This window comes from Nocardia abscessus NBRC 100374 (assembly GCF_000308455.1).
Classification (GTDB): domain Bacteria; phylum Actinomycetota; class Actinomycetes; order Mycobacteriales; family Mycobacteriaceae; genus Nocardia; species Nocardia abscessus.
The window spans coordinates 1-106,371 of the sequence record NZ_BAFP01000104.1 but is presented as its reverse complement, the minus strand read 5'-3'; the positions used below and the strand labels follow the sequence as shown (position 1 = coordinate 106,371).

100 protein-coding genes and 2 tRNA genes are annotated in these 106,371 nt (G+C 68.9%); 59 read left to right on the top strand and 43 right to left on the bottom strand.

The genetic code is table 11. From position 1 onward, the window contains the following. Both ON19_RS21465 and ligA read left to right on the top strand, forming a co-directional pair. A partial coding sequence (locus ON19_RS21465; protein ID WP_043695689.1) for a methionine synthase occupies positions 1–391 on the top strand: 391 nt, incomplete at its 5' end. An 83-nt stretch (positions 392–474) separates the two neighbouring features. Further along, positions 475–2,589 (top strand): NAD-dependent DNA ligase LigA, encoded by a 2,115-nt coding sequence (gene ligA / locus ON19_RS21460; RefSeq protein ID WP_043695755.1) that lies wholly within the window; start codon positions 475–477, stop codon positions 2,587–2,589. 21 nt (positions 2,590–2,610) lie between these two features. Here ligA and ON19_RS21455 read toward each other — a convergent pair whose 3' ends face one another. Continuing rightward, entirely contained in the window at positions 2,611–2,940 is a 330-nt protein-coding gene (locus tag ON19_RS21455) for a hypothetical protein (protein ID WP_043695686.1), read from the bottom strand. Positions 2,941–3,135: 195 nt separating this feature from the next. Here ON19_RS21455 and ON19_RS21450 point away from each other — a divergent pair, with 195 nt between their 5' ends. The 3 genes from ON19_RS21450 (at position 3,136) to ON19_RS21440 (ending at position 5,580) form a co-directional block, all read left to right on the top strand. Further along, positions 3,136–4,380, top strand: a complete 1,245-nt coding sequence (locus ON19_RS21450) for an AAA family ATPase (RefSeq protein ID WP_043695684.1) — start codon at positions 3,136–3,138, stop codon at positions 4,378–4,380. A gap of 21 nt (positions 4,381–4,401) precedes the next feature. Beyond that, positions 4,402–4,725, top strand: coding sequence for a hypothetical protein (locus ON19_RS21445; protein ID WP_043695683.1), 324 nt, complete (start codon positions 4,402–4,404; stop codon positions 4,723–4,725). Positions 4,726–5,055: 330 nt separating this feature from the next. Beyond that, positions 5,056–5,580 (top strand): GNAT family N-acetyltransferase, encoded by a 525-nt coding sequence (locus ON19_RS21440; RefSeq protein ID WP_043695753.1) that lies wholly within the window; start codon positions 5,056–5,058, stop codon positions 5,578–5,580. Between the two features lie 235 nt (positions 5,581–5,815). Here ON19_RS21440 and ON19_RS21435 read toward each other — a convergent pair whose 3' ends face one another. Continuing rightward, complete coding sequence (locus tag ON19_RS21435; protein WP_043695680.1) at positions 5,816–6,466, bottom strand: ACT domain-containing protein; 651 nt, start codon at positions 6,464–6,466, stop codon at positions 5,816–5,818. A 328-nt stretch (positions 6,467–6,794) separates the two neighbouring features. On the opposite strand from ON19_RS21435, the gene gatC reads away from it, so the two are divergent. Next, a complete protein-coding gene (gatC, locus tag ON19_RS21430; protein ID WP_043695677.1) occupies positions 6,795–7,094 on the top strand; it encodes an Asp-tRNA(Asn)/Glu-tRNA(Gln) amidotransferase subunit GatC in 300 nt (99 codons plus the stop codon). Beyond that, positions 7,091–8,575: an Asp-tRNA(Asn)/Glu-tRNA(Gln) amidotransferase subunit GatA gene (gatA, locus tag ON19_RS21425; RefSeq protein WP_043695674.1), complete on the top strand. Its 1,485-nt coding sequence runs from the start codon at positions 7,091–7,093 to the stop codon at positions 8,573–8,575. The genes gatC and gatA overlap by 4 nt, the downstream gene beginning before the upstream one ends. Before the next feature lie 89 nt (positions 8,576–8,664). Here the strand turns inward: gatA and ON19_RS21420 are convergent, their stop codons facing one another. From ON19_RS21420 to ON19_RS21410, 3 genes are read right to left on the bottom strand one after another with little or no spacing between them, the layout of a single operon-like run. Then, complete coding sequence (locus ON19_RS21420; RefSeq protein ID WP_043695671.1) at positions 8,665–9,111, bottom strand: SRPBCC domain-containing protein; 447 nt, start codon at positions 9,109–9,111, stop codon at positions 8,665–8,667. 55 nt (positions 9,112–9,166) lie between these two features. Next, a complete protein-coding gene (locus ON19_RS21415) occupies positions 9,167–10,558 on the bottom strand; it encodes an alpha/beta-hydrolase family protein (protein ID WP_051169140.1) in 1,392 nt (463 codons plus the stop codon). Next, positions 10,555–11,349: a hypothetical protein gene (locus tag ON19_RS21410; RefSeq protein ID WP_051169139.1), complete on the bottom strand. Its 795-nt coding sequence runs from the start codon at positions 11,347–11,349 to the stop codon at positions 10,555–10,557. The genes ON19_RS21415 and ON19_RS21410 overlap by 4 nt, the downstream gene beginning before the upstream one ends. Before the next feature lie 167 nt (positions 11,350–11,516). Between ON19_RS21410 and ON19_RS21405 the strand changes: the two genes are divergently transcribed. Both ON19_RS21405 and ON19_RS21400 read left to right on the top strand, forming a co-directional pair. Further along, positions 11,517–12,740, top strand: coding sequence for a sensor histidine kinase (locus ON19_RS21405; RefSeq protein WP_043695667.1), 1,224 nt, complete (start codon positions 11,517–11,519; stop codon positions 12,738–12,740). Between the two features lie 327 nt (positions 12,741–13,067). Then, a complete protein-coding gene (locus tag ON19_RS21400) occupies positions 13,068–13,730 on the top strand; it encodes a response regulator (RefSeq protein WP_043695664.1) in 663 nt (220 codons plus the stop codon). Positions 13,731–13,736: 6 nt separating this feature from the next. Here the strand turns inward: ON19_RS21400 and ON19_RS21395 are convergent, their stop codons facing one another. Next, a complete protein-coding gene (locus ON19_RS21395) occupies positions 13,737–14,639 on the bottom strand; it encodes a serine hydrolase (RefSeq protein ID WP_255218401.1) in 903 nt (300 codons plus the stop codon). A 268-nt stretch (positions 14,640–14,907) separates the two neighbouring features. Between ON19_RS21395 and ON19_RS21390 the strand changes: the two genes are divergently transcribed. Further along, entirely contained in the window at positions 14,908–16,701 is a 1,794-nt protein-coding gene (locus ON19_RS21390) for a serine/threonine-protein kinase (protein WP_051169137.1), read from the top strand. A gap of 10 nt (positions 16,702–16,711) precedes the next feature. On the opposite strand, the gene ON19_RS21385 is transcribed toward ON19_RS21390, so the two are convergent. Both ON19_RS21385 and ON19_RS21380 read right to left on the bottom strand, forming a co-directional pair. Continuing rightward, on the bottom strand, positions 16,712–19,198 hold the full coding sequence (locus ON19_RS21385) for an FtsX-like permease family protein (protein ID WP_043695659.1): 2,487 nt from the start codon (positions 19,196–19,198) through the stop codon (positions 16,712–16,714). Positions 19,199–19,472: 274 nt separating this feature from the next. Then, entirely contained in the window at positions 19,473–20,180 is a 708-nt protein-coding gene (locus ON19_RS21380) for an ABC transporter ATP-binding protein (RefSeq protein WP_051169144.1), read from the bottom strand. Positions 20,181–20,698: 518 nt separating this feature from the next. Between ON19_RS21380 and ON19_RS21375 the strand changes: the two genes are divergently transcribed. From ON19_RS21375 to ON19_RS45000, 3 genes are all read left to right on the top strand, one after another. Next, positions 20,699–22,012 carry a sensor histidine kinase gene (locus ON19_RS21375; RefSeq protein WP_051169136.1) on the top strand — a complete coding sequence of 438 codons (1,314 nt, stop codon included), beginning with the start codon at positions 20,699–20,701 and terminating at the stop codon, positions 22,010–22,012. Between the two features lie 217 nt (positions 22,013–22,229). Beyond that, a complete protein-coding gene (locus ON19_RS21370) occupies positions 22,230–22,919 on the top strand; it encodes a response regulator (RefSeq protein WP_174377716.1) in 690 nt (229 codons plus the stop codon). A gap of 63 nt (positions 22,920–22,982) precedes the next feature. Beyond that, on the top strand, positions 22,983–25,112 hold the full coding sequence (locus ON19_RS45000; RefSeq protein WP_043695656.1) for a serine/threonine-protein kinase: 2,130 nt from the start codon (positions 22,983–22,985) through the stop codon (positions 25,110–25,112). 46 nt (positions 25,113–25,158) lie between these two features. Here the strand turns inward: ON19_RS45000 and ON19_RS21360 are convergent, their stop codons facing one another. From ON19_RS21360 to ON19_RS42055, 8 genes are all read right to left on the bottom strand, one after another. Then, positions 25,159–25,557: a rhodanese-like domain-containing protein gene (locus tag ON19_RS21360; protein ID WP_043695653.1), complete on the bottom strand. Its 399-nt coding sequence runs from the start codon at positions 25,555–25,557 to the stop codon at positions 25,159–25,161. Further along, positions 25,554–26,102 carry a cysteine dioxygenase gene (locus ON19_RS21355; protein WP_043695650.1) on the bottom strand — a complete coding sequence of 183 codons (549 nt, stop codon included), beginning with the start codon at positions 26,100–26,102 and terminating at the stop codon, positions 25,554–25,556. The genes ON19_RS21360 and ON19_RS21355 overlap by 4 nt, the downstream gene beginning before the upstream one ends. A gap of 116 nt (positions 26,103–26,218) precedes the next feature. After that, on the bottom strand, positions 26,219–27,484 hold the full coding sequence (locus tag ON19_RS21350; protein WP_051169134.1) for a cytochrome P450: 1,266 nt from the start codon (positions 27,482–27,484) through the stop codon (positions 26,219–26,221). 361 nt (positions 27,485–27,845) lie between these two features. After that, positions 27,846–28,805 (bottom strand): SRPBCC family protein, encoded by a 960-nt coding sequence (locus ON19_RS21345; protein WP_043695647.1) that lies wholly within the window; start codon positions 28,803–28,805, stop codon positions 27,846–27,848. Next, complete coding sequence (locus tag ON19_RS21340) at positions 28,802–29,125, bottom strand: ArsR/SmtB family transcription factor (RefSeq protein WP_043695644.1); 324 nt, start codon at positions 29,123–29,125, stop codon at positions 28,802–28,804. Before ON19_RS21340 ends, ON19_RS21345 begins: the two co-directional genes overlap by 4 nt. 70 nt (positions 29,126–29,195) lie before the next feature. After that, complete coding sequence (locus tag ON19_RS21335) at positions 29,196–29,783, bottom strand: TetR/AcrR family transcriptional regulator (protein ID WP_043695641.1); 588 nt, start codon at positions 29,781–29,783, stop codon at positions 29,196–29,198. 167 nt (positions 29,784–29,950) lie between these two features. Beyond that, positions 29,951–31,081 carry a Gfo/Idh/MocA family protein gene (locus ON19_RS21330; protein ID WP_083899522.1) on the bottom strand — a complete coding sequence of 377 codons (1,131 nt, stop codon included), beginning with the start codon at positions 31,079–31,081 and terminating at the stop codon, positions 29,951–29,953. A gap of 581 nt (positions 31,082–31,662) precedes the next feature. Then, positions 31,663–31,818 (bottom strand): hypothetical protein, encoded by a 156-nt coding sequence (locus ON19_RS42055; protein ID WP_157229775.1) that lies wholly within the window; start codon positions 31,816–31,818, stop codon positions 31,663–31,665. A 167-nt stretch (positions 31,819–31,985) separates the two neighbouring features. On the opposite strand from ON19_RS42055, the gene ON19_RS21320 reads away from it, so the two are divergent. The 6 genes from ON19_RS21320 to gatB all read left to right on the top strand — a co-directional run bounded on the left by ON19_RS21320 (position 31,986) and on the right by gatB (position 37,753). Next, on the top strand, positions 31,986–32,876 hold the full coding sequence (locus ON19_RS21320) for a serine hydrolase (RefSeq protein ID WP_051169133.1): 891 nt from the start codon (positions 31,986–31,988) through the stop codon (positions 32,874–32,876). Positions 32,877–32,958: 82 nt separating this feature from the next. After that, positions 32,959–33,993 (top strand): ATP-dependent 6-phosphofructokinase, encoded by a 1,035-nt coding sequence (locus ON19_RS21315; protein WP_043695730.1) that lies wholly within the window; start codon positions 32,959–32,961, stop codon positions 33,991–33,993. Positions 33,994–34,104: 111 nt separating this feature from the next. Then, positions 34,105–34,257, top strand: a complete 153-nt coding sequence (locus tag ON19_RS42050; protein WP_157229774.1) for a hypothetical protein — start codon at positions 34,105–34,107, stop codon at positions 34,255–34,257. Positions 34,258–34,325: 68 nt separating this feature from the next. Beyond that, complete coding sequence (locus tag ON19_RS21310) at positions 34,326–34,769, top strand: hypothetical protein (protein WP_043695634.1); 444 nt, start codon at positions 34,326–34,328, stop codon at positions 34,767–34,769. A 37-nt stretch (positions 34,770–34,806) separates the two neighbouring features. Continuing rightward, on the top strand, positions 34,807–36,183 hold the full coding sequence (locus tag ON19_RS21305) for an alpha/beta hydrolase family protein (RefSeq protein ID WP_043695631.1): 1,377 nt from the start codon (positions 34,807–34,809) through the stop codon (positions 36,181–36,183). Positions 36,184–36,247: 64 nt separating this feature from the next. Then, a complete protein-coding gene (gene gatB / locus ON19_RS21300; protein ID WP_083899527.1) occupies positions 36,248–37,753 on the top strand; it encodes an Asp-tRNA(Asn)/Glu-tRNA(Gln) amidotransferase subunit GatB in 1,506 nt (501 codons plus the stop codon). 22 nt (positions 37,754–37,775) lie between these two features. On the opposite strand, the gene ON19_RS21295 is transcribed toward gatB, so the two are convergent. From ON19_RS21295 to ON19_RS21285, 3 genes are all read right to left on the bottom strand, one after another. Then, on the bottom strand, positions 37,776–38,717 hold the full coding sequence (locus ON19_RS21295; RefSeq protein WP_043695623.1) for an SMP-30/gluconolactonase/LRE family protein: 942 nt from the start codon (positions 38,715–38,717) through the stop codon (positions 37,776–37,778). A gap of 105 nt (positions 38,718–38,822) precedes the next feature. Beyond that, positions 38,823–39,455, bottom strand: a complete 633-nt coding sequence (locus ON19_RS21290; protein ID WP_043695619.1) for an NAD(P)-dependent oxidoreductase — start codon at positions 39,453–39,455, stop codon at positions 38,823–38,825. Beyond that, positions 39,452–40,405, bottom strand: coding sequence for an EamA family transporter (locus ON19_RS21285; RefSeq protein ID WP_227954659.1), 954 nt, complete (start codon positions 40,403–40,405; stop codon positions 39,452–39,454). The genes ON19_RS21290 and ON19_RS21285 overlap by 4 nt, the downstream gene beginning before the upstream one ends. A gap of 79 nt (positions 40,406–40,484) precedes the next feature. Between ON19_RS21285 and ON19_RS21280 the strand changes: the two genes are divergently transcribed. Continuing rightward, the gene (locus ON19_RS21280; RefSeq protein ID WP_043695617.1) at positions 40,485–41,372 is read left to right on the top strand and encodes a LysR family transcriptional regulator; all 888 of its coding nucleotides are present in this window, start codon (positions 40,485–40,487) and stop codon (positions 41,370–41,372) included. A gap of 450 nt (positions 41,373–41,822) precedes the next feature. On the opposite strand, the gene ON19_RS21270 is transcribed toward ON19_RS21280, so the two are convergent. Then, complete coding sequence (locus ON19_RS21270; RefSeq protein ID WP_043695612.1) at positions 41,823–42,929, bottom strand: PQQ-dependent sugar dehydrogenase; 1,107 nt, start codon at positions 42,927–42,929, stop codon at positions 41,823–41,825. Between the two features lie 118 nt (positions 42,930–43,047). Between ON19_RS21270 and ON19_RS21265 the strand changes: the two genes are divergently transcribed. After that, positions 43,048–43,923: a DoxX family protein gene (locus ON19_RS21265; protein ID WP_043695609.1), complete on the top strand. Its 876-nt coding sequence runs from the start codon at positions 43,048–43,050 to the stop codon at positions 43,921–43,923. Between the two features lie 154 nt (positions 43,924–44,077). Here the strand turns inward: ON19_RS21265 and ilvD are convergent, their stop codons facing one another. Further along, positions 44,078–45,952 carry a dihydroxy-acid dehydratase gene (gene ilvD, locus ON19_RS21260; protein ID WP_043695606.1) on the bottom strand — a complete coding sequence of 625 codons (1,875 nt, stop codon included), beginning with the start codon at positions 45,950–45,952 and terminating at the stop codon, positions 44,078–44,080. 420 nt (positions 45,953–46,372) lie between these two features. After that, entirely contained in the window at positions 46,373–46,870 is a 498-nt protein-coding gene (locus ON19_RS21255; protein ID WP_218006458.1) for a PH domain-containing protein, read from the bottom strand. A gap of 425 nt (positions 46,871–47,295) precedes the next feature. On the opposite strand from ON19_RS21255, the gene ON19_RS21250 reads away from it, so the two are divergent. From ON19_RS21250 to ilvC, 3 genes are all read left to right on the top strand, one after another. Then, complete coding sequence (locus tag ON19_RS21250) at positions 47,296–49,230, top strand: acetolactate synthase large subunit (protein WP_043695601.1); 1,935 nt, start codon at positions 47,296–47,298, stop codon at positions 49,228–49,230. Further along, complete coding sequence (ilvN, locus tag ON19_RS21245; protein WP_039799659.1) at positions 49,227–49,730, top strand: acetolactate synthase small subunit; 504 nt, start codon at positions 49,227–49,229, stop codon at positions 49,728–49,730. Before ON19_RS21250 ends, ilvN begins: the two co-directional genes overlap by 4 nt. Positions 49,731–49,957: 227 nt before the next feature. Further along, positions 49,958–50,959 carry a ketol-acid reductoisomerase gene (gene ilvC / locus ON19_RS21240; RefSeq protein WP_174377715.1) on the top strand — a complete coding sequence of 334 codons (1,002 nt, stop codon included), beginning with the start codon at positions 49,958–49,960 and terminating at the stop codon, positions 50,957–50,959. 68 nt (positions 50,960–51,027) lie between these two features. Here the strand turns inward: ilvC and ON19_RS21235 are convergent, their stop codons facing one another. Next, complete coding sequence (locus ON19_RS21235) at positions 51,028–51,318, bottom strand: hypothetical protein (protein WP_157229773.1); 291 nt, start codon at positions 51,316–51,318, stop codon at positions 51,028–51,030. A gap of 446 nt (positions 51,319–51,764) precedes the next feature. Between ON19_RS21235 and ON19_RS21230 the strand changes: the two genes are divergently transcribed. The 3 genes from ON19_RS21230 (at position 51,765) to ON19_RS21220 (ending at position 55,216) form a co-directional block, all read left to right on the top strand. Next, positions 51,765–52,739, top strand: coding sequence for an acyl-CoA thioesterase (locus tag ON19_RS21230; RefSeq protein ID WP_043695724.1), 975 nt, complete (start codon positions 51,765–51,767; stop codon positions 52,737–52,739). 31 nt (positions 52,740–52,770) lie between these two features. Beyond that, positions 52,771–53,664: an AAA family ATPase gene (locus tag ON19_RS21225; protein ID WP_043695594.1), complete on the top strand. Its 894-nt coding sequence runs from the start codon at positions 52,771–52,773 to the stop codon at positions 53,662–53,664. A 130-nt stretch (positions 53,665–53,794) separates the two neighbouring features. Then, a complete protein-coding gene (locus ON19_RS21220) occupies positions 53,795–55,216 on the top strand; it encodes a vWA domain-containing protein (protein ID WP_051169132.1) in 1,422 nt (473 codons plus the stop codon). 622 nt (positions 55,217–55,838) lie between these two features. Here the strand turns inward: ON19_RS21220 and ON19_RS21210 are convergent. After that, a complete protein-coding gene (locus tag ON19_RS21210; protein WP_043695585.1) occupies positions 55,839–56,441 on the bottom strand; it encodes a GNAT family N-acetyltransferase in 603 nt (200 codons plus the stop codon). Positions 56,442–56,684: 243 nt separating this feature from the next. Here ON19_RS21210 and ON19_RS21205 point away from each other — a divergent pair, with 243 nt between their 5' ends. Both ON19_RS21205 and ON19_RS21200 read left to right on the top strand, forming a co-directional pair. Beyond that, positions 56,685–57,899 carry an McrB family protein gene (locus ON19_RS21205; RefSeq protein ID WP_051169131.1) on the top strand — a complete coding sequence of 405 codons (1,215 nt, stop codon included), beginning with the start codon at positions 56,685–56,687 and terminating at the stop codon, positions 57,897–57,899. 4 nt (positions 57,900–57,903) lie between these two features. Continuing rightward, positions 57,904–59,088 (top strand): McrC family protein, encoded by a 1,185-nt coding sequence (locus tag ON19_RS21200; RefSeq protein WP_043695582.1) that lies wholly within the window; start codon positions 57,904–57,906, stop codon positions 59,086–59,088. A 12-nt stretch (positions 59,089–59,100) separates the two neighbouring features. Here the strand turns inward: ON19_RS21200 and ON19_RS42045 are convergent, their stop codons facing one another. Genes ON19_RS42045 through ON19_RS21195 form a run of 3 tightly spaced genes read right to left on the bottom strand, consistent with a single transcriptional unit; the run spans position 59,101 to position 60,143 of the window. Beyond that, positions 59,101–59,313: a hypothetical protein gene (locus tag ON19_RS42045; protein ID WP_157229772.1), complete on the bottom strand. Its 213-nt coding sequence runs from the start codon at positions 59,311–59,313 to the stop codon at positions 59,101–59,103. Continuing rightward, on the bottom strand, positions 59,310–59,693 hold the full coding sequence (locus ON19_RS40540) for a hypothetical protein (protein WP_227954661.1): 384 nt from the start codon (positions 59,691–59,693) through the stop codon (positions 59,310–59,312). The genes ON19_RS42045 and ON19_RS40540 overlap by 4 nt, the downstream gene beginning before the upstream one ends. Before the next feature lie 9 nt (positions 59,694–59,702). Continuing rightward, a complete protein-coding gene (locus ON19_RS21195) occupies positions 59,703–60,143 on the bottom strand; it encodes a hypothetical protein (RefSeq protein WP_043695578.1) in 441 nt (146 codons plus the stop codon). A 159-nt stretch (positions 60,144–60,302) separates the two neighbouring features. Here ON19_RS21195 and ON19_RS21190 point away from each other — a divergent pair, with 159 nt between their 5' ends. Together ON19_RS21190 and ON19_RS39075 are read left to right on the top strand one after the other, a co-directional pair. Further along, positions 60,303–61,850: an NsdA family TPR-like regulatory protein gene (locus ON19_RS21190; RefSeq protein WP_498043918.1), complete on the top strand. Its 1,548-nt coding sequence runs from the start codon at positions 60,303–60,305 to the stop codon at positions 61,848–61,850. Beyond that, positions 61,847–62,392 (top strand): GNAT family N-acetyltransferase, encoded by a 546-nt coding sequence (locus ON19_RS39075; protein ID WP_051169130.1) that lies wholly within the window; start codon positions 61,847–61,849, stop codon positions 62,390–62,392. The genes ON19_RS21190 and ON19_RS39075 overlap by 4 nt, the downstream gene beginning before the upstream one ends. A 41-nt stretch (positions 62,393–62,433) precedes the next feature. Here the strand turns inward: ON19_RS39075 and ON19_RS21180 are convergent, their stop codons facing one another. Beyond that, positions 62,434–63,798, bottom strand: coding sequence for a cytochrome P450 (locus ON19_RS21180; protein WP_063709471.1), 1,365 nt, complete (start codon positions 63,796–63,798; stop codon positions 62,434–62,436). 128 nt (positions 63,799–63,926) lie between these two features. Here ON19_RS21180 and ON19_RS21175 point away from each other — a divergent pair, with 128 nt between their 5' ends. Continuing rightward, positions 63,927–64,394: an NUDIX hydrolase gene (locus ON19_RS21175; protein ID WP_043695572.1), complete on the top strand. Its 468-nt coding sequence runs from the start codon at positions 63,927–63,929 to the stop codon at positions 64,392–64,394. A 37-nt stretch (positions 64,395–64,431) separates the two neighbouring features. Here the strand turns inward: ON19_RS21175 and ON19_RS21170 are convergent, their stop codons facing one another. Both ON19_RS21170 and ON19_RS21165 read right to left on the bottom strand, forming a co-directional pair. Beyond that, positions 64,432–65,451, bottom strand: a complete 1,020-nt coding sequence (locus ON19_RS21170; protein WP_043695715.1) for a Gfo/Idh/MocA family protein — start codon at positions 65,449–65,451, stop codon at positions 64,432–64,434. Between the two features lie 32 nt (positions 65,452–65,483). After that, entirely contained in the window at positions 65,484–66,488 is a 1,005-nt protein-coding gene (locus ON19_RS21165) for a LacI family DNA-binding transcriptional regulator (RefSeq protein WP_043695569.1), read from the bottom strand. Positions 66,489–66,747: 259 nt separating this feature from the next. On the opposite strand from ON19_RS21165, the gene ON19_RS21160 reads away from it, so the two are divergent. From ON19_RS21160 to ON19_RS21115, 10 genes are all read left to right on the top strand, one after another. Further along, on the top strand, positions 66,748–67,656 hold the full coding sequence (locus tag ON19_RS21160; protein WP_043695566.1) for a TIM barrel protein: 909 nt from the start codon (positions 66,748–66,750) through the stop codon (positions 67,654–67,656). Then, positions 67,653–68,663, top strand: a complete 1,011-nt coding sequence (locus tag ON19_RS21155) for a sugar ABC transporter substrate-binding protein (RefSeq protein ID WP_227954663.1) — start codon at positions 67,653–67,655, stop codon at positions 68,661–68,663. The genes ON19_RS21160 and ON19_RS21155 overlap by 4 nt, the downstream gene beginning before the upstream one ends. Positions 68,664–68,680: 17 nt before the next feature. Then, the gene (locus ON19_RS21150) at positions 68,681–69,727 is read left to right on the top strand and encodes an ABC transporter permease (RefSeq protein WP_043695563.1); all 1,047 of its coding nucleotides are present in this window, start codon (positions 68,681–68,683) and stop codon (positions 69,725–69,727) included. Continuing rightward, on the top strand, positions 69,724–70,506 hold the full coding sequence (locus tag ON19_RS21145) for an ATP-binding cassette domain-containing protein (RefSeq protein WP_043695560.1): 783 nt from the start codon (positions 69,724–69,726) through the stop codon (positions 70,504–70,506). The genes ON19_RS21150 and ON19_RS21145 overlap by 4 nt, the downstream gene beginning before the upstream one ends. Continuing rightward, positions 70,503–71,453: a 5-dehydro-2-deoxygluconokinase gene (gene iolC, locus ON19_RS21140; protein WP_218006457.1), complete on the top strand. Its 951-nt coding sequence runs from the start codon at positions 70,503–70,505 to the stop codon at positions 71,451–71,453. The genes ON19_RS21145 and iolC overlap by 4 nt, the downstream gene beginning before the upstream one ends. Before the next feature lie 232 nt (positions 71,454–71,685). Then, positions 71,686–72,630 carry a Cgl0159 family (beta/alpha)8-fold protein gene (locus ON19_RS21135; protein WP_086006680.1) on the top strand — a complete coding sequence of 315 codons (945 nt, stop codon included), beginning with the start codon at positions 71,686–71,688 and terminating at the stop codon, positions 72,628–72,630. After that, positions 72,627–73,517: a 5-deoxy-glucuronate isomerase gene (iolB, locus tag ON19_RS21130; RefSeq protein WP_043695557.1), complete on the top strand. Its 891-nt coding sequence runs from the start codon at positions 72,627–72,629 to the stop codon at positions 73,515–73,517. Before ON19_RS21135 ends, iolB begins: the two co-directional genes overlap by 4 nt. After that, positions 73,514–75,355, top strand: a complete 1,842-nt coding sequence (iolD, locus tag ON19_RS21125; protein ID WP_174377714.1) for a 3D-(3,5/4)-trihydroxycyclohexane-1,2-dione acylhydrolase (decyclizing) — start codon at positions 73,514–73,516, stop codon at positions 75,353–75,355. The genes iolB and iolD overlap by 4 nt, the downstream gene beginning before the upstream one ends. Positions 75,356–75,843: 488 nt before the next feature. Then, positions 75,844–76,047, top strand: a complete 204-nt coding sequence (locus ON19_RS21120) for a cold-shock protein (RefSeq protein ID WP_014987157.1) — start codon at positions 75,844–75,846, stop codon at positions 76,045–76,047. 164 nt (positions 76,048–76,211) lie between these two features. Continuing rightward, entirely contained in the window at positions 76,212–76,748 is a 537-nt protein-coding gene (locus ON19_RS21115; protein WP_051169128.1) for a winged helix-turn-helix transcriptional regulator, read from the top strand. 3 nt (positions 76,749–76,751) lie between these two features. Here the strand turns inward: ON19_RS21115 and ON19_RS21110 are convergent, their stop codons facing one another. Further along, positions 76,752–77,558, bottom strand: a complete 807-nt coding sequence (locus ON19_RS21110) for a nucleotidyltransferase domain-containing protein (protein ID WP_051169142.1) — start codon at positions 77,556–77,558, stop codon at positions 76,752–76,754. Between the two features lie 53 nt (positions 77,559–77,611). Further along, positions 77,612–78,802 carry an MFS transporter gene (locus ON19_RS21105; protein WP_043695555.1) on the bottom strand — a complete coding sequence of 397 codons (1,191 nt, stop codon included), beginning with the start codon at positions 78,800–78,802 and terminating at the stop codon, positions 77,612–77,614. Positions 78,803–78,879: 77 nt separating this feature from the next. On the opposite strand from ON19_RS21105, the gene ON19_RS21100 reads away from it, so the two are divergent. Further along, positions 78,880–79,821: a LysR family transcriptional regulator gene (locus ON19_RS21100; RefSeq protein ID WP_227954664.1), complete on the top strand. Its 942-nt coding sequence runs from the start codon at positions 78,880–78,882 to the stop codon at positions 79,819–79,821. A gap of 366 nt (positions 79,822–80,187) precedes the next feature. After that, positions 80,188–80,373 (top strand): hypothetical protein, encoded by a 186-nt coding sequence (locus ON19_RS42040; protein WP_157229770.1) that lies wholly within the window; start codon positions 80,188–80,190, stop codon positions 80,371–80,373. 173 nt (positions 80,374–80,546) lie between these two features. Here ON19_RS42040 and ON19_RS21095 read toward each other — a convergent pair whose 3' ends face one another. Together ON19_RS21095 and ON19_RS21090 are read right to left on the bottom strand one after the other, a co-directional pair. Beyond that, the gene (locus ON19_RS21095) at positions 80,547–82,256 is read right to left on the bottom strand and encodes an alpha/beta fold hydrolase (protein ID WP_043695549.1); all 1,710 of its coding nucleotides are present in this window, start codon (positions 82,254–82,256) and stop codon (positions 80,547–80,549) included. 71 nt (positions 82,257–82,327) lie between these two features. Further along, positions 82,328–82,882, bottom strand: coding sequence for a TetR/AcrR family transcriptional regulator (locus tag ON19_RS21090; protein ID WP_043695546.1), 555 nt, complete (start codon positions 82,880–82,882; stop codon positions 82,328–82,330). A gap of 143 nt (positions 82,883–83,025) precedes the next feature. On the opposite strand from ON19_RS21090, the gene serA reads away from it, so the two are divergent. Both serA and ON19_RS21080 read left to right on the top strand, forming a co-directional pair. Further along, positions 83,026–84,624: a phosphoglycerate dehydrogenase gene (gene serA / locus ON19_RS21085; protein ID WP_043695543.1), complete on the top strand. Its 1,599-nt coding sequence runs from the start codon at positions 83,026–83,028 to the stop codon at positions 84,622–84,624. Positions 84,625–84,877: 253 nt separating this feature from the next. Continuing rightward, on the top strand, positions 84,878–85,885 hold the full coding sequence (locus ON19_RS21080; RefSeq protein WP_043695541.1) for a 3-isopropylmalate dehydrogenase: 1,008 nt from the start codon (positions 84,878–84,880) through the stop codon (positions 85,883–85,885). Positions 85,886–85,937: 52 nt separating this feature from the next. On the opposite strand, the gene ON19_RS21075 is transcribed toward ON19_RS21080, so the two are convergent. Continuing rightward, complete coding sequence (locus tag ON19_RS21075; RefSeq protein WP_043695538.1) at positions 85,938–87,119, bottom strand: MFS transporter; 1,182 nt, start codon at positions 87,117–87,119, stop codon at positions 85,938–85,940. Positions 87,120–87,326: 207 nt separating this feature from the next. On the opposite strand from ON19_RS21075, the gene ON19_RS21070 reads away from it, so the two are divergent. From ON19_RS21070 to ON19_RS21055, 4 genes are all read left to right on the top strand, one after another. Then, entirely contained in the window at positions 87,327–88,100 is a 774-nt protein-coding gene (locus ON19_RS21070) for a fumarylacetoacetate hydrolase family protein (RefSeq protein ID WP_043695536.1), read from the top strand. Positions 88,101–88,113: 13 nt separating this feature from the next. Beyond that, positions 88,114–89,604: a glutamate--tRNA ligase gene (gene gltX / locus ON19_RS21065; RefSeq protein ID WP_083899520.1), complete on the top strand. Its 1,491-nt coding sequence runs from the start codon at positions 88,114–88,116 to the stop codon at positions 89,602–89,604. A 115-nt stretch (positions 89,605–89,719) separates the two neighbouring features. Beyond that, positions 89,720–89,791: transfer RNA gene (locus ON19_RS21060), tRNA-Gln, on the top strand. A 146-nt stretch (positions 89,792–89,937) separates the two neighbouring features. Then, positions 89,938–90,010: transfer RNA gene (locus tag ON19_RS21055), tRNA-Glu, on the top strand. 469 nt (positions 90,011–90,479) lie between these two features. On the opposite strand, the gene ON19_RS21050 is transcribed toward ON19_RS21055, so the two are convergent. From ON19_RS21050 to ON19_RS21040, 3 genes are all read right to left on the bottom strand, one after another. Further along, positions 90,480–90,659 (bottom strand): DUF5302 domain-containing protein, encoded by a 180-nt coding sequence (locus tag ON19_RS21050; protein ID WP_043695533.1) that lies wholly within the window; start codon positions 90,657–90,659, stop codon positions 90,480–90,482. A 148-nt stretch (positions 90,660–90,807) separates the two neighbouring features. Further along, positions 90,808–91,308, bottom strand: coding sequence for a PPOX class F420-dependent oxidoreductase (locus ON19_RS21045; RefSeq protein ID WP_043695530.1), 501 nt, complete (start codon positions 91,306–91,308; stop codon positions 90,808–90,810). Between the two features lie 33 nt (positions 91,309–91,341). Then, a complete protein-coding gene (locus tag ON19_RS21040) occupies positions 91,342–92,043 on the bottom strand; it encodes an IclR family transcriptional regulator (RefSeq protein WP_043695527.1) in 702 nt (233 codons plus the stop codon). 155 nt (positions 92,044–92,198) lie between these two features. Between ON19_RS21040 and leuC the strand changes: the two genes are divergently transcribed. The 3 genes from leuC to ON19_RS21025 all read left to right on the top strand — a co-directional run bounded on the left by leuC (position 92,199) and on the right by ON19_RS21025 (position 95,084). Further along, positions 92,199–93,620 carry a 3-isopropylmalate dehydratase large subunit gene (gene leuC / locus ON19_RS21035; RefSeq protein ID WP_043695524.1) on the top strand — a complete coding sequence of 474 codons (1,422 nt, stop codon included), beginning with the start codon at positions 92,199–92,201 and terminating at the stop codon, positions 93,618–93,620. A 39-nt stretch (positions 93,621–93,659) separates the two neighbouring features. After that, complete coding sequence (leuD, locus tag ON19_RS21030; RefSeq protein ID WP_043695521.1) at positions 93,660–94,268, top strand: 3-isopropylmalate dehydratase small subunit; 609 nt, start codon at positions 93,660–93,662, stop codon at positions 94,266–94,268. A gap of 156 nt (positions 94,269–94,424) precedes the next feature. Beyond that, on the top strand, positions 94,425–95,084 hold the full coding sequence (locus tag ON19_RS21025; RefSeq protein WP_043695518.1) for an HU family DNA-binding protein: 660 nt from the start codon (positions 94,425–94,427) through the stop codon (positions 95,082–95,084). A gap of 202 nt (positions 95,085–95,286) precedes the next feature. Here ON19_RS21025 and ON19_RS21020 read toward each other — a convergent pair whose 3' ends face one another. The 3 genes from ON19_RS21020 to cofC all read right to left on the bottom strand — a co-directional run bounded on the left by ON19_RS21020 (position 95,287) and on the right by cofC (position 99,178). After that, positions 95,287–96,249 (bottom strand): NUDIX hydrolase, encoded by a 963-nt coding sequence (locus tag ON19_RS21020; protein ID WP_083899519.1) that lies wholly within the window; start codon positions 96,247–96,249, stop codon positions 95,287–95,289. Continuing rightward, positions 96,246–98,423, bottom strand: coding sequence for an RNA degradosome polyphosphate kinase (locus tag ON19_RS21015; RefSeq protein WP_043695513.1), 2,178 nt, complete (start codon positions 98,421–98,423; stop codon positions 96,246–96,248). The genes ON19_RS21020 and ON19_RS21015 overlap by 4 nt, the downstream gene beginning before the upstream one ends. Before the next feature lie 71 nt (positions 98,424–98,494). Further along, entirely contained in the window at positions 98,495–99,178 is a 684-nt protein-coding gene (cofC, locus tag ON19_RS21010; RefSeq protein WP_043695510.1) for a 2-phospho-L-lactate guanylyltransferase, read from the bottom strand. A 31-nt stretch (positions 99,179–99,209) separates the two neighbouring features. Here cofC and ON19_RS21005 point away from each other — a divergent pair, with 31 nt between their 5' ends. Then, positions 99,210–100,205: an NAD(P)H-dependent glycerol-3-phosphate dehydrogenase gene (locus tag ON19_RS21005; protein WP_043695507.1), complete on the top strand. Its 996-nt coding sequence runs from the start codon at positions 99,210–99,212 to the stop codon at positions 100,203–100,205. An 88-nt stretch (positions 100,206–100,293) separates the two neighbouring features. Continuing rightward, positions 100,294–101,397 carry a D-alanine--D-alanine ligase family protein gene (locus ON19_RS21000; RefSeq protein WP_043695504.1) on the top strand — a complete coding sequence of 368 codons (1,104 nt, stop codon included), beginning with the start codon at positions 100,294–100,296 and terminating at the stop codon, positions 101,395–101,397. 176 nt (positions 101,398–101,573) lie between these two features. Here ON19_RS21000 and ON19_RS40535 read toward each other — a convergent pair whose 3' ends face one another. After that, complete coding sequence (locus ON19_RS40535; protein WP_043695501.1) at positions 101,574–102,398, bottom strand: DUF3515 domain-containing protein; 825 nt, start codon at positions 102,396–102,398, stop codon at positions 101,574–101,576. A gap of 178 nt (positions 102,399–102,576) precedes the next feature. Between ON19_RS40535 and ON19_RS20990 the strand changes: the two genes are divergently transcribed. Genes ON19_RS20990 through ON19_RS20975 form a run of 4 tightly spaced genes read left to right on the top strand, consistent with a single transcriptional unit; the run spans position 102,577 to position 105,476 of the window. Beyond that, entirely contained in the window at positions 102,577–103,578 is a 1,002-nt protein-coding gene (locus tag ON19_RS20990) for a thiamine-phosphate kinase (RefSeq protein ID WP_218006456.1), read from the top strand. 11 nt (positions 103,579–103,589) lie between these two features. Continuing rightward, a complete protein-coding gene (locus ON19_RS20985; RefSeq protein WP_043695498.1) occupies positions 103,590–104,273 on the top strand; it encodes a uracil-DNA glycosylase in 684 nt (227 codons plus the stop codon). Between the two features lie 53 nt (positions 104,274–104,326). After that, on the top strand, positions 104,327–104,554 hold the full coding sequence (locus tag ON19_RS20980) for a hypothetical protein (protein WP_043695495.1): 228 nt from the start codon (positions 104,327–104,329) through the stop codon (positions 104,552–104,554). Positions 104,555–104,612: 58 nt separating this feature from the next. Next, the gene (locus tag ON19_RS20975) at positions 104,613–105,476 is read left to right on the top strand and encodes an alpha/beta fold hydrolase (RefSeq protein ID WP_043695493.1); all 864 of its coding nucleotides are present in this window, start codon (positions 104,613–104,615) and stop codon (positions 105,474–105,476) included. Positions 105,477–105,483: 7 nt separating this feature from the next. On the opposite strand, the gene ON19_RS20970 is transcribed toward ON19_RS20975, so the two are convergent. After that, positions 105,484–106,278 carry an enoyl-CoA hydratase/isomerase family protein gene (locus ON19_RS20970; RefSeq protein WP_043695693.1) on the bottom strand — a complete coding sequence of 265 codons (795 nt, stop codon included), beginning with the start codon at positions 106,276–106,278 and terminating at the stop codon, positions 105,484–105,486. Between the last annotated feature and the right edge of the window lie 93 nt (positions 106,279–106,371).

The window sequence follows — 106,371 nt, the reverse complement described above, 5'->3', positions numbered from 1 at the left end:
GGTGCTGGTGCACAGCTGCGCCGAACCGCCCGCGCTGGGCCTCTTGCGCCGCAGCGCCGCCGCCGCGATCGGCTTCGACCTGAGCACGATCGGCACCGGGCAACTCGACGAGGTCGGGGAAGCCCTCGAAGCGGGTAAGCAGCTGGTGCTCGGTGTCGTCCCGACCGAGCCGCAGGCGACCACGGTCACCTGGCGCGAATTCGCCGAGCCGGGCGTCCGGCTGATCGATCGGCTCGGCTTCGGCCGCCGGACGCTGGCGCAACGGGTGGCGGTCAGTCCGGCATGTGGTCTGGCGGGCGTCCCGCTGGAGTGGAGCCGGCGGGCGCTGCGCCTGGCCGCGGAGATCGCGCGCGCGTATGCGGAGGAGCCGGAGGAGCTTTCCTTCTCCTGACGTCCGGAATCCGTGCCGTCGGGTGCGGCGACGTGCGCGAACATGACGAGGTGCTGTCGGCGGCCTCGGCTAATGTGCGATGGGTGAGTGACAGCGACAGCGCGGCGGCCCCGGCGACGGCGGAGCAGCGGGTGGAGTGGCAGCAACTCGCGGACGAGGTACGTGAGCACCAGTTCCGCTACTACGTCCGGGATGCGCCGATCATCTCCGACGGTGAGTTCGACGCACTGTTGCGGCGGCTGCAGACCATGGAGGACGAGCATCCGGACCTGCGCACGCCGGATTCGCCGACCCAGCTCGTCGGCGGCGGTTTCGCGACCGATTTCACCGCGGTCGACCACCTCGAGCGGATGCTGTCGCTGGACAACGTGTTCGACGTCGACGAGCTACGCGCCTGGGCCGCCCGGGTGGAGGCGGAGACCGGCCCGGACCTGCACTATCTGTGCGAGGTGAAGATCGACGGCGTCGCGCTGAACCTCGTCTACCGCAACGGGCGGCTGGTGCGCGGCGCCACCCGCGGCGACGGACGCACCGGTGAGGACGTGACGCTCAACGCGCGCACCATCGACGACATCCCCGGCGAGCTGACCCCCAGCGACGAATTCCCCATTCCTGAGGTGCTCGAGGTCCGCGGCGAGGTGTACTTCCGGCTGGAGGATTTCGAGACGCTCAACGCCGCCATCGTGGCCGAGGGCAAGCCGCCCTACGCCAATCCGCGCAACACCGCGGCCGGTTCGCTGCGTCAGAAGGATCCGTCGGTCACCGCGCGGCGCAGGCTGCGCATGATCTGCCACGGCTTCGGCCGCATCGAGGGCTACACGCCGACCTCGCAGTACGAGGCGTATCGCGCGCTCGCCGCGTGGGGCCTGCCGGTGTCCGAGCACACCAGGCGGGTGCAGGGCATCGACGCGGTGATCGAGCGGGTCGCCTACTGGGGCGAGCACCGCCACGACATCGAGCACGAGATCGACGGCCAGGTGATCAAGATCGATGAGACCGCGCTGCAACGCCGTCTCGGCTCGACCTCCCGCGCTCCGCGCTGGGCGATCGCCTATAAGTATCCGCCCGAGGAGGCGACGACCAAGCTGCTGAACATCCAGGTGAACGTCGGCCGCACCGGCCGGGTGACGCCGTTCGCGGTGATGGAGCCGGTGTCCGTCGCGGGATCCACGGTCGCGATGGCCACTCTGCACAACGCCGCCGAGGTCAAGCGCAAGGGTGTGCTGATCGGCGATACGGTCACCATCCGCAAGGCGGGCGATGTCATCCCCGAGGTGCTGGGTCCGGTGGTGGATGCCCGGCCCGAGGACGCGCGCGAGTTCGTGATGCCGACCCACTGCCCCGAGTGCGGCACCGAACTGCGGCCCGAGAAAGAGGGCGACGCCGACATCCGCTGCCCCAACCAGCAGTTCTGTCCGGCACAGTTGCGCGAGCGCGTGTACCACGTGGCAGGCCGCGGCGCCTTCGACATCGAGGCGCTCGGCTACGAAGGCGCGATCGATCTGCTGAAGTCCCGCGCCATCACCGACGAGGGTGACCTGTTCGACCTGGACGAGACGGCGCTGCTGACCACCTCGCTGTACGCGAACAAGAACGGCAGCCTGTCCGCCAACGGCAAGCGGCTGCTGGAGAACCTGGCCGTCGCCAAGGACCGGCCGCTGTGGCGGGTGCTGGTCGGCCTGTCCATCCGGCACGTCGGCCCCACCGCGGCGCGGGCGCTGGCCGCCGAATTCGGCAGCCTGGACCGCATCCAGGAGGCGTCGCTCGAGGAACTGGCCGCGGCCGACGGCGTCGGCCCGACCATCGCCGCCGCGGTGGCGGAGTGGTTCACCGTCGAGTGGCACCGCGCCGTGGTGGCGAAGTGGCGCGCCGCGGGGGTGCGGACGGAGGACGAGCGCGACGAATCCATCGAGCGCAATCTGGCGGGCCTGTCCATCGTGGTGACCGGCTCGCTGCAAGGCTTCACCCGCGATGGCGCCAAGGAGGCGATCCTGGTGCGCGGCGGCAAGGCCGCGAGCTCGGTATCGAAGAAGACCGCGTTCGTGGTGATCGGCGACGCGCCCGGCTCCAAGGCCGCCAAGGCGGAGGAACTCGGTGTGCCGATCCTCGACGAGGAGGGGTTCCGGCGGCTGCTGGAAGGCGGCCCCGAAGCGGTCGCGCCGGAGACAGCCGCGGAGGACGCCGAAGCCGAGGAGTGACCGGCGCGGCCGTGTCCCGGCTCAGCTCACCGTGACCGTGGCGCCCAGCTGGCCCGCGATGTCGAATCGTCCGCAGCGGCCGCTGCTCAGGTCGAGCTTCTGGGTGAAAAGCTTGCCCCGGCGGTTCTTGAACGTCGCCTCGGCGGACACGTCGGCGGTCGGCGTCGAGCACACCTTCGACACCACGCCGGGCGGGTCGTAGCTGACCGTGCCGCCACCTTGGCAGGTGTTCGTGCTGTCGGACAGGAACACGCGTGCGGTGCCCTCCGGACACGGCGCGTCGGCCACCGCCTCCGGCGCCACGACCAGCGAGCCCAGCGCGAGCGCGGCGACGACGGAGCTTCGAACCACAAGACGACGAACCGTCGGTTCCATCGTTACCCTCATCCCGTAGAACAACTTCGGCAGTACGCCGCGGCAAGCCGCAACGTGCAGGCATGCTAACCCGCTATCACACCCGCTGTCCCGGCGACCGCGATCGGCGCGGATCGCGGACGTCACCGGGCTGGTGTCGCCCGTCTGTCGTGCAGACGGAAGTATGGCGGCATGCTGCGCAGTTTTCAGGTGACCAATCACAGATCGCTGGCCGACGAGCAGGAGTTGCGGCTCACCAAGGGAAGCGGGCCGGTGGCCGTGCCGGTGACCGCCGTGCACGGCGGTGCTGCGGCGGGCAAGACGAACCTGATCGATGCGCTCTGGCAAATGCGTGACGCGGTGCTGCACTCGGTGACCGGGTGGGACCCGTACGCGGGCCCGGTGCGCGCGCCGCATCTCGGATTCGCCGACCGGCCTTCGGAATTCGTGGCGGCGTTCGTCGCCGAGGGCGTGCCGTACACCTACGGGTTCCGGCTGGACAACGCCGACGTGACCGCGGAATGGCTGCACACCCACCCGCGCTCGCGCAAGCGGATCGTGTTCGAGCGCAGCGGCGAACAGATCAAGATCGGCCCGATGTTCGAGGCGTCGCGGTACGGGATCACCGCGCTGGCTCCGCTGGTCCGGCCGAACGCCCTGCTGCTCAGCCTCGCGGGCCAGATGTACTCCGACGCGCTCGTGCCCGCCTACCGATGGTTCGAGTCGATGCTCGAGGTGCAGCGCGGTCCGGCCGAGCCCGACGCCATCGCCCACCGGCTGGGCAGCCATATCTCGCGGTCGCCGGAGAACGCGGCGCGGCTGCTGGTGCTGTTGCGCACGGCCGAGCTGGGCATCACAGACCTGCTCGTCGCCGAGCACGACCCGATGTACGCCGACTACCTGCGCGAACTGGACGCCGACATCGCCGGCCTCGGCAAACAGATCGACCTGTGCGTCGGCTCGCCCGCCTACGCCGACCAGTTGCTACGCGACAACGGCCTCACCGGCACGCTGCTCGAGCGCGAGCTGACCAACCTGAGGGCGGCGCGCGACGCCCTGTACGCGCGGATGGTGGCCCGGCGCGGCGTGGGACTGAGCCTGGTGCACGACGGCATCGACACCCCGTTCGAGATCGGCGACGAATCCTCCGCGACGCTGGCGTTGCTGCGGGTGCTGCCCGTCATGCTCGACGCACTGGACGCGGGCCGCGTCCTCGCAATCGACGACATCGGCGCGTGCCTGCCCGCCGAGGAGACCGACCGGTTGATCCAGCTGTTCCAGAACCCGGAAACGAACGCCCGTGGCGCTCAACTGATCTTCACCACCGGCAACCGGCTGCTGATCGATCGGGGCAACGGGCGTTCGCAACGCGCCCGCACGTCGGTCTGGCAGGTCCGGCGCACCGTTCAGGGCACCAGCGAGCTCGCGCCGGTGTGACGCGCACTTAGCATTGAAGTCATGCTGGAGTTCGCCACGCTGGTAATCCTGACCGCGGTGCTGGTGTCGCTGATCGTGCTCGTGATCCGCGGCCAGCGGGGTTATCGGTTGGTGAACCCGGAGGAGGGGACGCTGTACATCACCGGTGTGAGCCCGCGTCCCGATGCTTCCGGCGAGCAGTTCGTGACCATCACCGGGAACCTGACCGGTCCTTCGATCCCCGGCAGGGTCGTGTACGGCCGATTCGTCTGGGACACGAGTTCCTGGCCGCAGATCGGTGATCTGGTCACCGTCGTCTATCCGGCGGGCAAGCCCGACCGCTGGCAGATCGCCCGGCCCGCCTGAGCGATCGCAGGCCGCTGCCCGAGGATGACGCGCCGAGCAGCCGCCTGAGCGATCGCAGGCCGCTGCTCGGGGCGTCATCCTCGGGACCGGCTCCCCGGGGCGACGGCCGGGTGCTCGAACCACTCGGCCGTGACGTTCGCGGCCAGGCTGCTGTGTCGGCGTATGTCGATCGCGGGCAGTGAGTGCGTCACGACGCCGCCGACCGCCCACGAGCAGCGCGCCGACGCGACACGGCGGTGGGGCGGCGCGAACCCGGCAACCCGGCGTGAGCCCAGCAGGTGGGCCGGACGTGCCGTAGCCCACGTCATGGTCGATGGCATCATGCCGGGTATGGATGTGCGGGAGGCGGGTGTCGTCGTCCGGGCGGCGCGGCCGGACGAGTACGACGCGGTCGGCGAGCTGACCGTGCAGGTCTACGTCGGCGAGGGCTATGTGGAGGCGGGCAGCTGGTACGCGGGCGAGCTGGCCGACACCGCCCGCCGGGCCGTATCGGCCCGGATCCTGGTCGCCACGCACGCCGACCGGATCGTCGGCTCGCTCACCGTCGCACCGGCCGGTACCCCCTACGCGGAGATCGCGCTTCCGGGCGAGCTGGAGTTCCGCATGCTCGCCGTCGCGAAGACCGCGCGCGGGCTCGGCGCGGGAACGGCATTGGTGCGCACCGTGATCGACCTGGCCCGCGCGGAGGGTCGCGCCGCGGTGGCCCTCACCACGATGCCCGCCATGGTCGACGCCCGCCGGATCTACGACCGTCTCGGCTTCCATCCCGTGCCCAGCCGGGACTGGCGTACCAGCGCGGGGGACCTGCTGCATGTTCTGCGGCTACCGATCGACTGTTCCGGTGAGTCCGCCTGACGGTTCGTCGCGCTGCACCGGTCCGGCCCCGCTGCTGCGACAGCCGCTCGGCGGTACATGTGAAGGCGGGCGGCCCATGTGAAGGCGTCTGCCCGCGAGGGCGATCGGAGCGGCGGTTGCACCGACCCGCGTCGGTGACGCTCGCTCGCGGCGATACTCGCGCCGCGTCCGCATACGACCGCCGGATCGGCGCGTCACCGAGGGCGGTGCCCGAACCTGAAGCGCCGGTTCGGAATCAGCCGAGGACGGTGGCGACGATGCCCGCGAGGTAACCGAGCCGGGCCACCTCGGAGGGCCGGAAGTCGGGACCGCCCGGCCGGCCGAGCAGCAGCACCTTGCCGGAGTTGCCGAGCGGAGCGGCGGCCAGCTTGGTGTCCATGTCGCGCCAGATCTCCGGCACCCAGCCGGCCTCGGGATCGAGCACGGTGGGCTTCTCCAGCGGCATCCACGGCGCCGAACCAGCCTGTGTCTGTGGCGCACTCGGGCTGCCGACCACCCGGTAGGCCCCCTGCGGCCCGATGTCGATGATCGTGCTCCAGCCGACCCGCAGTACTCGCGGCACGCCGTCCACCAGCACCTGCATCCGGTCGTCGCGAGCGCTCGCCACCTGATCGATCAGCTCGAGTTCGCGGTGGGTGTCGAGCACGCCGGAATACGGGCGGATCGAGTCCACGCGCACGTCGCCGATCGATTCGGCGGCGGTGATGAGGGTGTCGGGGAGTGCGCCGGAAGGTACCTCGACGACCAGATCGTCGACGGCGTAGCCCGCGCCGCGCTCGACCACGTCCAGCGAGAGGATGTCCGCGCCGACGGAGCCGAGTGCGAGCGCGAGCGCACCGAGGCTTCCCGGTCGATCCGGAAGTTGCACGCGGAGCAAATACGACACGTGCGTTTCCTTTCCTTGAGCGGCCGAGGCTCTGAACGGATACCCGGGTCACGCAATACTTACACCCCTTACGCCCGGTTATCGAGTCGAAGTCCTTCCAGTGACGCATGCCACTCGGCGAATTCACGCCAAAGCGGCGTGTCGGGCTAGTTCGTGCAGACGTGTCGCGCGCCCCGGCGAGTTGCCAGGGGCCTGCTGGGCGCCGGTCGCGCCGCCGCGCCGACGAAGCGCGGGTGCCGGGCGGCGGTCCGGTCGCCAATGGCTAGGCTGTATGGGTTGAGCACTGTTGACAAGCACTGTTGATAACGAAGCCGAAAGGGGTCCCGCGGTGCCCGCCATCTCCCGCGACGAGGTCGCACACCTCGCCCGGCTGTCCCGGCTCGCGCTGTCCGATGCCGAACTGGATCAGTTCGCCGGACAGCTGGATTCGATCCTGAGCCACGTACGGACCATCTCCGAGGTCGCCGCCGCCGACGTCCCGCCCACCGCGTCGCCGAATCCGGCGACGAATGTGACCCGCCCCGACGAGGTGGTGCCGGGCCTGACCCCGCGCGAGGCGCTCTCCGGCGCGCCCGCGGTCGACGAGCAGCGGTTCATGGTGCCGCAGATCCTGGGAGAGGCCGAATGAACAACGGTGCGCCCGACCTGACCACACTGTCGGCGGCCGAGCTCGCCGGCAAGATCCACGGCGGCGAGCTGTCCTCGGTCGAGGTCACCCAGGCGCACCTGGACCGGATCGCCGCGGTCGACGGCGACTACCACGCCTTCCTGCACGTCGCGGGGGAGCAGGCGCTGGAGGCCGCGGCCGCGGTGGACTCCGCGATCGCCTCGGGAGCAGCGCCCGCCTCGCCGCTGGCCGGAGTTCCCTTGGCGCTCAAGGACGTGTTCACCACCACGGACATGCCGACCACTTGCGCGTCGAAGATCCTCGAAGGCTGGGTGTCGCCGTACGACGCGACGGTCACCACGCGGCTGCGCGCGGCGGGCATCCCGATCCTGGGCAAGACCAACATGGACGAGTTCGCCATGGGCTCCTCCACCGAGAACTCGGCCTACGGCCCCACCCGCAACCCGTGGGACACCACCCGCATCCCGGGTGGGTCCGGCGGCGGTTCCGCGGCCGCGCTGGCTTCCAACCAGGCGCCGCTGGCCATCGGTACGGACACGGGCGGGTCGATCCGTCAGCCCGCGGCCGTCACCGCGACCGTCGGCACCAAGCCGACCTACGGCACGGTGTCGCGCTTCGGCCTGGTGGCCTGCGCGTCGTCGCTGGACCAGGGCGGTCCGTGCGGCCGGACGGTGCTGGACACCGCGCTGCTGCACGAGGTGATCGCCGGATACGACCCGCGCGATTCCACCTCGCGCGACGTGCCGGTGCCGCCGGTGGTGGCGGCCGCGCGCGCGGGTGCGCAGGGCGATCTGCGCGGCGTGAAGGTCGGCGTGGTGAAGGAACTGCACTCCGACAGCTACCAGCCCGGCGTGCTCGCCTCCTTCGACGCCGCCGTGGCGGTACTGAAGGATCTCGGCGCCGAGGTGGTCGAAGTGTCGTGTCCGCACTTCGAATACGCGCTGTCGTCCTACTACTTGGTCATGCCGTCGGAGGTGTCGTCCAACCTCGCGCGGTTCGACGCCATGCGCTATGGCCTGCGCGTCGCCGACGACGGGCAGCACAGCGCCGAGCAGGTCATGGCGGCCACGCGCGCGGCCGGATTCGGCCCCGAGGTCAAGCGGCGCATCATGATCGGCACCTACGCGCTGTCGGCGGGCTACTACGACGCCTACTACGGCCAGGCGCTCAAGGTGCGCACGCTCATCGCTCGCGATTTCGACAACGCCTACCAGCAGGTCGACGTGCTCGTCTCGCCGACGAGTCCGTTCACGCCGTGGAAGCTGGGCGAGAAGGTGGACGATCCGCTGGCCATGTACCTGTCGGACCTGTGCACCCTGCCCACCAACCTGGCCGGTCACCCCGCCATGTCGGTCCCCTCCGGCCTGAGCAAGGACGACGGCATGCCGGTCGGGCTCCAGATCATGGCGCCCGCCCTCGCCGACGACCGCCTCTACCGGGTGGGCGCCGCCTATGAGGCCGCCCGCGGCGCCATCGCCTGACGTTCGTCGCAGAGCCGCTTCGCTCCCCGCGTGGAAGCGAGCGGCTCTGCGATTCGCTATGCGGGCCAGGTGAATTCGGGCCGCCGCCCTCAGGAAGCGCGCAGTGACTCGGCCTGCTTGTGAATGCCGTCGGTCATGCCCTCGAAGCCGCGCCGCAGGTTCTTGCCGAGCAGTGCGATAACTACCGGATGCAACCATCCGCCGAGTTCGAAGTGCGACTCGTAGCGGGTGCGGTCGTCCGTAAGCGGCGTCACCGTATGCGAGCGCAGACTGTGCAGCGCGCCCGGCGGCACCGGTTTCATCGAGTAGCTCAATTCGCGCCCCGGTGTGTGCGAACGGATCCATTCCCGCTGCTTGCGCGGGCGCGACCCGGAGACGCGGACGAGCATGTCGATCGGCTCGCCGGGCACCAGCGAACTGCGGCACTCCGGGACGAAGGGATTCCATTCGCCGTAGCGCGGGAAGTCGGTGATCACCTGCCACACCAGGTCGGCGGGAGCGTCGATGTCGACGGCGAGGTCGATGACAAAGGCCATGCGCAAATTAGAACATGTTCTATGACGGTTCCGTGCGGGTGCCGCGCCGAACGGCTCAGCAGGAACCGAGGGCGGTGCCCTGATCGGTGCCGTAACGGTGGCCGTGGCCCGGGGGAGCGTGCAACGCGGCGAGCAGATCGGCGGTGGTCTGCGCGAAGCTGATCAGCGGAAGCCACTGCGGCACCGGAGCGTCGACGCGGGCGCCGGTCAGGTCGGGCGCGTGCCACAACAGGGAGAGCGACCAGTGGATCACCGGGTCGGAGCTGTTGGCCAGCACCGTCGCACCGCCGCGGTGGACGTGATTGGCCGGAGGTCCGGCCCAGAGGGCCGCGCAGGTCCGATCGTCTTGCTCTGCGTCGTCCGCGAAGACGGCATTGCCTCCGAGGGCGCCCAGGCTCTGCCCGTACACGTACAGCCGGGGCTTGTGCGCCAGCCCTTGGATGTGGCGTTCCACGGCGGTGAACAGACTGCGTGCGGCCGTCACCGCCGCGTCCCGGCCGAACACGAACGTCGCCCAGCTCGGCAGGTAGGAGTACTGCAGCCCGACCAGCGCGACGTCGCCGTCGAAGCGCCGGTCGAAACCCGCCACGGCGTTCGCATCGATCCAGCCCGATCCGGTGGGCACCGCGACGACCAGGTGCGAGCGCGTGAAGCCGCCCGAGCGCTCCAGTTCCCGGATCGCCAGCGCCACCCGGCTGTCCAAGTCGGGCGCCGAGGCCACGCCGACGTAGACCCGCACGGCCCGCACCGGCGCGCCGCTGACGAACTTGCGTCCCTCGGCGCCCAGTGACGCCCAGCTCACCGCCGACTCGGCGCTTCCCGACCCGCTGTGCGAAACCGGCTGCACCACAGCGGGATCGAATTCGGCATTCGCACTCGCGTACACCGACTCCCGCCATCCGGCCACCGCGGGCGCGCCGACCAGGGACAGCAACACCCCCATGACGGCCGCCAGTGAAACTCCCCGCGCCCACCCCAGCTTGCCCAGAGCCCAACCGAGCGTGCGAGTGGCGCCGACGAACAACCCGATGATCAAGACGGCGCCCAGCGCGCACCGAACCCAGTAGTCCGCGCCGATCTGCGGCGTACCCATCGCCGCGCGCAGCCGGTTCTGCCAATGGCCTGCGTTCGCCGCGGCGCCCACCACCAGCACCGACGTCGCGATCAGCAGCGGCAGCCGTACCCACGGCTGCCGCTGGTCGATGTCGAAAGCGCAGCGCCGCAAGATGACTCGCAGCACTCCGGCCACGCCGAGGGTGAGCGCCGCAAGCAGCCCGGTCAGTACGGCTTGCGCGCTGGGGGTGCGCGGAAGCAGACCGGGCGCCAAGGAGGCCAGGACACCGGTTCCGATGCCGAGCGTCGTGCCGATCCGCGGCGGCACGACACGGCCGATCGCGGCGGCGACCCACGGGCGGCGATCCAGGAACTCCGGGACGGACGAAGTCATCGCCGTACCACTGCCGCGCCGGTGCCATACGGCAGATCTGCCACGGCTTCGGGAACACTCCGTCGATTGCGCACGACGAGAACCGCGCTCAGACCGGCGATCCCGGCGCCGAGCACACCTAGCAGCTTCCAGCTCGTCGTCGATCCGGTATCGGCGGCGCCCAGCAGGGATTCGACCACCGGCGCGCCGTAGTCCTGGCGCCGCGAATTCAAGTCGACGGCGGTGTTCGCGATCGACGCCATCGCATCGCACCGGGCACGGGAGAACGGATCGACGCGCGCCGCGCAGGCCTGGTGCATCTGCCGGTCCAACGTCGCGTCGAGGGCCTGCCGTGCCCACGGGCCCAGCGGTTCGCCTCGCTGGTCGGCATAGCGCAGCAGGTCGTAGCCGAGGTCGTGGGCTTTGCACGCGGTGTCGAACTCGGCGGGCAGCGTCACCGGAGACGAGCAGTCGCCGCGCGGATTGACCAGCAGACCGTCCAGCGTGCTCGGCCGGTAGCCGAACGATGCGACGAAGTCCGGGGGGATGGCGGTGAGCGCGCCGGGGCCGCCTCCGGCCAGTTCGGCGACGGCGGCGCTCACCTGCGTGCTCTCGATCGGCGCGGCCGCCGCGGCGGCCCGCGGGGCGGGGGCGAGGAATACCGTCGTTGCCACGGCGGTCAACGCCGTCGCGGTGAGCGCCGCGTAGCGTCTCGTGTAAGCGGTGACGGAAGAGATTGCGGCGGAATGATTTCGGGCTCCTGCGGCCGATGCGGACCGGGTCTCGCGCCCGGCGCTGGTCGGTGTGCTCATGGCGACGACGTTAGGGTCCCCGCTTCCGCACCTGCCTCACGCCCGGGGATGTTCCGCGTCCGCTGCTGCCGGGTGAGCCCTCCGCGCGCTCTCGCACCGGGGTATCGGTCCGGAATCACCCGTGGGTATGAGGCCGCGGCGCGCGGGCAGTTCCTAGTGTCGTAGGCATGAACCGAGAAAGTCGCGCCTGGACGCGACGGCTGGACGCGCGGACCTGGTTCGACCTGGGCACGGTGCTGGTCGCGCTGATCTGGTACACGGTGGCCTGGCCGACCCTGCATCTGACCCACGCGGTGCCCGCCGCGGCACAGCCGTTCATCGCGGCGCTCGCCGCGTTCCCGGTGCTGCTCGTCCGGATCAACCCGGCGTTGGGCTGGGCCATCTCGGCGGGCTCCGCGCTGGTGATCGCGCTGGCCATTCCGCATCAGCCGAACAACGAGCTGCCGTTCCAGGTGGTCCACGTGCTGTGCCTGCTGGTGACGCTGTTCGCGGTGGCGTTGCGCGCGCCGGGGCAGATCGTGGCGGTGGCCTGGGCGGCGACGGCCCTGCTGTTCGCGACCACCATGCCCGGCGAAGGGGACGCGTTCGCGAACGCCGCATGGGGCTGGCCGATCGCGCTGGCCGCGCTGGTGCTGTTCGGCCTGCTCATCCGCTGGCTGGCGCTGTCGCGGCGGCAACTTGAGCGTCAAGAGGAACAGAACGAGCTGGAGCGGGCCCGCCGCGCCATCCTGGAGGAGAAGGCGCGCATCGCCCGCGACCTGCACGACGTCGTGGCCCACCACATGTCCCTGGTGGTGGTGCAGGCGCAGACCGCGCCGTACCGGGTGGAGGGCGTCGGTTCGGCCGCGCGTGCCGAGTTCGAGTCCATCGGCGCCACGGCGCGCGAAGCGCTCAACGAGATCCGGGGCATGCTGGGCGTACTGCGCAGCGACGGTCAGCTGCCCGAGCACGCGCCCCAGCCGAAGGCGTCCGACGTGATCGGCCTGTTCGAGGGCGCGCGACGCGCGGGTGTGCACATCGAGTGGACCGTCGACGGTGCGCTGGAGACGGTCCCGGAGGTCACCGGACTCGCTCTCTATCGCGTCGCCCAGGAATCGCTGTCCAACGCTTCCCGGCACGCCCCGGGCGCGCCGGTCCTGGTGCGCATCGCACGCGATACGGAGCTGCTGCTCGACGTCGAGAACGAGCCCGGAGCCACGCCCGCGCGGCCGGTCGGCAACGGCGGCCACGGCATCGCCGGCATGCAGGCGCGAGCGCTCGCCGTGGGCGGTGAGGTGACAGCGCAGCCGCATGCGGACGGTGGATTCCGGGTACACGCGCGCTTTCCGATCAGCGTGCCGGAAGCGGCCGCTGTTGTCGGTGCCGCCGCGAACGGCGAACCACAACGCTGAGCGGGCTCCTGTCCGTCTGGCGGCCGCGTCGCGTCGGGTTCGGGCGCGGGTCGTCTCCGAAATCGGTCCAGTCGCGTGCGGCAGACCGACCGAGATGCCGTCGGGTGAGCGCGGTGCGAGCCGCAGGCGTCATGGCTGCCGCCGTCGAGACGTGCCGACGGATCGCGTCCGGGCGAGCCTGCTGGGCGTATCGATTCGGGCGGTGTGAACGAGGCGGGCTCGGGTCGATCAGAGTGGGTCGGGTCGTGTGTGCCACGTCTCACAGATGACGGCTCTGCCGTCGAACGGGCCCGGCGGGCAGTAGGGCGGGGCAATTAGGGTGAGCGGGTGGCAATTACGGTGTTGATCGCCGACGACCAGGCGATGGTCCGGCAGGGGTTCGGTGCGCTGCTCGCGGCGCAGCCGGACATCAGCGTGGTAGGCGACGCGGCGGACGGCAAGATCGCGGTGGCCGAGGCCAAGCGGCTGCGCCCGGATGTCGTGCTGATGGACGTGCGCATGCCGCAGATGAACGGGCTGGACGCCGCCCGCGCCATCCTGGCCGCCGGGTTCGACCCGCCGGTGCGCGTGCTGATGCTCACCACCTTCGACGTCGACGACTACGTCTACGAGGCGTTGAGCCTCGGCGCCAGCGGATTCCTGCTCAAGGACGCGCCCGCCGAGGAACTGGTGCGCGCGGTGCGCGTGGTCGCCGACGGCCAGGCGCTGCTCGCGCCGACGGTCACCCGCAGGCTCATCGCCGACGTCACCCGCCGCCGCAGCGCCCGCGCCAAGCCGGCGCCGCAGCTGTCCGCGCTGACTCCCCGCGAGCGGGAAGTGCTCGAACTGATCGCGAAAGGTATGTCCAACACCGAGATCGCCGAGGTCCTCTTCGTGGCCGAGCAGACCGTGAAAACCCATGTCTCCAAGGTGTTCTCGAAGCTGAATCTGCGCGACCGGGCCCAGGCGGTGGTGCTGGCCTACGAGACCGGCCTGGTCACCCCGGGCTGACCCGGTTCACAGCGGTGCGCAGGACCCGCCGCGCAGCTCGTCGAGATGGCGGCCGAGCATCCGCGCCATCCGGCTCAGGATGGTGGTGGAGTCCTCGAAGCTTCCGGAATCGGCCTGGGCCGCGAGCGCCACGGCGATCATGCCGGACCGCACCGGCACCAGGCCGAATTGGCGGACGGTGTAGACGCCGGTCTCGTCGTCGGGCCCCCAGCCGCCCTTGAAGGCCGTGCCCTCCAGCACGCCCAGACCCCATGCCTGCTCGGGCGTTATCTCCGTCATCAGCTCGGTGACCTGGAACGACTCGGGCAGGCATGGCAGGCGGGAGGCGAAGCGAGCCTGATTGGCCAGCGTCCATTCGGTGCCGCCGAAGGAGGTGTAGTCCAGCGTGGTTCGCGGGCCCGCCACACCGGTCGTGGCGTCGCCCGCTTCATCGATCACGTCCTGGACCGCCTTGGCCGCTTCCAGCCCGTCGCCCAGCGACTGCCACAGCGTCTCGGCGGCACCGTTGTCCGACCAGGTGATGGCGGCCTCCACCTCGTGGAGGATTCCTTCCTGGGGGTCGTGCCGCAGCGCCGCGATCGCGAGCGGCACCTTGATCGTTGACCAAGCGATGCCGCTGACCCAGTCGCCGAAGACGGTCATCCGGCCGCCCCCGACGGGGATGATCGCCATGCCGACCTGCCCGGCCAGCTGCGGCTGCAACTGGGTGAAGTCGGCGGCCAGCGAGTCGGGCACGGACACCGCGAGGTTCGGCCGCCAGGCTCCCGCGGTGTCGACGACCACGGCGGGGGTGTCGGTGACGGGCCGGTCGCCGGGGAACAAGGCGCACGAGGTCAGCGTGAGCAGCACCACCATCGCCGCGGCGCGCAGCGCCGACCGACCTGTCGAAGCGGATCCCGTCGACCTCACCACCGAGTCCTCCCCACCACCAGTGGCGTGTTCACGCTGTTGTTCGGCGGTGCAAAATAGCTCATCGGGCCCGTCCGGTCGGTGACCGGACGAGAGACATCGCCGCGGCACGCGACGGTGTCGACGGCACGATGTCTCGAACATAGTTTTGCCGATCTTCCCGGAGAATTCGAAACCCCGTGGCCACGGCGTCACCCGGTAAGCTCCAGGATCGGTAGGAAAGCGCTCGGACGTGCCTGTCCGGGCGCCGCGGTCACCTGAAGGGGGCGTGTTGCTCGACAGCGGTGCGGTGTTCGCCGGGTTCACCATAGAAAAGCTGCTCGGCCAGGGCGGCATGGGATCGGTGTACCTCGCCCGTCACCCCAGACTGCCCCGGCAGACCGCGCTCAAACTGCTGAACCGGGAGCTGTTCACCGACGTGGAGGTGCGGGCCAGGTTCGAGCGGGAGGCCGACCTCGCGGCGCAACTGGACCATCCGAACATCGTCGCGGTGTACGACCGCGGCACGGAGGACGACCAGCTGTGGATCTCCATGCAGTACGTCGACGGCGTCGACGCGGCGACGGTGAACCCGCAGAGCCTCCCGCCGGAGCGGGCCGTGCAGATCATCGAGGGCGTCGCGTCCGCACTGGATTACGCGCACGGGATGGGTGTGCTGCACCGCGACGTCAAGCCGGCGAACATCATGCTGGCCCGCGCGGTGGGTGGCCACGGCGAAAGGGTCTTCCTCACCGATTTCGGTATCGCCCGCCTGCGTGAGGATTCCACGCACCTGACCCAGACCGGCATGTTCACCGCGACGCTCGCCTACGCCTCGCCCGAACAGATGACCGGTGCGCACCTGGACCATCGCTCCGACCAGTACTCGCTGGCTTGTGCGCTGTACTGGTTGCTGACCGGCGTCGCTCCCTTCGACGCACCCGCCCCGGCCGACATCATCCGCGGGCATCTCCAGCTGCCGCCGCCCTCGGTCGCGTCCCGGCGCGCCGGTCTGTCGCCCGCGCTCGACGCGGTGATCGCCAAAGCCATGGCGAAGCGACCCGACGACCGCTACGTGTCCTGCTCCGAATTCGCCGCGGCGGCACGGCGAGCGCTCACCGCACCCGCCCCGACCGTGCTGGCGGCGCAGTACCAGCCGCAGCCCGCGCCCACCGTCATCGCGCAACCGTCCTACCCCGTGCCGGAGGCGAGTCCGCCGACCTACGTCCCCGCGGCGTCCGCCCCTGCTTACACCGCGCCACCGCAGTACAACCCGAATCCGAGCGGTGGACAGCATTTCCCGGCCTCCGACGGCTATGCCGCGGCCGCTGCGCAGCCGAGTTATCCGGCGGCGCCGTCGTATTCCGCGCCCACCCCGCCGCCGATCGGCTACCCCTCCCACCAGCCGCCGGGCTACCCGCCACAAGGTCGCTCGAATACCGGCCTGATCGTGACGATCGGCCTGGTGGTCGTGACGCTGCTGGTCGGGATCGGCGTCGTCGTCGCGAAGGTCGGATTCTCGGATTCCGCGACGCCGCTGGACCTCGGCACCAAGACGCCCGCGGGGCCGTCCGGCGCGGACAAGCTCGCCACAGCGTTCCCGGATCTGCTGCCGCAGGGTGTCGACACGAAGTACGGCATCGGCTCGGGCCCGGGCTATCGCGGCAAGACCTGCTTCCTGAGCACGGCCAAGCCGGGCGGCAAGGTGTCCAGCGCCAATGGCGTACCCGACTTCCCGAAATGGGCGACGGCCTGGAACTGCTGGGGCACGCCGATCGCCGAGCCCGACTACGTCCTCATCGGCTTCAACTCACCCCAGGACGCTCGAGCGGCGGTGCAGGACCTGCCGTCGAATACGTCAGCGACCGAACGCAACACCGGCAAGTCGTATTCGACCTACCGGTGGCAGGAGACCGGTGGCGGATCGCCGGACGGCTACCTCGTCGTGGACTTCGACGACGACCCGGCCCGGTCGAGCTACCTGCTGTTCGCCACGGTGACCCTCACCGACAGCAACCCGAGCTCCGGATTCGGCATCACCACGCCGAAGTTCAAGGCGTGGTTCGCCGACCTGCCGCTGTGAACCCGTCGGATCAGTCGACCGCGAGCGCCTCCACGATGGGCATCCGAGCCGCTCGCAACGCGGGCGGAACCGACCCGAGCAGTGCCAGCGCCAGCGCGATCATGCCGTAGACCAGCAGCATCGGGCTCGGCTGGTAGGTCACGTCGATGGTCAGCGCGTTCCCGATGGCGACCGTGGCCAGATACTGCACCGACGCGCCGAGCGCCAAACCGAGCACCGCGCCCACGACTCCGATTCCCGCGGCCTCGGCCAGCACCGACCGCATCAGGAACCGGCGCCCGGTGCCCATGGCACGCAATACACCGAGTTCCCTGCGCCGCTCCAGCACCGAGAGCATCAGCGTGTTGAGCAACGCGACCGTGGCGACCAGCACCACGATCCACAGAATGGCATTGCTCATCGCCATGCCCTGCCGAATGCTCGACGACGCCGCCACCACCGTGCCCGCGCCGGTGTCCACGTGCAGCTCCGGCGGCACCACCTGCCGGATCGCCGCGAGCACCGCGGCGGGATCGGCGCCCGGCTCGAAGTCGACGGCGATGACCGTCTCCCCGGGCCGCTGGTACCAAGTGCGCATCAGCTCCAGGTCCATCATCACCACCCCGGCGATGGCGGAGAAGTACGGGATCACCTGCAACACCCGCACGGTGCGCGGTCCTGTCGGCGTCGGCAGGGTCAGGTCCGCACCGGCGCCGACCCCGAGTGAGCGCGCCACGTCCCGGGAGATCGCCACGCCCTCCCCGGCCGACAGCCGGGCGACCGAGTCGTCGGTGAGCATCCGCATGCGGGTTTCGCGGGCATCGGGCGGAAACCCTTGCAGCATCACGCGACTGCTGCCCAGCGTGGCGAAGGCCATCTGCGCCGGGCTGAGACGTGCGACGCCGGGCACCGCGGCGAGCTTGCCCGCCAGATCCTCGGGCAGCAGCGGCCCGGTGGGGAACTGGGCCATCGAGGCCGGGCTGACGTAGACATCGTTGCGGGCCAGATCCGTGAAAGTGACCGTGGCCGAATCGATCATGTTGCTCGAGGCGCCACTCATGCCGACGGTGGCGCCGACGCCGATCATCACCGTCATCGCCGTCGCCCACACTCGCCGCGGCGAGCGCTCCAGCGTGGTCGCGCCCAGTGCGCCGGGAGCGCGGAACCAGCGCGCGATCCCCGCCGCGGCCCGCACGATGGGACCGGTGGCGGCGAAGCAGAGCAGAATCGCGGCGATGAACGACATCGAGATCGCGGTCAGCGAGTAGCGGCCGAGATCGCTGCCCGCGATCAGCACCGCGGCCCCGGCCAGCCCGCCGCCGATCACCACGGCCAGCCAGCGCAGCAGCGGGCTCGCCGTATCGGCGCGTCCGGCCCCGACCGGAGCCAGCGCCTCGATCGGCCGCACCCGGTACACCTGACGCGCGGCGAGGGACGCCGCGAGCACGCTGGTGAACACGCAGGCTACGACCGCGAACGGAATCACGTACCAGGGCACCGAATATTCGGTGCGCGCCTCCACCGACTGCACGATGGCGGTGGGCAGCGTGCCGATCGCGACACTGCCCATGAACACCCCCAGCGCCGCGCCGACCGCGCCGCCGAGAACCCCCAGCAGCGCGGCCTCGGCCAGCAAGTCCCGCACCATCGGGCCGCGTTTGCCGCCGATCGCGCGCAACAGCGAGAGCATCGGTCTGCGCTGGGCGATCGCCATGCTCATCGCGTTGTAGATGAGGAACGCCGAGACGATCAGCGCGGCGGCCGACGCCATGGTGGTGGAGTAGCGGACGATCTGCACCGCGCCGCCCGCCTGGGCGGTGCGCAAGCTCGGCTCGGCCACCACCGCGCGGCCCTCCACCACAGCGGTGAGCGCCGTGCGCACCTGCGCGAGGTCGGCGCCCTCGGCGGGGATGATCTGCACGGAATCCAGCCGTCCCGCCCGATCGGTGACCTTCTGCGCGAGCCCGAGCGGGGCGGCGATGAGGTGACCGTCGTTGAGTTTCCGGGAAGTCTCCTCGTCGAGGACGCCTGCCACGGTGACGGTCGTGCCGCCCAGCGTGAATTGCTCACCCTCGGCGCGGCCGAGCCCCGTGCCCACCAATACCCCGTTGGGCACCGAGAGCAGCTTTCCCGTGAAAGCGCTCATCGGCAATTCGCTGCCCAGCGCGCCGATGTTCGAGTCGGCGCCGATCAGCAGCGCGCGATCGGCGCCGGTGCCCACCTGCACCCGCAGCATCGGCACCGCCACCGCGACGCCGGGCGTGGTCGCTATCTGCCGCAGCAGTTGCTGGTCGAAGCCCGCGTCGGTGATCCCGCTGACCTCCAACTGCGCGTTGCCGCCGAGGCCGCGGGTCAGCTTGTCCACCGAGCCGGTGACCGAGCCGGAGATGCTCAGCACCGCGACCAGCAGCGACGCCGAGACGCCCATCACGACCAGCGACATCAGGGTGCGTCCGCGATGGGCGAGCAGCTCGCCGATGTTGAACAGCCGCAGGCGATCCCACGCGGCGCCGATCATGCGGTGCGCTCCATGGTCACGCTGCGCTGCCGCCTCCAGGCCTGACCGCTCATGCGGTGTTCATGTTTCGCATGAGCGGGGCCCTGCGTGGTGACGCTGCGCTGCCGACTCCGGGCCTGACCGCTCATGCGGTGTTCATGTTTCGCATGAGCGGGGCCCTGCGTGGTGACGCTGCGCTGCCGACTCCGAGCCTGACCGCTCATGCGGTGTTCATGTTTCGCATGAGCGGGGCCCTGCGTGGTGACGCTGCGCTGCCGACTCCGAGCCTGACCGCTCATGCGTTGACCGTCCGCTCGACCTTGTCGTTGGACCCGATCCGTCCGTCGCGCAGGGTGATCACCCGGTCGCAGTAGGTGACCGCGCCCATATCGTGGGTCACCATCACCACCGAACTACCGGAACCGGCGATCTCCCCGAGCAGTTCGAGGATGGCGGCGCCGGTCTTGGAGTCGAGGTTTCCGGTGGGCTCGTCGGCCAGGATCAGGGGCGGGTCCATGATCAGCGCCCGCGCCACCGCCACCCGCTGCATCTGCCCGCCGGACAGTTCAGCGGGGCGGTGTTCGGCCCGCTCGGCGAGCCCGACGCGATCGAGCAGTTCCAGGGCGCGCGGCTTGGCCTTGCGCAAACCCGTGCCGTCCAGCAGTTTCGGGATCGCCACGTTCTCCCATGCCGAGAGCGTGGGCAGCAGGTTGAAGAACTGGAACACGAAACCGACCTGGTGACGCCGGAATGCCGACTGCTGTTCCTCGTCCAGCGCGCCGATCTCCTCGCCGCGGAACCGGATCGAGCCCGTGTCGGGACTGTCCAGGGCGCCGAGCAGGTGCAGCAGCGTGCTCTTGCCGGAACCGGAGGGCCCGATGATGGAGGTGAATTCTCCCGCCTCGATCCGCAATCCGACGTCATCGAGCGCGCGGACCGCCTGGCCGCCCACCCGGTACTCCTTCGTCACGCCCGATAGTTCCAGCATTGCCGGTTCCGGCATCGTCGTCCCCCGCTCCGTACGGTCGATCAAAGTTCTTCGTTCCTCGTCGCGCGCTACCGCGCCATGGCCTCCGACGCGAGTTTGCGGCGACGATACTGTGCGTCGAGGACCGCGCAGCACCGGCTGTTCGGCCGCCAGCTCGAGATAGGCCTCCATCGTGGTCAGCCCTTGGTCGAGTTTCGCGGCGAAATGGAGATTCCACCGGTAGCGCAGCGTGAGCAGTAGCCCGTCCGCGTCGCCGAACAGCCGATCCAGGTCGGGGATTCCCTCGAACAGGTCGGGATCGGCCGGGTCGAGCGCCGCGCGGGTGAGCACGGTGTGCACGATGTCGGTTCGAGCGTGTTGATCCGTCCAGGACATGGCCATCGCCTTCCTCTGTGAACTATCGCCAACGCTACGGACGCGACCGCGTTGTTGTCGTCGTGCCAGGGACCCGAATGCGTCTCCGCCCACGGTAGGAGGAGCGGCCCGCTCGCGGGACGATGTACCGGCCAGGACGCGGCGGCTAGCCTTACAGAATGGGTTCGACCGGCGTATCCGAAGCGCCGCCCGGTACGCCTCGCGCCGGCCGCGTGCGGGCTTCGATGCGGCGCATCCGGGAGCGGTGCGCCGAGTTCGCCCGCGATCCGGTCGCGGCGTTCCGGCGCAGCGTCGAGGAGTTGCCCTACGACTACCCGCCGTCGATCATCGTCAGCGTCGATGTCGCGGTGTTCGCCGTGGCGATTGCGGCGGCGGTGCAGCGGCACAGCTACTTCCCGACCCTGCTTCCGATCATCGCGGTGCTGCTGACCTGTGCTTTCGGTCCGCTGCACGCGTTGCTCGGCGTGCTGCCGCGCCCGCTGCTGCTCGGTGTGCTCGCCATGGCGGCCGAGGCGCTGTTCCTCGCCCAGCCGGTCGCGGCCGACTTCGCGCCGTTCGTCCTGGTGGCGGCCGCCGGTGAGATCGCGGCGATCGCGCCGAAACGGGTGAGCATCCCGGTCACCGTCGCGATGATGCTGCAGTTGGTCGCCTTCGACGCGATCGGGCATGTGCCGGAGGGGCTGCCCACCTACCTGGTCGGCATCGCGTTCGGCTGGATGGCCGGGCTGATGCTGCAATATCAGCGCCGCTTCCTGTACCAGGAACGTGGCTACCAGGACATCCGCGCGGCCCAGGCCGCCGACGAGGAGCGCCACCGGATCGCCCGCGAAGTGCACGACGTGATCGCGCACTCGCTCAGTGTCACGCTGCTGCATCTCACCGCCGCCAGGCACGCGCTGCAGACCGACCGCGACGTGGACGAAGCCGTGGAGGCGCTGACCGACGCCGAGCGGCTCGGCAGGCAGGCGATGGCCGACATCCGCCGCACGGTCGGCCTGCTCGACGCGCGGCCCTGGAAACAGGTCCCGGAGCCGGGCGTGGAGGACATCGAGGACCTGATCGGCGATTTTGTGCGGGCGGGTCTGGACGTGCGCTACGACCGCGACGGCGATCTCGGCGCGGTGTCACCCGCGGTCGGGCTCGCGCTGTACCGGATCGGTCAGGAGTCGCTGGCGAACGTCGTCAAACACGCGCACGGTGCGTCCGCGCGGGTCCGGCTCGCGGTGGACGCGACGTTGGTGACACTGACGGTGGACAACACCGTGCCCGCCGGGCTGCCCGCGCAGCGCGGCGCGGGCATGGGGCTTTCCGGCATGCGCCAGCGTGCCGAACTGCTCGGCGGCCGGATGACCGCGGGCCCGTCCGACCGCGGCTGGTCGGTGCGCGCCGGTATCCCGCTCGCGCCCGGCCGCGGCGGATTCTCGTGTCCGGCGCCGCCCGGCGCCGCGACGACCGGACGGGAGAGCACATGAGCGAGTGTCGGCGAGTGAACAGACGGCACAGCTCGCCGTCGCGAACGAGGGGTCCGAGCGCCCGGCGAGGCGGCAGCCCTGAACATGTCGAGCGGCTCGTGATGCCGTCCGTGCGCGCCCCGGCGAGGTTCGTGAGTGAGCGCCGGCGAGTGAACCGAGAGCACAGCGCGCCGTCGCGCAGGACGGTGCCGGACGTGAGCGAGGCGCAGTCGTGAGCATGACCTCGCCCGCGAGTGGCGAAGACGCGGTGACCGTGCTGGTGGTGGACGATCAGGAACTCGTGCGCGGCGGTCTGCGCCGCATCCTGCGCAGGCGCGACGGATTCGTGGTCGGCGAGTGCGCGGACGGCGACGAAGTGCCCGCGGCCGTCGCGGAGTTCCGCCCCGATGTGGTGCTGATGGATCTGCGGATGAAACGGGTCGGCGGCATCGACGCGACCAGGATGCTGCGGGCGCGCGACGGCGCCCCGCCGGTTCTCGTGCTCACCACCTTCGACGACGACCAGCTGCTGTCCGGGGCGCTGCGCGCGGGGGCCGCCGGATTCATCCTCAAGGACTCGCCCGCCGAGGATCTCATCCGCGCGGTGCGAATGGTGGCGGGCGGCGGGGCCTGGCTGGATCCCTCGGTGACCGGTCGCGTGCTGTCGGCCTATCGCACGGTGCGCCCGGTACGCACCGCCACCGATGCCCGCCTGTCCGAACTGACCGCGCGGGAGTACGAGGTGCTCGAACTGATCGGGCGCGGCCGGGTGAACGCGGAAATAGCTCGCGAACTCGGCATCTCGGAAGTGACCGTGAAAAGCCATGTGGGACATATATTCGGGAAGCTCGAGCTGCGGGATCGAGCCGCGGCGATCGTGTTCGCGTTTGACCAGGGGGTGGTGACACCCGGAGAATCCACTGTTTGACGGGCACATGCGCACCGCGTGATCTCGGTGTGCGATCGCTGCCCGGGATGCGGAGGAGGACGGGTGCAGGAACCTGGGCCGAGAACCGGAACACGGTTCGGGCCGTACGAACTGCGGTCGTTGCTGGGCAAAGGGGGAATGGGGGAGGTATACGAGGCATACGACACGGTCAAGAACCGTGAGGTCGCGGTCAAGCTGCTGTCGGAAGAACTCGCCAAAGACCCGACGTACCAGGTGCGTTTCCGTCGCGAGTCGCAGGCCGCCGCCCGGCTGGCCGAACCGCACGTCATCCCGATCCACGACTGGGGCGTGATCGACGGTGTGCTGTTCATCGATATGCGGCTGGTCCGTGGCGTCGACTTGCGCACGCTGCTGCGCAACCAGGGCCCGTTGAGTCCGGCCCGCGCGGTCGGCATCATCGAGCAGATCGCCTCGGCCTTGGACGCCGCGCATGCGAGCAACCTGGTGCACCGCGACGTGAAACCGGCGAACATTCTGGTCACGGAGGCGGATTTCGCGTATCTGGCCGATTTCGGGATCGCGCACACCGAGGGCGACAGCGCGGTGACCCTGGTCGGCATGGCCGTCGGCTCCTACGTCTACATGGCCCCGGAACGCTTCGACGTCGGGCCGGTGACCGGCCGCGCCGACGTCTACTCGCTGGCCTGTGTGCTGCACGAATGCCTCACCGGCGCCACACCTTTCCCGTCGGCCAGCATGAACGTGCTGATCAAGTCGCATCTGTCCGACCCGCCGCCGCGCCCGAGCACACAAGCAGGCGGCATACCCGCCGGGCTGGACGAGGTGGTCCGTCGCGGCATGGCCAAGGATCCGGCCGATCGCTTTCCGACCGCGACCGCGCTGGCCAGGGCCGCCCGCGCCGCGCTCGCCGCGGCGCCTGCCACCGGCCCCACGCTCGTGGTGCGCGCGCCGGACCGGACACAGCGTCCCGGTGCGGCGGCCACGCCGGAGTCGACGGGCGAGTTGTCGCTGCCCGCGGTGATCCACCCGAGCGCGCCGACAGTGGTCCGCCTCACGGAGACCCAGTTCACGCCGATCCCGTCGGCGGACGCGCCCGCACCGCCGCTCGGTCCACGAGCGCCGTACCCGCCCGAGGTGGAGTTGCCTCCGATGCGGCCGTTCCCGGACGCGCACCTGTACCCGGAGACCCAGGCGTACTTGGATGCCGCCGGATATCCGCAGGCACCGGACTATCCGGCCCCGCCGACGCAGGTGTATCCGCAGAACTATGCTGATCCCGCGCAGGCGTACGCGGGCGACTCGGCACCGGCAGAACCCGATTTCACGCCGGCCCACGCGGAACCGACCACGGTCCAGGCGTATTCCGAACTGCCGCCGCAGGCGTATTCGCAGGCCCCGGATCGAGCCTTCGCCGAGACGCAGCGTCATCCAGGAGTGGAGAACTACCCGGAGGCCAGGCAATATCCCGATCGCGGACAGCTATCCGGCGCCGGCGCCCCACACGGGATGTCCGACTATTTACCCGCGCCGGACTCGGCTCCGACGCAGTACCTGACACCGGCGGGGGAGGAGGGGCACGCGGTCGGCGCGGTTCATCCGCCGCGAGGTGATTACCCCGCGCACATCGGCGACCCAGTGGGCCGCGACGAACCAGGGTACGGCTACGACGATTACGACGAGGCCGCTTACTCCGCATCGCGTTCGGGCCGATCCATCGCCATGCCCATCATGGTGGCCGTTTTCGCCATCGTCGCGCTGACCGTCGGTGGCGCCGTCGCCTGGCAGTCGTTCGGCTCCGGCGACGTCGAGCCGACCTCGGCCGCCGCCCAGTCCGAGGCGTCCGCGCCGACCGCGCGTCCCGGTACCCAGGCGCCGAGCAGTACGTCGCCGCGGCCCGCGAGGTCCACCTCGGCCGCGCCGACTTCGGTCGCGCTACCCGCGGGTGCGAAGCCGTGCGGCCAGGGCCGAGCGGCCTCCGGGTCGTTCACCCAGTCGGCGACGGGGACGGCGATGACCAGTTGCGCGTTCGCCGAAGAGGTGCGCAAGGCCTACGCAGAACTCGGTACGTCGCAGAACAGCGCCCGCGACGCACCACGCACGGTCGTCGCGACCAGTCCGGTCACCGGCCAGGCCTACACGATGAATTGCCGAACCGAAGGATCGGTCGTCACGTGCAGTGGCGGTGAGAACGCCGTCGTGTACGTCTACTGACGGTGCACCGGCGGCGGGCCAGTCGTAGCCGGTCGGCGTGGCGTCGCTACGGAACGGCCGGGCTTCCGCCCGGGACCACCGGCAGGCCCGCCGCCTTCCAGGCCCGGAAGCCGCCGACGAGGTCGGTCACCCGACGCAGCCCGAGACGGAGCCCGTCGGCGGCCGCGAGACTGGAGGCGTAGCCCTCGTTGCACATGATCACCACCGGAGTGTCCGACGTGATGCCCGGTAGCCGGTGGTCGCCGTTCGGATCGAGGCGCCACTCGAGAACGATCCGTTCGACCACCACGGCGCCGGGGATCTCGCCCTCCTCGCTCCGGTTCGCGTACGGCCGGATGTCCACGATCAGTGCCCCCTGCGACTGCAACTCGGCGGCCTGCTCCGGCGCGACCCGTTCCAGCTGTGCTCTGGCTCGCGTGATCATGTCTTCGGCGCCGGTACTCATCGTTCACCCACTCCACTCGCTGACGTCCCTGCGAAGTCCGCCAGCGTACGGTACTTGCGGACCGGTCGCAGCGGCGGCGAGTACGCGTGCACCGACGCGGCGGGCCACAGTTTGTCGTTGCGGAGCCGGTGCGCTCGGTCGGGGCCGAATCCGATCGTGTCACCGGCCCGCCACTCCGCCGTCCGGACGGAGCCGCCGAGGTGCCGGTATTCCTCGCCGAGTTCACCGACGGTCACGGTGAACGCGCCGGAGGCGCCGCCGTGGTCGTGCGGTTCGGTGCCCTGTCCCGGAGCCCACGACAACAGCCACACCTCGACGCCCATGGTCAAGGCGAGGCGCGTCCACCAGCGCCGTTCGGGGTCGAATCGCACGATGTCCAGCAGTGGCGTCGCCAATTCCGCGGCCACCTCGCTGGTCAACCGGTGTAGTTGCGCGGGTGACCACAGTGCCCGTTCCGGATGGATGGCTTCTCGAACCAGCGGCACGTCGATGTCGGGATGGATATCGCGCGCGTGCTCGATGTGCACCGGAAGGGATGTGGTCACCTGTGCTCCTGACGTGGTCGGTCGGATGAGCGCTGCACGGCTGCGCCGCGTGGATTCTCCACCGTCGCGGCGCGCTTGCCACCGATCACGATCAGCGCGAACAAAATTCGATCGGCCTACCCGAACGCGGGCATGGGAGGCGATTCGGGGAAGACGACCGGCAGCGACACGAGGGCGCGGTGGAATGGACCCGGTCGCCAGCTGAGCGCGTCCGCCGCGACCGCGAGCCGCATCTCGGGCAGGGCATCGAGTAGTTGGTCGATGGCGTCCTGCGCGATCAGATAGGCCATCGATCGCGCGGGGCAGGCGTGCGGCCCGGCCCCCCAGGCGAGATGCGCTCGGTTGTCGGTGTATTCGCCGGTGTGGATCGCCGGGTCGTTGTTGCACGCGGCCATGCTGATCACGACAGGCTGGTGTGCGGGCAGCCACACGTCATCGATGAGGATCGGCTGTTTCGGATAGCTGAAGCAGTAATTGGCCCCTGGCGGGTCGTTGAACAGCACTTCATCGAGGGCGTCTCGGGTCGAGAGGCTGCCGCCGAAGACACCGCTCGCGAACCGGCGGTCGGTGAGCATCAACCGCAGGGTGTTGGCGATCAGGTTCTGCTGCGGCTCGATTCCCGCTCCGTACAGCGTGACCAGCTGGTGGATCATCTCCATGTCGTCCAGGCCCGCCGGGTGGCGCAACAGCCTGGAGGTGATGTCCTCACCGGGGCTCTTCCGCTTCCTCTGCACCAAATCGAACAGCGCGTCGGCGAGCATCGCGTTGCCCTTGTCCGCGTTGACGCCCTCGAAGATGGCGGCCATGCCCACCGCGACCTGCTGGCCGATCTCCGGCGGGCAGCCGAGCACGGAGTTGAGCACCGCGAAGGTGAGCGGGAACGCGTACTGGCTGATCAGATCCGCCGCGCCGTCCTGGCAGAAGGCGTTGATCAACGGACCGGCGATCTGTTCGGTGATCGTATGCAAGACGTGCAGATCTACCGCGCCGATACTCGCCACATTCACCTGCCGGTAGCGCTGGTGCTCGAATCCGGTGCTGCGCAGCGCGTTCGGTCGCCACTCCATCATCGGCAGAATCGGGCACTCACCGGGAATGTCCTGCTGCCAGATCCGAGGGTCCGACGGGAAATGCACCGGGTCGTTGAGGATTCGCAGCGCCGTGTAGTAGCCGATCACCAACGTAGCCGGAACGTTCGGCGCCAGTTCGATCGGCACGAGCGAACCGTATCGGCGTCGCATCTCGCGGTAGGCCCGGTGCGGGTCGGCGGCGAAGGCCTCCGTATACACGGCGACCCGAGGCCCGTCGTTGTCGATGGGCGAACCCTGTTGGACGGGCGAGTCTTTCGGGCTCGCCGAGGTGTTCTGCGGGGACTGTGGCATGGACAAAAGGCGTGACTCCAGGAAGCAGACTCTTCGGCGACGCGGTCGACGCGTGCGGGGCACGCGGGTCGGCTCCACGCCGGTCAGGTGCGTGTTTCGCGAACTGTCCCGGGATCGTAAGCAGTTCGGACCTGGCCGTGGGGTCGTTTGCGCGGACCGATCCGCGAATCCGGAGCTATCCGCCATCGCAACCGCCCCTGACGACCGGCGCGGGCTCGAAGCGGTTCCGGCGCTCCCAGGGCGGCCGTGGATCGGAGAACGGACGCCGGATGGGGTCGAAGCCGTACGGGCACAGCGGATTCCGTCGGCGGCGCGTGAGAACGTCGCCGACCGGCCGATGGCATGGTGTTCGGGCATCGGCCTACGTGCCGAGGTCTGCGGCATACCGTTCGGTGAGTACGGCGACCCGGTCGGTGGGCCAGGGGCAGCGGATGTCGCCTTGGGTGGCGGCGAAGAAGAGCTCCAGGTGCACGTGCCAGGCGGCCAGCAGGGTCGGCCGCAGCCGCGCCAGGTGCGACGGCACGGTCTGGGTGAGTTCGACCCGCACGCCGAGGTCGGGGTCGGCATCGAAGAACCAGCGCACCGTGCCGGCGACGGCGCCGTCGTGCCGCCACTCGTACTCCATCGACCGGTTCGGCTCGACATCGACGATTTCGCCTGCCGAGACATGTTGATTCGTCGACCGCGTCGGTGGAACGGCGCCCACGGATGGCGTCTGCTCCTCGACGAGCAGCGACCACAACGTTTCCAGCGGCTGCCATACCAGGTCGCGGGCGAACCGCAGCACGTAGCCGTCGGCGACCTCGTCGCAGTAGCCGACGTCGAGCCCGAATTCCGCGATATAGCGCTCGATGTCGGCCGTAAAAGTCGTGTCCGGTGCACTGTGCGCGTCGCCGAGCGCGGCGGCGAGCGCGGACAGGCAGCGGTCCCAGCCGGTCGCGGACCTGGCCGCGCCGAGCCGTGCGCGCGGGCCGCCGCCGAGGACGTGGGTGAAGATCAGCAGTGTCCCGTCCCCGTCGGCCACGAGCTCGAATCGCAGCACGTCCTGGTTCCATCGGAACATGTAGACCTTGGGCGGATCGACCTCGAGCACCTCGCCGTCGGAGGCGCTGTCGACCGTCTCGGGCGCCTCGGCGAAAGTGAAGCGCATCGCCGCGCCGGGGCGCAGTGCGGTCGTGACCGTTGCCGGAAACCAGGCAGCCATCTCGCTCGGGTCGCTGATCGCGCGCCAGACCTTTTCCGGTGGATGCGCCAGCCTGCGTTCGAAACGCAGCGTAGGGGCGCCGTCGATGGTGTGCAGCTTAGCTCGGGAATCGTTCACGGTTGTCCTTTCTCGTCGGGCATGGCGTCGAGATGGCGTTCCAGTGCGTCGAGGCTCGCCTCCCACATTCGCCGGTAAGGCGCGAGCCACGCCTCGATCTCGGCCAGCGGTTCCGGCCGCAACCGGTACCAGCGGCGCTGCGCGTCCTGACGCACGTCGACCAGACCCACGCCACGCAGGACCTTCAGGTGCTTGGACACTGTGGGCTGGGCCAAGCGCAGCTCGGTGACCAAGTCGCCGACCAGTCGCTCTCGCTCGCGCAACAGGTCCAGGATCTCCCGGCGGCGAGGCTCCGCCAGCGCCTCGAACGTTGATGCCATATGGGCAATATAGCTCAAGCGGAATATAAGCACCAGCGATAAGTGCGCGAAGGCCCGTCCAGGGCTGCGCTCAGGGCTGCGGCCAGGACCGCAGTGCGAGATCCACGGTGCGGCGCAGGTGGGACGGTTTCGCGCCCGCGGCCGCCTGGACCGCGATCCCGTCGGAGATCGTCATGAGGTACCGGGCGAGGTCGGCCGGCTTGCTGTCCTCCGGTAGGTCCCCGTCGGCGCGTGCCTGCTCCAAACGCCGCCGCAGCGCGGCCTCGCCCGCGAGGCGGATCGCGACCGCGCTCTTGCGGCTGTGCTCGGCCTCCGGCCCGCAGGCTTGGACGCTGCGCACCGAGAGGCAGCCGGGGCTGTCGTGCCCGGTGGTCAGCTCGATCGCGCCGCGCAGGAAGGCGGCGGCGACCGCGCGGGCGCTCGGGAGTTCGAGGGCTTCGGCGACGTAGTGTCCGGGTCCGTCGACATAGCGTTCGAGCGCGCGATCGAACAGCTCGGCTTTACTGCCGAAGGCGGCGTACAAGCTCGGACGGTTGACGCCCATCGCCGCGGTGAGATCCGACAGCGCGGCGCCTTCGTAGCCGTATCGCCAGAACACCTCCAGCGCTCGATCCAGTGCGCTATCGATGTCGAAGCTGCGCGGCCGCCCTCCGGGCATGGACACCTCCCAGTTTCTTACCTATCAGTACTGTACTGGGTGCCGCTGCGGCGAGCCGTGAAGTTTGCTACCCGCCGGTACACAATGTCTTCGCGGTTGTCTCTTCTCTCGGAGCGGCTCGTTCCGTCAGGCGGCTGTCGTCCGCGGTTCGGCCAGATGACGAGGATTCACAGCGCGGTGACCTGGCGGCGCATGCCGGTTTCCGCCGCCGCGGTGACGGCGTCGAGCAGACGGCGCTGCCGCAGGCCGATGGTGAAGTCGGGACGGGCGGTCCTGCCCTCGGCGATGGCGGTAGCGGTCTCGCGGTAGAGGCCCGCCACGTGGGCGATCGGGCCTGCGGGCAGGGTGGACGGCAGTCGGCGGTAGTGGTCCGGGATCTGCATTTCGCTGACGGCTCCGTCGTTGCCGCGCAGCTCGATGCGCCAATCGGCCCAGTGCAGATACATTCCGGCTTGGACCGGAGTGATGGTGAGAGTTCCTTCCGTGCCGCGGATGTAGAGCGCGAATCCGTGCGGTGCGTCCGCATGTCCGCCGTGCACCGTCACCGTGACGACGGCCCCGCAGGCCAGGCGGCCGGCCACGGCCAGTTGCCCGGGCTGTCGATTCGGGACGGTGCGGCCGGTCCCGAGCACCGTCAGCTCGTCGTGCAGTGTGGCGAGGACGGCGGATACTTCGGTGAGCTCACCGGCCAGGTGTTCGAGCACGCCGAGGACGTGTCCGGCCATGATGGTCAGCAGGCCGCTGCCCTTGCCGGGATCGGTGCTCCAGGCGAGTTCCGGCCGAATCGAGCTGCCGCCGAACGGATCTCCCGCGGCCACGAGGGTGATCGCCGAAACGGCCCCGATCCGACCGGCCGCGAGTAGGTCCTTGACGAAGTTCACCGACGGCGAGTGGTAGCCCTGGAGCATCACGGTGTGCACCACGCCCGCCGTCGCCGCCGCGGCGGTCAGCTCGGCGGCCTCGGACGCGCTCGTGCCCATCGGCCACTCGCAGACGACGTGCTTCCCGGCGGCGAGCGCCGCGCGCACCACGGCCGCGTGCCCCGGTGACTTGATCGCCGCCACAACCAGATCCACTTCCGGATGCGCCGCCAGTTCCGCCGCGTCGGTGAACGCGTGCGGGGCGCCGGCGGCTTCGGCCGCGGCTTCGGCCGACGCGCGCTTCGTGGTCGCCACCGCCGTGACGCGGAACTCGGGCAGCTGGGCCAGCGCCGGTAGATGGGTGGCGGCGGCCCAGCTTCCCGTGGGATTCGCGCCGACGATGCCGACACCGAGCGGGGCGGTGGTGCGACCGGTCATGCATGCTCCTAGTTCTGTACCGTTTGGTAGTAAACTAGACGTGACACGCCCGCGAGGCAACCGTTGAAGTACCGATCGGTAAATAACTCGTCGGCTGTTGCTGTTGGGTGGGTGCGCTCCCGGTCCGGGCTGTCTCCCGGTGGTTGCTGTGGGATTGCGAGTCCCAGCGCACTGGGCTGGTGCCCCGCGGTGGCAGTGCCGGGGCCCGACCTGTCCCGATGCGGATCGCCGTCGCAGAGGGGAATCCGAAGTCGGCAATGTCGTCCCGGCGAGCTGGTGCCGATCCGGCGGAGGGCGCCGTCGCGGGCGGTCTTCGGCTGGACTCGATCCGACAGCGCCTCGCGCTCGGTGACCGTCGGTCCGATCGGGTGCCGGTCTCCGTATCCCGACGGTTCGAGGGGCGTGTGCCGGTGGTTACCGGTCGGGCCGGAGCGCATGCGTCGTGAAGCCCTCCGAACGCGCTCGCGGGAAGTCGAAACCGGAAGGCTGTCGCCTGGGCACCCGATAAATCCTGCGGTAATACTTCAATGCTATTGAGCCTGACCGGCGTGCGGCGCTCTGTTCCGCAGTGGCTGTGGCGGTCAGGCGTTTTCGGTGAACTGGGGCGTAATCGAATCATCTAGTACGTTCTCCGGGATAACGAGAAGCAGTTCTCGGGTGAGGTCGGCGGCGAACAGCGTCGCCGGTACCGATCCCGGCCGCTCGGCGACATCGGGCGGGTAGGTGGAGGTGTCCATGCTTGTTGACCACGCCGTCGTCATCTGGCGGGGCCACAAGAGTCAGCCGACCCATGGCCGCGGCCCCTGCCGTCGCGGTGGGCGGTCGGCGAGGCGGGCCGGTGCGGTGTCGGGACGCCGAACCGATCTCGCAAGCCGGCCGAGTTCGCGAAAAGAATGTGTCGAAAATGCTTACTGATCGATTCCGCAAAGCTCGAAACGCTCTCGGGTGCGCGGCGCTCGTCGTCTCTCTGGTAGCCGGATGCGGAGCCGACCGCAGGGAAGACCCGGCATCCAGCGAACCCACCATCACCGAGGCCGCGGCGCGTACCGACCAGAAGGGCCTGTCGCTCATCGTGCCGGGCACCCTGGCCGCGAGCTATGCCGAGCTCGCGGCAGGCGTGCGCGGGAAGCTCGGGATGGCCATCATGCCGGTCGGCGCGGAGCAGGCGGTCACTTTCGGCGAATGGACCAGCGGTCCGGCCTGGTCGACGATGAAAGTCCCGCTGACCATCGCCGCTTTGCGGCGCAGTCCGGGCAGCTCGAATTACGCCGCGTCGGCGGCGATCACGCAGTCCGACAACGCCGCGGCCGACGTGCTGTGGCAATCGCTGGGCACCGCGCAGGAGGCGGCGCAGGCCGTGCAGGCGGTGCTGCGCGAAGGCGGCGACAACAAGACCGTCGTGCCCGCCACCCGGGCCCGTTCCGAGCATTCGGCCTTCGGGCAGGCCGAGTGGTCGCTGACCGACCAGGTGCGGTTCGCCTCGCGCCTGCCCTGCCTGCCTCAGGCCGACCGCGTGACCTCGCTGATGGAGCAGGTCGTCGTCAGTCAGCGCTGGGGTCTCGGCGAGTTCACCGGCGCCGAATTCAAGGGCGGCTGGGGACCGGACACCTCCGGCGCCTACTTGGTGCGGCAGTTCGGGATCATCAGCATCCCCTCCGGGCAGATCGCGATCGCGGTCGCGGTGCAGCCCGAATCGGGAACGTTCAACGACGGCATGAACGTTCTGGACAAGCTCGCCACGGTCGTCTCCGAGCATCTCGACGAGCTGTCCGGGGGGCGCTGCACCGCGGCATGAGCTCGTCCGGCCGGGCCGGTGTTACACACCGTTCACGGGGGTGGGGCTGCCCGGATCGGACATGAAGGGCAAGATAGCGGCCATGCGCATCGGAGTTCTGACCGGAGGCGGAGACTGCCCAGGGCTGAACGCGGTCATCCGTGCCGTCGTTCGCACCGCGAACGGCCGTTACGGAGACGCGATCGTCGGCTTCGAGGACGGGTGGCGCGGCCTATTGGAGGACCGGAAGATCCAGATCAGGAACGACGACCGCACCGACCGCATTCTCACCAAGGGCGGCACCATCCTCGGCACCGCCCGCACCAACCCCGACGTGCTGCGCGCGGGCCTGGGCCGGATCAAGCAGACCCTGGACGACAACGGCATCGATGCGCTCATCCCGATCGGTGGCGAGGGCACGCTCACCGCCGCGAGCTGGCTGTCCGACGAGGGCGTGCCGGTGGTCGGCGTCCCGAAGACCATCGACAACGACATCGATTGCACCGACGTCACTTTCGGCCACGACACCGCGCTGAGCATCGCCACCGAGGCGATCGACCGGCTGCACACCACCGCCGAGTCGCACCAGCGCGTCATGCTCATCGAGGTGATGGGCAGGCACGCGGGCTGGATCGCGATCAGCGCGGGCATGGCGGCGGGCGCGCACCTGACCCTGGTGCCGGAGGTCCCGTTCGAGGTGGACGAGGTATGCGCCATGATCAAGCGGCGGTTCCAGCGCGGCGACAAGCACTTCATCTGCGTCGTCGCCGAGGGCTCGCACCCGGCGCCGGACTCCGGATTCACCTTGCGCGAGGGCGGTATCGACGAGTTCGGCCACGAGCGTTTCACCGGCGTCGCCCAGCAGCTCGGGGTGGAGATCGAGCGGCGCATCGGCAAGGAGGTCCGCACCACCGTGCTCGGTCACGTGCAGCGCGGCGGCAGCCCCACGCCCTACGACCGGGTGCTGGCCACCCGCTTCGGCCTGCACGCCGCGGAGGCGGTGCACGCGGGGAAGTTCGGTCAGATGGTCGCGCTGCACGGGACTTCCATCGACCTGGTGCCCCTGTCCGAAGCCACCAAGCAGCTCAAGCGGGTGCCCGCGGATCGCTACCGCGAGGTGGAGGCGTTCTTCGGCTGAGTTCGGTGCTGGGCGTCCGAGTCGGGACAAAGTGCATCGCCCCGGAGGGCATCGGATGCCATCATGGATTCGTGATCAGGACTGTCAGTCATCATTCGCGACGGTCGTCCAGTGGGTGAGCCGCGCCGGTTGGCGGCGAGGCCTCCGATCAGCACTGCCGAGCTGAAGCGACGGTTCGCTCGCTGGGCTGGTATCGGCACCGCTGCCGAGGAACGCGCAGAGGTGGACGCGGTCTTCGGCGAAGACCGGATCGATGACCAGTGAGCACAGGCGCACCAGTGATCGAAACCGCTTCTGCGAGTCCGTACCGACGCCCGGCTACCCTGGCCGGTATGGCCGAGCTCCATGTGAACGATCTGCCGGACCCTACCGTCGATGTACTGCGCCGCCGGGCGCGCGCGGCGGGGCTACCGCTGCCGGACTACATCGGGCGCGAGCTGGTCGCGCTGGCGCGGCGGCGCACCGCCGACGACACGGTCGTCGAATTCTTGGAATCCGAAGGACGCGACTTGGGCCCGGAGATCGATGAAGACGCCGTGGCGCTCGTCCAGAGCTACGACCTGCCCATCGAGGCGCTCGGCGTCCTCGGTCGCCGCGCTCGCTCCGCCGGGTTTGCGCTGGGAGAGTATGTGCGTCGCGAACTGATCCGCAGCGCTCGACAAGCCACCGTTGACGACGCGCTGCTGGAGTTCCGTGAGGTACAGGAACAGGAGCCGGGCCTGCGGCTCGACATGGCCGAGATCGCCACGGCGGTGCGGTACGCACGCGGCGAATAGCCGGGGGCCGCGCCGGACTGTCGGTACTGTGAGTCGCATGCGCAGTGGGCGACTGATCGGGTTGGCTCTGTTCGTGATCGCGGCATTGGTGGCCGGGTGTTCGGAGTCGAATCCACCCGAGCCGACCATCGGTGATTGGCACGGTGCCATCGAGGTTCCCGGGCAGCCGCTGCAAGTCGGAGTGACTTTTCGCGACGACGGCACGGCCACCATCGACATTCCTTTGCAGGGTGTGACGGGCGCGCAACTGAAAGACGTCAGCTCTGACCGCAACGGCGTGTCGTTCGCGATCCCCGACATTCCGGGCGACCCGGTGTTCCGCGGCGAGTACGAGTCCGGAACCGACCGGATCACCGGCGATTTCACGCAGGCGGGTCAGAGCTTCCGGCTGGCGATGAGCCGAGGCAAGGTCGAACCGCCCGCCCGCCCGCAGGAACCGAAGCCGCCGTTCCCGTACAAGACCGAGGACGTCACCTATCGCAACGGCGACATCACCATCGCGGGCACATTGACCGAGCCACAGGGTTCGGGACCGTTCCCCGCCATCCTCATGATCACCGGAAGCGGCCCCCAGGACCGCAACGAGGAACTGATGGGCCACAAGCCCTTCCTCTTGCTGGCCGACACGTTCACCCGCGCGGGTTACGCCGTGCTGCGCGCCGACGACCGCGGCGTCGGCGGCACCGGCGGCAAACTGGACGACGCTAGCTACGCCGACCTGGCCGAGGACGCCGCCGCGGGCGTTCGCTTCCTGCGCGCACGCCCGGACATCGACCCCGCGCGAATCGGGCTCTTCGGGCACAGTGAGGGCGGCTACCTCGCGCCGCTGGTCGCCGCGCGCCCGGACAGCGGCGTGGCGTTCGCCGTCCTGATGGCCGGACCGGGCGTCCCCGGCTCGGACGTGCTCGTCGAACAGACCCGCTTGATCGCCGCCGCGAACGGCACACCGCCCGACCAGGTGGACGCCCGGGTGCGCGACACCGCCGAACTGGCCGCCCTGCTGAAAGCGGGTGACCTGGACGGCGCGAAGCAACTGGCCGTCCGGCAGAACCAGGCCCTGCCGGCCGACCAGCGCGTGCCGGACGACCAGGCGGCCGCGCAGATCACGCCGTATCTGGCCGCCCTGGTCGGCTACGACCCGGCGCCCGCCCTCGCCGCCCTGCGCGTCCCCGTGCTCGCGTTCTTCGGCGGCAAAGACCTCCAGGTGCCCGCGGCGCAGAGCGAGCAGCCGATGCGCGACCACCTCGCCGCCGACCCCGACGCGACCGTCCACGTCTTCTCGGGGCTCAACCACCTGATGCAGCCCACCGAGACCGGCCGTCCCAGCGAGTACAGCACCATCGAAACGACCGTCGCTCCCGAGGTGCTCGACTACGTCACCGGCTGGCTGCGGCAGCGGGTCCCGGCGAAGTAGCGCGTCGCCCCACGACGCGAGAGCCGCTGCGCTGCGGCGGGAGCGTTTACCTAAACTGATGGCCATGAGCGCACCCACGGTCGACCTGATGGATTACTCGGATGTCATCGCCCGGTTCGAGCCGGTGCTCGGCATGGAGGTCCACGTCGAGCTGAACACCGCGACGAAGATGTTCTGCGGTTGCCCGACCGAGTTCGGCGCCGAGCCGAACACCCAGGTGTGCCCGGTGTGCCTCGGTCTGCCCGGTTCGCTTCCGGTGGTCAACCAGAAGGCCGTCGAGTCCGCGATCCGGATCGGGCTGGCGCTGAACTGCTCGATCACCCCGTGGGGCCGGTTCGCGCGCAAGAACTACTTCTACCCAGACCAGCCGAAGAACTACCAGATCAGCCAGTACGACGAGCCGATCGCCACGAACGGCCACTTGGACGTGCTGCTCGACGACGGCAGCACCTTCCGGGTGGACATCGAGCGCGCGCACATGGAGGAGGACACCGGCAAGTCGGTGCACATCGGCGGCGCGACCGGCCGCATCCACGGCGCGAGCCACTCCCTGCTGGACTACAACCGCGCGGGGGTGCCGCTGATCGAGATCGTCACCAAGCCGATCACCGGCGCGGGGGAGCGGGCGCCGGAGGTGGCGCGGGCCTACGTGACGGCGCTGCGCGATCTGCTGAAGTCCCTCGGCGTCTCCGACGTCAAGATGGAGCAGGGTTCGCTGCGCTGTGACGCCAACGTCTCGCTGATGCCCGTCGGGGCAACCGAATTCGGCACCCGTACCGAGACCAAGAACGTCAACTCGCTGCGCAGCGTCGAGGTCGCGGTGCGCTACGAGATGCGCAGGCAGGCCGCGGTGCTCGTCGGCGGCGGCACGATCGTGCAGGAGACCAGGCACTTCCACGAGACCGACGGCACCACCTCGCCCGGCCGCCGCAAGGAAACGGCCGAAGACTACCGCTACTTCCCCGAGCCTGACCTCGAGCCCGTCGCGCCCGACGCGGAGTGGGTCGAGCGGTTGCGCGGCAGCATCCCCGAGTACCCGTGGCTGCGCCGCGCGCGCATCCAGTCCGACTGGGGCCTGTCCGACGAGGTGATGCGCGACCTGGTCAACGCGGGTGCACTGGACCTGATCATCGCCACCGTCGACGCGGGCGCCCCGGCCAACGAGGCACGCTCCTGGTGGGTCGCCTACCTCACCGAGAAGGCCAAGGAGCGCGAAGTCGCGCTGGAGGACCTGCCGATCACCCCGGCCCAGGTCGCCGAGGTGATCAAGCTGGTCGACGCGAAGACGATCAACAACAAGGTGGCCAAGCAGGTCGTCGACCACGTGCTGGCCGGGGAGGGCGACCCGGCGCAGATCGTCGAGGCCAAGGGTCTCGGCATGGTCAGCGACGACAGCGCCCTGCAGTCCGAGGTGCAGAAGGCCCTGGCCGCCAACCCCGACATCGCCGACAAGATCCGCTCCGGCAAGGTGCAGGCCGCGGGCAAGATCGTCGGCGACGTCATGAAGGCGACCCGCGGCCAGGCCGACGCGGCCCGGGTCCGGGAACTGGTCCTCGCCGCCTGCAGCTAGGCGGTGAAGCCCCCGCTGCCCGTCAGCGGGGGTTCTCGATCGCGACCGAGCCGTAGGGCGTCGCCGGGGTCGGCGGCGTGGTGTAGCGGGCGTTCGGCAAGTACAGACGCTCCCCGAACGCCGCGACGGTGGTCGGTACGTCGAAGCGCGGGTCGGTGACCCGCCGCAGGACCGTGCCCGTCGTGCCCGCGCGGTCGAGCGCGACCACGGCGATCGCGTTGGACCGGTTCTGGACGACCAACAGCGTGCTCCCGCGCAAGAGCAGCCCGTCGCCACCGGGCAGCGTCTCGGCGCCGAGATCGATCCGCCGTGTCGTGCCGGTCGCCGGGTCTACGCGGAACAGTCGGCCGGTCACCGACTGCATGACGATCAACCCGGTGCCGTCCGGCGTGCGCACGATTCCGTTGGCGTTGATCGCTCCCGGCTCGTAGCGGATGTCGCCGGTCAGCGGGCGTCGCACCACCGCCGCGGTGTGCGGCAGCGCAGTGTCGTCGCCCGCGGGCAGGTGATAGAGCACGGGTGTTCGCGAGTCGGTGAACCACGCGCCCGTGGGGGTGAGCACCACGTCGTTGACGAACGTGTCCGGCGGCGTTCCGAGCCGGTAGCGCGCCGGCACCGCGCCCGTGCGCGTGTCCACGATGCGGGCATCGCCTCCGGTGCCGCCTGCGACGAACAGCCGATCACGGTGGTCGACCTGGAGGCCGAGCGCCGGCGTACCCGGCCCGGGGCTCAGGATGGCGCCGTGCCCGGTCACCAGGTCGGCGCGGTAGATGGAGCCGTCGACCCGCGAGCCGAAGTAGGCGACCGGCTGCGACCCGATCGCGATTCCTTCCGGCTGGAACCCGGCGGGGAGGTCGATCGTGGCCGGGAGAACCGGACGGTGCGCCGCCGTCCGATCCGCGGGTACCAGCGCCGTCGCGCCGAGGCAGGCGAGCGCGACGGAGATACCGAAGATTCGCTTCATCTGATCGTTCCCTCCGTCGTCGTGGTCGCCGGGTTCTTGCGAGCGCCTCCGATCCCGGTGCGACGGATGACCTGCACGGTCCGAGCCGGGCGGCTTGCGGTCCGCTCAGTAACCGACGGTGAAATGCCTGTTCGCGCTGGGATTCTCGATCTCGTCCACGACGGCCACGGCGAGGTCTTCGGCGGAGATCCGGGACGTGCCGTCGGCTCCGGCGACGAGTGTGGTGGTGCCGCGCCGATAGGTGCCGGTGCGCCGTCCGGGTTCGAGGACGGCGGGCGGGCTGAGATAGACCCAGTCGGCCGAGTGCGCTCGGCAGGTCTCCCACTGCGCGACGCTGGCTGCGGCAATGGGGCGGACCGCTTCCGGTACGTACTCCGGGCTGTCGAGAACCAGCCGGTCCGGGCGTCCCGGGTTCCGCAGGGGGGCGGCGCCGCCGACGACGAGGATGCGCGTCCGAGTGGTCATTGCCGCGTCCAGCAGGGCCGTCGTAGTCGCCGTGACGGTGTGTTCCTGTCCGAGGGCCGGACGGGTCGCGGCCACGATCGCGTCGGCACCGTCGAACAGTCTGCTCATCCGGTCGGGGTCGTTCGCGTCGCCCTCGACGGCGGTCACCCCGGCGGGCAAGGTGGCCGGCGGTAGTTTCCGGAATACGGCGACGAGTTCATGGCCTCGGCTCGCGGCTTCGTTGACGACGCGTGAGCCGACCATGCCGGTGGCTCCGACGACGGCGATCTTCATCGAGGTGTCCTTTCGAGTGGGGGTGTCGAGGCAGCGGTCGAGTGGCTCGGAGCGGGAAGCTGCCCCGCGACGATCGCGGCGAGTGCGAGCCCGAACCCGAGGATTTGGACCGGGCCGAGGGTCTGGCCGAGTAGAACGGCGCCGAGAATCGCGGCGACCAGCGGCGAGAGCAGGACGAGAACCGCGACCGAGGTGACCGGCAAGGTGCCGATGCCGCGGAACCACAGGACATAGGCCATAAGACCGCCGACCAGACCCAGCCAGAGGTAGCCGAGGACAGCGGGCGGGTCGATCGCGGGAGGCGCGCCCTCGAAGAAGAACGTGACGGGCAGCAGGAACAGACCGCCCGCGGTGAGCTGCCACCCGGCGAAAGCGGTGGGCCCGGTTTCGGCGGGCCGTCCCCACCGTTTCGTGAGGGTCAGGCCGAGCGCCATCGAGGCCGCCGCGCCGAGACCCGCCGCGACCCCGGCGAGGTCGAGCACCGCGTTCGGCCCGATCACCACCAAGCCGACCCCGACGACGCCGATCGCGCCCCAGGCGAGGCGCCAAGCGGAGGGGTTCTCGTGCAGGACCAGTACGGCCAAGACGGCGACGACGAGGGGCTGGGCCGCCGCCAAGGTCGCGGCCACCCCGCCGGGTAGGCGTTCGGCGGCGAGGAACAGCAGCGGGAAGAGCAGTCCGATGTTGAGCACGCCCAGCACCGCGGCCTTCCCCCACCAGGCGCCACGCGGCAGCGTCCGCGTGATGGCCAGCGCGATCAAGCCCGCGGGCAACGCGCGCAGCAGTCCGGCGAACAGTGGGTGCCCCGGGGGAAGAAGTTCGGTGGTGACGACATAAGTCGTGCCCCATGACGCGGGAGCGAGCGCCGTCAGGAAGGTGCGAGACAGATCGCCCCGGGGAGCGATCCTGCCTGCTCCACCGGAAACGACCTGTGCAGCTGGACTTTTCACACACGCAGTCTCGCTCGGCGATGATAAATGAGTCCAACACATGTTTGTCACTTCATTGATCTCGATACACGATTGATCTATGGAGCTACAGCAGATGCGCTATGTTGTCGCCGTCGCCGAGACGAACAGCTTCACCCGGGCCGCCGAACGATGCCTGGTGGTCCAGTCCGCCCTCAGCCACCAGATCGCGCGCCTGGAACGGGAACTGGGCGCGCGACTGTTCGAGCGCACCAGCCGCCGGGTGCGCCTGACGCCCGCCGGTGCGGCGTTCCTCCCGGCCGCCCGCCAGTGTCTGGACGCCGCCGAGCGCGCGGCCGCCGAAGTCGCCGCGGCGGTCGGGCAGGTACGCGGACGGCTCGCCGTCGGCCTGATCCCCACCGTCGCCGCGGTCGACATCCCGGAGGCGCTGCGTGACTTCCGCGGGCGATACCCGCACGTGCGCATCAGCCTGCGGGTGGGCGCGAGCGAGGAACTCATCGAGAAGGTCGAGCAAGGAGCCATCGACGTGGCTTTCCTCGGACTGCCCACCACGGCGCGTCCCCGAGGCGTCGCCGCCCACGAACTCGCCCGTGACCGCCTCGTCGCCGTGGTCGCGCCGGACCACCCCCTCGCCGGTGAGCCGACCGTCGACCTGCGCAGGCTGTGCTCCGAAGTCTTCGTGGACCTTCCGGCCGGAACGGCCGGACGCCTGCAATCCGACCAAGCCTTCGAAGCCGCCGGTCTCGCCCGAGACGTCGCCTTCGAAGTGACCAGCGCGGACTACATCGCCCGCCTCGTCAGGCCCGGCCTAGCCGTCGCGATGCTCCCCTCCGCCTACGCCCCGCAACTCGAGGGCGTAGTCACCATCGAGGTCGCCGACGCACCGGCCCGCGTCGAATACGTCATCTGGAGCCGAAGCCGCCCACCCGCGGCCACAGCCTTTCTCGCCATTCTCGGCATCACCCCGCAGGACCGGGACAAACCCTGAAATACCTCATCCGCCGCCCAGGTCTCCCGATCAATCGTGGGCCTACAGGACGCACGCGAGGCGCTGTTCGTCGCCGCGTTCGACCGCGACGCCGCGCGGCTCTCCGATGCGGCGCTGCCCTCGGCGTTCGACGCGACCAGCACCATCCGAACCACCGGCTCCGAGCGAAGAGGCCGAGCATCGCCCCGCACGCATTCGCTCGGGTCGGAACCGGTCACCGTTCGCCGCCGCGCCGTCAGCCACGGCACAGCCGAGGTCGCGGTTACGACTTCACTCGACCACACCGGCCCGACTCCCGGTTTCGAGCGAAGCGAGACCGAGCATTGTCCCGTTCGTGGCCCGGTTCGCGTCCGAGCGGCCGCCGCGTCCGCGACGAAGTCGCCAGCGGCGGTCGCTCGGACGCGAACCATCATGGGGCCGCGAACACGCCGCGCCCGCGCGGCCGAAAACTCAGTCCGGTCCGCCGCCTCCGGCCTGCGGGGGCGGGATGCGGACGACGCGGTCGTCGAACGGACCCGGTTGGCCGTCGGTCTTGTTCACCGTGGTCACCCAGATGGTGCCGTCGGCGCCGACCGCCGCGCCGCCGAGCTGTCCGTACTTGTCCTGGGCCACCAGGGTCGGCGCCGCGGTGACCGCGTGGGTGTTCGGGTCGGCGCCGGCGATGGCGAGGGCCTTCGCGCGGGTGAGCGAGATCGCGACACCGTCGGTCGCGGCGGCGCAGCCCGCGACGCCGGGGCGGTCCGGCCAGGTCCACATGGTGGTGACCACGCCGTCGCCGCCGAGCCGCTGCAGCCGGTCCTCGGCGGCGGTGCGGTCGGTGATCCAGATGCTGTCCTTGCTGTCCCGGCACACGTCTCCGGCGGTGCCGATGCCCGAGACGGCGATTTCCGGTGGTGGCGTGCGGCCGGGCACGGGGGAGTTCACGCGCAGCAGTTTGCCCGCGAGCGAGCCCGCCGAGGCCGCCGCGCCGGGATTGCCGGCATCGCCGGTCAGCACCAGCATCTGGTCGGACGAGACGAAGTCGATCGCGCCGTGGTTGCCGGTGGCGCCCTTCGGGATTCCGGTGAGCACGTCTTTGGGGGAACCGCCTTCGGCGATGCGGACCACCCGGTTGTCGCTGGAGGTGGTGATGTACGCGTACATCAGGCCGTCTTCTCGGTAGGTCGGCGACAGCGCGATGTCGCTGAGGCCGCCGTCGCCGGAGCCGTCCACGTCCACCCGGGCGATCTCGACCGGCGGCTGCTCCGGGACCACCTTCAGGATGCGCCCGGTGCGGCGCTCGGCGACCAGCGCGCCGTCGGCGAGCGTGACCAGGCCGCCGGTGGTGTCCAGGCAGGTCGCCACCACCGCCGGGTCGGGATCGATGCACGGGCCGCTCGGCCGGGTGGTCGATGTGGGTGGCTGGCTCGGTTTCTTCGGGTCGATGTTCGCTCCGCGCAGGGTCGGTTCCGGGGTGAACGGACTGGACGCCGAATCGTCGAACCGGGCGCAGCCGACCAGCAGGACGGAGCCGAGCGCCAAGCTCGCCGCGACGCGGCCCACGACAACCAAACTCATAGCCCAGACGTTACGGAAATTCCGTCGCCCGCGCCCCCTCCGGGTGGGTGTTGCGCGCACACTGACACGCCGTCCAGTACTTGCCCGCCGTGCCGCGCCGCGGCATAGGGTATTGATCGTGACCGACAAGCCGAAAGAAACGGCCGAATCCAAGGCCGGGAACTCCGCTCCCTCCACGGCCGAGCAGTCGGCGGTGTCGTCCACCGGTCGAGGAGTGACCAGCCCGTACGACTCGCCGACCGAGCAATTCGCGCGAGTGGATCCGGCCCAGCGGCCCCATCTGTCCAAGGACGTGCCGCGCACCGAGGACGAACTCGGGCTCGACCCGGAGGTTCCGAGCACCGCCGAGAGCAAGGGCGCCGGAGGCAAGGCGCCCACATACGAGTACGCCAGCATCCCGCCCGCCCCCGGCCCGCCGAACGACACCGGCCGTCTGCGCCGCCGCAACGGCGAGACCCGCCGCGGCACGCTCGATCTGGGCTTGTTGCTGTTGCGCTTGGTCGTCGGCGGCACCTTCCTCTACCACGGCTTGCAGAAGCTCACCGGCTGGTTCCACGGGCCGGGCCTGGATGGCACCCGCGACATGATGGAGCGCGGCGGTTGGGACCACCCGACCGTGTCCGCCCTCCTGCTGACCGCGGGCGAGGTGGGCGGCGGCACGCTGCTGATCCTCGGGCTGGCCACCCCGCTGGCCGCGGGCGCGGTGCTCGCGGTGATCCTGGACGCTTGGGCCTGGAAGCAGGGCATGACCCCCGGGTTCCAATACAAGGCCGGGCCGGGCGCGGTGGAATTCGAGAGCGTCCTCGCCGGCGTCGCCGCCGTCATCATCCTGACCGGTCCCGGTCGGTTGTCCTTCGACCGCAACCGCGGCTGGGCCATCCGCCCCGCCTCCGGGTCCTTCGTCGTCCTTCTGCTCGCCGTGGCGGCCGCGGTCGGGACCTACTGGTACCTGCACGGCGGCAACCCGCTCACCGGCATCGGCCCCTTCGCCTGATTTCGCGTGAACCCGAGCAAGAGGAGATAGAGGGGCCTTCGCGTTCGAATACCCTCAGTGACGCCTGATTTCGCAGGTACATGGGTAACTCGCCGGGTGCGCCCGAAACCAGCAACGCACCCGACGCAGGACCTGAGACCAGATCCTCCGGCACCTAACTGGTACGGCCTGAAGACCCGGAGTGGCGGGGGAGCACGTAGCGGACCGCGCCCTTGTCCGCCGAGGTGGCCATGGCGGCGTAGGCGCGCAGGGCCGTCGTCACCGGACGATCACGGTTGACCGGCTGCCAGGGCCGCTCGGAGGCTTCCATCTTCGAGCGACGCTCGGCGAGGACGGCGTCGTCGACGAGGACCTCCAGCGTACGGGTGGCCACATCGATGCGGATCTGGTCGCCGTTCTCCACCAGGCCGATGACGCCGCCGCTGGCCGCCTCGGGGGAGATGTGCCCGATCGACAGCCCCGAGGTGCCGCCGGAGAATCGGCCGTCGGTGATCAGCGCGCACTCTTTGCCGAGGCCCGAGCCCTTCAGGAAGGCGGTCGGGTGCAGCATCTCCTGCATGCCGGGGCCGCCCGCGGGGCCTTCGTAGCGGACCACGATCACGTCGCCGGGCTTGATCTTCTTGCCGAGGATGACCGACACGGCCTCCTCCTGCGACTCCACCACCACTGCGGGGCCCTGGAAGGAGAACAGCTCCTCGTCGATGCCCGCGGTCTTGAGCACCGCGCCGTCGGGCGCGATGTTGCCGCGCAGCACGACCAGGCCGCCTTCCTTCGTGTAGGCGTGCTCGAGGTCGCGGATGCAGCCGCCCGCGGCGTCGGTGTCCAGCGACGACCACCGGTTGTCGGTGGAGAACGGCTCGGTGGTGCGCACCCCGCCCGGCGCGGCGTGGAAGAGCTCGATGGCTTCCTGGGATGCCTTGCCGGAGCGGATGTCCCAGGTGTCCAGCCACTCGTCGAAGCTCGCGGTGTGCACGGTGGTGACGTCGGTCTCCAGCAGCCCGGCGCGGCGCAGCTCGCCGAGGATGGCGGGGATGCCGCCGGCGCGGTGCACGTCCTCCATGTGGTAGTCGGAGTTGGGCGACACCTTCGCCAGGGTGGGCACCCGGCGGCTGGTCTCCGCGATGGTGTGCAGATCGAAGTCGATCTCACCTTCCTGCGCGGCGGCCAGCGTGTGCAGCACGGTGTTGGTCGAACCGCCCATCGCGACGTCCAGGGCCATCGCGTTGCGGAAGGCCTTGGCGTCGGCGACGTTGCGCGGCAGCACCGACGCGTCGTCCTCGCGGTACCAGCGATTGGCGATGTCCACCACCACCGTGCCCGCCCGCTCGAACAGCGCCCGGCGCGCGGCGTGCGTGGCGAGGGTGGAGCCGTTGCCGGGCAGCGCGAGACCCAGCGCCTCGGTGAGGCAGTTCATCGAGTTGGCGGTGAACATGCCCGAACAGGAGCCGCAGGTCGGGCACGCGGACCGTTCGACCTCGGACAGGCCTTCCTCCGACACCGCCTGATTCGCGCTCGCGGAGATCGCGGTGATCAGATCGGTGGGCGCCTGCGCGACGCCGCCGACGACGACGGCCTTGCCCGCCTCCATCGGTCCGCCGGAGACGAACACCGCCGGAATGTTCAGCCGCATGGCCGCATTGAGCATGCCCGGGGTGATCTTGTCGCAGTTGGAGATGCACACCAGCGCGTCCGCGGTGTGCGCGTTCACCATGTACTCGACGGAGTCGGCGATGATCTCGCGCGAAGGCAGCGAGTAGAGCATGCCGCCGTGGCCCATGGCGATGCCGTCGTCGACGGCGATGGTGTGGAATTCGCGCGGCACGCCACCGGCGGCGCGCACCGCGTCGGCCACGATGTCGCCGACGTTCTTCAGGTGCACGTGCCCGGGCACGAACTGGGTGTAGGAGTTCGCGATGGCGACGATCGGCTTGCCGAAGTCGGTGTCGGTCATGCCGGTGGCGCGCCAGAGTGCGCGTGCGCCTGCGGCATTGCGGCCGATGGTCGTGGTTCGTGAACGAAGCGGTGGCATTTCGATGGTCCTCGGGTCGCGGGGGCTGACGTGCGACGGCGCAGAGCCTGCTCGGCGGACCATCACGTTACTCCCGCGGATGGGCGCGCCCCCCGCCGGTCGTGGCGGGTCGTGCGAGGCGTCGATCGGTGTCAGCCGGGTTCGGATTGTCGCCCGTGCGTGGTGTCGCCGGGCCGACGGTGTCGCCGGAGGTGCCGGACCGTCGAGGGTGGGGATGCGGAGAAGGGTCACTGCTCCGGCAAATCATCCCATCACCCGACCGCAACAGCTTACGCGGAGGGAATGTTCCGCCTCGGTGCGATCGCTGAGTCCAGCGGGGCGTCCACGCGGCCCAGGCGCGGTGGCGGGTTCGTTATCGCCGGTCAGGTCCCACGATGGGCCACGCCGAGAACGTGGAGCCGCATATGGGGTGACCGTCCGCTACGGCGTGTCTTCGCCGGTGGCGTCCTCGGCCGACTTCGCGATCCCGTTGGTTCGCGAGCTGCCGTCGCCGCTCGAGCCCGTCTCGGGCTCGGTCGAGACCGCCGGTTCGGATTCGTCCGCCGGGGACGCGTCCGGCCGCGCGAACGGGTCCGGGATCCGTCCGCCGGACGCGGCCGCCAGGTCGCGCAGCCGGTCGTAGCTCACCGCGGGCAGCTTCGCCTCGGTGCCGTCGGTGAGGTCGGCGCGCACGTAGCCGCGTTTGGGGATCCGCACGCCCTTCACTTGCGCCCAGTCGAGGTGGCGCGAACCGAACAGCGTCCGCAGATCCAGTCCGGCCGCCGAGACGGTGGTCTGCGTGCGCAACACCCACACCAGCACCACGGCCGGGATGAGCAGCAGCCACCACAGCCCGGCGGGCCAGCCGACGAACGGGAAGAACACGCACATCAGCAGGATGAAGACGCCCAGGAAGGCCAGCCGTGGGATGCGGATCACACGGGCGTCGGAGGCGCTACCCGTATCCGTTGTCGCCGCGGGCGTATGGGACGATTCAGAAGGTGGCACGGACTGATGCGGTGATGACACACCACCATCCTCGCATCCTGGTGAAGGGCACAAGCATCCGCACTGTCCCACATAATGGGACACAAGGGGTCATCTGTTTGACTCTTCGGTTCACACCCGCTTAACGTCGTGCGCGTGAATCGAAACGAGTTGCTCGTAATCGGCCGGCGCGTCCAGCGTTGAGCCTGACACACTGAGTCGAATACGTCAGCTCGCGTTGCGACGCGCCACCCTCGATCAGCCCTGTGCTGTCGGGGGCTTTTTTATGTTCGGACTAATGTCCAACATGGCGAAGCGCAAGACACCGCTGGCACAAATTCCGGGGTCAGAACCACAACCAGTAAGGAACGAAGACGGTGAGCGCACCTACCGCACGGCCCGGGCCTTCGGCCCGTAGGCCAGCTCCTTCGGCGAACCAGCAGGCCACGCCCGCTGCCAACGCGACGTCCGCGGCCAACCGCCGCCCGGTCCCGCCCGAGCGGGTCACCGGCGCGCAGTCGGTCGTCCGGTCGCTCGAGGAGCTCGGCGTCGACACCGTATTCGGCATTCCGGGTGGTGCGATCCTTCCGGTGTACGACCCGCTGTTCGATTCCACCAAGGTGCGCCACGTCCTGGTCCGGCACGAGCAGGGTGCGGGTCACGCGGCCACCGGTTACGCCCAGGCGACCGGCAAGGTCGGTGTGTGTATGGCCACATCCGGCCCCGGCGCGACCAACCTGGTCACCCCGATCGCCGACGCGCAGATGGACTCGGTTCCGATCGTGGCCATCACCGGCCAGGTCGGCCGCAGCCTGATCGGCACCGACGCGTTCCAGGAAGCCGACATCTCCGGCATCACCATGCCGATCACCAAGCACAACTTCCTGATCACCGACGGGATCGACATCCCGCGCATCATCGCGGAGGCGTTCTACCTCGCCGCGTCCGGCCGCCCCGGCGCCGTGCTCGTCGACATCCCCAAGGACGTGCTGCAGGCGCAGACCACCTTCAGCTGGCCGCCGGAGATGCGGCTGCCCGGCTACCGCCCGGTCACCAAGCCGCACGGCAAGCAGGTGCGCGAGGCCGCGCGGATGATCACGGAAGCCAAGGCTCCCGTGCTCTACGTCGGCGGCGGCGTGATCAAGGCCGACGCCTCGGCCGAGCTGCTGCAACTGGCCGAGCTGACCGGCATCCCCGTGGTCACCACGCTGATGGCGCGCGGCGCGTTCCCCGACAGCCATCGCCTCAACATGGGCATGCCCGGCATGCACGGCACCGTCGGCGCGGTCGCCGCGCTGCAGCGGTCGGACCTGCTGATCACCCTCGGCGCGCGTTTCGACGACCGCGTCACCGGTCAGCTGGACTCCTTCGCCCCCGGCGCCAAGGTCATCCACGCCGACATCGACCCGGCCGAGATCGGCAAGAACCGGCACGCCGACGTCCCGATCGTGGGCGATTGCCGCGAGGTGATCGTCGAGCTCATCGAGACGCTGAAGGCCGATCCTGCCGCGGGCAATTCGCTGCCGCTGCCGTTGACCGACTGGTGGACCTACCTCGACGGCGTGCGCGACGCCTACCCGCTGGGCTGGACCCCGCCCGCGGACGGCTCGCTGTCGCCGGAGTTCGTCATCGAGGCGCTCGGCAGGCTGGCCGGACCCGACGCGATCTACTGCGCGGGCGTCGGTCAGCACCAGATGTGGGCCGCGCAGTTCATCAAGTACGAGAAGCCGCGCACCTGGCTGAACTCCGGTGGCCTCGGCACCATGGGCTACGCCGTCCCGGCGGCCATGGGCGCCAAGATGGGCGCGCCGGACAAAGAGGTGTGGGCGGTCGACGGTGACGGCTGCTTCCAGATGACCAACCAGGAGCTGGCCACCTGCGCCGTCGAGGGCGTCCCGATCAAGGTCGCGCTGATCAACAACGGCAACCTCGGCATGGTGCGCCAGTGGCAGACGCTGTTCTACCAGGAGCGCTACTCCAACACCGACCTCGGCACGCACTCCCTGCGCATCCCCGACTTCGTCAAGCTCGCCGAAGCCCTCGGCTGCCACGGCATCCGGGTGGAGCGCGAGGAGGACGTGGAGGCCGCCATCCGCGAGGCACAGTCCATCAACGACCGTCCCGTGGTGATCGACTTCATCGTCGGCAAGGACGCCCAGGTGTGGCCGATGGTCGCCGCGGGCACCAGCAACGACGAGATCATGGCCGCTCGCGGCATCCGCCCGCTGTTCGACGAGGACGAGCAGGCCGCCGAGCCCGCGGTCATCCACGCGGCGATGTCGCACGAACAGAACAGGGTGAACAACGGATGAGTACCACGCATACCCTCAGCGTTCTCGTCGAGGACAAACCGGGCGTGCTGGCACGGGTCGCGGCGCTGTTCTCCCGCCGCGGCTTCAATATCGAATCGCTGGCGGTCGGCGGCACCGAGCTCCCCGAGATCTCGCGCATGACCATCGTCGTCACCGTCGAGGACCTGCCGCTGGAGCAGGTCACCAAGCAGCTCAACAAGCTGGTGAACGTCATCAAGATCGTGGAGCAGGACTCCGACAGCTCGGTGGCCCGCGAACTGATTCTGGTGAAGGTGCGCGCCGACGCCAGTGTGCGGACCCAGGTGATCGAGGCGGTCGGACTGTTCCGCGCGAAGGTCATCGACGTGTCGCCGGACGCGCTCACCGTCGAGGCGACCGGAACCCGGTCCAAGCTCGACGCGCTGCTGCGGATGCTCGAACCGTATGGCATCCGGGAGATCGTGCAGTCCGGTGTCGTCGCGGTGGGCCGTGGACCGAAGTCCATCACCGCCACTCGGTGAGGTAGCGAGCGGCACACCGATGGGGCCGACCGTCCGACGGCGGCCACACGCTAGTCTTTCTGCGATCGACGGTTGGCGTGCCGCCTCCCCGCGTACGCGGGAATGATCCCCTCCCGCTACCGCGGAGGTGATCCGATCCAGAACAACGTAAATCCGCACCGGCGCAAGCACGGTGTGCCCCGCCTCGCGCGGGGATGATCCCGGAAGGAACCACAGTGGCAGTCGAGATGTTCTACGACGACGATGCCGACCTGTCGATCATCCAGGGCCGCAAGGTCGCTGTCATCGGCTACGGCAGCCAGGGTCACGCGCACTCGCTGAGCCTGCGCGACTCGGGCGTCGAGGTCCGGGTTGGCCTCGCCGAGGGTTCGAAGTCGCGTCCGAAGGCCGAGGAGGCGGGCCTGACCGTCGGCACGCCGGCCGAGGTCTCGGCGTGGGCGGACCTCATCATGGTGCTCGCGCCCGACACCGCGCAGGCGTCGATCTTCACCAATGACATCGAGCCGAACCTGAAGGACGGCGACGCGCTGTTCTTCGGCCACGGCCTCAACATCCACTTCGGCCTGATCAAGCCGCCCGCCAACGTCACCATCGGCATGGTGGCCCCGAAGGGCCCGGGTCACCTGGTGCGTCGTCAGTTCGTCGACGGCAAGGGCGTTCCGGCGCTGATCGCGATCGACCAGGACCCGAAGGGCGAGGGCCAGGCGCTGGCGCTGTCCTACGCCAAGGGCATCGGCGGCACCCGCGCGGGCGTCATCAAGACCACCTTCAAGGAAGAGACCGAGACCGACCTGTTCGGTGAGCAGGCCGTGCTGTGCGGTGGCACCGAGGAACTGGTCAAGACCGGTTTCGAGGTCATGGTCGAGGCCGGTTACGCACCGGAGATGGCCTACTTCGAGGTGCTGCACGAGCTGAAGCTGATCGTCGACCTGATGTACGAGGGCGGCATCGCGCGGATGAACTACTCGGTGTCCGACACCGCCGAGTTCGGCGGCTACCTGTCGGGCCCGCGGGTGATCGACGCCGACACCAAGAAGCGGATGCAGGACATCCTCAAGGACATCCAGGACGGCAGCTTCGTCAAGCGTCTGGTCGCCAACGTCGAGGGTGGCAACAAGGAGCTCGAGGCGCTGCGCAAGCAGAACGCCGAGCACCCGATCGAGGTCACCGGCGCCAAGCTGCGCGGCCTGATGAGCTGGGTGGATCGTCCGATCACCGAGACCGCCTGATCTCTCGGCTGATTCACGCGGGTGGCCCGCTCCGGATCTCGGAGCGGGCCACCCGCGTCTTCGGAGACTTAACTGCTGCCGAACATGCCAGGTGCCTGGCCTTGCCCGTAGCCCTGTCCGTAGGGGCCGCCGAACTGGTTGTAGCCCCAACCGAACAGCGGGTTGTTGTTGCAACTCCAGTTCTGGAACGGACCGAAGGCGCACCGGTCGTAATACGGGTCGTACCGGGCCTGAGTGACCCCGGGTGTGCTCGGGGTAGCCGAGGCGGGCATCGCCAACGCGGTCAACGGGATTGCGGCGATCGCACCGGCGACGGCCACGCGGGCCAAGGTGCGGCGTGCGCTGATTGTGGAGAACAACGTAAATCCTTTCACTCTGCGGCGGGCATTCCGTCCGCCATCCCCCATTTGCGGGCCTGTCCGCGGCCTACCCCCGCAGACAGATCTGGATCTACGGTCGCTGCTTCGCGGTCGCGCTTACCGACGGGGCAGCGACTGCACCCCTTCACTCTTGCGCACTCGCCGCCAAAGGTCACGGGTGTTGTCTCCCCTGCGGGCAAAATCAAACCGGGGTATTAGGGGCTACCCCCTATACGGGTTGCTCACCGATCGCGGAACCGGCTCTCCGGTCGCTGTCTCGTTACTCGCTCGTATCGACGCCGGGGCCTAAGGTTCTCCGGGACAACGGGGTCAGGTAGCCGAAGATTCTCTGCCCGAACGGATTGTGAACCTTGACCGAATCGACAGACATCGACCCTCGCGCGACAGTCTCGAATCCGGCCGCGGCCGGTCGGCGGCCCGAGGCGATTCACCGATTTCTCGTCCAGCCCGCCGACGCGGGCATCCTGGGATCGGTCGACGGCGGCAAACTACTCGAATGGATCGACAAAGTCGCTTACGCGGCGGCGGCCCAGTGGAGCGGTCGTTACTGCGTCACCGCCTACGTCGGGAACATTCATCTCGACCGCCCGATCGCGGTCGGTGAACTGGTCGAATTACACGCGAATCTTGTCCATACCGGGCGCACCAGCATGCACATTCTGGTCACGGTCTATTCGACCGATCCCACCCGGGTGAAGCCGGTGCAGTCGGCGCAATGCCTGACGGTCTTCGTCGCGGTGGACGACGACCGGCGCACCGTCGAAGTCCCGCAATGGAATCCGACCTCGCTGCTGGAATTGCAGCGGCACCGGCAGGCGCGTGCCCGGATCTCCGTGCGCAAGCACATCGAGGAGGCGATGGCCGCGCAGCGATACACCTCCGCGGGCACCGCGCCCAGCGCCACGCTGCGCTTTCTCGCAGCGCCTTCGGACATCAACTGGGGCGGCAAAGTTCACGGTGGCCGGACGATGCGGTGGATCGACGAAGCGGCGTACGTGTGCGGTGCCGACTGGGCCGGGCAGCGCGTCCTCACCTCCTACTTCGGTGGGATCCGCTTCTACCGGCCGATCGTGATCGGTCATGTCGTCGAGGTCACCGCGCGCTTGATCCACACCGGCCCGCGCAGCATGCACGTGAGCGTGCACGTGACCTCCACCGACGCGCACTCCGACGAACCGGCGCTGGCGGCGCACGGTCTCGCCGTGGTGGTCGCGGTGGACGACGACGGAAAAGCGCGACCCGTGCGGCAGTGGGAGCCGGTCGCCGAGGAGGATCGCGCGCTCGACGCGCACGCCAGGCACCTGGTGGAACTGCGCGCGCTGGTCGAACCGTTCACCATGGCGAGCGCCGTGCCGTCCGACGCCGAACCGAGCCATTTCCGGGCACCGGGGCCGAGCTGAGGCCGAACCTGCCCGGCTAGACTAGTTACCGATGAGTAAGTTCTTCGCGTCGGTGGACGAGGTGACCGGGCGCCTCACCGAAGCCGGGTACCTCCCGTCCCTCGACATCGCCACCGCCGTGTTCCTCGCGGGCCACCTCGGCAAGCCCCTGCTGATCGAGGGTCCGGCGGGCGTCGGCAAGACCGAGCTGGCCAAGGCCGTCGCCATCGCGACCACCTCCGACCTGGTGCGCCTGCAGTGCTACGAGGGCATCGACGAGGCACGCGCGCTCTACGAGTGGAACCACGCCAAGCAGCTGCTCCGCATCACCGCGACGGACAACGAAGGCTGGGACAGCACGCGCGACCACGTCTTCACCGAAGAGTTTTTATTGGCGCGCCCGTTGCTGGCCGCCATCCGCAATCCGCGTTCCACGGTGCTGCTCATCGACGAACTCGACAAGGCCGATGTCGAGCTGGAAGGGCTGCTGCTCGAGGTGCTCGGCGACTACCAGGTGAGCATCCCGGAACTCGGCACCGTCACCGCGGTGCGCAAGCCGTTCGTCATCGTGACCTCCAACGCCCACCGCGAGCTGTCCGAAGCGCTCAAGCGCCGCTGCCTCTACCTGCACATCGATTACCCGACGGCGGAACTGGAGCGGGCGATCGTCCGGATGAAGGTTCCGGAGCTGGACGAGGCGCTGGGGGAGCCGGTGGTCCGGGTGGTCGGCGCACTGCGGCAGCTTTCGTTGCGTAAGGCTCCGTCGATCTCCGAGACCGTTGATTGGGCGAAGACGCTGGTCGCCCTCGGTACGCGCAACCTGAGTGGAAGCGTCGTTCGCTCGACGCTCGGCGTGCTCTTGAAGTACCAGTCCGACCATCGCTTGGCGATCGAGCGGCTCGGACTGCTCGACTCGGACGGTGAGCAGGGGAGCGTGGCGCGATGAAGGTTGTGCTCGATCATGCGGTCAGTGCCGCGCCGGTCGGCGCGACACTTCGTGCACCAGGGATTGCCTTCACCGCATGGAAGCCCGGCCTGCGTCCTGCGGTCGCACCCATGCCAGGTCGCGGCAGAGCATGAGTACGGCGGAAGGACGTGGAAGCCGGACGCAGTCCTACCCCGACTCGGTGACCGATCGGCTGGTGGAGTTCGTCGGGCTGCTGCGCGATCACGGCATCAACGCGGGGCCGAGCGAAACCATCGACGCCGCCGAGGCGATGATCGCCCTCGGGCTCGCCGACCGCAACCGCCTGCGCTCCGGCATGGCCGCCTGCCTGCTGCGCCGCAATGGTCAACGCGCCGTGTTCGATCAACTCTTCGACCTCTACTTCCTGACCGCGCAGCAGCCACAGCCCGCCGACCCGTCGACACCCGAATCCATCGAAGCGTTGCGAGATCGCCTCATCACCGCACTGGCGCAGGACGATTCGGAGGCGGTCGCCGAACTGGCCCGCCAGGCGCTGACCGAACTCGGCGGCTACGGCAGCGTGGGAACCGGCCAGACCTCCGCCCCGGTCACCACCGCGTCCGGCGCCGGCTGGTCCTCCTACCTGACGATGAAAGCCCTACGCCCGGAAGAACTCATCGATCGCATCGTCGCGGGCATGAACGGCACCTCCCGGCTCGACACCACCGTCCACACCATCGAAGCGAACCGCCGCCTCGCCGCATTCCGCACCGCCGTCCAAACCGAAGCCCGGCTGCGCTCGGCGCAACTGCGCGGCACCGAATACATCGCGCGCCGCGGTGTCGAATCCAGCACCGACCAGATCGATTTCCTGGGCGCCCGCGAACAGGACCTCGCCGAAATGCGCCGCTTGGTCCACCCTTTGGCCCGCAAACTCGCCACCCGCCTCGCCGTCCGCCGCCGCAAAGCCGTCCGCGGTCAAATCGATCTACGCCGCACCCTGCGCCGCTCGATGTCCACCGGCGGCGTCCCCATCGACCCGGTCCTGCGCGCCCGCAAACACGGCCGCCCCGACCTCGTCGTCCTCGCCGACATCTCCGGCTCGGTCACCGGCTTCGCCGAATTCACCCTCCACCTCATCCAGGCCCTGCAAGACCAGTTCAGCAAGGTCCGCAGCTTCGGCTTCGTCGACACCTGCGACGAGATCACCGATTTCTTCACCCCCGGCGAACCGCCCACTCCAGGCACAGCCGCCCGCATCCTCCGCTCCACCAAGGTCGCCCGCTTCGGCAGCTCCAACTACGGGGAGGCGTTCCAAGGGTTTCTCGACAACTATGCCGATGCCCTCGGGCCGCGCACGTCCGTGCTCATCCTCGGTGACGGGCGGACGAACCGCACGGACCCGAATCTCGCTGCGGTGCAGACCATTGTCGACCGAGCCAAACATGCCTACTGGCTGAACCCGGAGCCGTCGCGGTCCTGGTCGACGGGGGATTCCGCAGCCCACGTGTACGCGGAGTGCGTGACGATGCACGAGTGCCGGAACGTCAAGCAGCTGACCGAAGTCGTCGCGCGATTGCTGCCTACGTAGAGCCGCAAGACTCCGCGCGACGATTCGCATCGAAACTCCTCTGGCCGGTCTTCGCCGCCACCCGCGACCCATGCGGACAGACGGCTCACGCCTCGTCAGAGATCAGTCGGTTGCGTCCCTCCAAGATTCGAGACGGTGTGTCGCTTTGGGATGCGGGTTTCTGAAGTCACCTCCGCGCATCCCATCTCCCTGTGGGCTCCGAATCAGCCAGGCGACTCCGGTCCAGCGCCCCTCAATATCCAAGAAGGCGTGCTCTTCGGCCCCACCGGCGCAGATCCCGTCGATGAGACTCGCCGCGTGCGACAGCTGCCCGGGATTGCCGATGGTGTAGTCGGCGAGGCCGTCGATGCACCACCCGGTCCTGATCCGGGCTGCTTCATCGTCGAAACGAGTGATGAGGATGCTGCGCGCGGATTGATCACGCGGCCGTGGTGTGCGAGACGACACGATCACTTGACCGTCCGACAGGTGCGTCGATGCACCGTATCGGAATGCGATATCGCAGATCTCGGGAACGAAGTCCTCCCACGTTCGATCGTTGCTCATAACCTCCACCTACAGCGAAGTAAAGCTTCTCGATAACAACGGCGCCGCCGCTCGCAACTCGGTGACACGTGCTTGGCTAGCGCGAACCGTCCTGCTGAAGATCGCGCATCAGAACATCGAACTGCGGGGCATCTGGCCAGCTCGGTCGCAGAGTGCCGACGCGGTACCACCCCCACCGGCGATAGTTGCCATAGGCCCGGTGATTGTCTGGGCGGACCAGCAGTGTCGCGCGCTGCTCAGGCCGACCCTTGAGCAGTTCGTCGTGCAGGACACTGGCGATACCTCGCCCCGTGAACTGCTTGCGCACCATGATCTCGCTGAATGCAAATGTGCGGGAACCATTCTCGACGGTGAAGGCTGCACGGTCGCCTTCATCGAGCCGCAGTCCGCCCCACCACGCGGTCTCGGCGGTGAGCGGCCAACCCCATGCCTGGCCGCAGAGCTCGCCGTCGAGACGAGCGATCACCAACTCGAAACCGCCAGCGCGGGCGGGGTCGGTGTAGGCGTCGAACCGGGGCAGGAACGCCTCGGGCGACTCGAACTCTTCGCCGGATTCGATCGCATCGACGTAGGAGTCGCGGAAGATGCGTTCGACTTCGTCGCGGAGTTCGCGCGCCTGTGCAGCGGTGCAGTGCTGAAAGTCGATGTCCTCTATCGGCACGGACTGCTCCGGACTCATGCCATAACCCCCATTATTGCCGGTTCGCCGAGGTCATCACACGCCTGCTGCCCGCGTGGGCACGGCTACCGGTATTCGAGATCTAGCCGCGGCGAAAGTGTCGGTACACGACGCTATTCTGGTCGCCATGGCCCCGGGGAGGACAGGGTGTGAACAGTCTCGCGCCGTCAGTTCGATCGAGCAACGCCTCCTGAACTCCGCGCCGCGCCCGGACAACCCGGGTTCGGTGTGGCGTGACGCCCCGTGCCGTACGACATCGACCACTTTGTATCGTCGCTTGGACGGGAGCCCCGACTGATGGCGCGTATCCGCGAGATCGTACCGAGCCAACAAGAGATTCGGCCTCACAAGCTCGAGAACTCTGTCACGTGCCAGTACAAGGTGATCAAGGACTTCGACGACAAACCTCTCGTTCACCTGTCCACGTTCGGCTCCGACCAGCGAGAGTCTCATCCCAAGAGCAGCCAGTCGCTGCAACTCACTCTCGAGAACGCCGCCGAGTTGATGAACGTCTTCGCTGAGGCCTTCGGTCTCACCTGGCGGCCCCAACGCAACCGAGACGAACAGTCCAAGGTAGAGCCGACTTTCAAGGATGCGACCGATGAGCTGGCCGCACAGCTGTTCGTGCCGAAGGCTTGGCTTCAGGAGTGCATCGACCTCCTTCGCGATCGGCCGCAGTTGATCTTCTACGGACCACCGGGAACAGGCAAGACCTACCTGGCCAAGGCATTGGCTGAGCACCTCTCCGGCCAGGAGAATGTCAAGATCGTCCAGTTCCATCCCGCCTACTCCTACGAAGACTTCTTCGAAGGGTTCCGACCTGTTCAGTCGACAGACGGTCGCCTCGCGTACCACCTTCAGCAAGGGCCGCTACGACTGTTGGCAGACGAGGCACGTAAAAATCCTGACGTGGTGTTCACGCTCATCATCGATGAGATCAATCGTGGCAACCTTGCAAAAATCTTCGGCGAACTGTACTACCTGTTGGAATATCGAGACGAGAGTATCGACCTGCTGTACTCGGACGGCAAGGAGAGCTTCGCGCTGCCGAAGAATATCGCCATCATCGGTACTATGAATACTGCGGACAGGTCGATCGCACTTGTCGACTCGGCGATGCGGAGGCGGTTCGCATTCATGTCACTTCACCCTTCTGATGAGCCGACCAGAAGCATCCTGCGAAACTGGCTCGAGGCGAACGGACACAACACGACGATCGCCGACATTGTGGACATACTCAATGCGACCATTGAAGACGAGGATTTCAAGATCGGTCCTTCGTACTTCATGCGTCCGGCTGCTATCACTCGGCACGGCATGGATCTCACGTGGCGGACATCCATTATCCCGCTTCTTCAGGAATACCACTTCGGTGATGCGAATATAGATGTCGAGCAGCGCTACTCGCTCGAGTCCATAGCGGAACGCGCAGAGGCCGGAATCGACGGCGGCGTGTAGTGGGATGGGGGCCAAACCGCCGATTGAACTGATCGAACACGGAACCTGGAAGATCGTCGACCTCGCACCCGGGGAGTTCGACGCCTTGACGGAGACGAAATTCGTCAGCGTGAAGTCTTCCGCGCCGGGCAAATGTCGGATCACACCCGGCGGCAAAGTAGGTTCGGTCAAAGTCGGTAATGTGCAGATCGACGTCCGACCGAAGATCACCGAATTGAGGCGGCTGCTCTTTTTCATAGGTTACTGCTCTAATCCGAAGATTTGGCGTGAGGAGGTGGTTCATCTCGACAAAGCCGATGGACTCTTTCCTGCGGTTTCTGAATCTTTCGTGCGCTTGGCCGCGCGGGCGATGGAGGGCGGCCTGCTCCAGGGCTACCGCACTAAGACGGAATCGCTCCAACTGGTCCGAGGTCGCATCGACTTCAACGAGCAGATCACTCGGCGGCACGGCTTGCCGCTGCCGGTCGCGGTCGAGTACGACGACTTCACTACCGATATTGCCGAAAATCGAATTGTCCTTGCGGCGGCGACGGCTTTGAGCACTCTGCCGCAGGTCAGTGCGGACGCTCGGCACAAGCTCAGTCGTATTCGACATCAGATGGATGATGTGGCCCTCCCGCAGCGAAACGTCGCTCGACCCGTGTGGCGGCCTACTAGGCTGAATGTCAGGTATCACGATGTCCTGAGACTGTCTGAAGTCATCCTCGACAACTGCTCCTTCGACCAGCGCAGCGGGAGCTTGGCCGTCACCGGGTTCATGTTCGACATGTGGAAGATCTACGAGGATTTCGTCACGAGTGCGTTGAGCATGGCTATGCGTCGACATGGCGGACGTGCGGTCACCCAGGGGCGAATCTGGATGGATTTGGCGAAGACGATACTCATGAAGCCGGACTTGATCTGGTACGACGCGAGTGATTGCCCGGTCGCGGTGGTCGACGCGAAGTACAAAGCCGAGCGGCCGAAAGGCTTTCCCGAAGCCGATATCTACCAGATGCTTGCGTACTGCTCGACGCTCGGCCTCGAGGAAGGTCACTTGATCTATGCGAAGGGCAACGGGCCGGTGAAGACGCACAAACTCGTTCGCTCCGGCATCACAATCCACTGTCGTGCTCTCGATCTCGGGGCTCCGCCGACCGAACTCCTGCAAGAGATCGACACCATTGCCCGCGCGATCCTGCACCGATAGTCTTCTCATCGCTCAACGACTGGCTGGTACCAGCGCACTCAACGCCTGCGAGCCGAGCTGAAGCATCTCTGCCAGGGTTGAGCGGTCGATCGTGAGTTCGAATTCATTGCCGGAGGTGCCGAATACGAATGTCACGGATTCGCTGTCCTCGCCTATGACTGTTCTGACAGGGCAGCCTTCACTTGTGCTGACCCAACTGCCAATCGTCAGTTGATCCCATGTCATCGTTCATCCTCTTCGGTCGTCACTATTGTTGAGACATCATCGAGCCACTGCGATTCGCTGCGATCCTCGACGTACCTTCCGCCTGGAGGGTCGGCGTACGCGGCTAGCATGGCTTGCCTTGCTGCCGGAGAAGCAGCCGAGAGGTTTCGGTCTCGGCTGTGCTTCCAATCTGCCCAGCACCACCCAGCGCCTGCATCGAGCGTGAATTCGGTGATGGCCGTTTCCACACCGTCGATGAATATGCGGACATCGATGGGTCCGTCGGGATGCCGCAGGACGACCGCTTCGACCTGTCGATCGGTATCCAAGCTGTCGCGCCTTGAACTCCCCTGCTGATTCGAGTCGATGAGTAGGTAGTCGTCGCGGTCGGGGGTGTGCATGTTCCGGCTCTACCTATCGCGTCGGGGCGGACGGGTCCCGGCACACGCGCGGACGGATTCGATGACGGCCAGCCCTGAGGGCCGGTAGCTGTCACGGGGTGGCTGCACCCATACCCGAAATCCGTGTCGGTCCAGCGGCGATGGGAGTGCGATCTGCGCGCCGAGGCGGGCGATGGAGGCGTTGAGGCGGAACAGTTCTCCGAACAGGGCCACGTCGTCGTTGGGAACGTCCGGCACGACGAGGAACGTCCATCGCTTCGACCGGGGATGCGAGACGATCGGGCCGGGCGGAAGGCCGCGCCCCTGCATATGGCATTTGACGGCCGCGCCGAGTTCGGCGGGGACGGTGACTCCGCCGACGCTGCCTGAGGGGATGAAGAGTTGGCGGAGTTGCGGTTGAACCCGCGCGGGCAGGCCGCAGACCTCCCGATAGAACCGGCACCTCGACATCAGGGTGTCTGCGGCTACGCCGTGTACGAGTGGCTCTTCGTGCGCTGTGCCATTTGCCGCAAATCTGCGAACCGGTCGCATTCCACTGCCTTCCTTCTCCAGTCGCTCGTTGACGGGCACCCCCGCCGGACAGCCTGACGAGGTCTCGGTGTCAGTCCGGTGTTGAGTGCTGTGCCTAGATTCCGTCACGGCGGGGCGTTGCGGAAGGCTCGTTCGGGGGAGGAAAAGGGGAGGAACGCGGGAGGTGGATTCAGTTCGGACTTGGACGCCCGGCGTGGATGCGATGATTTGGTGCGGGTTACCGAACGAGGGGGACGGGGCTTGTCTGAACCGAATCATCAGCTCAGCGGGGCTAGGAAGCGAATCACGTCCGAGTTGACCGGGCACCCGTTGTCACGGGCGGAACTCGCCGACGCGGTGAACAGGTGGGTGTATCGTCAGAATGGCCGGGTAATTCAGTTGTCCGCCAACTACATCGGCAAGTTGGAGCGCGGTGTATTTCGTTGGCCCAACACCGATTACCGTGCGGGGTTGCGGGCTGTTCTCGGCGCGGCAACGGATGCCGAACTCGGTTTCAATCCGGTCGAGCGCTCGACCGGTGTCGTTAGGATGGGGGCAGACGAGAATGATTCGCCGAAGTTCCTGCCGACGGTAGGGAAAGAGGTTGACGACGTGCTCCGCCGAGACTTCCTGTTCAACGCTCCCGCCGCCGGTGTCGGCGTGGCGCTCGGGTTGGAGTCGGTTCGGCACGGACTCAATCTGGCGGTGTCGGAGGGGGCTTCGGTAGATCTCGAGGACTGGAACGAAATCGTGCGGGAGTACGGAGCAACAGCCGTAACTCACACCGCCACCGAGTTGCACAAGGCGCTACTGGTCGACGTTATGAGTCTCGAGGTTGCGTTGGCAAGGTCTTCGGACCCCTCGTACCGCCGGGAGCTGTACCGAATCGGCGCGCTGCTGAGTCAGTATTTGGCACAGGCAGTCGGCGACCTCGGACAGCGACGTGAAGCCATGCGGTGGTGGCGCACTGCGAACTACGCCGCTGACTGCTCAGGTGATCTGCACGCGATGATGTACGTGCGGGGGCGCAGAGCTATCCGGGCCATCTATGACGGTCAGGCCCCGGAAATCATCATCGGCGAGATCAGTAAGTCCGACGACTTGGTCGCAGAAGGCCCGCTCTACGGGCGGCCAAGCCTGCTTGCGGCCCGTGCGCAGTCGTTCGCCCTGCTCGGCCGTGCTGAGCAAGCGGAGGCATCGTTGGTTGCGCTGCGCGAGACTTTTGCGGCATTGCCGTCCGCGATGACCAAAGATCACAGCTGGCACTGCTGGGCATATGCAGAGGAGCGAGTCAGGTTCGCCGAAAGCTTCGTGTACTCCCATCTCGGCGATACCGTCCGGGCAGAAGCGGCGCAGTCGGCGGCGCTCGACCTGTATCCACCCAACAGTCGGCGCGGGCCAGTCCAGATCGAGCTTCAGCGTGCTCTTTGCTTGGTCGCCGCCGGTGACCCAACTGAGGGGACCGCTCACGCGACGGCCACCTTGGAAAGATTGCCGACCGAACACCGGACACGGTTCGTCATGGGCTTGGGCGAACAAGTCCTCGCAGCCGTGCCTAGGAAGCAGCGACGCACCAGGAATGCCCTTGGACTCCACCAACTACTGCGGGACGACCCCTTCCATAAAGGGAAGGCCCTTCAATCATGACCTCGCGCACGCTCGAACTGGCCCGCTACGACGCTGCCGGGGCACTCGAGCTCGCAGACGAACTGAAGGCCGTGTATCTCGCTTCGCACCGCGAGCAGCAAGACAACCCGTGGTACAGCCCAGCGCGATTCTGGGAACGCCTCGAGGAGATGTACGCCCCGATCGCAGGATTCGAACTGGTTGCAGGCCGGATTGATGGCCGGATGATCGGCTACGCCTTCGGAACACCTTACGGCCGATCACAAGCGGTGTGGAAGAAAGCAGTTCGGTTCTATCCAGAATGTGCTCCTGAAGCTCGGGACACACCGGTCTACATCTTCCGTGAGTTTGCCGTGCACCCCAACTACCAAGGGCAAGGCTTCGCGCAAACAATCCACGACACCTTGCTGTCGCAGCGCCCGGAATCGTTGGCCTACCTGCTCGTGCGGGTCGGCAACCCGGCCCGCGCCGCATACGAGGCATGGGGTTGGCGCGTGATCGGCCAAGACCAGCCATTCCCCGACTCACCGGTGATGGATGAGATGGCCCGGCTGTTGAACTGAGTGCGGCAGGCATCAGTGAGGCTGATTCGTTCCGCTGACGTTCAGGCCGACGGCGTGGTCAGCGCTGTGGTACGCAGCCGCACCGTCACCGGAAGATGGTTCACCTCCAGCGTGGCCCGCGCAACCTCGTGCACAGCAGCTCCCGGCACCAACTCCAGCCGCGCCCGCGCAACCACCGTAGCCAAAATGGTGACCGCTTCGTACCACGCGAACGGTTCGCCGATGCAGTTTCGGTTGCCGAGGCCGAAGGGCTGATAGAACCCGGACCGGGTCACGGTCTTGCGGTATTCCGGCGTCCACCGGTCCGGGTCGAACCGTGCTGGATCGTCGAAGTACTTCGGGTTGTTGTGCAGTGTGTACGGCGAGTAGAAGAGCGTGGTGCCCGCTGGGAGTGGGACTCCGCCGAGGTCGAGTTCCTCGATCGTCTCGCGTGTGCCGAGCCAGGTGGGAGCGTATCGGCGCAGCGTCTCTGCCATCACTCGCTCGGTGTACTGGAGTCTCTGGATGTTGTCAGCGGTGACCGGGCCGCCGCGCAACACCTCGGCGACTTCCTCTTCGACCCGCTCTCGCACGTCCGCGCGCCGCGCCAGCTCGTAGAAGGCGAAAGCCATGGTGTTGGCGGTGGTGGCGAACCCTGCGGCATAGAGCGTCATCACCTCGTCGTGGAGCTCGCGATCGGTGAGTGAGGTGCCGTCGTCGAATCGCGCGGTGAGCAGCATCGACACCAAGTCGCCGTAATCGGTTCCACCCGTCCGGTATTCGGCGATGATGTGGTCGATCGCATCGGAGAGCCTGCGCACCGCGGCATCGAAGGTGCGGTTGCGTAGCGGGATGTGAGCCAGCCACGGCATCATGGTGCGTTTCGGTAGCTCGTCGACGATCACCGGGAACGAGCGCAGCGACTCCGCGACCACCGCTTCGCCGAGTTCGCTGGCGAACAAAGCCTTTGCGACGATCCGCATGGCCAGCACCCGCAACCGGTCATCGAGTTCCAATCGCGCGCCGTCGCTCCAGCTGTCGACCATGGCGTCGGCTTCCTGCTGCATGATCCGCACATAGCCGGCGATCTTCTCGTGGTGAAAGGCCGGTGCCATCAGGCGGCGATGCCGCAGGTGCTTCGGCTCGGCCGACACGGACAAACCATCGCCCAGCAGCGCCCGCATGGCCTCGAAGAACGCCCCCTTCTCGACGCTGTGCGCCTCCTTGCCGCGCAGCAACGAAACGATCAGCTCCGGCGCGGTCACCAGGTAGGCGTCTTTGCTGCCCAAACGGATGCGCGCCAACGGCTCCGGCGTCCGGTGCAGCTCGGCGAAGAACTCCAATGGCCTGCTTCGTAGCGCTAGGCCGTGACCGACGATCGGCCATGCTCGCTGGACAGGGCGGCCGACAGCCGTATGTGTACTCATGGAGGCCCCTCGGGAGAGTTCCTGTGCCAATGTTCGCTTACCTGTTCGTGTTTGTCGCGGCCGTCGACAGTGAGTCGCAGGATGTCGAGCGGAGGACGTTGGGATAGTCTCCTGCGGGAGGTTTGGGGATGAGTTTCAGGCTGGCGGCATACGCCGTCTGCATCGAGGACGCACGGGTGCTGCTCGTCCGTTACGTACCACCGAGGGGCGAGACCAACTGGACTCTTCCGGGCGGTGGGGTCGAGCACGCGGAGGACCCGTTCGACGCGGTGACCCGAGAGCTCGCTGAAGAAACCGGCTGCCACGGGGTGGTCGAACGTCTACTCGGCGTGGACTCGAGGGTAATTCCCGCGGCAGTCGCGCATGCCGGAGCCGAGCACCAGAATGTCGGCATTTTCTACCGGGTCCGTGTCACCGGCGGGCAACTGCGGCATGAGCCCAATGGTGAGACCGCCGAGCCGATCTGGACCCCGATTCCCGATGTCGCCTGGCTGCGCCGGTCATCACTGGTCGACATCGGTCTGGCGCTGGCTCGGACTGTTCCGGCAACCGGCCATGTCTCTCCCGTCCCGGTCGGCGGCTTGATCCAGCACTGAGGCGCCCAACCGCTACTCGGGTCTTCCCGGCGACCTCTCAGCGCCGCACTTCGGCTATCTCGACAGCCCGGCCTTCCCGCCGGGACAGATCGCAGGCTTCGGCAACGTAGAACGCCTCCAATGCGTCCGCCGGAGTGCAGGGATTCTCGAGTTGACCGGTTGCGACTTCGATGAACGCCGCCAGTTCGTCGGCATAGGCTGGGCGGAACCGCTCCATGAAACCCCCATAGGGAGGATAGGGGGAGGGGCTGCGATCGGGTTCGACGGAATTTAGCGGCGCGCGGTCGTCCAATCCGACGATGGCGTTCCCCTCGGAGCCCAACGCCTCGAGCCGGACGTCGTATCCCACCCCGTTGTAGCGGGTCAGCGACACGGTCGCGAGGGTTCCGTCGTCCAGGCGCAACAGCACGGCGGCGGTGTCCACGTCGCCCGCTTCGGCGAAGAATGACGCACCCCGGTTCGCTCCGAGGGCGAACACCTCGGTGATCTCGCGCCCCGTCACCCAGCGGATGATGTCGAAATCGTGCACTCCGCAGTCGCGGAAGATGCCGCCGGAGCGGGAAATGTATTCGGCGGGTGGTGGGGCCGGGTCGAGGGTGGTGGCGCGCAAGGTGTGCAGCCAGCCGAGGCTGCCGGAACGGATGGCTTCGCGGGCGGCGCGGTAGCCGGCGTCGAAGCGGCGTTGGAAGCCGATCTGGACGGGGACGGAGGAATCGCGGAGGTGGTCGATGACGGCGAGGGTGCCGGTGATGTCGGCGGCCACGGGCTTCTCGCAGAAGACGGGGATGCCCGCGTCGACGGCGCGGATGATGAGTTCGGGGTGGGAGTCGGTGGCGGTGGCGATGATCAGGCCGTCGAGGTCGGCGGCGTAGAGGGCGTCGAGATCGGGGGCGAATTCGACGCCGAGGTCGGTGGCGGTGGCGCGGGCGCGGTCGGGGACGGCGTCGGCGACCAGGACGGTGGCCACGGTGGGGAGTTTCCTCAGAGTGTCGGCGTGCGAGGTCCCGATGCGGCCGGTTCCGGCGAGGCCCAGCGTGACGGCTCGGTGGGAGGACATCGGCTCTCCTTCATGTGGAATCGCGACGGGCATCAGGGATGTAGGGCGGCTGTGGTGGAGCGGATGACGAGCGAAGGTTCCACCCGGCGGCGGACCGGGGCGGTGCGCCCGTCGCGGAGTCGTTCGGTGAGCGCCTCGATCGCGAGACGGCCCATCCGGGTGCGGGGCTGGTCGATGGTGGTCAGCGCGACGTGGCGCAGGGCGGCCAGCGAGGTGTTGTCGTAGCCGACCACCGAGACGTCCTCCGGCACCCGCAATCCCGCTTCCTCCAGCGCGGACATCGCCCCGACGGCGTTGAAGTCGTTGCCGCACACCAGCGCGGTGGGAAAGTTGTCGCGGGAGAACAGGTTCAGCAATCGGCGCACCGCGGCCATGCCCGCGGAGTCGGTGTGCTCGCTGGCCACGACCATCGGTTCCAGGCCGTGGCGCTGCATGGCGGCGCGGTAGCCCTTGCGGCGCGGCGCCGCGGTGAAAGCGCCCCCGCCGTCGAGGTGGACGATGCGCCGGTGCCCGAGCGAGATCAGGTGATCGACGGCGAGGGCGGCGCCCGCCTCGCCGTCGTCGTTGACCGTATCGATCCCCGCGACGGTGGAGGTGCGCGACACCAGCACCAGCGGAGCCTGCTGCGACGCTTCGCGAATGGCGGCGGCGGGCAGGATCGGGGACAGCAGGATCACGCCCCCGGGCCGGAAGGAGAGCAGGCTCTCCAAGGCGGTGCGTTCGCGGCCGGCGCTGCGCCTGCCGGTGTTGAGGATCAGTTCGAGGCCGGACTCCTGCGCGGCGGCGTCCATGCCTTCGACCACGTCGGCGAAGAAGGCGTTGCGCAGGTCGGAGACCAGGACGCCGACGATGTTGGAGGTCCGGCTGGCCAGCGAGCGGGCCATGATGTGCGGTTGGTAGCCGAGGTCTTTGGCCGCGTCCAGCACGGCGCGGCGGCGGTGCTCGCTGACCTTCGGGGAGTTGCGCATGACCAGCGAGACGAGCGCGCGCGAGACGCCCGCGCGAGCGGCGACGTCTTCCATGGTCGGTCGGGCCATGTCGCCTCCGTCCCTGCGTCCGCCACCTCTGCCGGGACGGACGATACGCGGTGCCCGGAAGAGGAGCAATAGAGCGCTCCAATCGAACTCGACGCCCGCGAAGGCGACCGCGAATCGCCCGGAAAAGTGGTAATAAACGCTGGTAGAACCACTTTGACGGGCGCGCGGGAAGCTCTTGACACACTATGACCTGCGTTACATAGTTGGAGCGCTCCAATAGAACGGAGCCAACTCGATATCGAAGGTCGGAGAAGTGCCGATGACCGAATCCCTGCATCCGCTGCGCCTCGCGGCCGCGCCGATCTCCTGGGGAGTCTGCGAGGTCCCCGGCTGGGGTCACGTGCTCGACGCGCGGACGGTTCTGTCGGAGATGGCCGCGCTCGGCCTGTTCGCCACCGAACTCGGGCCACCCGGCTATCTGCCGTGCGACCCGGGTGAACTGCGACAGCTCCTCGAGGAATTCGGCATCGCCGCGGTGGGCGGCTTCCTCGCCGTTGTGCTGCACCGCGACCGGCCCGACGCGCTCGCGCGGGCGGAGCACACCGCCGCGGTGCTGGCCGCCACGGGCGCGGAAGTCCTCGTGCTGGCCGCCGCCACCGGATTCGGTGGATACGACGAGCGCCCGCAACTCGACGACTCGCAATGGCGCGCGTTGATCGACACCGCCTCCGCGATCCGCGACGCCGCCGCCGGGTACGGCCTGCGCACGGTGCTGCATCCGCATGTGGGCACCCATGTGGAGAGCGAGGCCGAGGTGGAGCGGTTCCTCGCCGACGCCGATCTCGACATCTGCCTGGACACCGGACATCTGCTCGTCGGCGGCACCGACCCGGTGCGGCTCGCGCGGCGGCACGCCGAGCGGATCGGGCACATTCATCTCAAGGACGTTCGCGGCTCGCTGGCCGACCAGGTACGCGGCGGGAAGCTCGAGTACAGCGAGGCGGTGCGCCGCGGGCTGTATGTTCCGCTGGGTGAGGGTGACGTCGACATCGCGGCACTCGTACACACCGTGCGGAGCGCGGGATATCGAGGCTGGTACGTCCTGGAGCAGGACGCCGCACTGCGCACATCCGAGACGGCGGGTAAGCCGAGTGGCGACACCGGGCGCAGCCTGCGATACCTCACCGACATCGCGCTCACCGCGGCCGGGATCCAGTGCCGGCGATGACGATGACGTCTCCGCGACCACGGCGCGGCGCGACCGCGCGATATCTGCCCCGCCTGCTGCCGTGGATCGCCACGGCCGCCCTCCTGGCCGCGTGCAGCGGTCCCGGCGCCGACGCGCCCGCCCCTTCACAGACGCCGATCGCCGTCGGAACGGTGAAGTCGGTAGCGGTGGTGACGCACGGCAGTCCGGGCGACGCATTCTGGAACGTCGTCAAGAACGGCGCGGAAGCCGCGGGTAAGGACCTCGGTGTCCGGGTGGACTACAACTCCTCCGGTGATCCCGGCCAGCAGGCGAAACTGATCGATAACGCGGTGGCGCAGGGCGTCGACGGCCTGGTGGTCTCCATGGCCAATCCCGAGGCGCTGCGGCCGTCCGTCGAAAAGGCTGTTGCCGCGGGCATTCCCGTGGTGACGATCAATTCCGGCGAGTCCGAGAGCGCGAAGTTCGGCGCGTTCGTTCATGTGGGTCAAAGCGAATCGCTGGCCGGGCAGGCCGCGGGCACACGCCTCGCCGAGGCCCGGCGCACCAAGATGCTGTGCGTCATCCACGAGGCGGGCAATATCGGCGCGAACGAGCGCTGCGCGGGCGCGACGAAGGCGTTCGGCAACGCCACCACACTCCAAGTGGACATCAACAATCCGACCGACGCGCAATCGAGGATCAAAGGCGCGCTGGAGGCCGACCGGTCCATCGACGCGGTCCTGACGCTGAACTCCCAGGTCGCCGCGCGGGCCGTGGACGCCGTCCGGGAGGCCGGGTCGCCCGCCACCGTCGCGACGTTCGACCTCAATTCCGATGTGGTGGAGGCGATCCGGGCCGGGAGGCTGCTGTTCGCGGTCGATCAGCAACAGTACGAGCAGGGTTATCTGCCGATCGTGCTGCTGCGGCTGTACCGGACGAACCTGAACACCGTCGGAGGCGGTGCGCCGGTGCAGACCGGCCCCGGTTTCGTCGACAAGAGCAACGTGGACGCCGTCGCCGCGCTCGTCGCGCAGGGCACGCGCTGAGGCCGGGAGTGGATGAAATGACCGTTGCCACAAAGACCTCCGATCCGACACAGGACCGACCGGGCCTCTCGCCGCTACAACGCCTGGCCGTGCGGCCGGAGATCGGCGCGGCGCTCGGCGCGCTGCTGGTGTTCGTGTTCTTCTCCCTCGTCACCGACCGGTTCCTGAGCCCGCTCGGCGTCGCGACCTGGCTGGACGACGCGTCCACGCTGGGCATCATGGCGGTGGCCGTGGCGCTGCTGATGATCGGCGGCGAGTTCGACCTGTCGGCGGGCGTGATGACCGCCTCCACGGCGCTGGTCACCGCGTTGCTCGCGGTGCACGCCGGATGGAACGTGTGGTTCGCGCTGCTGGCCTCGCTGGTGTTCGCGCTGGTCGTCGGCGCGTTCAACGGCTGGGTGGTGATGCGCACCGGCCTGCCCAGTTTCATCGTGACGCTGGGGACCTTCTTGGCCCTGCAAGGTCTGAACCTCGGCGTGACGCGGCTGGTCACCGACACGGTGCAGGTCTCGGGGGTGCGCGGCGCGGACGGCTACCAGTCGGCGGGCTGGGTGTTCGCCTCGACGCTCGACATCGGCGAAGCGCACATCCAGGCGTCGGTGGTCTGGTGGATCGTGCTGACCGCGCTCGCCGCGGTCATCCTGGTCCGCACCAGGTTCGGCAACTGGATCTTCGCCGTCGGCGGCGCGCTGCCGAGCGCCCGCGCGGTCGGCGTGCCCGCAGACCGCACCAAGATCCTGCTGTTCATGGGCACCGCGTTCGCGGCCTGGGTGGTGGGCTCGTGCAACATCCTGCGGTTCGCCAGCGTGCAGGCCAACCAGGGCGTGGGGCTCGAACTGCACTACATCATCGCCGCCGTGGTCGGCGGGTGCCTGCTCACCGGGGGCTTCGGCTCGGCGATCGGCGCCGCGATCGGCGCGCTGATCTTCGGCATGGCGCGCCAGGGCATCGTGTTCGCCCGCTGGGACAGCGACTGGTTCATGCTGTTCCTCGGCGTGCTGCTGCTGGCGGCGGTCCTGGTCAACAACAGATTCCAGAAACGAGCCGAAAGGGTGCGCCGATGACTTCCCTCATCGAGGCCGTGGACCTCGGCAAGAGTTACGGCGGCGTCGTCGCCCTGCGTGAGGTGTCCACGGTGGTGAACGCGGGCGAGGTGACCTGCGTGCTCGGCGACAACGGCGCGGGCAAGTCGACGCTGATCAAGATCCTCGCCGGGGTGCACCGGCACGATCGCGGCGAACTGCGCGTCGAGGGCGAACCTGTCCGCTTCGCCTCCCCGCGCGAGGCGTTGGATCGCGGCATCGCCACGGTCTACCAGGATCTCGCGGTGGTGCCGCTGATGAGCGTGTGGCGCAACTTCGTGCTCGGCTCGGAGCCGACTTTCGGATACGGCCCGTTCCGGCTGCTGGACCGCAGGAAAGGCTGCGAGATCGCGCGAACCGCGCTGGCCGACATGGGCATCGAGATCCGCGATCTGGAACAGCCGGTCGGCACGCTGTCCGGCGGGCAGCGGCAGTGCGTCGCGATCGCGCGGGCCGTGCATTACGGCGCGAAGGTGTTGATCCTCGACGAGCCGACCGCCGCGCTGGGCGTCAAACAGGCCGGGGTGGTGCTGAAGTACGTCGTGCAGGCGCGTGAACGCGGGCTCGGCGTCGTGCTGATCACGCACAACCCGCACCACGCCTATCCGGTCGGCGACCGATTCCTGCTGCTGAAGCGGGGCGCGATGCTCGGTTCGTATGAGAAGTCGGAGATCGATCTGCCGGAGCTGACCCGTCAGATGGCGGGCGGGGCGGAACTGGAGGCATTGCAGCACGAACTGCGGCGCGTGGTGACGCCGTGAAAACGCCGGGAAACGAGCTGGAGGCGTTGACCGTCGGCCGCGTCGGGGTGGACCTGTATCCCGAACAGAGCGGCGTCGCCCTGGCGCAGGTGCGCAGTTTCGCCAAGTTCCTGGGCGGCACCGCGACCAATGTCGCCGTGGCCGCCGCCCGGCTCGGCCGTCGCTCGGCGGTGCTGACCAAGGTGGGTCCCGACGGCTTCGGCGACTTCGTGCGCACGGCGCTGGAAGACTTCGGTGTGTCGTCCCGTTACGTCACGACCGCGCCGGAGTTGCAGACGCCCGTCGTCTTCTGCGAACTCGCACCGCCGTCCGATCCGCCGCTGCTGTTCTATCGGGCGCCGATCGCGCCGGATCTCACCCTCACCACGGACGAAGTGCCGTGGGAAGTGGTGGATTCCGTGCCACTGCTGTGGGTCACCGGCACCGGTGTCAGCGACGAACCAGGCCGCAGCACGCAGCGCGAGATCCTGCTGCGCCGCGCCCGCGGCGGCCACACGGTGCTCGACCTGGACTACCGGCCGATGTTCTGGCCCGACATGGAAACCGCGCGCGCCGAGATCGGGTGGATGGTCGACCACGTGAACGTGGTGGTCGGCAACCGTACCGAGGCCGAGGTGGCGGTGGGCACCGCCGACCCCGACGCGGCGGCCGATCGGCTGCTCGCCCGTGGGGTGCGGCTCGCGGTGATCAAGCAGGGTGGCGACGGTGTGCTGGTGGCCACCACCGAGGAACGCTGGACGGTGCCGCCGTGCCGCGTGGAAGTGGTGTGCGGGCTCGGTGCGGGCGACGGATTCGGCGGCGCGCTGATCCACGGCCTGCTCTCGGACTGGGCCCCCCGGCGCATCGCCACCTACGCCAACGCGGCGGGCGCGCTGGTTGCCTCGCGTCTCGCCTGCGCCGACGCGATGCCAACGGCCGGGGAGATCGAGGAACTGCTGTGTGGGTGAGCCGGGGCGGGAGCCGAGGAGCCGCCGTGTGGGTGAGCCGGGGCGGGAGCCGAGGAACTGCCGTGTGGGTGAGCCGGGGCGGAAGTCGAGGAGCCGCCGTGTGGCCGAGCCGGGGCGGGAGCCGAGGAGGCGCTGTGTGGTTGAGCCGCACGGAATGGACCAGCTGTAGAGCGGCGGGACCGAGCGGAACGAAGGAGCTGCTGAATGGCGAGCGCGGAATGAAGGAGCTGCCGTGCATGTGACCGACGAACGCTGGCGCGAATTACTGCACGTGCGCGCCACGGACCCCGCCGCGATCGAACGGGCCTACGCGAAACGGGTGCGCCGCGCCGACCTGCTGGCGGGCAAGCAGACCTTGTTCCTGGTCGCCGCGGACCATCCCGCCCGCGGCGCGCTCGGCGTCGGCGCGGACCGCACGGCCATGGCGGATCGGCGCACGCTGCTGGAACGGTTGCTGATCGCGTTGGCCAACCCGGACGTCGACGGCGTGCTCGGCTCGCCGGACGTGGTCGAGGAACTGCTGCTGCTGGACGCGCTGGACGACAAGGTCGTGATCGGATCGATGAACCGCGGCGGACTGGCCGGCGCGGAATGGGAGATCGACGACCGATTCACCGGATACGACGCCGAAGCGCTGGCGCGGTTCCGGCTCGACGGCGGCAAGATGCTGCTGCGCCTGGTCGATTCCGACGCGGGCACCGTGCCGACGCTGCAAGCCTGTGCGCAGGCGGTCTCGGAACTGGCGGCGCACGAGCTGATGGCGATGGTCGAACCCTTGTCGTATCACCGGGACGACAACGGTGCGCTGGTGATGAGCAAGGACGCGCTGTCGCTGTCACGGGCGATCACGGTGGCCTCCGGCCTCGGCGTCACCTCGGCCTACACCTGGCTGAAGATTCCCGCGCCGCCGGATATCTCGGTACTGGACGCGACCACCTTGCCGGTGCTCGTGCTGGGCGGCGCGCCTTCCGGTGACTCGGCGGTGGATCGCGCGCTGTGGGGCGGGGCGCTCGGCCACGACGTGGTGCGCGGTCTCGTCGTCGGACGCACTCTGCTGTACCCGCCGGACGGCGACGTCGCCCGAGCGGTGGACACCGCCGCTCGCCTGCTGCGGGAAACCCGACGCGACCGGATCGCGGCCGATATCCACCGATTGCGTACCGAGGAGGTGCGATGACACTGCATCGGCCGGACGGGACGCTTCGCCGTGACGGCGATCCGATTCACCTCATGCCCGAGGACGCCGGATGGACCTACGCCGGGCTGCGCGTGCTGCGGATCGGTGCGGGTGCCTCGCGCGTCGTGCGGACGGGCGAGTGCGAGGCTTTCGTCCTCCCGCTGGCCGGAGCGTGCACGGTGCGCGTCGACGGCGCGAGCTTCACACTGGCCGGTCGCGAATCGGTCTTCACCCGCGTGACGGACTTCGCCTACGTCCCGCGCGACGCCGAGGTGGAGTTGGTTGCCGAGGGCGGCGACCTGGAGGTGGCGTTGCCGATGGCCCGCTGCGGGAGCCGGCTCGAGCCGAGATACGGCCCCGCCGAGCAGGTTCCGGTCGAAGTTCGCGGCGCGGGCAGCGCGACGCGCCAGGTCACGAACTTCGGGATACCCGGTGTGTGGGAGCACGCGGACAAGCTCAATGCCTGCGAGCTGATCACCCCGGACGGCAACTGGTCGTCCTACCCGCCGCACAAGCACGACCAGGCGAGCGAATGCGAAGTCGTCAACGAGGAGATCTACTACTTCCGCATCGCCGGACGCGACGGGATCACGCCGTCGCGCGAGGGATTCGGCATGCACCGCACCTACACGGCCGATGGCACGATCGATGAGAACGTCGCGGTGCGTGACGGTGACGTCTTCCTGATCCCGCACGGCTATCACGGGCCGTGCATCGCGGCCCCCGGCTATCCCATGTATTACCTCAATGTGCTGGCCGGTCCGGGCCCCGAGCGGTCGATGGCGTTCTGCGACGACCCTGCCCACAGCTGGGTGCGGGGGCGCTGGGACGCCGAGCCGCTCGATCCCCGCTGCCCGGTCACCTCCCACGAAGGACGGGTCGGATGAGATCGACCACGGCGCAGGCGCTGGTGGCCTGGCTGATCGCCCAGCGCTCCGAGACGCTCGACGGCCGCGAGGTGCCGTTGTTCCCCGCCGTCTTCGCGATCTTCGGCCACGGCAACGTGCTCGGCCTCGGCACCGCGCTGCACGAGCGGCGCGACGAGCTGCCGGTCTGGCGCGGGCACACCGAAGAGGGGATGGCGCTGGCCGCGGTCGGTTATGCCAAGGCTGCCCACCGGCGCCAGGTCGGTGTCGCCACGTCGTCGATCGGTCCCGGCGCGCTGAACATGGTGACGGCGGCTGGCGTCGCGCACGCCGACCGCCTTCCGCTGCTGCTGCTTCCGGGCGACACCTTCACCGGACGCGCGCCGGACCCGGTCCTGCAGCAGGTCGAGCACTTCGGCGACCCGACCGTCACGGTGAACGACGCGTTCCGGGCGGTGAGCCGGTATTTCGACCGCATCACCCGCCCGGAGCAGCTGATCGCCACCCTGCCCCAGGCGGTCGGGGTGCTGACGGATCCGGCCGATGCCGGTCCGGTCGTCCTGGCGCTCCCGCAGGACGTCCAGGCCGAGAGCTACGACTTCCCCGACGCGCTCTTCCAGCCGGTGGTGCACCGTCTACCGCGGCCGCGCCCCGATCGGCGGGCGCTCGCCGACGCCGTCGCCGCACTACGCGCAGCGCGACGCCCGCTGCTGATTCTCGGCGGCGGCGTCCGCTATTCGGGCGCTGGGCCCACCGTGCTGGAATTCGCCGAGCGGTACGGCCTTCCGGTAGTGGAGACCACCGCGGGCCGCACCCTCGTGCCGCACGACCATCGGCTCTACGCGGGACCGCTGGGCATCACCGGCTCGGCGTCGGCGAACGCGATGGCGGCCGAAGCCGATCTCGTCCTCGCGGTCGGGACCCGGTTGCAGGACTTCACCACCGCGTCCTGGACGGTCTTCGCGCCGGACGTCCGGCTGGTCACGATCAACGTGGCCCGGTTCGACGCGGTCAAGCACGGCGCCCTCGCGGTGATCGGTGACGCCGACGCCACCATGTCCGAGCTTGCCGGGCAGCTGGGGCAGTGGCGCGTCGATCCGGAGTGGACGGCGCGAGCGGCCGAACTGCGCGGCACCTGGGACACGCATATCGATGAACTGCGCGCACCGACCCCGGGCAGGCCGAGCTATGCCCAGGTGGTGGGCGCTGTGAACGACCTGAGCGGCCCGAGCGACTACGTGATGACGGCCTCCGGCGGCCTGCCCGGAGAACTCGTCGGCGGCTGGCGGGCGACCGGCGGCGCACCGACCATGGACGTGGAGTACGGCTTCTCCTGCATGGGCTACGAGCTCGCGGGCGCGTGGGGTGCGGCCATGGCGCACACCGACGGTGTGGTGACCACACTGCTCGGGGACGGTTCGTATCTGATGCTGAACTCGGAATTGTTCTCGGCGGCGTTCGCCGGGCATCCCTTCGTCGCGGTGGTCTGCGACAACGACGGATACGCCGTGATCGCCCGGCTGCAGGAGGGGCAAGGCGGCGAGCCGTTCAACAACTTCTACGCCGATTGCCGTACCGGGCACGAACGTCCACCTCGGGTCGATTTCGCCGCCCATGCCGCCGCCTTGGGGTGCTCTGTGTTCACGGCCTCCGACCTGGAGGCGTTTCGGGACGCCTACGCGCGGGCCCGGGCGGCGGCGAAGGCCGAGCGCCGCCCGGCCGTTCTGGTCGTGCGGACACAGCCGGCGGTGTGGACGGAGGCGGGCGCGTGGTGGGAGGTCGGTGTGCCGGAGCATCTGGCGGGCCGCGCCGCCTACGACGAGACGAAACCGCGTCAGGTGCGCTATCTCCGCCCCTGAACAGAACTTAACGAACGGTGCGCACGGCGACCCCCGGCCGTACGCTGAAGTATCGGATTCTGCGTGCGGTACACTGAAACTAGTTGGGGAACAAGGAAACTGGTAGCAATTAAGTATCGCTGCCGAGCCGCGTCGAAGAAGGAGTCCATGATGCCGGGCGCGGTGGCCCCTGCGATCGCAGCGTGCTCATCAGGGGAGGGCGGCGAGCGTTATTTCGGGCGGCGTGCGGGTATCCGCCCGATGGGCCCCGACGTCGCACGGATCGGGACCGTACCGATTGTGGGAGGTGACAGACCCAGCCCGCCCTGAGCGAGCGTCGCGAGTGAACCGAGCGTGCACTCGCGCACGACGGAGCCGAGCCTCGTCGTGAGCGTTAGCTCACAGTTGGTGGTGCGGAACGTGAGGAATTCGTCGGATCATGGCATCGTTGATCTATGAGGCCAGGGCATCTCATAACACCTACCTGGCTCGTCTACAGAAAGTATGAAATGGCTCAAGGCATTGTGAAGTGGTTCAACAGCGAGAAGGGCTTCGGCTTTATCGCACAGGACGGCGGGGGGCCCGACGTCTTCGTGCATTACTCGGCTGTGAGCGGCTCGGGTTTCCGGTCCCTCGATGAGGGGCAGCGCGTGGAGTTCGAGATCGGCCAGGGACAGAAGGGTCCGCAGGCCCAGGACGTCCGCGTTCTCTGATCGCGACTTAGCTTCCGAAAGGCCCCGCACCGGGATGGTGCGGGGCCTTTCCCCTGTTCAGAGCGTTTACGGTGAAGGTCACATAGGGGGAGTGACCACCGAGGCGCCGCCTGAGCGGCTGGTTGTATATTGCAAGCAGTAGGTGTCGAGGGTAGGAGTGCCGGATGCGCGAGGACGGACGTTCCGGGTGCCCGATCAACGCGACGATCGAGGTGATCGGCGATCGGTGGACGCTGCTCGTGCTGCGCGACGTGATGTTCGGCGACCGGCGCCACTTCCGCGAGCTGCTGGCCGGCTCGGAGGAGGGCATCGCCTCCAACATCCTGTCCGATCGGCTCAAGCGCCTGGTGGCGGCGGGGCTGCTCAGCCGGGAGGACACCAGACCAGGGCAGAAGGCGGAATACCGGCTCACCGAACCCGCGATCCAGCTGGTGCCGGTCATGGCACAGCTCGGCGCGTGGGGTCTGCGGCATCGCCCGACCACCAAGCGTCTGCGGGTGCGGGCCGAACTGCTCGAGGCGGGCGGTCCGCGACTGTGGGCGGAGTTCATGGACGAACTACGCGAGAGTCACCTGGGCATCCCGCGCCCGAACCCGGACCGCCCGTCCGCCACCCAACAGCTCGCACAGGCCTACGCCGACGCGGTCGCCGACTCCGCCGATGCGGACGAGCGAACGGCCGCGGCGGTTCCCGGGTCGTAGGGGTCAGCCCGCCAGCGCCTCGGAGCGGAAGAACTCGGCGGTGATCGCGCGGGCGCGCGTGAGATCGCGGCGGCCGGACTTCCGGAACGCCTCGGCGGCACAGGCGAATTCGGCGGTGATGAACGTGGTGATCGGCGCGGGCACCGACCCGCTGCCCATTTCACGGGTCCGTGACTTCAGGTCGGTCAGCTCGCGCACCGCGTCCGGCAATCCGTCGGGCAGATCGCACTGCCGAAGCAGCGTCGGCAGATGCATCGGCGCCACCGCCGCCGCGGGATGCTCGCGCAGCCACCGCAGCGCCATCGCCGGACGCAACGCGTAGAACACCTTCTTCAGCGACCCAGTGCGCTCGAACAAGGCCCACTGCTTGGCGCCCAAGTGCAAATAGTGCCGAGCGACCCTGTCGCGGTCGGCGACCTCGTCGGCGACCGTGCGCAGCCGGTCCCGGAAAGCCGGATCGCCGCGATAGACGATCGGCGACATCAGCCACTCGATGAGCACGGCGTTGCCCTGCACCAGCAGTCGCAGTGCCTTGGCCAGATCCCAGCCGTTCACGTCGAGCAAGCCCGCGAGCGGCGTCTCCACCACGTCCCGGGTGCGCCACGGGGACAGGTAGGTCTCCAGCGCCGCGACGTACACGAACCGGCAGTCGTAGTCCGAGTCGGGAGACGGGAAGCCCCAAGCGCGGCTCCCGCTTTCGATCGCGAGCCGGATCGACACCCGGTGCTCCCGCTCGACCCGATCCAGCTCACGATCGATCGACCCGACCACCGCCGGGTCCATCGAAGCCGGTATCGCGCGCAGAGACATGAACGCGATGGTATGTGCCGAAAAAGGTTGCCGCGAACGCTTTTCGCCGTCGCTCACCGATGACGGCCGACTGTCCCGACCGCGGCCACGAGCACGGCGACGACAGCCAGCGCGCCGCCGAGCCACAGGGCGGCGGCCAGGCCCACCCTGTCCGCCGCCAGCCCGCCGGTCAGCGATCCGAGTGCGATGGCGGCATTGAAAACCCCGGCGAACAGGGCGGACGCGCCTTTCTTCGCCCCGGGCGACGCGGCGAAGACCCAGTTCTGCGTGCTCACCGAGACCCCGCCGTAAGCCAGGCCCCACACGACCATCAGCACGAGGGCCTGCGGCGGCGAGGCGCCCAGCACGGGCAAGGCGATCGCGGCGGCGGCGAGGATCGAGCCGATCGCGATCAGGGTCTTCCGCGGTGTCCGAGACGCCGCCGCGCCCGCGCCGAAATTGCCCGCGACACCGGCGATCCCGTACACCAGCAGCAGGGTGCCGATCGTCTCCGCGCCGACGCCGGTCACCTCCTCGAGCACCGGCCGCACGTAGGTGTAGGCGGCGAAGTGGCCGGTGACCAGGAACGCGACCACGAGCAGAGCGACGCGCAAGCCCGGCTGCCGCGTCAGCCGCAGCACGCCGCCCAGTGCCGCGCCCTCCGTCGCGGGCAGGCGCGGCAGCGCGGCCGCCATCGCCGTGAGGACCAGCAGCGCCAGACCCGCGGCGGCGGCGAACACGATCCGCCACCCGGCGACCGCGCCCAGCACGGTTCCCGCGGGGATGCCGAGCACCGAGGCGACCGCGACGCCGGAGAAGACCAGCGACGTGGCGGCGGTCACCGACCGTGCGGGCACCAGACGCGCCGCCAGGCTCGCGGCGAGCGCCCACACACCGCCCATGCCTACGCCGACCAGCACCCGCGCCCCCATCAGCACCCCGAAGGTGGGCGCCCATGCGGTGCCGAGGTTGCCCAGTGCGAGCACTGCCATCAATCCGCACAGCACCACCCTGCGCTCGATCCGGCCCAGCGCCGCGGTGAGCAAGGGCGCCGACACCGCGGCCACCAGGCCCGTCACCGTCAACGCGAGACCGGCGCTGCCTTCGCTCACCCGCAGCGCCGCGCCGATCGGAGTGAGCAGGCCGACCGGCAGCATCTCGGAGGTGACCACCGTGAACGTGCCCGCGGTCACGGCGGCGACGCCGAGCCAGCCGCGAATCGCCGAAACCGGCGGCTGCGCAACGAGTTCCTGCACCTGTGTCATGTCCTCCAGCCAAGGGCCCGCGGCAAGGGGAAACAACGGTGAAGCTCTCATAGTTCTATGAGCTGGACTCATCGACCGTGGAAGGGAGCCTGATGGGCGGGCTGGAGATCCGTGAGCTGGAGGCGTTTCTCGCGCTCGCCGAGGAACTGCACTTCGGGCGGGCCGGCGAGCGGCTGTACGTGTCGCAGAGTCGGGTGAGCCAGCTACTGCGCGCGCTGGAGCGGCGCATCGGCGGCCGGCTCGTGGAACGCACCAGCCGTACCGTCCGGTTGACTCCGCTCGGCACCGACTTCCTCACCGAACTGCGGCCCGCCTATGCCGCGTTGCGCGCGACGGTCGACGATGCCCGCGCCGCCGCCCGAGGCGTGGACGGTATTTTGCGCATCGGTTTCCAGGGCGCGGGCGACGATCACCTGATGGCGGCTGTCGAGCTGTTTCAGCGGCGTCACCCGGAATGCTCGGCGGAACTGGTCGAGATTCCGCTGGCCGATCCGTTCGGGCCGATACGGCGCGCCGAGGTCGACGCCGCGGTCGTGCTGCTGCCGATGGGCGAGCGTGATCTGGTGCTCGGATCGGTGTTCGCGGGGCAGCCCCAGACGCTCGCGGTGGCAGGCACCCATCCGCTCGCGGGGCGTGCCGCGCTGTCGGTGGAGGAACTCGCGGAGGTCCCGCTGGTCGGCGTGCGCGCTCCGGCGCCGGAGTACTGGCGCAGGGCGCAGGCGCTGGACGTGACGCCGGAGGGCCGCACGGTGCGTCCCGGCCCGGAGGTCGGCACGCTGGAGGAGGGTCTCGCCGCGGTGGCGGCCGGCCGCGGCGCGATGCTGCTGTGCCATCCGACCGCGGAATCACACCGCAGACGGCCGGTTGCCTTCGTGCCGGTGACGGGGATTGCCGAGTCCCGGCTCGGATTGGTGTGGCACCGCTACCGCGAGACCCCGCGGGTGCGCGCGTTCGCCCGCGCCGTGGCCGCCGCGAAGGAGGCCGGGGATGTGCGGTCGGTCACCACCGAGGCATCCTGACCATGCGCTGCCCTCGGCCGCTTCGGTCGCCGAATATCGGTGCCGACCGGGCGTCACAATTCTCCGCGAGTCGCCGGGCAGGTGATCACGAGTTATTCACAAGCCCTATTGTTCGAATGGGTGAGTTTGCTGGTGACGTCGCTTGAAAGGCCCCTATTTTCTGGGGTTGTGAACTCTGGGCAACTTTCTTTCGAGTCGTCTTTGCGCATCTTTTGCTCGGGAAATCGATGGCCCACGGTCGACGCTCTGACCTGGACGTTTGACTATATCCGCAGCTCAAACGTGGGCTGAGATGTGTCCTGCGCCACAGCGACCGCTGAATGTGGCCTACATCTCCATATTATCGAATTCCGTAACCGCCGCCCTGTGGCCGCCGATGTGCCTCGTGTCAGCCAGTTCGACTGGATTATGTTTCGAGGAAGAGGTATTTCCATGATCCCCGTTATCATCGACACCGGTAGCGCTGCCCTGAACGGTCTTTTCAATACGCTCGGCGCCGCTCTGCACGGCCTTGTCGACACTTTGTGGACGGGTTCCTTCGGCGGCCGCTGACCGACCTGACGGTCGAGAGGATCGACCGGGTTGCGCGCCGACCGACGGCGTGACCGAGCGGGCCCCCGCACCGAGACGGTGTGGGGGCCCGCCGCTGTGCGGCGTGGTCGCGGGGCAAGGAAGGTGATCGAGTCCCACGCCGCATCAGCAGAGTCGCGCGAGACGGGGCGCGATCAGCCGCGTGCCCCGACGGTGGACATTCGGGCGAGTTCCGCCGCGACGCGCGCGGGATGGGTCAACTGCGGATAGTGGCCCGCGCCCTCGATCGCCACCGAGTCCCGCGGCGTCGTGACGGTGAGCGGATCGGCGGAACCGGTGACGATTCGCACCGGCACTTCGATCCGTTCGAGCAGTTCGCGCAACTCCGCGCGCCGCGCGGGGGCACTCGCGCGGCGCAGCGCGGCGACGGTGCGTGCGGCGACACCCGGCCTGCGCAGGTTCGCGGCGGCGCTCGCGATCGCGGCGCCGTCGGGCACACCGAGCCGTTTCGCCAAGGCGGCGGCCGGCATTCGGCGCATCGCCGCCGTCATCAGTGGTGAGCGCAGCAGCAGGCCCGATCGAGGCTGCAAGAACGCGGGGGCCACCAGCACCACGCCGGAGACGCGCTCCGGATGCTCCGCCGCGTATCGCAGCACCGGACCGCAGCCGAGCGAGTGGCCGACCAGCACGGGGCGGGTGCGGACCGAGGAGAGCGATTTCGGCAGCACGGCATCCTGGTCGCCGGGCGCCGAGCGTCCGAGGCCGGGCAGGTCGACGGCCAGGCTCGGCCCGTCCAACTCCGCGCGTACCGCGTGCCACGATTCGCCGTCGAGCGGAAGCCCGTGCACAAGAACGTATGCCGGGCGTTGCCGTTCGCCGCTCACCCAGACGCCATCGGCGAATCCGGCGGTCGGATCGTCGGTGACCGCGCCGAACCGGCTGGCCACGAGATGGTCGGCCCAGGTCAGCAGGGTCGTCTCGGTCGAAGGCATGGTGAGTCCGGCTCGGCGGGCCACGTCCCGCGCCGCCGAGGTGTCGTAGCGGTCGTCGGCGATGAAGGGCAGCGACTCCGGATCGGCGCCGGTCAACGCCCGCGGAAGTTTCTCGATGACACCGACCGGAATCGAGAACCGCGGCGCGCGGACGCCCATGTGCCCGGCCAGCAGTCGGATCAGCTTCGGCAGCACCGGAGTTCGATCGTCGAGAACCGTGTAGGACCGGCCCGCGGTATCCGGCAGGGTGGGGAGACTGATCAGGAAATCGGTGAAGTAGTCCAGATCGACGATCGGCACGAAGGTCTGCGCGCCACCGGGAACCGCGGCGAGCCGGCCGTTCCAGAGTTCCTCGACCATGTCGGCGAGTCCCACGTATTGGCCGGGGCCGATCACGCTGCTCGGGTTCGCGATGGTCAGCGCGACGCCCAGTTCGGCGGCCCGCCGCCGCAGCAGCGGATCCGATTCGAATTTGGACGCGCCGTAAGCGCCCTTCTCCCAATGCTGTTCCTCGGACTGCTCGACGGTGATCCGGTATCCCGTGATGTGGACGAGGCGTCGCGGGCCGGGCAGGGCGGCGGCCCACTCCAGGACGTGCAGCGCGCCGGTGACGTTGACCGCGTACGCGTCCTCGGGCGCGAGTCCGAAGGCGAAGCGGGCCGCGCAGTTGTACACGTCGCGAATGCCGGACGGGTCGAACCCGGCGGGCAGGCCGAGGTCGGGGGCGGTGACATCACACGCGACGATCTCCAGCCCGCTCGCGTCCACCTCGCGTCTGCGCAGCCAGCTGGTGAGCCGCTCTTCGGTACCCGGTCGCAAGGCGGCGGTGACGGAATGTCCCTGCGCGAGTAGACGGGCGACCGCGTTGCGGCCGAGGAACCCGGCGGCTCCGAACACGATGCTGTCGGACATGACAAACTCCCTATTAGACCGGTCTACATATTTTGCAGCCATAAAAAAGTCGACCAGCGGGATCACCGGCCTCAGATCAGGGCGCGCAGGGTGCGTTCGACCCGTTCCAGGGGTTCGCGGCTGCGCTGCGCGCGTGCCAGCAGCAGCGCGCCTTCGACCATCGCGAGTACCGCGGCGGCCAGGTCGTCGGCGTCCTCGTGACCGTCCGCGCGCAGGCGCAGCCGCAACGCCCGCTCCCACGTGGCATACGCGGCGGCGCACTCGGCTTGGATCGGGTCGTTCGCGGCCGCCACGTCCAGGGCCACCGTGGCGACCGGGCAGCCCTGTTGCCAGCCGGACGCTTCCAGTCGATCGCCGAACGCGCGCAGCAGCATGCTCGCGGCCGCGGCGGTGTCGCCGGGCTCGATCGTGTCGATCAGCGTCGCGATCTCTTTGCCCGCCTGGGTGATCGCCGCCGCGACCAATTCGTCCTTGCCGCCGGGGAAGTGGAAGTACAGCGAGCCGCGCGGCGCACCGCTGGTCGCCAGGATCTGGTTGAGGCCGGCACCGTAGTAGCCGTGCCGTTCCATCAGCGTGCGCGTCGCGTCGACGAGTTTGCCGCGAGTCTCGGTGCCTTTGACGCCCATGCCGCAACTGTAGACCGGTCTTCATATTTGTGCCACCGCCGGGACTGAGGACGGCCGCCTACCAGGTGGTAGCCGAGGCGGAATTCGCGCGCACTAAGCTTGTCGGCGGTAATTGCCGACCCCATTCCCCAGGAGTACTCCACGTGAGCCAAGCAGGCCGTCCTGTAGTTCTGATCGCCGACAAGCTCGCCCAGTCGACCGTCGACGCGCTCGGTGACGGTGTCGAGGTCCGGTGGGTAGACGGACCCGACCGCCCGGCCCTGCTGGCCGCGGTGCCCGAGGCCGACGCGCTGCTGGTGCGGTCGGCGACCACGGTCGACGCCGAGGTCCTGGAAGCCGGGAAGAACCTGAAGATCGTCGCCCGCGCGGGTGTCGGCCTGGACAACGTCGACGTGCCCGCCGCCACCGAGCGCGGCGTCATGGTCGTGAACGCGCCCACCTCGAACATCCACACCGCCGCCGAGCACGCGGTCACCCTGCTGCTGTCCGCCGCCCGTCAGGTCCCCGCCGCGGACGCCACCCTGCGTGAGCGCACCTGGCAGCGCAGCAAGTTCAACGGCGTGGAGATCTTCGGCAAGACCGTCGGCGTCGTCGGCCTCGGCCGCATCGGCCAGCTGTTCGCCGCGCGCCTGGCCGCCTTCGAGACCAAGATCGTCGCCTACGACCCCTACGTGTCGCCCGCCCGCGCCGCGCAGCTGGGCATCGAGCTGCTGACCCTCGACGAGCTGCTCGAGCGCGCCGACCTGATCTCGATCCACCTCCCGAAGACCCCGGAGACCAAGGGCCTGATCGGCAAGGAGGCGATCGCCAAAACCAAGCCGGGCGTGATCATCGTCAACGCCGCCCGCGGTGGCCTGGTCGACGAGGCCGCCCTGGCCGACGCCATCAAGTCCGGTCATGTGCGGGCCGCCGGTCTGGACGTGTTCGACACCGAGCCGTGCACCGACAGCCCGCTGTTCGACCTGCCGCAGGTCGTGGTGACCCCGCACCTGGGCGCCTCCACCTCCGAAGCGCAGGATCGCGCGGGCACCGACGTCGCGAAGTCGGTACTGCTGGCCCTGGCCGGTGAGTTCGTGCCCGGCGCGGTGAACGTCACCGGTGGCACGGTCGGCGAAGAGGTCGCCCCCTGGCTGGACATCGTCCGCAAGCAGGGCGCCCTGCTCGGCGCGCTGTCCAACGAGCTGCCGGTCAGCGTCGAGGTCCAGGTGCGCGGCGAGCTGGCCGCGCAGGAGGTCGGGGTGCTGGAGCTGTCCGCGCTGCGCGGCATCTTCTCCGCGCTGGTCGAGGACCAGGTCACCTTCGTCAACGCCCCCGCCCTGGCCAAGGACCGCGGGATCACCGCCCAGGTCACCACGGCGTCGGAGAGCCCCAGCCACCGCAGCGTGGTCGACCTGCGTGCCGTGTTCGGCGACGGCAGCACCCTGAATGTCGCGGGCACGCTGACCGAGCCGCAGCTGGTGGAGAAGATCGTCAACATCAACGGCCGCAACTACGACATGCGCGCCGAGGGCCTCAACCTGGCCATCCTGAACTACGAGGACCGTCCGGGCGCGCTGGGCAGGATCGGCACCAAGCTCGGCGAGGCCGAGGTCGACATCCTGGCCGCGCAGCTGACCCAGGACGTCGACAAGGAAGGCGCCACCGTCGTGCTGCGCGTGGCCCGCGAGGTGCCCGCCGACGTGCAGGACGCGATCGCCGAGTCGGTCGGCGCGGCCAAGGTCGTCCAGGTCGACCTGACCTGATCGGACGGGGCCGCAGCGCCCCCGCACACGCGGAATCGGCGCCGCGCACGAAGCACTCGTGCGCGGCGCCGGTCGCTCGGTCGGCGCGCGGACCCGCCGCGTCATCGCGCCCGGTGCTCGGCGATCCGGCCGTGCCGAGTACCGTGACGATGCTGCGGTCACCCCGGCCGGACTGTCGTGCGCACCCCGGCGGTCATCTCCGGGCCGCACGTCGCGTCGGCCGTTACCGGCAACATCGAACGGAGCATTTGTCATGAAGCTTGCTGTCATCCCGGGCGACGGGATCGGGCCCGAGGTCATCGCCGAGGCGCTCAAGGTGCTCGACGTGGTCGTGCCCGGTGTCGAGAAGACCGAGTACGACCTCGGTGCGCGCCGCTACCACGCGACCGGCGAGATCCTGCCGGATTCCGTGCTGCCCGAGCTGAAGCAGCACGACGCGATCCTGCTCGGCGCGATCGGCGACCCGTCGGTGCCCAGCGGCGTGCTCGAACGCGGCCTGTTGCTGCGCACCCGGTTCGCGCTGGACCACCACGTCAACCTGCGGCCGTCCAGACTGTTCCCCGGCGTGACCAGCCCGCTGGCGGGCAATCCCGACATCGACTTCGTCGTGGTGCGTGAGGGCACCGAGGGCCCCTACACCGGCACCGGCGGCGCGATTCGCGTCGACACCCCGCACGAGGTGGCGACCGAGGTCAGCACCAACACCCGCTTCGGCATCGAGCGCGTCGTGCGCTACGCCTTCGCCAAGGCGCAGGCGCGGCGCAAGCATCTGACGCTGGTGCACAAGAACAACGTGCTCACCTTCGCCGGCTCGCTCTGGCAGCGCACCGTGGACGAGGTCGCCGCCGAGTTCCCCGAGGTCACAACGGCTTACCAGCACATCGATGCCGCGACCATCCACATGGTCAACGATCCGGGCCGGTTCGACGTGATCGTCACCGACAACCTCTTCGGCGACATCATCACCGACCTCGCCGCCGCCGTGAGCGGCGGCATCGGGCTGGCCGCCAGCGGCAACATCGACGCCTCCGGGACGAACCCCAGCATGTTCGAGCCGGTGCACGGCAGCGCCCCCGACATCGCCGGTCAGTCCAAGGCCGACCCCACCGCGGCGATCCTCTCGGTCTCCCTCCTGCTCAACCACCTCGGCGACACCGAGACGGCCACGCGCATCGAGTCGGCCGTCGCCAAGGACCTCGAGTCCCGCTCGGGCGCCGCGTCGACCGTACAGATCGGCGACCGGATCGCCGCCACCCTCTGATCCTCGCCACCCGAAGGTCCCGTTTCCTCCTTGGGGAACGGGACCTTCGCTGTCAGTTGGGGTCGCGGGGGACCAGCGGGACCGCCGCGACGGCCGTAGCGGCGGCCAGTAGGAAGGCGGCGGGAAAGCCGCTCGCGGTGATCAGGGCGCCGAACACCGGTGGGACGGCGGCCATGGCCAGATTCTGCCCGGTGTTCTGGATGCCGAGGCCCCGGCCGCTCCAGTAGGGGCCCGCGATCTCGGCGACCGCGGTGAAGGCCAATCCATTGTCGGAGACGGTGATCACCGACGCGGCGATCAGCAGCGGGATGGCGGCCCACCACCAGTGGGTCCACGCGGTCAGCGCCAGCGCGGCCATCGAGAGCACGGCGGCGACGGCGACCGTCCGCAGCGGCCTCATCCGGCTGCCCACGCGATCCGACCAGGCGCCCGCGCCGATGCGGCCCAGTGCGCCGAGGATCTGGGTGAAAGTCACCAGCGCGCCCGCGGCGGCCAGCGACCAGCCGATGTCGCGGTGCAGCCACAGCAGTGCGAACGTCCACACGGTGCCCTGCGGGACGACGAGCAGCACCGAGACCAGATGGATGCGCCACAGCGTGGCGTCGTCGCGATAAGGGTTGGCGCGCAACGCCGGATCGGCGGCGGAGGCCGGGGGTCGCGGCGGGTCGACGATGCCGGCCAGACAGCCCACGGCCGCCACGCCCGCCATGAGGGCCGGAACGAGAATCGCCGCGGGCACGCCGTAGGTGGAGGCGACGGCCGGAATCGCCAACGCGCCGACGCCCACTCCCAGCGGCTGGGCGGTCTGCCGGATGCCCATCGCCAGCCCGCGCCGATGCGGCGGGAACCAGCCGACGATCACGCGGCCGCTGGCGCCGTTGGTGCTCGCCGCCCCGACGCCGCCGAGGAACAGCAGCGCGCCCAACGCCAGGTCGTCGGTCGTGGCCGCCGCGGCGCATCCGGCCGCCAGCATCAGCAGGGGACCGCCGACCAGCACCTTGCGCTCACCGATCCGGTCGACCAGGTAGCCCCACGCGATCAGGGTGCACACCAGGCCGACGGTGGGCATGGCGACCAGCAGGCCCGCGGTGGCCAGCGGCATACCGCGGTCGGTCAGCGCGGGCAGCAGGAACGGGACGCCGTGGATGAAGACCGCGCTGGAGGCCTGGGCGAAGACGCCGAGGCCGAGCATCGACCAGCGCCGAGCCTCGTCGATCTGCGTTACGGTCGCCATCGGTTACACCTCGAAATCTCATTATTTGGGATACAATTCCCACTTTGTGAACTTCGCCGCTCACGGTACACCGGAACGGCGGCTCGGCTCGACGGTCGTGGCTGTCGAACTGCTCACAGCGCGCGCCGCCGCCGGATCCGCGCGGATTCCGTACCACCCGGTCGGGCGCGTTCGGGCAGGTGGCGACGGGTCGATAGACTCCGGGGCATGCGTCTAGGTCGAGTTGCCAGTCCCGATGGGGTCGCCTTCGTCAGCATCGAAGGCGACGGAAGCGACAGTGTGGCCAAGGAGATCGCGGAACACCCGTTCGGTACACCGACGTTCACCGGGCGGAGCTGGCCGCTGGCCGACGTGCGGTTGCTCGCGCCGATCCTGGCCAGCAAGGTGGTCTGCATCGGCAAGAACTACGCCGCCCATGCCGCCGAGATGGGCGGCCCCGCTCCCGCCGACCCGGTGATCTTCCTCAAACCGAACACCGCGATCGTGGGGCCGAACGCCCCGATCATCCTGCCGCCCAGTTCGTCTCAGGTCGATTACGAAGGGGAGCTGGCCGTCGTCATCGGCCGTCCCTGCAAGGACGTGCCCGCCGCTCGCGCGCTGGACGTGGTGCTCGGCTACACCGCCGCCAACGACGTGACCGCCCGCGACCAGCAGCGCCACGACGGTCAGTGGACCAGGGGCAAGGGCTACGACACGTTCTGCCCGCTCGGTCCGTGGATCGAAACCTCCTTGGACCCTTCGGATCTGGAGATCGTCACCGAGCTCGACGGCGAGGTGCGCCAGCGCAGCCGCACTTCGCTTCTGCTGCACGACATTCCGAAGCTCATCGAGTGGGTCACCACCGTGATGACGCTGCTGCCCGGTGACGTCATCCTCACCGGCACCCCCGAGGGCGTCGGCCCGGTGCGCGAGGGGCAGCAGGTGTCGGTGACCGTCGAGGGCATCGGCACCCTCACCAATCCCGTTGCCGCCAAACGCTGATCGAAAGAGAGCCATGACTGAAGTACGGGTCCGATTCTGCCCGTCACCGACCGGAACACCACACGTGGGCCTGATCCGGACGGCGCTGTTCAACTGGGCCTATGCCCGCCATCACGGTGGCACATTCGTCTTTCGTATCGAAGACACCGATGCCGCACGCGATTCCGAGGAGTCCTACCGCGCGATTATCGACGCGCTGCGCTGGCTCGGCCTCACCTGGGACGAGGGACCGGAGGTCGGCGGGCCCTATGAGCCATATCGCCAGTCGCTGCGAAAAGAACTGCACCTGGACGTTGTTCGGCGTTTGCTGGAGGCCGGTGAGGCGTATGAATCGTTCTCCACGCCGGAGGAAGTCGAGGCCCGCCATCGCGCAGCGGGACGCGATCCGAAGCTCGGTTACGACAACTACGATCGCGAGCTGACGCCCGAGCGGATCGAGGCATACCGGGCCGAGGGCCGCCCGGCCGTGGTCCGGCTGCGGATGCCGGACGAGGACCTGTCCTGGACCGATCTGGTGCGCGGTGAGACCACCTTCAAGGCGGGCAGCGTCCCGGACTTCGCGCTCACCCGTGGCACCGGAGAGCCGCTGTATACGCTGGTCAACCCGGTCGACGACGCACTGATGCGGATCACCCACGTGCTGCGCGGCGAGGACCTGCTCTCCTCGACCCCCCGGCAGCTGGCGCTGTACGCCGCGCTGCGCCGGATCGGGGTCACCGATTTCACTCCGGAGTTCGGTCACCTGCCGTTCGTCATGGGCCAGGGCAACAAGAAGTTGTCCAAGCGTGATCCCGAGTCGAATCTGTTCGCCCACCGCGACCGCGGATTCATCCCTGAGGGTTTGCTGAATTATCTCGCGCTACTCGGTTGGGGCCTGTCCGAGGACCGCGACGTGTTCTCCATGGCGGAGATGGTCGAGGCCTTCGACATTTCGAAAGTAAATTCGAATCCGGCCCGTTTCGACCAGAAGAAGGCGGACGCGCTCAACGCCGAGCACATCCGATTGCTGGCGCCGGGTGATTTCGCCCACCGGCTGCGGGAGTATCTCACCGAGCACAACCGTATCGGCGCGGAAATCGATGAGAAGGTGTTCGCCGCGGCGGCGGAACTCGTGCAGACCAGGATTGTCGTGATGTCCGACGCTTGGGACCTTCTGCGTTTCTTGTTCGCACCCGCGGAGGAGTTCGCGATCGACCCCGCGGCGGGGGCGAAGAATCTCGGTACCGACGCGGCCGAGGTATTGCAGTCGGCTATTACCGCGTTGGAGCCGCTGGCCGAGTGGACCACCGAGGCGATCGAAGCGGCGCTGAAAAAGGCGCTGATCGATGATCTCGGGCTCAAACCGCGCAAAGCCTTCGCGCCGGTGCGGGTCGCGGTCACCGGATCGCATATCAGCCCGCCGCTGTACGAATCGCTGGAACTGCTCGGCCGCGGCGTCACCCTGGACCGGCTGCGCTCGGCGCTGGGCTGGAAGGAGGCGGGCCAGGCCGCGCCGCAAGGCTGAAAATAGGGCTTTGACCAGGCGATTTGTAGTTAACCCGTAGCCGTTTGGTACTCTTCTTCTCGGCCCGGAACACGGTCTCGAGTCACCCAGACGCGAGGCTGAACGACCTGGTCATTGGGGTATGGTGTAATTGGCAACACAGCTGATTCTGGTTCAGCCATTCTAGGTTCGAGTCCTGGTACCCCAGCGGAGAGTGTTGGACGACTTCGGTTCGCGGCCGAAATCAATCAGCACCTGGCGATTTGGTCGCCGGGCCTCGGCCGGTTAAGCTAGCCGAGCCTCCTGATCGAAAGATCAACCACGGCGCTCCTCGCGAAAGCGAGAAGCAGTCCTGGCCCCGTCGTCTAGCGGCCTAGGACGCCGCCCTCTCAAGGCGGTAGCGCGGGTTCGAATCCCGTCGGGGCTACACGAGTGGAAGGCCCATGCTCATGGAGCATGGGCCTTTCTCGTTTCGCCATGTTCTGGGGGGGGGTGCGACCCCCACGCCCCGCCCGGAGGGCTTCGCGCCCGGACCCCCGGCGAGGGTTTCGCCCCGCTTGGCCGGTGGTTGTCCCGTGTTGTCGTCCGTGGCGGATTCGAGCCTTGTCTCGGCTGGTAGGCCGTCTTGCGAAGCCGTCGATTCGGTTGCGGGAACCCGGTAGGCATCGCTGAGGGGCCGTCGGCGCGATCGTTGCTGATGCCAGTGACGAAGGTCATGGTCCGGACGCGCCGGCTACAGCGGTGGCCGTGGCGAAGGAGCCCAATGGGTGGATTGGACATCTCGAACCGCCACGAGCGCCCGGTCGACCGTTGAGGACTGCGCATCTCGCCTGGTCCCTGGGCAAAAGAAAGGCCCTCCAGCGATCTTGCCGGAGGGCCTTGGCGTTCTGCGCGGACTAGCCGCTCTTGCGCCGGAATTCCCGCTTGTGGCCGACGGCGGAGTGCGCCGCGGACGCTTTCGACCGTCCGTCGAGGTGGTCGGCCGCGCGGGCGTTCTGCTGGTTCTTGCGCTCCAGTGCTTCCCGGAACTTGCGCTTCACCTCGTCGGCGCCGTTGGACTTACCCGAATCCGCCATCGCTGCTCCTCGTCGTCGCGGCCGCGCAGCGCGTCCTCGCGGGCGCCGGTGCCCGGCCGGTTGCTGTCGAACACCTCGACGCTAGTCCGTGCGAGGTGGTTGTGTCAGTTCGATTTCGGCGCGTCGCGCCGCCTGATCGCGCTGGAGGTCAGTCCAGCGGCTGCGCGGTGCTGCCCGCGAGCGGCATGGCGGGCAAGCCGAGTTTGCGGTGATCCCAGCTGCGCGTGCGCTCGGCCACGACGCGGACGGCGACCCGTTTGTGCAGCATGGCCTCCACCATCGGCCGGATCTCCTCGCTGTAGGGGCCGTTGTAGCGTTCCCAGACGCTCACCCCGACGGCGAAGAGTTTGTCGGCGTCCTCGACGATCTCGGCGCGGCCCTCGATGGACACGCCCCTGAGCTGGTCGTAGGTCTGGCCCGCCTCGACCATGCAGGTGACTCGGGGATCGCGGCGCAGGTTCACCGCCTTCTGCGATTTGGCCTTGGTCTCGAACCAGATCTCGCCGTCGATGAGCGCGTACCACATCGCGGTCAGGTGCGGCGTGCCCTTCGGACCGAGCGTCGCCAGCGTCGCGATCCGGCTGCGCTGCAAGAACTCGGTGATCTCGGTGTCGGACATCACGATCTGTGCCCGTTGTTTCACTCCCATGGGCCAACTCTAGAGAGTTCGGACTGCAACGCGTTACAGGCGCTTGTGCAGTGCCTCGGCCGCCGCGACCAGATCCGCGGCCCAGCGAGCGCCCGGCCTGCGGCCCATCCGATCGATCGGTCCGGACACCGACACGGCCGCGACCACGGTGCCCCCGGCATCGCGCACCGGCGCGGAAACGCTGGCCACGCCGGCCGCGCGCTCGGCCGCGCTCTGCGCCCACCCGCGCTTGCGCACCTCGGCCAGCGCACGCTCGCCGAACACCGCGTCGGCCAGGATGGTGCGTTGCAGCTCCGGGTCGGCCCACGCCATCAGCACTTTGGCCGCCGAGCCCGCGGTGAGCGGCAGCCGCGCCCCGATCGGCACGGTGTCGCGCAGTCCGACGGGGGGTTCCAGGGCCGCGACGCAGACGCGGGCGTTGCCGTCGCGGCAGTAGAGCTGCACGCTTTCGCCGGTGATCTCGCGCAGCCGGGGGAGAATGGCCGACGCCGCCTCCAGCAGCGGGTCATTGGCGCTGGTCGCGAGTTCGGCGAGGGCCGGGCCGGGCCGCCACGTGCCGTTGCTGTCGCGAGCGAGCAGGCGATGCACTTCCAAGCCGACGGCGAGACGGTGCGCGGTGGCGCGGGGCAGGCCGGTGCGCGCGCACAGCTCGTTGAGACCCGAGGGATGCTCGGCTACGGCGTACAGCACCGCCATTGCTTTGTCGAGAACGCCGATGCCGCTATGCTGTCTCATAGAACGATATTAGCGTCTCGGATGTTGAGAAATCCACCGTCGCGGATTCTCGCTGTCAGCGTTCCGACCAGGCGCAGCTATCACAACCTGTGCAACCGTCGCCGCGTCGGAGTCCAGATCGCGGAACGGCTGCTTCGTCCGAAAGGTGATCGACAATGGCCGAACCGCGCACGCTGGCCGAGAAGGTATGGGACCAGCATGTCGTCGCTCGCGGGGAGGGCGAGGGTGCCTCGCGCGAACCGGACCTCATCTATATCGACCTGCATCTGGTCCACGAGGTGACCAGTCCGCAGGCCTTCGACGGGCTGCGTGCCGCGGGCAGGCCGGTGCGCAGGCCGGATCTCACGATCGCGACCGAGGACCACAACGTTCCGACGATCGATATCGACAAGCCGATCGCCGACCCGGTTTCGCGCACCCAGGTGGAGACGCTGCGGCGCAACTGCGCGGAATTCGGTGTGCGGCTGCACCCGATGGGCGACCTGGACCAGGGCATCGTGCACGTGGTCGGGCCGCAGCTGGGCCTGACCCAGCCCGGAACGACCGTGGTGTGCGGCGACAGCCACACTTCGACGCACGGCGCGTTCGGCGCGCTGGCGATGGGCATCGGCACCTCCGAGGTCGAACATGTGCTTGCCACCCAGACGCTCTCGTTGCGCCCGTTCAAGACGATGGCGATCACCGTGGACGGCGTCCTGTCCGCGGGCGTGACGAGCAAGGACCTGATCCTGGCGGTCATCGCGAAGATCGGCACCGGCGGCGGCCAGGGCTACGTCCTGGAGTACCGGGGCGAGGCCATTCGAGCCATGTCGATGGAGGCCCGAATGACGATCTGCAACATGTCCATCGAGGCGGGCGCGCGGGCGGGCATGATCGCGCCGGACGAAACGACCTATGAATTCCTCAAAGGACGGCCGCACGCCCCGCAGGGAGCCGACTGGGACGCGGCGGTGGCCGCCTGGGAGGCGCTGAAGACCGACGAGGGCGCCGTTTTCGACGCCGAGGTCCACATCGACGCCGCCGCGCTGACCCCGTTCGTCACCTGGGGCACCAATCCGGGCCAGGGCGCCCCGCTGGGCGAGGCGGTGCCCGACCCGGCCGCCATCGCCGACGAGGTGGCCCGTGAGTCCGCGGAGAAAGCTCTGCGTTACATGGACTTGGAGCCGGGTACTCCGCTTCGGGAAGTACCGATCGACACCGTATTCGTCGGTTCGTGCACCAACGGACGCATTGAGGATTTGCGTGCGGTGGCCGGGATTTTGAAGGGACGTCATGTCGCCGACGGCGTGCGAATGCTGGTTGTACCGGGGTCGATGCGGGTTCGCGCCCAGGCGGAAAAAGAAGGACTGGGTGAGATTTTCACCGCGGCGGGCGCCGAATGGCGGCAGGCGGGCTGCTCAATGTGCCTGGGAATGAATCCGGACCAGCTCGAGCCCGGTCAGCGTTGCGCGTCCACCTCGAACCGCAACTTCGAGGGCAGGCAGGGCAAAGGCGGCCGTACGCACCTGGTTTCTCCCCTCGTAGCGGCCGCGACGGCGGTCCGCGGAACACTGTCCTCGCCTGCGGATCTGGCCTGACGGCCCCCGATTCCCGCAATCAAACCCAGGAGATTCGTAATGGAAGCCTTCACCGTGCACAAGGGCATCGGGGTGCCGCTGCGCCGCTCCAATGTCGATACCGATCAGATCATCCCGGCGGTCTACCTCAAGCGGGTGACCCGGACCGGATTCGAGGACGGGTTGTTCGCCGCATGGCGGGCCGATCCCGACTTCATTCTCAACGTGGCGCCTTACAACAGCGGTAGTGTACTGGTGGCAGGTCCGGATTTCGGTACCGGATCCTCCCGTGAGCACGCTGTTTGGGCGCTGTCGGACTACGGCTTTCGGGTGGTCATCTCATCCCGGTTCGCCGACATCTTCCGCGGCAATGCGGGCAAGGGCGGTGTGGTGACCGCTCAGATGTCACAGAACGATGTCGAAATGCTCTGGAAGTTGCTCGAGGAACAGCCGGGCTTGGAATTGGTTGTGGATCTCGAGGCGCGCACAGTGACGGCTGGAACCGTCGTGTTGCCGTTCGATATTGATGACTACACCAGGTGGCGTCTGCTGGAGGGATTGGATGACATCGGGCTGACTCTCCGCCGGGAGGACGCGATCTCCCGGTTCGAAAAGGCAAGGCCAACATGGAAACCCACCACCCTTCCAGCACATATTTCGCAGACGTAATCACCCTTGGCGGTTAGCTGAGCGACTGTAGTGGCGGTAGCTGGACGTGTGCTAAACCACATGAATTTTGGCGTGGCACATAGACTCTTGCCCAAAGTGGGTTTACCGTGGTACCTAGTCGGTCCGACGACGGGCCATTAGTCTGCGGAGGATTCAATGAACAAGGCGGAACTGATCGACGTTCTGACCGAAAAGTTGGGTACGGACAGGCGCACGGCCACCGCGGCAGTCGAGCATGTGGTCGACACCATCGTGCGCGCGGTGCACAAGGGTCAGAGCGTCACAATCACCGGATTCGGTGTGTTCGAACAGCGTAAGCGGGCGGCTCGCGTCGCACGGAACCCGCGTACCGGCGAAACCGTGAAGGTCAAGCCCACTTCGGTGCCCGCGTTCCGCCCCGGCGCTCAGTTCAAGGCGGTGATCGCGGGTAAGCAGAAACTGGCCGCGACCGGGCCCGCCGTCAAGCGCGGGGTGAATGCGCCGGTGGCCGCGAAGAAGGCGGCGGCAAAGAAGACGGCGGCGAAGAAGACCGCCGCCAAGAAGTCGACGCCGACCAAGGCGCCCGCCAAGAGCACGGCCCGTAAGGCCGCCGCCAAGGCCCCGGCGAAGACCACCGCTCGCAAGACGACCGCCACCAAGACCGCTGCGAAGAAGGCGCCCGCGAAGAAGACCGCGGTCGCGAAGAAGGCTCCGGCCAAGAAGACGGCCACCAAGGCCACGGCGGCCAAGTCCACCGCCGCCAAGAAGACCGCCGCCAAGAAGGCACCTGCGAAGAAGACCGCGGCCAAGAAGGCCCCGGCTCGCCGAGCCCGCTGATCTCGAGCCACCGCCGGATCGGCGCCGAATGCGCGGCCCCACGACTGGGCCCATTCGCCTCAACGTCGAGACGGCCCCGGGAGACACCCGGGGCCGTTTTCGCCTGCCCTCTCACCGTGACCGCCTGGCCGCGTTCGCCGTGGCCGATCGACGCGTGCGGCCGCCCGCCGACGCGTGGGTTTACAGCCCGGCTGCCTGCGTATCAGGACGGCACGACGTAGGCTGACAGCGATCGATCCAGATGGTCGGCGGCCACCAAGCGCGGGCCGGCGAACGACAGCACCCACACACTGCCCTTGCGATTGCGCGCCGACGGCAGCGCGAGGCCGTCGCGGTCGGCCAGCCCACTCAGCAGATCCGGGATCACCTTGCCCTGACTGCAGACGACGCGAACGGCACTGTCCGACACCAGGGCTCGAAGACGTTCCCCGGCCCCGTCGGGCTGTTCGGCGTACCCGGACTCGGAAAACAAAGGCTCCGTGTGGATTTCGATGCCGAGCTTCTCGGCCAGCGGCGCTACGGTTTGCACGCAGCGCAACGGATCCGCCGAGTAGACCTCGGATGCGCCGAACGCCAACAGATTCGCCACCAGCGCCCGCGCCTGCCCCTCGCCCTCGCGGTCGAGCGGACGCAGTTCGTCGGGACCGTGGTAGCGGTCCCTGCGGCCTGCTTTGCCGTGCCGCACGAGCAGGAGAGTCTTCGTGCGCGCGGGCAGCCGGGTGAAGGCGCGCACCACCTGACGATCCATCGGGTACGACAGCTGGTCCATCACCCGGTCGAGGGGATGCCAACTGAGCAGGTCGACCTCGGAGTTGGCGGTGAACTCCCCGCTCACCAGTTCGGCTGCCCAGTAGTCGACCCGCTTCAGCTTGCGATGGCCCGGAATCGGGTAGGTGACGTGACCGAGGTAGCGGCCGAGCCTGGACTCCAGACCGGTCTCCTCCCGGACTTCGCGGACCGCGGCGAGTATCGGTGTCTCGCCCGGGTCGAGCTTGCCCTTCGGCAGTGACCAATCCTCGTACTTGGGCCGGTGGACGAGCGCGATCTCGATCGCGCCCCCCGCCGTGGTACGCCACAGCACTGCGCCTGCGGCGTGGATATTGGCAGTGATGCGGGGATCCCAGAACGGGCCCCCCTCCTGTTCGAACCCCGTCCTGGCGTTCACTGCTGTTCGGGCCTCCGCAGCCGCATCAAATGCTCCTGGTGGTCTCTGATCTTGTCTCCGTCGCCGGACGCACCCGGCGCTGCCCGCCAGGTGCCGTCGGGCTGCAGAACCCAGCAGCGCGTGGTCGGCGACAGCGCCGACTCGAATACCCCGCCGAGTTGCTCGGTCAACCGCGGATCCTTCACCTGCGCCATCACCTCCACCCGGCGATCCAGGTTGCGGTGCATCATGTCGGCGCTGCCGATCCAGTACTGATCCTGCGCTTGGAAATGCAGGACGCGGGAGTGCTCGAGGAACCGGCCGAGGATGGAGCGGACCTCGATGTTCTCGCTCATGTCCGGCACACCCGGGCGCAGCCCGCAGATGCCGCGCACCACGATCTGCACCGGCACGCCCGCCTGCGAGGCCCGGTACAGCGCGTCGATGATCTCCTCGTCGACGATCGCGTTGGCCTTCAGCCGGATTCGGGCTTCCTTCCCCTCGGCCGCCAGCTCGGTCTCGCGTTGGATGCGCTCGATGATGCCGGAGCGCACGCCGTGCGGGGCGACGAGCAGATTGCGGTAGTTCTCTTTCCGCGAGTAACCGGTGAGCGAATTGAACAGGTCGGTCAGGTCGGCGCCGATTTCCGGTGCGGCGGTGAGCAATCCGACGTCCTCGTAGAGGCGTGCGGTCTTCGGGTTGTAGTTGCCGGTCCCGATGTGGCAGTAGCGGCGGATGGTCGCGCCCTCGCGGCGCACCACCAGGCAGGTCTTGCAGTGGGTCTTCAGGCCGATGAGGCCGTACACCACGTGCACGCCGGCCTGCTCCAGCGCGCGAGCCCACTTGATGTTGGCCTGCTCGTCGAAGCGAGCCTTGATCTCGACCAGGGCGACCACCTGCTTGCCGGCCTCGGCGGCGTCGATGAGCGCGTTGACGATAGGGGAGTCGCCGGAGGTGCGGTAGAGCGTCTGCTTGATGGCGAGCACCTGCGGGTCGGCGGCGGCCTGTTCGATGAACCGCTGCACGCTGGTGGAGAACGAGTCGTACGGGTGGTGCACGAGCACGTCGCCCTCGCGCAGCGCGGCGAAGACGTTGCGCGGCGTCTCCCGCTCGCCGAACGCGGGCGGGGTCGCGGGAACGTACGGGGTGTCCTTCAGATTGGCCCGGTCCACGCCGTACACCTGCCAGAGGCAGGACAGGTCGAGCAGGCCGGGCACCTGGATCACGTCGCCGGGGTCGACGTCCAGCTCACGCAGGAGCAGATCGAGCATGTGCTCGGTCATGTCGTCGGACACCTCTAGTCGCACCGGTGAACCGAACCGGCGCCGGGCCAGCTCGCGTTCCAGCGCCTGCAGCAGATCCTCGTCGCGATCCTCGTCGACCTCGAAGTCGGCGTTGCGGGTGATCCGGAACGAGTGGTGCTCGACCACCTCCATGCCGGGGAAGAGCAGATCCAGGTGCGCGGCGATGAGCGCTTCCATCGGAAGGAAAGCGGCGATCGGAGCGCCGGAGCCGGATTCGGTGCGGCGTACGCGGACGAACCGGTCGACGTTGTCGGGCACCTTGACGCGGGCGAAGTGCTCGCCGCCGGTGGAGTAGTCCTTCACCGTCACCGCGAGGTTGAGACTGAGTCCGCTGATGTAGGGGAAGGGGTGTGCCGGGTCCACCGCGAGCGGGGTGAGCACCGGGAACACCTGATCCTGGAAATAGCCGGACAGGCGGCCGCGTTCGTCCTCGTCCAGGTCGTTCCAGTCGATGATCGCTATGCCCTCGGCGGTCAGCGCGGGCAGCACGCTGTCGAGGAAGACGCGGGCATGCCGCATCGCGATCTCCTGCGTACGCACGGCGATCAGTTCCAGCTGCTCGCCGGGCGAGCGGCCGTCGGCCGAACGCACCAGCAGACCGGTCTCGGCGCGGCGTTTCAGTCCCGCCACCCGCACCATGTAGAACTCGTCGAGATTCGACGCGAAGATCGCCAGGAACTTCGCACGCTCCAGCAACGGAAGCGACGCGTCCTCGGCGAGGGCGAGCACGCGGGCGTTGAAGTCGAGCCAGCTCAATTCCCGATTGAGGTAGCGATCGCGTGGCAACCGTGGCGCCGACGAGTCGGCGGACAAGGGTGTCGCCGCCGGGGGTGGCGTGGGAAGCAACGGCTGCTGCTTGACGGTTTCCGTATCGCTCACGCCAACGATCATCCCTTACCGGACACCGGGTGTGCATCCTGCGATCGGGATTGATGTGTGTCTCACTGCACTATGGCGACCGGCTAGCACACGTGTGGAACGGGTTCGTGAACACCGCCCGGCCAGCCGATGTCGTGCAGGACAGCACGGGTCGCGTTTCCGGCTCCCAGCGCCACCGCGCGGTCCAGATCGTCGGCGGTGTCGACGTCCAGACGCAGCCCGGGCCAGTCTCCACTGAGATCGACCGCGCCCGCATCGATGTGGCTGCGCGCCGACCCGGGACCGAAACGGGGGTCGAGCGCGCCGACCGGGTCGCGGACCACGAGCGCGGCGGTGCCGCTGCCCTCATAGTCGACCACGATCGAGCGCAGTCCGCGCGGAGCGGCGGCGAGCATCTCCGACAATTCTTCCGGTCGCAGCGCGGGCAGATCGGCTTGGAGAGCCAGCAGATCGATCGGCCCGTGCGCACCGCGCAACGCGTCGGCGGTGGCGGCCAGGGCGAGGTTCAGCCCGTCGGCCTGTGACTGGCGCGGTTCCGGATGGACGTGCGCGCCCAGCGTGCGGGCCAGGTCCGCGACCGCGGGATCAGGCGTGACCACGGTGATGGAGACAACCGCGCCGACCGCCGCCGTGGCGGTCACGGTGTCGGCGAGCATGGCCAGCACCAGCCGCGCCCGGTGCTCCGGGCGCAGCCGGTCGGCCAGTCGGCTCTTGGCCCGATCGAGGCTCTTGACCGCGATCACGGCATGCACGGCGTGCGGGCGCATGCGACCAATCCTTCCATGGCATATTGGGCTGATGACGAGGGCGGCAGTGCTGGGCGCGGGATCGTGGGGCACCGCGTTCGCGAAGGTGTTGGCGGACGCGGGAACCGAGGTCACGATCTGGGCCCGTCGGCCCGAGGTCGCCGCGGCGCTGGCCTCCGAACATCGCAATCCCGATTACCTGTCGGATATTCCGCTGCCGCCGATCGCGGCGACCCATGACCCGGCGGTGGCGCTGGAACGAGCCGACATCGTGGTGCTGGCGGTGCCGTCGCAGTCCCTGCGCGCGAACCTCGCGGAGTGGAAGGGATTGATTCCGGCCGATGCCACGCTGCTGAGCCTGGCCAAAGGGATCGAGACCGGCACGCTGCTGCGGATGAGTCAGGTGATCGGGGAGGTCACGGGGGCCGACGAGAGCCGGATCGCGGTGCTGTCCGGGCCGAACCTGGCGCGCGAGATCGCGGTGGGACAGCCCGCCGCCACCGTGATCGCCTGCTCGGACGGCGCGCGCGCGGTCGCGGTGCAGCACGCCAGCGCGACCGGATACTTCCGGCCCTACACCAACACCGATGTGGTCGGCTGCGAGATCGGCGGCGCGTGCAAGAACGTCATCGCGCTCGCCTGCGGCATCGCGTCGGGAATGGGCCTGGGCGACAACTCGATCGCCAGCCTGATCACCCGTGGACTCGCCGAGATCATCCGGCTCGGGGTGGCCCTGGGCGCGGAACCGGTGACGCTCGCCGGTCTGGCCGGAGTCGGGGACCTGGTCGCCACCTGCACCTCTCCGCTGTCGCGCAACCGGTCCTTCGGGCACGTGCTCGGTGCGGGCGGGTCCATGGAAGCCGCCCAGTCGGCCACTCATGGCCAGGTGGCCGAGGGTGTGAAGTCCTGCACATCGGTGCGTGCGCTGGCCGAGCGGCACGGCGTCGAGATGCCGTTGACGACCTCGGTGCACCAGGTCTGCCACGAAGGGCTCTCCGTGCGCGAAGCCGTCGGCAACCTGCTCGGGCGGCGGATGAAGCCGGAGTGATCCGGCTCCGGTCCGGCGTGTGCGCGGGCCGCACTGTCCGGGACGGTCAGCCGTGGAAGTGCGGACCGAAACGGGTACGGTTCGGAGCATGACGAACCGGATCAGGGTGGCTGTGGTCTTCGGCGGGCGCAGTAACGAGCACGCCGTGTCCTGCGTATCGGCCGGTAGCGTGCTGCGTCACCTGGATCAGGAGAAGTACGAGGTGGTGCCGATCGGCATCACCGCCGAGGGCAGCTGGGTGCTGGGCGGTTCGGACGTGGCCGCGCTCGGTATCCACGATCGAGCCCTGCCGTCGGTGGATGCCACCGGCACGGCGCTGACCCTGGCCGCTGATCCGAGCCGCTCGGGGGCCCTGATCGCCCTCGACGACCCGAGCGCCGCTCTCGGCTCGGTGGACGTGGTGTTCCCGATCCTGCACGGACCGTTCGGTGAGGACGGCACGCTGCAGGGGATGCTCGAGCTCGCCGGAATTCCCTATGTCGGGCCCGGGGTGCTGGCCAGCGCGGCGGGCATGGACAAGGAATTCACCAAGAAGCTGCTCGCGGCGGAAGGGCTGCCGATCGGCATGCAAGTAGTGCTGCGCCCCGGCACCGCCACGCTCGCCGAGGCGGATCGGGCGCGCCTTGGACTGCCGGTGTTCGTCAAGCCGGCCCGGGGCGGATCGTCGATCGGCATCACCAGAGTGACCGACTGGAACGAGCTGGACGCGGCCATCGCCGCGGCGCGCGCGCACGACCCGAAGGTGATCGTGGAAGCGGGCATCGTCGGACGCGAAGTGGAGTGCGGGGTGCTGGAATTCCCGGACGGCCGGGTCGAGGCGAGCGTGGTGGCGGAGATCCGGATGCCGGAGACCGGCACCACCGCCGCGAGCCCCGAGTTCTACGACTTCGATACCAAATACCTCGACGACGTCTGTGAATTCGACGTCCCCGCGAAGCTGGACGACGAGGTCTCCGACCGGATCCGGGAACTGGCCGTGCGCGCCTTCGGAGCTCTCGACTGCCAAGGCCTGGCCCGGGTCGATTTCTTCGTCACCGAGCAGGGACCGGTGATCAACGAGATCAACACCATGCCCGGCTTCACGGCGATCTCCATGTACCCGCGCATGTGGGAGGCCACCGGCATCGATTACGCCGCACTGGTCTCCACCCTGATCGAAACCGCGCTCGCCCGCGGCACCGGCCTGCGTTGACGCCGCCCGGTCGCAGTCGTGCGAACACCAGGTCGGTGACCTAGTCCGGCCACAGGTCGGTGGATCGGTCCCGGATTTCGGGCACCGGGCCCGGCTCGATTTCGGCAAGCGCCCGGCGGTCGGCCAGGACGGGTTGCCCCTGACTTCTTCGCGGGGATCGCCCTACGCCCTCCGCGTCAGTTGGGCAGCGGTCCCGGGTCGATCGGCTGGGCCGGGAGGTGCGCGGTGATGGTGTCGGAGACTTCTTGCAGCGGCGTGGGACCCGAGCCGTCGGGGACGGTGAGGGCCACGTAGGTCGCCCGGTCGACCGCGAACCAGGTGCTCACCTCGGCGGTCTGGTCGCGGACCTCGAACCACTGCACGCCGTTCACGACCTGCAACGGCGAGGCGCGGTTGAACTCCAGTGGGCGATCCAATCCGCAGCGCAGGACGATCGCGTCGCCGCCTTCGGTGCGCTGCCATGCGCGGGTGGCGGGCGGAGCGGGCTCGACCAGCGTCGATTTGGTGAACTCGCCCAGGTCCGCGGGCAGCGCGGGAAGCAGGGCGGCACAGGCCGGGCCTTCGGCCGCCGGGGCAGGAACCGGACCGAGCACCAGCGGTTCCCGTTCGACGGGTGCGCGGCGCGCGAGCACGGCGGCTACCAGCACCGCGACGACGAGCACGACGGGAAGCGCCACGGCGGTCGCGATGATCGCGGGCGAGTACTGATGTGCAGTGGCCGACTCGGGCGGGTTGTCCGGCTCGTCGGCTGCGGCGGCCGGGTCGTCGGCGTCGCTGTTGTCGGCTGCGGCGGGAGGGGCCTCGGCGTCGCTGTCGTCGGCTGCGGCTGGGTTCTCAGCGTCGCTGTCTTCGACGTCGCTGTCCGGTGCCGCGGCGGTGGGAGCGGCGTCTGCGCTACCCGCCGGATGCTCCGTGCTCTCGGACTTCCGGGATTCGGCCGCGGCTTCCGGGTGTTCGTCCCGGGGCTCCGCCGATTCGCGGTCCGGCGAATCCGCCGCCATGCTCACCGATCCTTTCTCGTTCGCGCGTCGGTGCTCCGGCCGGTGGCCGCGCAGCGGCGGCAACGGTGGACCGGCCCGGTGGTACTCGAGTGCCTCCGAAAGGGTACCGTCGGGCGCATTCCAGCAAGCAGCGCGCCGGAAAGGATCGGTCATCAGCGCCAGTAGCGGTCCGAGGACAGTGCGTGAACTAGGGGAGTTCGCGCTGATCGACCGCATCAACGCGGGCCGGACGCAAGCGCCGGGCGTGCTGCTCGGTCCCGGCGACGACGCGGCGCTGGTCGCGGCGCCGGACGGCCGGTTCGTGGTGACCACCGACATGCTCGTGCAGGACCGGCACTTCCGTCTGGACTGGTCCAGCCCCGAGGACGTCGGCCGCAAGGCGATCGCGCAGAACGCCGCCGACGTGGTCGCCATGGGTGCGACGCCGACCGCCTTCGTCGTCGCCCTCGGCTGCCCGGCCGACACTCCGCTGGAGGTGATCGACGGGCTCGCGGACGGCATGTGGGCCGAGGCCGCCAGGGCAGGCGCGTCCATCGCCGGGGGTGACCTGGTGCGCAGTCGCGAGCTGGTCATCTCCGTCACCGCGTTCGGCGATCCGTGCGGCGCGGCCATCACCAGATCCGGTGCGCGCGCGGGCGACATCGTCGCGGTGGCGGGACGACTCGGCTGGTCGGCCGCGGGATTGGACGCCTTCACGGCCGGGGTGACCGGCCCGGAGGTCGCGGAAGCGCTCGCCGCGCATCGCGTTCCGCAGCCGCCGTACGCGATGGTGCTGGACGCGCTGCGCCGCGGGGCGAGCGAAGATTCGGATCCCGCGCCCGCTCTCGGGCCGCACGCGCTGACCGACGTGTCCGACGGCCTGCTCGCGGACCTGGGGCACATCGCCGCGGCGTCGGGCGTCGGCATCGATCTGGATTCGTCCGCGCTGCGTGACCCGGCGCTGGAACGAATCGCCGCTCGGCTGGATGCCGATGCGGCTCAATGGATCCTGACCGGCGGCGAGGACCATGCCTTCGCGGGCGCATGGGCGCCGGGCCACCCGCTTCCCCCTGGATGGGTCGCGATCGGGCGGGTTGTGGCCGGTCGCGGGCTCACGGTCGACGGCGTGGCACAGACCGGCGACGGCGGCTGGGAATCGTTCACCGGGGCGGACTCGTCAGCCGACCGCGAACCACGCTAAGTTGTGCGGTCATGGGCGCGAAACCACTGTCGGAAATCATGGATCCGGGATGGGCGAAGGCACTCGAGCCGGTGGCGGATCGGATTTCCGTCATGGGCGAATTCCTTCGTGCCGAGAACGCCGCGGGCCGTGGCTACCTACCGTCCGGTGAGAACGTCCTGCGAGCCTTTCAGCGTCCGTTCGAGGCGGTGCGCGTGCTCGTCGTCGGCCAGGATCCCTACCCGACGCCCGGCCACCCGATGGGTCTGAGTTTCTCCGTGGCGCCGGATGTTTCGCCGATCCCGCGCAGCCTGGCCAACATTTTCGCCGAATACAGCAAGGATCTCGGTCACCCCACGCCGTCCTGCGGCGACCTGAGCCCGTGGTCGGACCAGGGTGTGCTGATGCTGAACCGGGTGCTCACCGTGTCGCCGGGCAAGCCGGCCTCGCACCGCGGCAAGGGCTGGGAGGCGGTCACTGATCAGGCGATTCGCGCCTTGGTCGCCAGGGACGAGCCGTTGGTGGCGATCCTGTGGGGCCGCGACGCCGCGACGCTGAAGCCGCTGCTGGCCGAATCCGAGATTCCTTATATCGAGTCCGCGCATCCGTCGCCGCTGTCGGCGTCGCGTGGGTTCTTCGGTTCCCGCCCCTTCTCGCGAGTGAACGAACTGCTCGACGAACTGGGGGCCGAACCGGTTGACTGGCGCCTGCCCTGAGTCGGGCGTCTGTGTGTGATCGACCCGAGAGAAAACGAGTGAGGAGCTCTTCCATGCACAACACCACCCTCCGCGGCGCTACCGCGACCCTGGCTTTCTGCGCCGCGCTCACCAGCGGCGCCGCCGTCGCCGGTGCGGCCCCCCTGCGGCTGGAGCCCGCCACGGAGACCACGACGGCTCCGGTCGCCGAGGAGTACACCTCCAGCGGCTCCTCCACCATCTCCGCGTCGGTGAACGCGAAGATCGCGTGCCTGTTCTTCGTGGGCAATCTCGGCTGCTGAACCCTCGATTCGGCGGGTTCACGCCGGCGCGGACCGGCGTTGTGCGATCCTACAGATCGTGAGTAATGCGAACTATCTTCTCGAACCGTCCCGGCTCCGGCTGCGCGGTTCGGGCGGAATCGAGCTGGCCGCCGATCAGTTCGGTCCGGTCGACGGCCCGCTCGTCGTCTTCCTGCACGGTGGCGGGCAGACCCGGCACTCGTGGAAGCAGACCGGCGCGCGGCTCGGCGCGTCGGGAATGCGGGTGGTCGCCGTCGACGCCCGCGGCCACGGCGACAGCGCGTGGGCGCCGGATCGCGACTACCGGCGCGAGACCATGGTCGATGACCTTCTGCTGGTGCTGGAACAACTGGGCGCGCCCGCGGTGGTCGTCGGGGCCAGCATGGGCGGGGTCACCGGACTGCTCGCCACGGCGCGTCCCGGCGGGGAGGCGATCAGCGCTCTGGTGCTCGTCGACATCGTGACCCGGCCCGAGCCCGAAGGGGTCGCCCGGGTGATCGACTTCCTCGGCAAGCATCGCGACGGCTTCGACACCCTCGAACAGGCGGCCGACGCGGTCGCCGAGTATCTGCCGCACCGCCCGAGGCCGAAGAACACCGACGGCCTGCTGCGCAACCTGCGTGAGCGTGACGGTCGCTGGTACTGGCACTGGGATCCGGGCATGCTGAGCGACCGGGTGGAGGACCCGTCGGCGATGATCGAACCGATGGAGGACGCGGCGCGGGCGCTGCGCATCCCGGTGCTGCTGGTGCGCGGCATGCGCTCGGACGTGGTGAGCGCCGAGGGCGCCGAGGCGTTTCAGCGGCTGGTGCCGCACGCCCAGCTGGTGGAGATCGGCGGCGCCGCGCACACCGCCGCCGGTGACGACAACGACTCGTTCACCGACGCGGTGGCGAAATTCGTGCTCTCGACCCGGGAGTGAGACTCGGTCAGGCGAGTCCGGCGTAGTCGGGTTTGCGCTTCGCGACGAACGCGTCGACGCCCTCGCGTCCCGCGGCCGAGCCCGCGGCCGCGGCGATGCCGTCGCGCTCACTGTCGAGCTGATCGCTCAGCAGCGCGGTATCCGACTGCCGCAGCAGTGCTTTGATGCTCGCGTGAGTGGAACGCGGTCCGTTGGCCAGGGCACGGGCGAGCCGCTGTGCCTCCTCGACGATCTCGTCGTCGGGGACCAGCCTGCTCAGCACGCCCAGCCGCACCGCCTCGTCGGCGTTCAGAACGGCGTCGGTGAGCAGGATTTCCCGCGCCCGCGCCCGCGCCCGCCCGACGATGCGCGGCAGCGTCCAGGACATACCGCCGTCCGGGCTCAGGCCGATGCCGGGATAGGCCGGGCGCAGCTTGGTGCCCGCTCCGCCGAGGGCGATATCGGCCAGGCATACCAGGCTCATACCAGCCCCCGCCGCCCAACCGTGGACCGCGGCCACCACCGGGACCGCGACGGCGTCCAGCGCGCGGACGAACTCGTGCAGGTCGGTGGCCAGACCGTGAATGTGCGCGGAGCGGTCCTGCGCCGCGGCGAAGCCGCGCACGTCACCACCCGCGCAGAAGTTCGCGCCGGTGCCCCGCAGCAGCACCGCGCCCACATCGGAGCCGAGTGACCGCAGCGCGGCGGTGCCCGCGTTGATGCCCGCGAAGTCCATGGACGTGCCGTTGGCGGACGTGGCGATGGTGATCTGGAGGACGCCGTCGACGGTCGTCACGTACCCGGCTTGCTCGGTGGAGGTCATGATCTGCACCTTAACGGGCGCACCCGGACGCAATCCGTCAGTGGCCGAAGGTAAGAGGCAGCTGAGTCTGGCCGGAGCGGGGGGAGGAGGGAG

Bases quoted from the DNA above. Each gene is read 5' to 3' on its own strand.
- ON19_RS21070 (WP_043695536.1), top strand. From the start codon at position 87,327: ATGCGTCTAGGTCGAGTTGCCAGTCCCGATGGGGTCGCCTTCGTCAGC.
- ON19_RS21310 (WP_043695634.1), top strand. From the start codon at position 34,326: ATGGCCGAGCTCCATGTGAACGATCTGCCGGACCCTACCGTCGATGTA.
- ON19_RS21015 (WP_043695513.1), bottom strand. From the start codon at position 98,423: ATGATCGTTGGCGTGAGCGATACGGAAACCGTCAAGCAGCAGCCGTTG.
- ON19_RS21420 (WP_043695671.1), bottom strand. From the start codon at position 9,111: ATGGCCTTTGTCATCGACCTCGCCGTCGACATCGACGCTCCCGCCGAC.
- ON19_RS21045 (WP_043695530.1), bottom strand. From the start codon at position 91,308: ATGGGAGTGAAACAACGGGCACAGATCGTGATGTCCGACACCGAGATC.
- ON19_RS21160 (WP_043695566.1), top strand. From the start codon at position 66,748: ATGACCGAATCCCTGCATCCGCTGCGCCTCGCGGCCGCGCCGATCTCC.
- ON19_RS21200 (WP_043695582.1), top strand. From the start codon at position 57,904: ATGGGGGCCAAACCGCCGATTGAACTGATCGAACACGGAACCTGGAAG.
- ON19_RS21380 (WP_051169144.1), bottom strand. From the start codon at position 20,180: ATGCCGGAACCGGCAATGCTGGAACTATCGGGCGTGACGAAGGAGTAC.
- ON19_RS21120 (WP_014987157.1), top strand. From the start codon at position 75,844: ATGGCTCAAGGCATTGTGAAGTGGTTCAACAGCGAGAAGGGCTTCGGC.
- ON19_RS21295 (WP_043695623.1), bottom strand. From the start codon at position 38,717: ATGAAGCGAATCTTCGGTATCTCCGTCGCGCTCGCCTGCCTCGGCGCG.
- ON19_RS21335 (WP_043695641.1), bottom strand. From the start codon at position 29,783: ATGCCCGGAGGGCGGCCGCGCAGCTTCGACATCGATAGCGCACTGGAT.
- ON19_RS21005 (WP_043695507.1), top strand. From the start codon at position 99,210: ATGACGAGGGCGGCAGTGCTGGGCGCGGGATCGTGGGGCACCGCGTTC.
- ON19_RS21315 (WP_043695730.1), top strand. From the start codon at position 32,959: ATGCGCATCGGAGTTCTGACCGGAGGCGGAGACTGCCCAGGGCTGAAC.
- ON19_RS21050 (WP_043695533.1), bottom strand. From the start codon at position 90,659: ATGGCGGATTCGGGTAAGTCCAACGGCGCCGACGAGGTGAAGCGCAAG.
- gatA (WP_043695674.1), top strand. From the start codon at position 7,091: ATGAACAACGGTGCGCCCGACCTGACCACACTGTCGGCGGCCGAGCTC.
- ON19_RS21410 (WP_051169139.1), bottom strand. From the start codon at position 11,349: ATGAGCACACCGACCAGCGCCGGGCGCGAGACCCGGTCCGCATCGGCC.
- ON19_RS39075 (WP_051169130.1), top strand. From the start codon at position 61,847: ATGACCTCGCGCACGCTCGAACTGGCCCGCTACGACGCTGCCGGGGCA.
- ON19_RS21090 (WP_043695546.1), bottom strand. From the start codon at position 82,882: ATGGGCGTCAAAGGCACCGAGACTCGCGGCAAACTCGTCGACGCGACG.
- ON19_RS21220 (WP_051169132.1), top strand. From the start codon at position 53,795: ATGAGTACGGCGGAAGGACGTGGAAGCCGGACGCAGTCCTACCCCGAC.
- ON19_RS21075 (WP_043695538.1), bottom strand. From the start codon at position 87,119: ATGGCGACCGTAACGCAGATCGACGAGGCTCGGCGCTGGTCGATGCTC.
- ON19_RS21110 (WP_051169142.1), bottom strand. From the start codon at position 77,558: ATGTCTCTGCGCGCGATACCGGCTTCGATGGACCCGGCGGTGGTCGGG.
- ON19_RS21445 (WP_043695683.1), top strand. From the start codon at position 4,402: ATGCTGGAGTTCGCCACGCTGGTAATCCTGACCGCGGTGCTGGTGTCG.
- ON19_RS21360 (WP_043695653.1), bottom strand. From the start codon at position 25,557: ATGAGTACCGGCGCCGAAGACATGATCACGCGAGCCAGAGCACAGCTG.
- ON19_RS21375 (WP_051169136.1), top strand. From the start codon at position 20,699: ATGGGTTCGACCGGCGTATCCGAAGCGCCGCCCGGTACGCCTCGCGCC.
- ilvD (WP_043695606.1), bottom strand. From the start codon at position 45,952: ATGCCACCGCTTCGTTCACGAACCACGACCATCGGCCGCAATGCCGCA.
- ON19_RS21330 (WP_083899522.1), bottom strand. From the start codon at position 31,081: ATGACCGGTCGCACCACCGCCCCGCTCGGTGTCGGCATCGTCGGCGCG.
- ON19_RS40540 (WP_227954661.1), bottom strand. From the start codon at position 59,693: ATGCACACCCCCGACCGCGACGACTACCTACTCATCGACTCGAATCAG.
- ON19_RS21145 (WP_043695560.1), top strand. From the start codon at position 69,724: ATGACTTCCCTCATCGAGGCCGTGGACCTCGGCAAGAGTTACGGCGGC.
- iolD (WP_174377714.1), top strand. From the start codon at position 73,514: ATGAGATCGACCACGGCGCAGGCGCTGGTGGCCTGGCTGATCGCCCAG.
- ON19_RS21175 (WP_043695572.1), top strand. From the start codon at position 63,927: ATGAGTTTCAGGCTGGCGGCATACGCCGTCTGCATCGAGGACGCACGG.
- ON19_RS20980 (WP_043695495.1), top strand. From the start codon at position 104,327: ATGCACAACACCACCCTCCGCGGCGCTACCGCGACCCTGGCTTTCTGC.
- ON19_RS40535 (WP_043695501.1), bottom strand. From the start codon at position 102,398: ATGGCGGCGGATTCGCCGGACCGCGAATCGGCGGAGCCCCGGGACGAA.
- ON19_RS21225 (WP_043695594.1), top strand. From the start codon at position 52,771: ATGAGTAAGTTCTTCGCGTCGGTGGACGAGGTGACCGGGCGCCTCACC.
- ON19_RS21385 (WP_043695659.1), bottom strand. From the start codon at position 19,198: ATGATCGGCGCCGCGTGGGATCGCCTGCGGCTGTTCAACATCGGCGAG.
- ON19_RS20970 (WP_043695693.1), bottom strand. From the start codon at position 106,278: ATGACCTCCACCGAGCAAGCCGGGTACGTGACGACCGTCGACGGCGTC.
- ON19_RS20985 (WP_043695498.1), top strand. From the start codon at position 103,590: ATGGGCGCGAAACCACTGTCGGAAATCATGGATCCGGGATGGGCGAAG.
- ON19_RS21115 (WP_051169128.1), top strand. From the start codon at position 76,212: ATGCGCGAGGACGGACGTTCCGGGTGCCCGATCAACGCGACGATCGAG.
- gatB (WP_083899527.1), top strand. From the start codon at position 36,248: ATGAGCGCACCCACGGTCGACCTGATGGATTACTCGGATGTCATCGCC.
- ON19_RS21080 (WP_043695541.1), top strand. From the start codon at position 84,878: ATGAAGCTTGCTGTCATCCCGGGCGACGGGATCGGGCCCGAGGTCATC.
- ON19_RS21415 (WP_051169140.1), bottom strand. From the start codon at position 10,558: ATGACTTCGTCCGTCCCGGAGTTCCTGGATCGCCGCCCGTGGGTCGCC.
- ON19_RS21290 (WP_043695619.1), bottom strand. From the start codon at position 39,455: ATGAAGATCGCCGTCGTCGGAGCCACCGGCATGGTCGGCTCACGCGTC.
- ON19_RS21370 (WP_174377716.1), top strand. From the start codon at position 22,230: ATGACCTCGCCCGCGAGTGGCGAAGACGCGGTGACCGTGCTGGTGGTG.
- ON19_RS21105 (WP_043695555.1), bottom strand. From the start codon at position 78,802: ATGACACAGGTGCAGGAACTCGTTGCGCAGCCGCCGGTTTCGGCGATT.
- ON19_RS21450 (WP_043695684.1), top strand. From the start codon at position 3,136: ATGCTGCGCAGTTTTCAGGTGACCAATCACAGATCGCTGGCCGACGAG.
- ON19_RS21280 (WP_043695617.1), top strand. From the start codon at position 40,485: ATGGAGCTACAGCAGATGCGCTATGTTGTCGCCGTCGCCGAGACGAAC.
- ON19_RS21165 (WP_043695569.1), bottom strand. From the start codon at position 66,488: ATGGCCCGACCGACCATGGAAGACGTCGCCGCTCGCGCGGGCGTCTCG.
- iolB (WP_043695557.1), top strand. From the start codon at position 72,627: ATGACACTGCATCGGCCGGACGGGACGCTTCGCCGTGACGGCGATCCG.
- ON19_RS21180 (WP_063709471.1), bottom strand. From the start codon at position 63,798: ATGAGTACACATACGGCTGTCGGCCGCCCTGTCCAGCGAGCATGGCCG.
- ON19_RS21155 (WP_227954663.1), top strand. From the start codon at position 67,653: ATGACGATGACGTCTCCGCGACCACGGCGCGGCGCGACCGCGCGATAT.
- ON19_RS21320 (WP_051169133.1), top strand. From the start codon at position 31,986: ATGCTTACTGATCGATTCCGCAAAGCTCGAAACGCTCTCGGGTGCGCG.
- ON19_RS42055 (WP_157229775.1), bottom strand. From the start codon at position 31,818: ATGGACACCTCCACCTACCCGCCCGATGTCGCCGAGCGGCCGGGATCG.
- ON19_RS21025 (WP_043695518.1), top strand. From the start codon at position 94,425: ATGAACAAGGCGGAACTGATCGACGTTCTGACCGAAAAGTTGGGTACG.
- ilvN (WP_039799659.1), top strand. From the start codon at position 49,227: ATGAGTACCACGCATACCCTCAGCGTTCTCGTCGAGGACAAACCGGGC.
- gltX (WP_083899520.1), top strand. From the start codon at position 88,114: ATGACTGAAGTACGGGTCCGATTCTGCCCGTCACCGACCGGAACACCA.
- ON19_RS21405 (WP_043695667.1), top strand. From the start codon at position 11,517: ATGAACCGAGAAAGTCGCGCCTGGACGCGACGGCTGGACGCGCGGACC.
- ON19_RS21350 (WP_051169134.1), bottom strand. From the start codon at position 27,484: ATGCCACAGTCCCCGCAGAACACCTCGGCGAGCCCGAAAGACTCGCCC.
- ON19_RS21270 (WP_043695612.1), bottom strand. From the start codon at position 42,929: ATGAGTTTGGTTGTCGTGGGCCGCGTCGCGGCGAGCTTGGCGCTCGGC.
- ON19_RS21000 (WP_043695504.1), top strand. From the start codon at position 100,294: ATGACGAACCGGATCAGGGTGGCTGTGGTCTTCGGCGGGCGCAGTAAC.
- ON19_RS21150 (WP_043695563.1), top strand. From the start codon at position 68,681: ATGACCGTTGCCACAAAGACCTCCGATCCGACACAGGACCGACCGGGC.
- ON19_RS21440 (WP_043695753.1), top strand. From the start codon at position 5,056: ATGGATGTGCGGGAGGCGGGTGTCGTCGTCCGGGCGGCGCGGCCGGAC.
- ON19_RS42045 (WP_157229772.1), bottom strand. From the start codon at position 59,313: ATGACATGGGATCAACTGACGATTGGCAGTTGGGTCAGCACAAGTGAA.
- ON19_RS21195 (WP_043695578.1), bottom strand. From the start codon at position 60,143: ATGTCGAGGTGCCGGTTCTATCGGGAGGTCTGCGGCCTGCCCGCGCGG.
- ON19_RS21340 (WP_043695644.1), bottom strand. From the start codon at position 29,125: ATGGCATCAACGTTCGAGGCGCTGGCGGAGCCTCGCCGCCGGGAGATC.
- cofC (WP_043695510.1), bottom strand. From the start codon at position 99,178: ATGCGCCCGCACGCCGTGCATGCCGTGATCGCGGTCAAGAGCCTCGAT.
- leuD (WP_043695521.1), top strand. From the start codon at position 93,660: ATGGAAGCCTTCACCGTGCACAAGGGCATCGGGGTGCCGCTGCGCCGC.
- ilvC (WP_174377715.1), top strand. From the start codon at position 49,958: ATGTTCTACGACGACGATGCCGACCTGTCGATCATCCAGGGCCGCAAG.
- ON19_RS21170 (WP_043695715.1), bottom strand. From the start codon at position 65,451: ATGTCCTCCCACCGAGCCGTCACGCTGGGCCTCGCCGGAACCGGCCGC.
- ON19_RS21305 (WP_043695631.1), top strand. From the start codon at position 34,807: ATGCGCAGTGGGCGACTGATCGGGTTGGCTCTGTTCGTGATCGCGGCA.
- ON19_RS21040 (WP_043695527.1), bottom strand. From the start codon at position 92,043: ATGAGACAGCATAGCGGCATCGGCGTTCTCGACAAAGCAATGGCGGTG.
- ON19_RS21210 (WP_043695585.1), bottom strand. From the start codon at position 56,441: ATGAGTCCGGAGCAGTCCGTGCCGATAGAGGACATCGACTTTCAGCAC.
- ON19_RS21095 (WP_043695549.1), bottom strand. From the start codon at position 82,256: ATGTCCGACAGCATCGTGTTCGGAGCCGCCGGGTTCCTCGGCCGCAAC.
- leuC (WP_043695524.1), top strand. From the start codon at position 92,199: ATGGCCGAACCGCGCACGCTGGCCGAGAAGGTATGGGACCAGCATGTC.